This is a genomic window from Vibrio sp. 10N.286.48.B8 (genome assembly GCF_003050085.1).
GTDB classification, from domain to species: Bacteria; Pseudomonadota; Gammaproteobacteria; order Enterobacterales; family Vibrionaceae; genus Vibrio; species Vibrio crassostreae.
The window spans coordinates 115,343-230,685 of the sequence record NZ_PIGD01000004.1 but is presented as its reverse complement, the minus strand read 5'-3'; the positions used below and the strand labels follow the sequence as shown (position 1 = coordinate 230,685).

Sequence of the window (115,343 nt, the reverse complement as noted above, 5' to 3'; positions counted from 1 at the left end):
TTGACTAACGAATCGCTTAGTCGGTGTGATAACTTTGATTCTTAACCTATCACCATCAGTGTAACTAATGAGATTAGACAGGGAGCTCGGGTCATTCATATCAAGCTGTTCAATATCAACCCAAGCACCTTTGTTAATTGAATAAAAAGCTTTCATCTCCTCGCTGCCACTTTCTCCAGACATGTCCAAGCTATTCTTGATAAATAGTGTTGAACTTAGCGCCGAGTTAGAAAACAGCAGGGTTAATAATAGAAATGTAAGTTTAATTTTCTCCAGCATATACTGACCTTAATATTTAATAAGTATTTAGCTGGCAGGATGTTATGTACAAAAAAAAAGAAAAACAACACATGATAAAATAATATATTAGAATCAAGTTGGGGCGCATACTTTTTTACGGTTTATAATAATATAACTATCATACTTTAGAACTAGAAATATAACATTTAACAAGATCAGTAAGAAAAAACCAATGAAAACAAAAGTCTATAAATTAGGGGACGGTAATATTAGCCACACAATAATTTAAACTGAGTTGCGTATGGTTATTTATCAAATAATAAAATGACTAACACGGACAAGAAAACGAGAGGCTTCCTCGTCAAAGAAAGCCATACCCACTGAATCTAAACGGTAGTTTACCCAAGCTTGTCCAGTTTAAGTTCTGCCGTCACCTTAGTAAGGCGGAGAGCTATCGCAAAGCAAACTAAATAAGGGCTTACATACCAAAAGAGGCTTTCTAGTGGCTGCTTGACCTGGGCCTCTCTGGTTTTAATGTATTGGTTTTTCTGCTTCTCATACTGACTCAACATACCATCCACCCACACCGCATCGCTTTCCACCAGCGAAACGCTCGGCGCAGGAACCGTAAAATCCGATGCATTCGGTAGCAAGGTGAAATCGACATCTTTGAACGTAATTGCGGTATTCAAATACCACAAACACGCTTCATGGTGCTGAGCGTGATTATCTAAAGATGATTGACCGGTGCAGGTATCACTTCTCAGCTTATCCAAAGAAAACTGCTGAACCGACTCTAAAATCGCCACCGCTCTGGTTTGTTCTGTTTCAACCCAATCACCCGCTACTTTCGCACGAATCTCAGACACTGCACCCAGCATCCCGATACCCGCCAAGAACGGCCATAAATAATCCATAAGCTTCCACTTTCGTCGGCTCAAGTTGAACCCACACCAAATCGGAAGATGAAAAAGGAGCGTTAGCCCAAGCGATAGCAAAACGAAATTCAAGGAGCTAGAGAGCATGAGTTCGCTATCAAAGAAGTTCTTCATAATGAGAGACTTGCCTGTATAACAAAGAGAAATTTGATACTAGGTTCGATATTTGAAAGGAGTGTAAGGGGAAAGTAAAAACAGCACCAAGATTGGTATTGGCGCTGTTTATTTAAGCAACCACCGGCTTTTCCATAGGGATGCAATCGAGGCTAATACCTCTAGGCGAGTGATAAGTGGAAAGTTCATCGCCAATAAAGCCACACGAACGATAAAACGTAGCGGCATTCAGGGTCGATTCTAACTTCATTAAGGGCAAGTTGTGTTGAATCGCGAGCTCCTCTAAGAACTGCAACATCTGCTTCGCTGCACCTTTTCCTGCAAAGTCAGGGTCAACAAAAATAGCATCAACCATACCGGTTTCGATGTTGATCTTACCGCTGCCAATCACTCGACCATCAACTTCTGAAACGTGGAAGGTTTCAACTACATCACTGATGAATCCATCAGACATTCCACCCTGCGTCCATATTGACAGCTGTTCTTCTGAGTAATAAGCCGAGCACTTCTCGACAATGGCACGGCTTCGGATATCGAAAATATCCTGAGCATCAGACTCAACCGCTTTTCTAATTGTAATCATAAGCCTACCTCTGGTGACTAAAAGATACTACTTGCTAGTAAATCGAATAACTACTCGGTGACTAACGCTGGAGATTGCTTCCCCTTAGCTGACATAAGATAAAAACCAACGGCACCAGCAACTGAAATTAATATCACACTAAACCAAGTGAAAGTGTACCCATAATCATCGATAAAGTAGCCAATCACGATAAAACTAGGCATGACGAAAACCGTTCGCAAGGTAATGAGCACGCCTTGAATGCGTCCACGATGACTCGACGGGGAGTTGTTTGCTAGGTATACCCCTTCTTTTGTTAAAAGGAGGACCTCGCCTGCAGAAAGAAATAACCAAGCAAAGAAATGAACAGGAATGGTTGGATACAACATCACCAGCATGTAACCAAGCGCAAACATCAAACCAGCGTAAGCAAGGCTAACTGTCTCTAGTTTCTTTGAGGTTAACCTCATTAAAATGGGTGTGATCAGCACCACTAAAACACAAGCGTAAGTCATTAGTTGCCCAAAAATAACAGGACCTTGCTCTCCGAACACGTGGCTCAAGTACAGTGGGCTAGCCATTGTCATTTGATTCAATGAGTACCACAGTAATCCGCATAGAAAAGTGAATAGTAAAAGCCTTGGCCTTGATCGTAGAACGGACCAAACAGAGCCTGAGACCGGCTGTTCAAGCTCGCTATCGTTGTCCGATTCTAATCCAGGTTGCACTTTCACAAACGTAGCAACAATAACAACACAGCAAAGAGCAGCCAAACCGTTCCCAAAGAATATCCACTCGGTATGATTCCAAAACAGGTAACCAGCCATGATAGGACCGAGAGCTGAACCAAAATTGTACGCTAAATAACTGAGCGAAATAACTGCATCACGATTTTTAGGTGTGGAAAGATCAGCAACTAAAGCATTGCTCGCGGGCAGAGCTAAACCACCAAAGAAATAGGCCGACAACAACAGCGTAGGTACGATGACAGGATCATCAGCGAAAAAACCACAAACAATCAACAAGACTGCAGACGTAAACTCACCAAAAACCATGATTCGTTTATGTCCCAACCTATCCGATAGCCTCCCACCTAAAAAGCTCCCGAAGAGGTATCCGCCCGTTCCCGCCATTGCTAAGGTGCCAGCTACCGTTGCAGAGTATCCCAACTTGTCAGTAAAAAGTAAGACAAGGAATGGCAGAATGAAGTTACCCATCCCTAAAATCATTCTAGCCACAGCTAAATAATAAATATTGTTTGGTAAGTTCCTGTACATTGCAGTGGCAGAGAATAGCTGATTGATCATAATATCCTTAAAGTAACATCAAGTTTTTGGCAACTGTGTTTTATTCGATGGTGCTGAAATCGAGGTTTCTAGGCACGGCAACACTCACCACCTGAGTGCCTGCAATTAAGTCATGCAAACAGCGTCTGTCTTTACGTAAAGCAAACAGGTAATCAAGAGTCGATATATACTGACCAACAACAGGAATATAAACAAAGATACTCATCGGTAAGATTCGTTTGAGCACTATGTTGAATAAACCTAGTTGTTTGCCATCCATATCAACAATTGCAATTTCCATTATATTTTTGCCAATAGTCTGCCCTTTCTTATGCAGTAAATAGCCATTCAACAAAAGGAACACGAGCCAACCGTAAGCAGTGACTGCTATTAGTTCTGCTGTATCAGCTGTCCCTGTTTCAAATATTTTTTGGAAATAATCGGTATAGAGATAAATTGGCATGACAATAGCCACAGCAATTAAGACATCAATAAAAACGGCCCAAAAGCGCAGCCACCTAGACGCGAGTCTTACTTCAGATGCATTTTCAATTATTGGGTTTTCTAATGATTCGTGCTCATTTTTTTCTAAATTGTTGGCTGACACACTAACAACTTGAGTGCCTGCGATTAAGTCATGCAAGCAACGTCTGTTTTTTCGGAAAATGAAAAGAGAATCCAACATGGATATTAAATGGCCAGTGATAGGTATAATAGTAAAGGGAGTCATAGGTATCATTCGTTTACCCACTATTTTATATAACCCTATAGGTTTACCTTCCATATCGACAATCGCAATTTCCATTAGATGTTTGCCAATCGTCTGTCCCTTCTTATTCAGTAAATACCCATGTACCAATAAAAACATCAGCCCTAAATAGGCATAGACAGCAGCGACTTCTCTAAGGTCTATCACCCCTGTATCGATTGTTTTTTGAAAATAATCTGTATACATAAAGATTGGCGCAATGATGACAGCCGTAATGATACCATCAATAAAAAACGCTAAAAAACGAGGCCATCGAGATGCAGGGACAACTTCGGTTGTATTTACACCAATTTCAGAGTTGTCGCTATCTGAACTTTTCTTTGAAACAATGACAACTTGAGTGCAAGCGATTAAGTCATGTAAGCAGCGTTTGTCTTTGCGAAAAACAAACAGATAATCAAACGTTGATATAAATGGACCAATAAAAGGTATGTAAGCTACAGCCACCATAGGAATGATTCGTTTGCCCACTATGTTTAGCAAACCTATTTGTTTACCTTCCATATCGACAATCGCAATATCCATTAGATTTTTACCAATTGTCTGCCCCTTCTTATGAAGTAAGTACCCTTGGCACAAAAAGTAAACCACCCAACTATAAACAGTCAGAGCAACTTGTTCTGTTAACTCAATGGTTTCATTGGAAAGCAATTTATCGTACAAACCGCCATATAGAAAAACAGGAACAATGAAAATCGCATACACGAAAGCATCAATGATAGATGCCCATAAGCGAGACCATCGAGACGCGAGTACAATTGTAGGGGTGTTTTCTATTACTTCAGACATGTCCTTTCCTAAGGTGGTATTGATTATTGGCGTAGAGAAATCGATTTTTGATAGCGTTAGGTTGATGTACTGATAGACAAATCTTGAAATTAATTCGAAAGAAAACACTTTGCTTTCAATAGATAAGAAACGCTTTATAAAATCGAGAGAAACATAACACAGGCAAATGCCAAAACTAATGGACCATGCAATATATGTGAGCTTAGTTGCTTAAATTTCGACTATAAAACGCGATAAGGTAGGTTGAAGGAAATTTAACAAGGTAAATTTTCAGAGGTAATAATTTTTGACTTAACAGTTTGTATTAATAAGACTTTTGTTAATTGGACAATTAGAAGAGAGGGGCATTGTTGCTATTTCAGTTCCAATACATGCTCAATGAAATCCGCTTTCTTTTCACGATACTCTTCTTGCGACCAACCTTCACAAGACATTTTAAGGGCATTGTATTGCTCGACTAGGGCAGGGGCCGCACGTAGCTTGTCACGAAACGTTAGAAAGCATTCAAACTCAGAACCATTAGCGACAACTTGCAACGCCACATCGTCCCCAGATGTAGAATCCAACATACACAGTTCCGGCGTTCTTAAGGTATCGAGTTTCTCATTGAAGCCGAGTGTTGTGAGTCTCCCTATAACATCCTCAAGTTCGACAAGCTCAACACCTACGAAGATATCCAAATCGCCCTTAGACACGGCAAAAGGAATAGAAGATGCGCCTACGTGCTCAACTCTCGCGTTAGGGATTAGCTTTTTGATGTCACGTTCGTATCGGATAAACAGCTCGTTGCAAGCTGCTTGGTATTGCTCCGCGGGGTAAAATTTCATATATCCTTACTCCGAATCACAAACTATTGAAGACACCAATTGCTAACAGAAGCAACACGATGCTAGTAGCTCCGATATAAGAGATTCTTGTTCGCTCTTTTTCCGTTGGAATCAATAGGGGGAAGCGCCCTAATGTGAAGATTTTACAGACTATCCAGCCAGCTCCGTAACCAATAAATTCGATCACTAGCGACTGAAACATATATCTGAAGAATGCGCTTAACGCCCTAAAATACGCAACTATCAAGTCTTCCATTTTCTGTCCTAATCAAAGTCAATTGGGAACAGAAAATGCCATGAGTAGAGATTCATATCAAATTTCTTTACTATGCCTATAACGGTAAAATCCCCTTCAAAGCGGTTATATTGGGTGTTTTATACGATGACTTAACTAAAACATCATGACGCTAAATCTGAACCCAATAACAAATCAATCCCTGCTTCATTGATTGAGTACTGATACACGCCGTTCCCCCAACTATCATGCTCGATGGTTTTTTCAATATAACCAAGACGTTCCAATTTAATTGCAGCCAAACTGATTAAACTATCTGACTCGTGAACATCATTACAAATTTGAAAAAAATCCAAGCCATCAGGGCGAGATGTGTGTGATGAAAGAACAACCGATAAGAACTTTAGATCTACTGTAGAAATAGGATAATTTTTAGAGTTAACTTCCAACACCGTGTTAGCTTTCAAAGATTCTCTATTCAATAAACCTAACCTTTTAACTTCAGCCTTAACTAATGAGCAAGCTCTATTTGTTGCAGAAACAAGATCACCATCACTTCGATTAGCTTCATAATCTGCTGGCATTAAGCCAAGAAGATCTGTGGGTAAGTGCATTTCTTGATTTCGAGGTTTAATAAAAAATGTACGCTCTTTCCCGATAGCTCCTACAAATAACCCCATCTCAAAAAGCACATTATCTCGCACGACATGTTGCTCTCGGCTTCTTATCATAGCAATGTCATCTGGAGCAAAAATAAACAACGCGAAATCAACAGAAGATGACTTTGCAACCAAGTCATCAACACTAGTGGAAGAAAGCTTAAAAGTTCCATTTTTCCAAATAGTAACCTCAAACTCATGATCTAGATTGACATTAATAGCTTCTGCCACATCCAAACTTTCTACTGAAGACGCTATAAATATTCTTGGTTTTCTCATTGAAAACACACCTTAAAAAAGCAATTAACTGCATATAATATAGCTTGGCATATTATTACTCAAACACTGAGAACACTCTAAGTGACATATATACACATATGCCATTAACTAAATAGTATTTCTGCATTCCCTTTGTCCAAAAACAAAAAGCCCCGGTTATAGGAACCGGGGAAACAGGGTGGGATGAGTTTGGCGCGTGCCCGAAACCAAACTCTCCCCAAGCCTCACCTAAGACTCATGCTCTTAGGTAAAGGATTTAAATCATTATTGAAGCGTAGCGCCTTGCTCTACCCAAGTGCCGATCAGTGCGCGTTCTTCATCAGTCATTTGAGTCATATTGCCGAGCGGCATCACCTTGGTTGTTACCGTTTGAGCAACAATTCTTGGTACGTTAGCTTTAATCTCTTCTGGCGTATCAAACATCACACCGCCTGGCGCAGCAGCAAAAGCGGCGTGGCTTGGGGTTGATGAGTGACACACAGAACAGCGCTCTTGAATGACTTTGTTGATGGTTTCAAAGCTGACACCTGCGCTAGCAGGTTGCGTTGCATACGCTGGAGTCTCTTGAGCGTCAAGCACTGCCGAAGCCGTGCTGTTCGCAGCAAGATCTTCTGGAGTCGATTCTGTCGCGCTCACTTGCGCTTCTTGAACCACTGGCGCTTGCACAACCGGAGTCATCTGTTTTTTCGCGTAAGGTGAGGTAACAAACGCAAGCGTGATCATACCCAATGCCGCTACTGGTACTGTCCATGCAAACTTCTGGCTACCATGACGGGTGTTAAAGTAGTGACGCACCAAGATACTGAAGATCGCTAACCCAGCAAGAATCAGCCAGTTGTATTCCGAGCCATAAGTGCTTGGGAAGTGGTTACTGATCATGATGAACAGCACTGGCAGTGTCATGTAGTTGTTGTGACGAGAACGCAGTAGACCTTTCGCTGGTAATGCCGGATCCGGTTCGCGCTTCTCTTCAATCGCTTTCACCAAGTTACGCTGCGCCGGCATGATAACGCGGAATACGTTACCCACCATGATGGTACCAATGATGGCACCTACGTGGATGTAAGCACCGCGACCACTGAACACTTGGGTTAGACCATAGGTCGCAGCAACGAGCAACACAAACAGCACTACGCCAAGCAACACGGGGGTTTTACCTAATGGCGAGTCACACAGCAAGTCGTAGATAAACCAACCAGCAACGAATGAACCAATACCAATCGCGATTGCCGTTGTTGAATCAAGGCCAGAGCCCGGTGCAATCAGGTAGATTTCAGCGTTGAGGTAGTAAACCACACCCAGTAGACACACACCGGTGATCCACGTGAAGTAGGCTTCCCATTTGAACCAGTGCAGGTGCTCTGGCATTTCTGGTGGCGCAAGTTTGTACTTCTTTAGGTGATAAATACCACCGCCGTGAATCGCCCATAAGTCGCCTGAAAGGCCCGTTTTAGGGTTAACTCGGTTAAGGTTGTTCTCTAACCAAACAAAGTAAAATGATGCGCCTATCCACGCAACACCAACAATCATGTGAGCCCAGCGTATTGCTAAATTCAACCATTCTGTAATATGCGGATCCATAATAAACTCCTGTATCACAACGCTTTAGCTAAGCGTTGCTCTTCCTTGTTGTCTTCCGTTGGCATATCTTCCAAATGCAATGCCACTCGATCGTTGTCGAAATAAACTTCATCACAGTTATGTCCTTCTCCGCCTCTATCGACAATCAAGAACTGGTCTTGATCGGTGAGCGCGAGAACTGGGTGATGCCACACCCCTTTGTGATAGTTCACTCCTTGACGGCCGTTGCTCAAGAAAGCTCGGCTATTGGCTAATGTTGGATCATCGCCTTTTGGCGCAACAACAATTAAATAGGGTTGACCAAGTAATGGAATGAATGCCTGAGAGCCAAGTGGATGACGCTCTAACATTTTGATGGTCAGTGGGTAGCTCAACGGTGTGGCTTGGAAGATGCTGATGATCGCTTCTCCGTCTTGGTCTTGCACATCCGTTGTCGCTAGCTTGTGGTAGCGACGTGTTGATCCACTGTTGATCATGAAGAAATCACTATTATCGGACTCGATAACGTCGCCAAACTCTGCAAAAGCCTGCTTGGTTAACGGTTCGATGGATAAACGACGTATTCCATTACTCATACTCATTTCCTTACTTATTTCGCCTTCGTACCAAATAGACGCAAACGGCTGATACCACCATCTGGGAATATGTTTGCACGTACGTGGGTAATCGCACCAAGGTCGTTTACCTCAGAAATGAATTCGTGAATCTCGTGCGCTTGCAGCTTTTGTGCTGGCAACAGTTCACGCCAGAATAGGCTTTGTGTTTCTACTTGGTCGTCGGTACCGCCTTTCACATAAGCCGCTTGAATTGAGCAGCTGTCTGGGTAGTTACCTTTAAAGTGAGCCGTATCCACTACGATGCGTTCGATGTTACCTGGGTGGCCTAGTGCCACGATAACCCAGTCATTACCCGGCGTACGACGACGTGCTGTTTCCCAGCCATCACCCATGTTTTCACCGCGGCCTGGGCCTAAGATGTTGGCTTTGTTGCCGTAGTGCTCATCGCTACATGCCAACGCTCGGCCACCGTGTTCAACCGATGCTAGGTCGACTTGTTGCTGAGAATCAATTGCGTCCCAATCTACACTTGGTCGGCCATAAACACGTAAACGTGCGACACCACCGTCTGGATAAATGTTCAAACGTAGGTGCGTAAATACTTGGTCATTTTCGATTGCTTCAAGATGATGGTGATCACCTTGTAGTGCCATTGAAGGCAGAATTTCTTGCCACTCTGTTGAATCAGTTGGCTCACTTTGTGGTGAATAACACGCGTCAATTGATGCCGAAGGTGGGAAGTTACCTGTGAAGAATGAGGTATCAATATCAACGCCAGCAATAGTGCCAGCTAGGCCAAGGCGAACGACACAGTAGTCGTAACCTTCACCACGTTTACGTCTGCTTTCCCAACCGTCCATCCACTTGCCGTTGTCGTCGTATAAGTCGTCTTTCCACTCTGGTGCTGCATGGCTGAGTAAACGGCTTTTATCGGCGAAAAAGTCGTCGGTTGCGAAGGTAGCTTCTGCGCCGAGTTTTTCGTCTGCAAGGTTTATGTACTGTTCAAATTTATGGGTCATGTCCGTGTAATCCTATGAAATTAATCAAGTAATAATAAAATGAGAACTTAGTGGCTTATGTTTTTACAAATCAAACCTTTAGCGCACTAAGACTGGGCTGAGATAGCTGTTAACTCCGTTAACTTACATATCCCAGAGACGAAACATCGCGATCTTGTTGATCTCTTGAATCGCCGTAGCAAACTCAGTTTCACTATCATTTCCTAATCGCATCTCGAACGACTCAAGAATTTGGTAACGATTGGCTCCCTTCACCGCCATGATAAAAGGGAAATTGAAGCGACTTTTGTAGCTGTTGTTGTAAGAAGTGAATTTTTCAAATTCTTCGGCGTTGCACTGGTCGATGCCCGCCCCCGCTTGTTCTTTGGTCGACGACTCTGTGAGTTCGCCGTTTACTGCTGCTCGACCGGCTAAATCCGGGTGAGCGTTGATCAAAGCCAACTGTTTGCCTTGGTCTGCACTTAACAAGGTCGATGCCATTTTCAGGTGAAGATTCTCGATATGGTCGTCTTCAGCATTCAAACCTTGGTCATACACCACTTCTGCAACCCACGGGCTGTGCTCGTAAACATCAGCAAAGTGAGCGACAAAGGTATCGCGGTCCATGGTTGTTGGTTGGCATGATCGAAATTCAGTCACGTTAAGCCTCCTTGCTTCACTACTACTTTTGCTGTTGATGAATAGCGTTATTTGGTTGATATGGATGATGTTGGTGCCAGTGGTTGGCGATATCGATTCGACGACATAACCACACGCTGTCGTGCTGTTTTACGTAGTCTAAGAAACGTCTTAATGCAGCAATACGACCGGGGCGACCAATCAGACGACAATGCAGCCCAACCGACATCATTTTCGGTGCGGTTTCGCCTTCCGTATAAAGGGTGTCAAACGTGTCTTTTAGGTATTGGAAGAACTGTTCACCAGAGTTGAAGCCTTGCGCGGTTGAAAAACGCATGTCGTTCACATCGAGTGTGTAAGGGATCACCAGTTGTGGATGACCGGTTTCGGTATGCCAATAAGGCAGGTCATCGTCATAGGCATCCGAGTCGTAAAGAAAACCGCCCTCTTCTGCAACCAAGCGACGCGTATTTGGACCCGTTCGACCTGTGTACCAACCTTGTGGGCGTTGACCCGTCACTTGTTGGATGATCTCAATCGCTTTGGTCATGTGGTCGCGCTCTTCAGACTCATCAATGTATTGATAGTCGATCCAGCGATAACCGTGGCTACAGATTTCGTGACCCGCTTCGACCATGGCTTTGGCAACGTCTGGATGACGCTCAATCGCCATTGCGACAGCAAATACGGTCAGTGGGATTTCATATTCATCGAACAAGCGAAGAACACGCCACACACCTACACGGCTACCATATTCATAGATGGATTCCATGCTGATGTGACGTTCGCCTTTGATCGGTTGTGCTGACGGGATCTCTGAGAGAAAGGCTTCAGACTCGTCGTCTCCATGTAACAAACAACGCTCACCGCCCTCTTCATAGTTCAATACAAAAGAAACCGCGACGCGCGCATTACCTGGCCATTGAGGGTTTGGAGGGTTAGCTCCGTAACCGATCAAATTTCTTGAATAATCCTTATTCATCCAAGTACTCCTAACATAAGTGGTTGGCTTAGCCGCTCTTTAACTGAGTCAACAAATGGATTCTCGATAAACAAAGCAACCTTACCCCTGTACATTTATTGTATACAATTATTTATCTCAATGTAAAGATTTTGTTATTAAAGTTAAATTTACGCACCTCATTCATTTAAAAACAATAAGTTAACAAAACACAAGCTCACCAAAAAACGATAATCAAGATCTATGAATTCAGAAAAAACGACACAATGGTTAACATTTTCCCAACAATTAGCTTTACTAATTGTGTACAGTTCGTACATAGTTAGTGATAACAAAGTGACCAGTTGCATTCTTTGCAAGGTCGAAGCAGACAGATAAACCACGGAACAGAGGAGCGCCAAAAGCGCTATTAAAGGACTATGGGAAGATTAACAACACACGTATTAGACACGACTCACGGCTTGCCTGGCGCAGAGATCAAGGTAGAGCTTTATAAGGTAAACGAAGACTCAACAGAAAAGCTGGCGACCGTGCTCACCAACTCCGATGGCCGAACCGATGCGCCTATTCTGGCAGGGAATGATTTCCGACCGGGGAAATATCAATTGGTGTTCTACGTTGCGGATTACTACAAAAGCAAAGGTGTGGAATTAGATGGTGTGCCTTTCCTAGACGATGTGGTTATTCGTTTCGGCTTGGATGATCCCGATGCGCACTACCACGTTCCGCTTTTAGTCTCACCATACAGTTTCTCGACTTATCGGGGCAGTTAGTCCCGATGCTTAGAATCCCGATCTAGGCTCAATCACCCAATAATAAACAGATTCATGCGTGCATCTAAAAAGATGCATGCTCATTAAGCACGCTCACATAAAAATACTAACAACGTAAACAGTTAAAAAATGAGCCACACAAAGCTCATTCATAACGAGTTAGAGCTAGGAAAAACCTTAAAACTTAATATTGAAATCTCGCTGTATTCAATAAATGGATCACAACATAAAAGGACTTGCTGACATGAGTGAGAGTAAAACAGAAATACTCAACCAAGATGCGAACAACGGAATTTTAGAGAAGTTTTTTAAAATTAAGGCCCACGGAAGTAGCGTAAAAAATGAGTTAGTCGGCGGTGTCACCACCTTCGCAACCATGGCTTACATCATCTTCGTTAACCCACAAATCATGGCCGCTTCAGGCATGGATTCAGGCGCGGTATTCGTCGCAACCTGTATTGGTGCTGCGATCGGTTGTTTGTTAATGGGGTTATTTGCGAACTGGCCTGTCGGCCTTGCGCCGGGCATGGGCTTGAACGCCTTCTTCTCGTTCACGGTAGTAAGCGAAATGGGCTACAGCTGGGAAGTGGCACTGGGTGCGGTGTTTATCTCCGGTATCTTGTTTGTCGGGATGAGCTTTTACAAAGTCCGTCAATGGATAATTGAAAGTATCCCGGTGAGTCTGCGTTACTCCATGACAGCGGGTGTGGGTTTGTTCTTAGGCCTGATTGGCTTAAAAACAGCAGGCATCGTCGTCGAAAACCCAGCTACTTTGGTATCACTAGGTGACTTCACTAAACCTGAAGCTCTGCTCGCTGCTATCGCATTCTTGATTATTGCGGTTCTAAGTGAGCGTAAAGTATTTGGCGCGGTACTGATCGGTATTTTGAGTGTCACGCTTGTCGGCATGATGCTTGGCTTAGTGCATTACAACGGCTTCTTCGCAGCACCACCAAGTTTAGCGCCTACATTCCTAAAAATGGACATTATGGGTGCGCTTGATGTTTCGATGATCAGCGTTATCTTGGCTTTCCTTTTTGTAAACATGTTCGATACCGCAGGTACTTTGATGGGCGTGGCAGAGCGCGCAAACCTAACTAATCCTGAAACGGGCAAAATTGAAGGTCTTAGCAAAGCACTGAAAGCTGACAGTATCTCAAGTGTGGCAGGTGCGTGTGTGGGTTGTCCGCCAGTAACCAGTTATGTAGAGAGTGCAGCGGGCGTTGCAGCAGGCGCACGAACTGGTCTTTCAGCAATTGTGGTTGGTGTGTTGTTCTTAGCAGCGATTTTCCTATCGCCATTAGCAGGTATGATCCCCGCTTACGCAACGTCTGGTGCTCTTATTTACGTGGCATTCGTGATGATGAGCAGCATGCAGCACGTCGATTGGAAAGACTTTACCAACGGTGCTCCAGCTGCGATTACCGCACTGATGATGCCTCTGACCTTCTCTATCGCTAACGGTATCGCACTGGGTTTCATTACCTATACAGTGCTGAAACTTGCAACAGGTAAAACAAAAGACGTATCAATTTCGATGTACTTCTTAGCGGCTATCTTCATCGCCAAGCTGGTGTTCATCGGTTAACCCTATAGCTCCTGAGCAGTCATTTCTTGATTGCTCACAACGTTGCTTGGCTGGTTCGCGAGCCAAGCAACAATATGATTTTTAAGAAAGCTAATTGTATTGATGACGAGAGAGCAGAATCCCTGCTGATTCAGTGCACCTTTTTTATGACCCTACGCAGTTTGTAGAAGTCATTATTTGACCGCCAATCGCCTGTAAACGGAAACGCAGGCAGAGGAATATCAAATGAAACTTCTGTACACCCTAAATGAAAGACCGCCTCACGGCTTAACCCTTCTACTCGCATTGCAACACATGCTCGCCTCGATTGGTGGCATCGTTGCAGTCCCCCTTATTGTTGGTGCTTCAATTGGCCTGCCTAACACAGAGATCGTCTCGCTGATCAATGCGGCGCTATTGGCGTCAGGTATTGTGACTGTCGCTCAATGTCTTGGCTTTGGTCCTATTGGTATTCGACTGCCCGTTGTGATGGGTTCAAGCTTTGCCTTTTTAGGTGTCGCCATTTCAATCGGTAACGAAGGTGGTGTCGCCGCGATCATGGGCTCAGCGCTTATAGGCTCGTTCGTGGTGATTGGTGCCAGCTTCTATATGGACAAGGTTCGCAAGCTGTTCCCAACCGTGGTAAGTGGTGTGGTGGTTACCCTAATAGGATTAACCATTTTACCGGTTGCCATGAATTGGGTCGGAGACTCCCCTGCCAACACGGAACAATTCGCCACGCTACCAAAGCTGTTTCTAGCACTGATCTCTTTGGGGATTGTGGTTGGCGTATCGGTTTACTGTAAAGGCGCGGTTGCGGCCTCCGCTATCGTGATTGGCCTAGCAGGCGGTTACATTGTGGCGCTATCGCTTGGCATGGTCGACCTTGAACAAATCAGCTCTGCCGCTTGGGTCGGTGGCCCTGAACCTTTCAAGTATGGCTTTACCTTCTCTGCGAGTGCCATCATCAGCATGAGCTTGGTGTACATCGTAGTTATCGCCGAAGCAACCGGTGACTTCATGGCACTTGGCAACAACTGCCAAACCCAAGTCAGCGGTAAAGATCTAAAACGTGGATTACTAGGCGATGGCCTTGGCAGCACCTTATCTTCGATTTTAACAGCGATGCCACTAGCATCATTTAGCCAAAACGTTGGTATTGTTGGTATCACTGGTGTTGCAAGTCGCTATGTAGTAGCTGCAACAGGTGGTTTACTAATTTTAGGCGGTTTATTCCCGAAATTAGCCGCAATTGCCGTCACGATCCCTAAACCCGTATTAGGCGGCGTGGGCTTTGTGATGTTCGGAATGATTGCTTACGCGGGTATCCGCATGTTGATCAAAGCCGCAGACACCAAGCGAAATGCCTTGGTAATCTGTGTAGGGTTGGCATCTGGTTTAGCTGTAACATTCGAGCCAAGATTGTTGCAACACTTGCCGCATGATTTGGCAAACTTCCTGCACTCTGGCATTACGACTGGCACCATCATGACGGTTGTTCTTAACCTTGTATTGCCGAAGTCTTCACGTGCAGAAGAACAAGAAGCGTTAGCCGAAAGCCAAGCGCAGGTTGAGCTAGAAATGAAAGAACAAGCTGAAGAAGAACTACACTCAAACGAGCAATCAGAGATTCAACAAGCAACAACAGAACCTGACGTTCAAACGGCATCAGAAAACCCTGAGCCAAAAACTAACTAGATGATTCGCTAATTAGCGTTAAAACGATTTCCGTAGAATCACGGGCGTAACTAGAACACTAATTGTTTCATCGCCCTTGATTCGAATTTATCTTTCAACAACAAATACCAAATAAAGACCCTCTTCCCTGAAAAGGCTGAGATGGCTAAGGACTACTATGAATGGAAACCATCTGGATTAAGAATCCTCTCGCAATCTACACTGGCTCACAGGCTGATGCAGAAGGCGGTATCGTCATTAAAGGTAATACAGTCATTGAGCTGGTTGGCAAACACAAAGAGCCGACCTCCCCCATAGATTACAGCGTCGACGCCTCTCGTCATGTTGTGACTCCTGGGCTTATCAATGCGCACCACCACTTCTATCAAACCCTAACGCGTGCCTACCCCGGCGCACTGAATAAAGAGCTCTTCCATTGGCTACAAAGCCTCTACCCGGTTTGGGCCAACCTCGATTCTGAGATGATGAGCCTAGCAACCGAGCTCGCTCTGGTTGAGCTGATGATGTCGGGCTGTACCACCGCCTCTGATCACCATTACTTGCTACCTAATGGGCTTGAGCACGCTATTGATTTACAAGTTGAAGCAGCTCAGAAGCTTGGCGTAAGAGCGATATTTACGCGTGGTTCAATGAGCCTAGGGGAAGATGAAGGTGGGCTACCTCCAAGACACACCATTCAAACTGAACAAACCATCATTGATGACAGCCAACGCTTGATTCGTGATTACCACCAGCGTGATGAAGGGGCGATGATTCAAATCGCACTCGCACCTTGTTCGCCGTTCTCGGTCACTACTGACCTGATGAAAGAAACCGCCAAGATCAGTGAACGTGAGAACGTGATGATGCACACGCACCTATGCGAAACGCTCGATGAAGAAGACTTCTGTATCGAGAAGTTTGGCCTGCGCCCTGTCGATTATCTGGAAGATGTGGGCTGGCTCAACGAACGCACTTGGCTCGCTCATGGTATTCACTTCAACCCAGAAGAGATCAAACGGTTGGGCAAAGCAGGCATTGGTATCAGTCACTGCCCAACTTCTAACATGATGTTGGCTTCCGGTATTTGTAAGAACAACGACCTTGAGGCGGCTGGCGTAAAAGTTGGATTGGGGGTGGATGGCTCTGCTTCAAACGACGGCTCGAACATGATTGCCGAAGTACGCATGGCGATGTATTTACAACGCCTGCAATATGGCTCGGCAAACGTATCTCACTTCGATGCACTGCGTTGGGCAACATCAGGCTCTGCTGCTGCAATGGGCAGAACCGACATTGGTACGCTCGAAGTTGGCAAACAAGCCGACATCGCGATGTTCAAGCTTGATGACATTCGCTTCTCTGGCAGCCACGATCCACTGGCAGCACTACTACTCTGCGGCGCTCAACAAGCAGATAAAGTAATGGTTGCCGGAAAATGGCGAGTTAACGATGGTTCGGTGATCGGCGTAGACATGGAGCAGTTAATGCACCGTCACCACGCCGCTGCGATGAAACTCGGTAAACTGGCAATGAATAATAACTAACGCCAATGCTTGCCCATCATAGTGTATATATCACTATGATAGGCAAGCTTCCTTAATACTGCTAATACTAATTCACTCCTGACTATTAGATACGCCGTCCTATTGGTTGTTCTTCCCTTAAATATCCAACCAAACCTCACCCTACAATTAACATCACTAATTTAATTATTGCTAATTTAAATCTAGCTAATTTAATTAAATCTAAATATTAAACCTCTTAGTTATTTGGCACAGGTCAAATTTAAAACGCTTGTTCTATTTATATAAATATCAATTCAATCAACAGATTTAGTAATAATCACAACAATTATTATAATTACATTTTTATCATTTAACTCATTGGTGAATAGAATAAAAATCGCCGACGCCTTTCTAGATATAGCCTGAAGAAAGAATGGAAACTAATGATTTAAATATCACCAAATTCAATAGATCAACAATCAAACAATATGAATCCCAATATGTGATCTAGATAGAACTTTTCATTATAAATTTGCTATAGATTGACCAAATCTTATAAAAACAAAAAGCGCATTAATGGAGAGTGTATTTAAAACCCACAGCATAATTACAACAATAACAATATAAATAATTCAATAAACCCGCATAAATATATAGGAATACCATTTTCATGGTAGGGGATTTTATTGTCTCTAAAAAAGCTAATCACAAATCTAACAGGGATAAAACATGAAAAAAATCACACGAACGCTGGTATTATCTTCGATCTCGATTGGACTGCTTTCCTCTTTTGCTTTCACTTCTCAAGCAGCGCCAATTCAAGTTAATCAAGCGTCAGCCGAACAGAACATACCTCAGATCACCTACGATACGATCACCGGTGAAAATGGCGTTTTTATCGATCTAGAAACCGACAATTTCATCCTCAAACAGCAAGAGTGGTATCAGATTCAAGCGTATGTCGAGGGAGCACTGGCACTGCCCGTAACAGAAACCAGCATGAAATCGGCTTTTAGCATTCCTAACGACATCCCTTTTTCTAACTTCCAAGCTTTAGTTCAGCAATATTCCAATATCCATGACACCGCTTTCTACTGGAAAAAAGACCTGTACCCAAGCATCGTGGACCTCTCATTGAGCCTAGCGAACTATGTACAAATCAAAGACTACATGCTCAACCCTTTGAGCGACGCCCTTAATGAGATGTTGGCAAAGGCATTTTCACCGTTACCAGAAGATATCGAGGCTGTTGAGCGCAACCGAAAAATGGCGATTGCTTATCTGAAAAGCCTGCAAAACTTTTCATTGAGATACCAGCAAGAGGTGTCCGATGTGGGTGACAACCTGTTGGACTTTTCTGCGCAACTAGACACGCAAAAGCTACAACTTGAAGTGTTGGAAGGGACCCATAACGGGTATCTAACGGATGATGGCAGCGTACTTCAACAGCAAGTGAACGATATCAATGCCCGAATCGCACAACTCAACAAAGACTACACGCACTATGTCACGGTTGCCTCTACTGCCGTCACCTACGCGTGGTTCCCTTTAGTAGCCGTACCAATTATGGGTGTCTACGGAGATAAAGCAGAGAAAGCGCGTAAGCTTCGCAACGAACTGCAAAATGAAGTTAAAGATTTAGAAGAACAGTTGTCTTACACACAAAAGGTATATAACTCTTACCATCGCTCTTCAGAAAGCATTGACCTTATATCTCAGCAAATTGAAGACGCTATCCCACATATTAATAAGCTCAAGTTAAATTGGCAGCAAATGAACACCGACTTCACATCACTGCTTGCTGCATTGGATGAAGCTCAAAACAATGCCGATATCATGAAAGACGACGCAATGCTTGGTGCTATCGGTGCATTAGCCAATACATCGGTTGCAGAAATGAACTGGAATAACATCAGCGAGAAAGCTAAGGCATTTGCAAATAATGCTTATATTCAAGAAATGGAGTAGTCCATACCCATCGACAAATAGCTCGGCAAAGCGAAGCCTCGCTATAAGTTAAACCAGTAAGACCAATAAAAACAAACTAACAACAGAACCCCACGCCTTATGAAAAATAAGGTGTTGGTTTCTGCTACCCAAAATTTGGCTAATACTCATTTCGACAGGACATTAATATGAGAATTCTACCGATTATTATTTCTCTTTCATTATCTCCACAAGCTTTTGCTAGTGACTGGCTAGAGCTTAATAACTTGCCTAATTCCATCGAATACCCAACTTGGGTTCAGTCTGCCTATTCAGATGTCGATGTTCTCTCTCGCTCTACATCTGATCTCCACATCAACCTCAGTGACTGGGTTGCAGAGCAGAACCTTTACGTGACTAAGCCCTCCAAGATCGTCGTTTTTGCCGATACCATTGAGGTTCCAGAAAACTTCAACTTGGTGGTGAATAACCAAAACATTCTCATTTTTGCCCGTAAAATTGTCGGACAAGGCGCCCCGACTTTCGTTCTCGGGCAACAAGGCGCTGCGGCATCAGTGACTGTGATTGCAGGAGAGATCGAAACTCCAATTAATGTCCTCGCTTTCCAAAACGATGGCAGCATTACACGAGATGCCCTTTCAGCAGAAGATGGCGATGGAACCTCTGTGGCATTAGCAGGAGAACACTACCGCAGAACCACCATCGACTCGAACATTACTGGGCAAATGAAACTAGCGACCACACCTTTTACCGACATTGTTAACCGCTCTTTTGATATGGCTGCCAGCTTATTCGACACCAACCCAGAGCTTAGTCTCGAACTGATTAATTGGATCGAGCAGAGTTTGCGTCACGCAGGCTCAGTGGTGGAAGATGACCCTATCCTTTCAGACCTATACCTCCAAACCGTAGCCTTCAAACAGTTCATTAGTTTCAGCACTAAAGAGAGTAACTATGTGCCTTATCTCGACAAGGTGCTCTACCAAGGCAAATACGAAGCGTACCTGAATGCAATGATCGCGTATCAAGCGCAGTGGGATATCATTCAAGACAGAAGTACGGTGATCGAAGACAAGATTGAAGCTGCGAAGTTAGCACTCGCTAACGTTGAAGACGTTCTCAGAGCACAAGAATCGATCATCACTCAAACCCAATCCAACATCGACAAAATAGGCGACAGCCTGACCGAGATCGACAGCCAATACAAAGCTCAGGAGCTTGTGACACTGAGTGCAAGAACCACTTACTTGGTCGGCGTGGAAAACTGGAAAACTCAGCAAGAGCTCAATGCAGCCTTGGCTATCTTCAAAGCCATCGCAGAGATTGGCAGTGCCGTCAGTGGCGTATTCACAGGGAACCTATCTGGTGTGAACGACCTCACCGAACAATTAGCCAAAACCCCGGAGGCTTTAGATAAAGCGAAAAACTTAGTCACCAATATCAAATCAGTCACGGGGATCATTGATAGCGTTACTAAGACCATTTCGGGCATCGCACAGCTCACCGCCGATGTGAAATCGACCATCAAACTTCATAAAATCTCCGAAGCGATGGATGGCTTTGACTTTAATATTCCGACTTTGAATGAGAGTAATCTGGCCTGGGATCTGATGATCACCGAGATCCGCAGTAACTTAAGACTTGCTGATAGCTTGGGAATTAAAGGCGCGAGACAATACCTAGTCGAACTTGAAAAACAGGTGCTATTAGGCAAAGCAATTAACACCACTCAGCTTAACTTTGCACAAGAGCAAGCCAAACTCGTCGACCTATTATTGACCAAGAACGTCACCGCTAATCAACAGCAAAGATTGAGTGACGCCATTGAGAGTTATCAGGTAGACAGCGAAGGTTTCGACTCCATCGAGCGTGAGCTGTCGCGAGTGCTAATGCACTTCAAACGACCAATGTATGTGGCTTTATCTAACTATGTTCAGGCATACGAATACTGGGCGTTGAAACCAAGTGAGATCACACCTTCGCTGAATAAAAGTTACTTGGACTACCAGTTTGACCTCGCGTCCATAGAAAATGAGTATGTGAATGCACTCTCTTCATTCCAGCCAGCACCACAAGACTTCACTATCGACAACTACACCATCTCTAGCCCAGAGCAACTCGATAGCTTCGCAACCACTGGCGAGTTGAACTTCACAATTCCATTAGGGCAGGCACAACTATGTTCATTCGACCGAGTTAGACTCTCTACAGTACGTGTGTTCTTAGAAGGGGAAAACTTACCTTATGGCAAGCAGTTCAACCTTGGAATATCGAGTTCAGGTAACTATGCCGACCGCTATCAAGATCAGGATTACCAATTCAGTTCTAATCCGGTCGCACGGGCGTTTTACTACCGCTTAGATGATCCAACCACCAATGACGTTAGCATCATCACCGATGGCGCAGTGGCGAATAGGTTCGAGTATGCGTACTTCCAACCAACTCCATTCTCGACATGGAATGTCACCCTCAACAACTACGATGAGGCAGACCAAGCCAACAACCAATACCTAAAAGATGTCGAACAAATTAGGGTTGAGTTCTTAGGCAGTGGTATCCCGAATGGCAACAGTTGTTCTAACTGAAGTGAGAAATAACCAAGCTATCTAATAGCCATAAAAAGGCCGACATCTTGTCGGCCTTTTTGGTTTTATTCGATTAACTACTTAGCGTTTGGAGTCTAATCCATCAAGCTCTTCGACTTAATCGCTTTCTTAGAAAGTTCTTTGGCAAAGGCTTTAATATCAGCTTCAAACTCATCAACGCTTTGGCGGATTTCATCCAGTTGAACCGTCTGCATCACTCGGTTTTCCATTACGATTTGGCCGTTAACAATGGTGGTGTCGATGTTGCTTGGGTTCGCTTGATAAACCAGGGTCGCGTATGGGTCGTAACTTGGCATCATGTTCGCCGATTGTGTCTCTACAATCACGATATCCGCTTTCTTACCCGCTTCAAGAGAACCGATTTGGTCTTCCATGTGTAGGGCTTTTGCGCCACCTAATGTCGCCATCTCAATCACTTGTTCAGGAATCATGATGGTACGGTCAGAATGCTTTAAACGTTGCATGTTGGCTGCGTAGCTTAGAGTACGCATGATATCGACTTGGTTAGAGCTCATTGGGCCGTCTGTTCCCAAGCCGATTCGCATATCAGCACGGTACATATCCCACGCAGGTGCAATGCCTGTCGCCCCTTTAGCATTGGCCATTGGATTGTATGAGATACCCGCATCAGCTTGTTTCAATAGCTTTTGGTCATTCTCTGAAAGGTGGATACCGTGAGCAATCACTACGCGCTCGTCCAGTACTCCAATTTCATCCATGTATTCGACTGGCGACGTTGCCTTAGTTTCGTCTTTGATACGCTTTTCTTCATTCGGGAATTCAGCAACGTGAATCAACACAGGCACATCGTATTGAGCCGACAGTTTATTGATTTCTTGCAGTTTATCTTTGCTCACGGTGTACACCGCGTGTGGCGCATAAGCGGGTGTGATTAACTCATCGTTTTTGTACTGCTCAATAAAACCTTTAGCATACTCAATCCCGCCATAAGGTTCTTTGGCATCAACCACCGGGAACTTAATCACGGTTTCGCCCAGCACAGCACGCAAACCAACTTCTTTGGTCGCCTTGGCCATTTCGTCCATGTGGTAATACATGTCGGCATAAGTAGTTACACCGCTTTGTGCCAATTCGATAGAGCCAAGCTTAGTCGCGTTGTAAATCAGTTCACGGCTTAGCTTTTCTGCTTCTAGAGGAAAGAAGTAAGCGAACAAGCGGTTCGAAATGCCCTCTTCGCCTAAGCCACGAAACGCAATCATAGGTAAATGGTTGTGCGCGTTCACCATGCCCGGCATAACAATCCCATCTTGAGCATCAATCACCTTTTCAGCACGGTACTGAGCAATCAAATCCTCATTGCCCACCGCGATAATCTGGTCGTCTTTTACCACTACCACACCATCTTCAATCACATCCATTTCAGAGTTGATTGTTAGAACCTGTCCATTGGTTATGATCAGATCGGCGTTGTATGTTTGCGTCGCGACTGTCGAACCACAGCCTGCCAGTAGAACTGCGCTGATGGTGCATGCCAAGCTTTTAAGCGTCATTGCTAAACCTTAATGTTGTGCGTGTAATAAATATAGAAGTCTAATATTAGCTTCTAGCTTTGATAAAAATGACGGAATTGAATTTTTGCCGATACTATAACGCTAACTTTAAATAAAATGGCATACCTAATCGAGCCAAATTCAAGATAAATAAGTTATTGCACAACAGGTCACAAAAGTAGCTTTGCACATATGCTCACTCAAATGCACAAACAAAAAAGGCCTGCAATCGCAGACCCAAAAAAAACATTCAAATAACGTTAGCTTTTCACACCACAGCCTTTAATCACCAGTTGAGTAATGAACTCAGCGGCATCGGCATAGTCTTTATCATCGAGCTGCTCTTTCTGCATTACACTGCAAATCTGCCAGCCAAAGTCGGCGTAAGTTTGAGTGGCCGCCCAAATGGTAAACATCAAGTGGTGTGCGGGGACATCGTCCATTAGACCTTGCGCCGACCAAGTTGAGAACTTATCGAGGATCATCTGGGATTGTTTATACAGCTCGTCACCGATCTCTTTTGGTAACACTTTCGCGCCAGACATCACTTCATTGGCAAACACTTTAGAGGCGTGTGGATGGTCGCGAGAAATGATCAGCTTGGTTTGAATATACTGAGACAAGGCTTCAACAGGATCGCTGAGTTCTTCAATCGGACGAGACGCTTCTAGTAAGGGCTGAGTGACGGTTTCAAGCACAGCGTTGTAGAGCTTATCTTTAGAGCTGAAATAATAGAATACGTTAGGTTTGGGAATGTCGGCCGCTTTTGCGATATCGGCCATTTTTGTTGCGGCATAACCATGAGTGGCGAATTGTTCACACGCGACTTCGATGATTAAATCTTGATTCTTTTGTCTGATCCTAGACATATTGCATCCTTTACAGCTCGTTACTGAAATCATAGTAATCAACGTGCTTCATTAGTCCAGAAGATAATTACAGAACTCAAGGTCACAGCATTGATAACAATAAAATGGCCGCTCTATTTGTTAAGAAACGACCATTCCATACCGTGTTTTTGAACTGTTCAAGTTAAAGAATCAATATTGCGCGAAAGTCATTCACATTGGTCAGCGTCGGCCCCGTGGTAAGAAGCACATCGACTTGCTTGAAGAAATCGTAGCTGTTGTTGGCATCGAGGTAGTCTTGCGCTTTAAGCGACAAGCTCGAACCTTGTTGCCATGTTTGTGGGGTAATCCACGCGCCCGCATTGTCTTCCACGCCATCAATCCCGTCGGTATCAGCTGCCAATGCAAATATGTTGTCTTGGCCTTTAAGCTCATTATACAAGCTCAATAAGAACTCACAGTTACGCCCACCGCGACCATTGCCCTTAACGGTTACTGTGGTTTCGCCACCGGAAAGTATCACGCAAGGCGTCGCAAATGGGTGCTCGTGATTGGCCACTTGCTTAGCCAACGCAGCGTGAACTTTCGCAACATCTCGCGCTTCTCCCTCTATACAATCACTCAACACATAAGCAGGAATCCCCAAGCCTTCAGCTTCTGCAGCAGCGGATTCCAATGCCGACATCGGGGTCGCGATAATATGGTGCTCGGCGTTCTTCCAACAGACGTCATCTGGCTTAACGGTTTCTGACTCTGGATTATTAAGCCATTCAAATGCCGAGCATGGTGTTTCTATTTGGTAACGCTCTAAAATTGCCATCGCATCAAAACGTGTGGTGGTATCTGGTACAGTCGGACCTGATGCAATCACACTAATGTCATCACCCGGTACATCAGAAATCGCCAGTGACACAACCCTTGCAGGATACGCGGCTTTTGCTAGTCGCCCACCTTTGATTGACGATAAATGTTTACGAACACAATTCATCTCATCAATGGCGGCGCCTGATTTGAGCAGCGCCTTATTGATTTGTTGCTTCTCTGCCAAGCTGATGTCGCCACCGGGCAGACTTAACAAAGCAGAGCCGCCGCCAGACAATAGGCAAATAACCGTATCGTCAGCGCTCAAGTCACTCACCAATTGCAGCATACGTTGGCTTACTTCTAAGCCCATCGCATCCGGAACTGGGTGCGCCGCTTCAATCACCTCAATATGTTCGCAAGGGGCGGTGTGCTCATAACGAGTCACCACCAGGCCTTCAAGGTCACGCAACGCAAGGTCTTGTTGTTTCTTTGCCTGCCAAACCGCTTCAAGCTCAGCTGCCATTGATGCGACTGCTTTTCCTGCTCCTATCACCACAGTTCGCCCAGCTTGGTTAGCAGAGCGATAAAAAATGTCTTGAGGAAGAAAAGGTTCGATGTGATTTTTAGGTAGCGCCTGATTAACAGCACTTGAGAAAAGGGTTTGCAGAAACTGCTTAGCATCAATGTCCATCAGCCACTCCTTAGTTGACGGAGAAAAAAAGAACCCCGATACAAGGCTAAAGGGTGCCTGCTAAGATCAAGTTGGAAAGGAACAACTTCAACCTCTGCCTCATATCAGGAACGCGTATAAAAGGAGACGAAACTACGCGATTTATAAACAAACTGTTTGAAACTGGTGGGCTAGCTCATCAATGTGCTGTCGAGGAGTAAAGTAGATTCACTATTCGACATTACATGCGATGCCAGCCCGTATTCATCATTAAAACGAGGTTAACGAATCGAGTGGTCAGAACGCTTCTCTATTGCTTGGATAAGTGCAGAGTGGTCCCAGCCTTCACCGCCCATTTCGGCACACTCGCCAAACAACTCTTGAGCATTAGCCGTATTTGGCAGTGCAACCCCTAACTCTTGTGCGCCCGTTAGCGCAAGGTTAAGGTCTTTCTGGTGAAGTGAGATTCTAAAGCCAGGGTCGAATGTGCCTTCAACCATACGCTCGCCGTGCACTTCCAGGATCTTAGAGTTGGCAAAGCCGCCCAATAGTGCCTGACGTACACGTGCTGGATCAGCACCGGCTTTTGAGGCAAATACTAAGGCTTCGGATACCGCTTCGATATTCAGAGCAACGATGATCTGGTTGGCAACCTTACACGTTTGGCCAGCACCGTTATCACCCACCAGCGTGATGTTTTTACCCATGGTTTCAAATAGTGGACGTGCTTTATCAAAGGCGTCTTGCTCACCACCAACCATGATAGTCAGCGCTGCATTAATAGCGCCGACTTCGCCACCTGATACCGGAGCATCTAGGTATGACGCGCCACCCTCGTTGATTCGTGCGGCAATCGCTTTGGTCGCGATTGGCGAGATTGAACTCATATCGATAACCAATTTTCCAGCTGCGCCACTCGCCATTAGGCCTTGCTCGACACCGTTCTCACCAAACAGGACATCTTCCACTTGAGGCGTATTAGGCACCATTAGGATAATGACATCCGCCGCCTCTGCCGCTTCTGCTGGTGAGTGGTAGACCGTTGCGCCCGCTGCCACAAGATCGGCAGGTGCTGCATTAAAGTGATCCGACAGAATCAATTCATGACCCGCTTTTTGAAGGTTACTCGCCATAGGTTTACCCATGATGCCAGTTCCGATAAATGCAATTTTAGACATGTTGTTCTCCTTAACGTTTGAGGGTTACCAGACGCAATTAACGGTACTGGTGTAGCCAACCAAGGCCTTCTGTCGTTGTTGTTTTTGGCTTGTATTCGCAGCCAACCCAGCCTTGATAGCCAAGCTCATCAAGATAGTTGAGCACGAATGGGTAATTGATTTCTCCGGTACCCGGTTCGTGTCGGCCTGGATTATCCGCCAGTTGCACGTGTGCGATTTGGCCGATGTTTTGTTGCATGGTCGGCGTTAAATCGCCTTCCATAATTTGCATGTGATAAATATCGTATTGGATAGAAAGGTTATCGCTCCCTACCTCTTTGATAATCGCTTTGGCTTGCTCAGTCGTGTTCAAGAAGAAGCCCGGAATATCACGGGTATTGATCGCTTCTATCACTAGACTGATACCTTCTGCTGCTAGCGCGTTCGCCGCGTAATGCAGGTTAATCACAAACGCTGATTGAGCGTCTTGTTGAGTGACGCCTTGCGGAACAATCCCGGCCAAGCAATTCACTTGAGTACAACCCAGTGCTTTTGCGTAAGCGATGGCTTTAGGTACACCCGCTTGAAACTCTTCAACGCGTGCAGGGTCGACCGCGATACCACGGTCGCCAGCATCCCAATCACCCGCGGGCAGGTTAAATAGCACTTGCTCTAGGTTATTAGCGTCGAGCTTTTGTTTAATCTCATCGGCATCAAAGGCGTAAGGGAAAAGGTATTCGACACCTTGAAAGCCCGCTTCTGCGGCGGCTTCAAAGCGATCCATAAAATCGACTTCCGTGAATAACATTGACAAGTTTGCTGCAAATTTTGCCATGACTCTGTCCTTATTCTTTATCTGTAAAAATCTGGTTGTTTGTAGTAAAGCCTCGCTCTATCGGAGGCTTTCCGTAGAGCTAAGCCTCTGCTCTACGGATACACATTACTTAATGATTACTTGTACGCTAGCGCGGTTGGAGCATCGTCGCGGCTTTCGGCAAGTGGTTCAAATTCGTTGATGGCGTTGATCTCTACGCCCATCGCAATATTGGTCACTCGCTCAAGAATCAGCTCAACAACAACCGGTACCTTATGCTTGTTCATCAGCTCTTTAGCTTGCTCAAACGCAGCGGCAATTTGCTCTGGTTCACGAACTCGAATCGCCTTACAGCCTAGGCCTTCAACAACTGCAACATGATCAACACCGTAGCCTTCAAGCTCTGGCGCGTTCTGGTTATCGAACGCTAGTTGTACACAATAGTCGATATCAAATTGGCGCTGTGCTTGGCGAATCAATCCTAAGTACGAGTTGTTCACCAACACATGAATGTATGGCAAGTTGAATTGAGCACCTACCGCCAGTTCTTCGATCATAAATTGGAAATCGTAGTCACCAGAGATAGCAACGATATCGCGATCTGGATCGGCCGCTCGTACACCCAATGCGGCGGGTGTTGTCCAACCCAATGGGCCAGCCTGACCACAGTTGATCCAGTTACGCGGCTTATAAACATGCAGGAACTGAGCGGCAGCAATTTGCGACAAACCAATCGTGCTCACATAACAAGTGTCACGACCAAATGCCTTGTTCATCTCTTCATAAACACGCATCGGTTTCATTGGCGCTTCATCGAAATTGGTTTTACGCAGCATGGTCGATTTGCGTTCCTGACACTCACTTGCCCAAGCATTTCGGTTTGGCAGCTTGCCAGCGTCACGCCACTCTTGCGCCACTTCAACCATCAGCTCTAGCGCTGCTTTCGCATCAGAGACAATACCTAAATCTGGACAGAACACGCGACCGATTTGGGTCGGTTCAATATCAACGTGAACAAACTTTCGGCCTTCGGTGTAAACATCGACAGAGCCGGTATGACGGTTTGCCCATCGGTTACCGACACCAAACACAAAATCAGAGTTGAGCATGGTTTCGTTGCCGTAACGGTGAGACGTTTGTAGCCCTACCATGCCTGCCATTAATTCATGATCATCTGGGATCGAGCCCCAACCCATTAAGGTTGGAATCACTGGCACACCGGTGATCTCGGCAAACTGTTGCAACAATTCAGACGCGCCAGCATTAATCACGCCACCGCCCGATACAATCAGCGGTTTCTCCGATTGAGACATCATGGTTAATGCTTTCTCAACCTGCGCGCGGGTTGCTTGTGGCTTATAAGGTTCTAGTGGTTCATAGGTATCGATATCAAACTCAATCTCAGCCAACTGAACATCAATCGGTAGATCAATCAGGATTGGACCCGGGCGACCCGAACGCATTAAATGAAAGGCTTTTTGAAATGCGCGTGGCACTTGTGCAGGTTCCAGCACCGTGGTTGCCCACTTAGTGACTGGTTTGGCAATCGATTCGATATCGACCGCTTGAAAGTCTTCTTTATGAAGGCGAGCACGCGGAGCCTGACCAGTGATACATAGGATAGGGATCGAGTCAGCTGATGCAGAATAAAGCCCCGTGATCATGTCCGTTCCTGCCGGGCCAGAAGTACCAATACACACACCTATATTTCCTTGACTGGTACGTGTGTACCCTTCAGCCATATGGGATGCACCCTCTACGTGGCGAGCTAAGACGTGATCGATTCCTCCGAGCTTTTTCATCGCTGCATACATAGGGTTTATTGCTGCGCCGGGAACACCAAATGCGATGTCTACTCCTTCACGTTTAAGCACTTCTACCGCTGCTTCAATCGCTTTCATAATTGCCATTCGAACCTCCAGTTCAGATTGTATACAATTAAACTAACTTTTGTGTACTATGAACCATCCTCGCTATTTATCAACCCCAAAATGAAACAATTTTGTTACATTACACTGCCATTTTGAGTAAGCATCAACCCTGAAAAGCTTACAATTCATTACTTTACATAAAATATCTTTACGTAAAAATAAATTCCAAAAAGACCAAATGATAAATAAATGTTAAATACCCTTTGCTTGTTTACAATTTATGCAATATAAATACCCTTAAAAAGAGCATTTTGTATACAAAATGACATCGTATTGTTCAAAGGAGACAACAATGATGAATGACGTAAAAGAGAGAGAAGAAGTACAGTGTATGCAGGTACTCGGGAATATGGACAACCCCGAGTACAAAGAGATCTTGTCTAAAGATGCATTAAAATTCTTAGAAGCTCTCGTGAATAAGTTTGGAGATCGCCGTCATGCCCTGCTAGGTGACCGCGACGTAAAACAAGCTCAATATGACGAGGGGGAGTTACCCAATTTCAGAAAAGACACCATTTCCATTCGCCAGAATAAAGAGTGGAAAGTGGCAACGCCGCCGCCAGAGTTGCTGGATCGCCGAGTAGAGATCACCGGGCCTATCGAAAGAAAGATGGTGATCAACGCGCTAAACTCAGGCGCGAAAGTCTTCATGTGCTGCTTTGAAGATGCGTCTTCTCCTACTTGGGCCAACATGGTCGAAGGGCAAATCAACCTAAGAGATGCCAACCTTGGCACCATTAGTTATTTCGATGAGAAGAAGCAGAAGCGTTACCAATTAAACGACGATCCTGCACTGCTGATCGCACGCCCACGAGGGATCCACCTTCCTGAGCAATCCATCCAATTCAACAATCAGCCTATCGGCGGTTGCTTGATGGACTTCGCCTTGTACTTTTTCCACAACTATCAATCACGTGCACAACAAGGCTTTGGCGTTTACTACTACATTCCAAAGCTAGAAAGCATGGAAGAAGCACAATGGTGGGACGATATTTTCAGCTTCACCGAAAACTATTTCCATGTACCCAAAGGCACCATTCGCGCGACAGTATTGATCGAAACGCTACCAGCCGTATTCCAAATGGAAGAGATCTTGTACGCAATGCGTGATCACATCGTTGCGATGAACTGTGGCCGTTGGGATTACATCTTCAGCTATATCAAAACGCTGAAGAACCATAAAGACCGCATCCTGCCAGATCGTCATGGGATCGGCATGGATCAAGAATTCCTTAACGCTTACAGCCAACTGTTGGTACGCACTTGTCATGCTCGCGGCGCACTGGCGATGGGTGGTATGTCAGCCTTTATTCCAGCAAAAGATCCGCAAGAAATGGCGCGTGTGACTGCCAAGGTAATCGAAGATAAACAAAGAGAGTCTCAAAACGGCCACGATGGCACATGGGTCGCGCACCCTGCGCTGGTTGATTTGGCAATGTCGATATTCGATAAGCACCTCGATGGTAAAGTAAACCAAATGGATTTCCAAAGCCCAGAGCATGTAATCAATGCAGACTTATTGCTGAAACCTTGTGAAGGTAGCCGCGATGAAGCGGGCGTTCGTAAGAATATCCGCATCGCGCTGTATTACATCGAAGCTTGGATCCAAGGCTACGGCTGTGTACCTATCTACGGCCTTATGGAAGATGCCGCAACCGCTGAGATCTCAAGAGCCAATATCTGGCAGTGGATCCACCACGGGGTAACACTCGATGATGGCCAAACCTTTACCAAATCACTATTCCACTCTTGGCTTTACCAAGAGCTAGACACGATAAAACATGAAGTCGGAGACTCGCGTTATACAGCAGGTCGATTTGAAGAGACAGCCGATCTTTTCTATCAACTTTCTACAGCCGAAGAGTTCGCCGCCTTCCTAACTTTACCCAGCTATGGGCTATTACAAGAGTCCAGTTAGGACTCTTGTACCGAACTGAATCAGTCGATGATATCCACAACAAGAGTAATGATTGGCTGACTTAGCTTGGTACACGGCCCCTTGAAAAACTAGGAGATAACATGGGAAGTTTGACTCTACAACAAGCGTTAACCATCATTGATGGCACCTTAAAAGCAGGAAACAAGATCCACACTGAGCCTTTGACGGTCGCCGTCTTAGACAGCGGTGGCAAGCTGATTTCTTTGCAACGTCAAGACGGCTCTAGCATGATGCGACCAGACATCGCGATTGCTAAAGCGTGGGGGGCACTCGCACTGGGCTGTTCCTCTAGAAAGCTCGCCCAAGATGCTGACAACAGGCCTGCATTTATCTCCGCCGTAAACGTACTCGCACACGGAAACATGGTGCCAGTGCCAGGGGGCCTACTGATTCGAGATAAGGATAAAACGGTACTGGGCGCGATTGGGGTCAGCGGTGACATTTCAGACATCGACGAGAGCTGCGCCATTAATGGTATTGGTTGCGCAGAGCTGTTCAGTGACGAGATGCTACAAGCTTAATTCACTGTACTTGAATTTCTTAAACAGGAACAAAAAGCCGAAGCTATTAGGCTTCGGTTTTTTTATTCATACGTTGCGCCAACAACGCTAACGAACAAACGCCACTAAGCGCGCCCATTTAGCGTCTTCCTTCAATTTATTAGACAGCCAGTAATCAACACTAAACGATCCCGCGCCAAGTACCGCTAACGCTAGATACCCACCAGCAACAGAGACGTTTTTGTAGAAGTGAATCATTTGCCCCGATGAACTTGGGTCGAAGTGAAACATAACACCAGAAACCAAAGAGAAAAGCGCAATCGAGAACGCTGTAAAGCGAGTCATACACCCAGCTAGAATCGCAAGCCCACCACCGAGTTCAAGCAAGATAACCAAAGGCAACAAGTGAGCGCTGACTCCTTGAGAAGCCATGTATCCCGCCGTTCCTTCATAGCTAAATAGCTTTCCCCAACCCGCTTGAATAAACAAGTAAGCCAATAAAATACGAGCGAAAAAAGTCAGTGTGTCGTTCAATCTAGTGTTCATAGTTCTAAGCCTTGATAAGTTTCATTGCCGATAGGTTATTCGGCTTAGCATTAAGATGATAACGAGAAAAATAGAACAACTTGTTTGAAATTTTAGTAGACATACTTGCATACAAATTACTGGCTAAATCCGAAGATTCAACAACCTCAATGCTGATACCATTGGCTTAAATTCATTGAAACACTTGTCCCATTTTTATTGATTTTATGAAGACTTTGAAGAAAACACTGCCGCTCGATACTTTACAAATATTGGATGTTCTACAACGTGAAGGGACTTACTCGTCAGCCTCTGCGCACCTCAATCGATCCGTATCTGCATTAAGCTATCAGATTCAAAAGTTGGAAGACGAACTCGGTATCTTGATCTTAGATCGATCAGGGCACAGAGCCGTGTTTACTCAAGTCGGTAAAATGTTGGTGGAAAATGGTCGACAATTGCTAACGGGATCAGATGAACTCATAACCCAAATACAACGTTTCTCAAGTGGTTGGGAAAGCGAACTGTTTGTTTCTTATGACGGTATTATCGGGCAAGACATTGCGTTATCACTAATCGCTGATATGGCAACGGAGTGCAGCACGCAACTGTATGTCCAAGAGGATATTTTGTCAGGAGGCTGGGAGGCGTTAACCACAGGAAAAGCAGATATTCTTATCTCATCGATGCCCAATATCGAGCTACCGAATACCGTGAACAGTAAAACCATCGGCAGGGTAGAAATGATCTGGGTGGCCGCAAAAAATGCACCCATTTTAGACGAGAAAAATCCACTAAGTGAATCAACACGACGTGAACACACAATCATCGCAGTTGCAGATACCGCTAAGTCAGCGCCTAAAATCACCAAGAATATCTTGCTGAATCAAAAAACCAGTACGGTCAGTTCAATGAGTAGTAAGTTGACGGCAATTCAACGTAATCTTGGTATTGGCACTCTACCCAAGCAATTAATAACATCCGAGTTAGAAGACGGAAGTTTAGTGGAAATTGGCCACGCAAGAACCGTTGATATCGTGCTCGCGTGGCAAATAGGCAATATGGGGAATGCAAAAACACTCGCTTTGAAAAAGTTAGAAAAGTGCTGGAGAGCATCAGCTCAAATTCACTAGGCCTATCCCCTATCCGGGCACTCTAGATATCTATTTATCTCTTCCAATGAATCGGCTTTGTTGAATACTCTCACCGTCGGGATTCGTTACTTTAAACTGGTAAACTCTCGGGATATTACCTTTGTAGAAAAATGCTCGTCCATTCTCAGTTGTTTCTTGTACTTGTTGGCCTCGAATGTTGGTGGTCACTTGAGCATTAGCAAGGCGTTTACCATCTTGGTAAGCCGTCACCACCACTCCATTATGTTGCTCGAAAATCGACATTTTCAACTCGGCATGAGATGCAAATGAGGCTGCGAACAGTGCTGTGCTAAGGGCAAATTTAAATTTCATTTCAGTAATCTCTGTATTGTGGGAATATGAGAAATATACGGATGGGGACTCTCTATTGATAACGGGAAGTCTTAAATAGGATGTCCTAAATTATTGAATTACATCGATGGAACTTGTTCTATTTTCTGGTTCAGTGTCGCCCCAAATTAACCGACACAAAATTACAGACACAAAAAAACCGAAGCCCATCACTTCGGTTTCAAATCAAATTAAGCTCGTTCAGTTCACTGAGTTCAGCAAGCCGATTACTCGTAAGCACTCAACCATGTTTTTAGCAGCTGGTTAGTATTCTTCTTCTGGCTAGCAGACAATGATTTAACCAATTTTTTTTGCATTTCGACATGTTCAGTCATCATTTCATCGATCAGAACTAGGCCATCTTTGGTCAGTTTCACACTCACGCTTCGTCTGTCTTCCTTACTGTGCTCTCGACTTATTAACCCTTTGGCTTCCAGTTTATCAAGACGATTGGTCATCGCGCCTGACGTTAGCATCATTGAGCCAATCAGCTCTGAAGGCGTCAGTCGATATGGCTTTCCAGAGCGTCGTAAGGTCGCCAATACATCAAACTCGCCCAACTTCATGTCGTACTTTTTATGCAGGTCGGCAACTTGCGTTTCCATATACTTGGCAATACGCATAATTCGGCCCATCATTGCCATAGGCTCAGTTTCTAATTCGGGCTTTTCCTTTGCCCATTGCTCTACAACGCGGTCGATAGCATCCATTTGCAATCTAGCTCCGTTATTAGTCTGATTACTTTAAACTAGTTTAACATAAAGATACTTTACAACCACTAGTTCTCAGTATACAGTTCACACAATAGTTATCTTAACGTAAAGATATTTTAGATGAACATATTATTAGCAATGATTCCCGCATTCTTCTGGGGAACAACTTATGCAGTGACGCAATTTACGCTACAGGAGTGGCCACCACTATTACTAGGTGCTTTGCGTGCATTACCTGCTGGTTTGTTATTGCTAGCGGTAAAACCGACACTGCCGAGAAAAGGCGAGTGGCAAATCATTTTCACTCTAGGCCTGATCAACATCGCGACCTTCTTTGGTTTGATCTTCGTGATGGCACTAACCCTGCCTTCAGCGATTTCAGGCGTGGGGATGATCTCTGTACCTGTGTTCGCAATGATCTTCCATTGGGTAGTGAAGAAACAGCGCCCGCATTTGATTCAAGCCTTGTCAGGTATTGGCTTGATCACCTTAGCTTGGATTCTATTCAACCCAAGTCAAATCGCATTGAACCCTATCGGTTTAGGCGCCATGTTTGCCGCTATCATGTGTATCGTTATCGGCAGCAGCATTACCAAGTCACTGGGTAATCGCATGCACTGGTGGAAAGTACTCACATGGCAGCTCATTCTGGGCGGTACGATTTTGTCTGTCGCGTCTGGCGTTCATGCCTTCATCGACCCACAGCCTTATGTTAACGCTGTCACTCATTTCGATACTCGTAATGCGATGGGCCTATTGTGGGTGATTGGGCTAAACACGGCACTTGGTTACGGCATGTATGTGTGGTTGCTGCAACGTATGTCTGTAGTTGATTTCACCTTCGGTGGCATCGCTAACCCAGTAGCAGGTATCGTTACAGGTATGGTGTTGATGGGTGAATCATTCACTGCAGTCCAATACTCACTAATGACAGGCATGATCGTAATGTCGCTGCTACCGCAACTTATTCTTGCAGTCAGACAATCCAAGCAAGTTAAGCCTGTTACTCAATAGTAATCGCATACAGAAAATACCTATTCCAGAGCCCAACAAACCCGCCGAGTGCGGGTTTTGTTTTATTAGCATCACATCCATATAAGTTTTCTATTTGTTCTCAATCTGTTACCAACTTATGATTAAAGAACTCATAATCATTCGGTGCTCCTTATGGCAAAAGATCTATTCTCGAACTTAGATTTAAATTTACTTCGCACTTTTATCATTCTTCATCAAGAAAGGAATATGCGTAAAGCCTCCGAGCGCCTATTCGTATCTCAGCCTGCGATAAGTAAAGCTCTACAACGATTGCGCGATCATTTCGACGATGAACTATTTGTCAAAACGCATCACGGCTTACGTGCAACTGAACACGCAAATATGTTGGCTGAGAGTATTTCACCTATCTTGGATGACCTATCCTCGGCACTCAATAATAGTAATGAGTTCGATCCTAGTGAACTACGCGGTCCATTGAAATTAGCTTTGTCTCCATTTCTTTTAAGTTCACTATCTAGCAAGTTGTTCAATGCAATTCGTTCTCAAGCTCCACACGTTCAAGTTCAGCTATTAAATTGGTCTAAAACAACGATGTCAGACATCATCAATGATGAAGTTCTGATTGGCTTCAATTATGAAATTAACCACGCCCCAAAAGAACTATTACAACAGCCGATCGCACAAGACAGCTTTAAGGGCTATCTAAGAGAAGGGCATCCTTACCAGAAAGATTTCATTGAAATCAAAGATGGTGTGAAGTTTGAACTGGCGACGATCATTGCTATAGACTGGAATTCTCATCAAACAATTGCTGAAAAAATTCTAAAAATCAAAGGGCTTGACGCCAGAATAGGCTTTCGCTCCGAGCTTCCATCAGCAGTTATCGACGTAGTGCAAAACTCCGATATGATGTTTCCTGCCTCGAAGTTTTTAGGAATAGAGAAGAAAACCTCTTTACGAGCTATCGATATCTTGTTTGATAACAAAGATATTAACCCTGTCGTTTGTGCTTATTTTCATCACAAGAATCGAAACAGCCCAACAACTCTATGGCTTAAAAAGATACTTGATAACCTTATCAATAATAACCAGTAGTTATCAGCGTCTTTACTTTCCTTTATTAATAACTAAACGTTAATGCCTCTATTCCTTTAAGGGATTAGAGGCTTTTTTGTTCAATCCATATACTTCTCTCATCGGCTAGGAACGCCACATAACACTGCAAGAAGCAACTTAAGTTCCTAAACAATTATTTGAGAGTAAACCATGAAACTAAAATTACTGAGCACTGCTATTGCGGCGACATTCCTTGCTGGCTGTTCTTCTTCTGGTTCAAGTGATAACGGCGGCGGTATTGATCCACAAGACGGTATTGCTGACGTTACATACTTCCAAGGCGAAAACCTACAAGCAGCAATCATTAGTGGTGATGAAGGTAATTACCAAGCTAATTTATTGCAAGGAAGCAATGGTAATACGGTCATGCGCTTAAATGGTACAACCTATGTAACCAATGGTGATGAAGTAAAAAATGCTCAAGGTGAAACCATTGGCCATATACAAAAAGAAGGTTCAGAGCTTATCTTTCATGGCAACAATGGTGGAGAAGCAGTACTTAAAGTTGAAAATGGCCGTTTAATTATTTCTGAAACGATAAAACCAGCCCCACAACTACCACCTAAAGATGATGATTCATGGGATGGAGATCATGGCTGGGATGTCACGAAACCTGCTCCAGAATTACCACCTAAATGGGATGGCGATGAAGGACACACAAACCCATTTATACCAGTGACAATTAATGGTGTTGATTATGTTATTGATACAACAACTAACTTAGTCACAATTGATGGTGTTGTTGTTGGTGGAGCTGAATATGATGGAAAAGGTCGAATCGTATTTACTGATTTCTCTACTGGCGAAACTATGCAAATTGGAAAAGACAGCAACGGTAATATTACCATCATCAGAGGTGATGTAGATAATGGATGGGGTTGGGTAAACCCAGATAACGACTTACCTGAATTTGATGGCGGTTGGGATAATCCAAATAAACCTTACACTGTCGAGTTTAGTAAAGAACACCAACAAGCTTACGTGTACAACGAAGAGGGTAAAACGGTATTAATTATTGAGCCAGGTGATACTCATGGATCGTTTGAAGTTCGACTAGGTGCCATGAACTCTGACGACGTTTATGTTATTTATCAAGACAATCGTGGGGAATGGGTAATTGATTGGGAAAAATCAAGCATTGATGGTGAATGGGGAGTATCTCCTGATTCTGAAAAACAACTACCACCAAGCTTAAATGACCAACTGATTACTAGCATTGAATCTGGACAAAATACTGACGGCTCAACATGGATTAGTATTAATGACAAAGCGGTAAGTATTATTATTAATGACGGGAAAATTGTTGATGTAAATATCTCTGATAAAGCAAAGAAAGTAATTGCTGAACGTATTGAGCTTCGCTCAGATTTAAATGCAGAGCAAATTCGTCAAAAGGCACAATCTCTATCTCAAGAACAACGTCAGCAAATTAAGCAAGCTGTAAAAGACCGTGTTAGTCGCAGCTAATCAAAGACAATAAATATAAAAGCAAAGGAGCCGCTTATTAGCGGCTCCTTTTTATTTGAGAGTTGGGAACACGATGAAACGACTATTAATCACTTTATTGATACCCCTTGCCGTATGTGCAAACGACCATCAATTACAAACATTAAATTATCATGAGCCAAGCTTGAGCTTTCAAACAGCTAAAGCTGGAGACAACTGGATAGGTACTGTATCTGGAGTTATTCAAGCAACTGAAGAGATCAACATCAGTGCAGAAATTGACTCGGAAGGTTACCTAGAAATAGGAACTGGTTACGGCTTGATGCTGGGTAACTTTTACACTGAAGCTTTCGTGAGTTATGGCCGAGCAGACCTTATCGATATCTACGATATCGGCTTATTTGGTGGCACCGCCATCACGAACAATATTATGGTGTTTGCGAACACATCGCATGAATGGCGCGATGTTTCTTTATCCCTCATAGATATGACAGATAGAGAATGGAAAAACACTATCGGGACAAGTTACTCTCCCACGGAGTTTATGAACTTTTCCTATTCATTCAGCCATGATCGCCAATTAACGGGTTCAAAAGGTTATTACAACAGCCAAGACATCACTTTTACCCTGAAACCCAAATGGGTGGAGCCTTATGTGAAATATACATTCGGTCAAAAGCGCGTTAGTCCAGGAGATGTATTTCGTTCAGATGGCAGCGTCGAACTAGGCTTCAACCTTCGTTTTTAGTTTACCGTTTCGTGTGGTAGCTCTCACCCCTTTATAGTCTGATTCAGTAAAGGGGCTTTTTTATAACGAATACACTTCTTAAGATCCCTAAGTAAACCCACTAAGAACCTACATTTAAAGAATTTGCTCATCTATCGTACTTTCGTGCTCTTTTTTGAGCCTGAAGCGTATCAGATATTTTTTTTCGACTAGCATAAAGTAAGCACATCGAAACGAAACTGAAAGGTGACATCATGATTACGTCGAAGCTGAAAGCAATTGTATTAGCGAGCAGTATTTTTATCTCACACCAAGTACTGGCGACTGAAAGCTACAATACCGATATTCCGTCAAGCATCATGACGCCAGATACAGTACAAACCAGTATCGGCGAGTTGAATTTTAAAGATGGTGCGCCAACGGCTGAAACCGCGCAAAAGCTTTATGACAACCTAGACACGCTTCGCTCAACAGAAGTGTTCCTCAATGCAATTCCAATGGCTTCGATTGAAGCACTGCGTGTTGGTCATACTGAGATAGGCTCAACATCATCAAACCAAGTGGTGGTGTTCGATAATCTGATGGATTCAAATCCGTTATTTTTAACAGGTAACACCGACACCGTTTATGCTTCGGTTTTCCTAGACCTTGAAAAAGACGGTCCAACTGTCATTGAAGTCCCTGAGGGCATGGGACCGACAACGGTGAACGATGCGTTCTTCCGTTTTGTCACTGACTTGGGCATCGTAGGTCCGGATAAAGGCAAAGGCGGTAAGTACTTGATTCTACCTCCGGGTTACGAAGGCGAAGTGCCTGAAGGCTACTTTGTTTCGCAATCCACCAGCTACACCAACTGGTTTATTGCGCGCGGATTCCTGAAAGATGGGAAGACTGACGCTGCTGTAAAAGCTTACAAAGAGAAGCTGAAGATTTACCCATTGGCGAAGAAAGATGATCAACCAAAAATGGAGTTCATCTCTGGTAGCGGCAAGTCATTCAATACCATTCATGCGAACGATGAGCACTTCTACACCGAGATTAAAACGGTGCTAGATAAAGAGCCGATTTCATTCATCGACCCAGAACTTCGTGGTTTAATGTCGAGCATTGGTATTCAGAAGAACAAACCTTTTGCACCCGATGAGCGTATGCAAAAACTGATGAAGGATGGCGTCGCGATTGGTAATGCAACAGCTAGATCACTGTACTTCCAACCAAGAGACAAGAAAGCTTACATCTATGAAGATCGCCTATGGAAAACGGCGTTTATCGGCAAAGATTACCAATGGTTAGTCGACCAAGGTGAAGGCGGGCGCAACCTAGATGCTCGTTCTTACTTCTTCTACATCGCGACAGTGAATACACCAGCGATGGCCCTGAAGCTTATCGAAAAGGGCTCTCAATACGCATTGATTGACCAAGCAAAAAGCGGTGAATACTTTGATGGTGGTAAGCAGTATAAATTGAATATTCCAGCGAATGTGCCTGCTAAGAACTTCTGGTCGATTGTGGCTTACGACACGCAAACGCGCTCAGAACTGCAAACCAGTCAACCGCTGCCAAGTAAGAATAATCAGCGTGATGATTTCATTGAAAACAAAGATGGTTCGGTTGATTTGTACTTTGGCCCTACCGCTCCAAAAGGCAAAGAAGCGAACTGGATTGAGACGGTACCAGGTAAAGGTTGGTTCACGATACTAAGACTCTACGGCCCTCAAGAAGCTTGGTATGACCAAACATGGAAGCCAAGCGACATTGAAGAAGTTAAGTTGTAACACGAACCAGACTTAACTAAACAAGCTGTAGATACTAAAAAACGCGCCTTCATCGGCGCGTTTTTTTGTTGTTGTCATCATCTATATGATCAATAGCTTTCTAAGCTCTCACTTAAGATCTGCTCAATCCGTTTGACTATCGGGTGCTGATAACAAGCTCGGTGATACTGAATACCAACATCAAAAGTCACCGCTTCACCGTTGAATAAAACAGGACGTTTACTGAGCCCACTAGGGATAGAAGCCAAATCCATATCAAAGCCAACGTACACATACTGGCTTACTTGAACACATTGCAACGCAGAGGATACCGATGCAACGGTCAGCTTTTGTTGCAATACCAAGCCTGTGCGTTTTTTTAGGCGTTCGTAATAGGAGTTCGCATCCAATGACCCCATCGAAACGCGCACCGTATCAAAGCTTTCTAACTGGTTGAGGTCGATGGCTTCATTTTTGGCTAAAGGGTGAGTATCCGCCACATAAGCAAACAGCTCCAACGACCCTACTTTACGCTCCACAATTCGGTCGTTGAGCTCATTAGGGTAGCCCGACACACCAATCGCTAAGGTCCCTGCTTTAGGGAATTCAACGCCATCCAAAGACCAGTCCATCATCGAGATCTTGGGTTTAGCCTCCTCATTAGTAAGTCCCTGCAACAAAGGGACCGTAAACAGTGTGCTCAGCGGATTGGCGGCGTGAAAAACATATTCGATGTTCGAATCGTTACCAATAAACGACTGCGATATTTGCTGCGCTTGCTCTAGCTTTTCTAAAGGTTCTTTCACCACCAGTATTAGTTGAGTGGTGAACAAGGTCGGCGCATAAACACCTTTGGTTGCAATGAATAACTCATTAGCAAACAAATCTCGACAATCCGAAAGGTGGCGATTAAACGTGGCGCGGCTTATATCCAGAATATGGCATACCTTCGCCTGAGATTGTTGCTCATAAAGCAGGTCCAAAAATCGATACAGATTTAAGTCGATTGTGTTTTTCAAATGCCCTACCTCATTTCCATGCTATGTCGGCCTTTGTTCAGTATGAACGTGAACCAAATAAATTTTAAACACTTAATGCGATAACTTTGCTGCTGATAACGGTTTACCCAGAATGAGGCGTTAAGGAATCTTGCGAACCTTGGTCATCATCAACCCAAGGGCAGCCAACACTTGAGCCACGAAACAGCTGACAAAGAGTACTGGCAAACCAAACATTGTCACCAAGTATCCAGAAGCAGCCAGACCAAATGGCATCAAGAGTTTAAACAAAGACCCTGTAATTCCAGCAACACGACCAAGGTGCTTTTCCTCGAATGCTTCTTGACGATAGCTCCAAATACAAATGCTGCTGTAGACGCCAATCGCACTCACCCATAAGAACGACATCATCAATACGCCTTTTTCAATAACAACCATGTGCGCTGAAGTCATACCTTGCAATAAATAGCTTCGACTCAGCAATGCAGGGAACAAGAATCCAAACGCCTCTAAAACAATAGACAAAATAAGCAGCACACCAAACCCGATGCGCTTTCTAACCTTATCAGCGGTAAAAGAACCTAATAAACCACCGACGCCGGACGCCGCGATCAAGTAACCCACCTCGATATGACTAAGCGCTAATTCAGCTTTGGCAAAATAGATGGCTTGAATCCAGAAAATTGCACCCGTGGTATTGATCACCATCACGACCAAGGTGATGTGCCACATGTTTTTGTTCGCATATAAGATCGACCAACCCTCTTTAAGCGCGCTCAGCACCGACTGTTGAACCACGGGGGCTGATGGCTTGAATTCCAGTTTATTGAGCTGCCAAAATGCTAGCACATACATCCCCGCAATAAGCAAAAACACGTTATGTAACGCAGACAATAAAAGCAGCCCCCCAGACAAAACCGGGCCAACAGTTTCTAACAAACTGTACAAAGAACTCATTCTCGCGGTGGCGATATTTTGCATGTGCTGAGGTAAAACATTTTTCATCATCCCAATACGCGCATTGTGGTAACCATAGTTAAACGCCATCATCAGGAATGCGCACGGAAACAGTGCGTACAAAGGGTTCGGCAACCATCTCACTGCAATATAAGAGACGACCAATACTGCTGCTTGCCCGATCAACATGCATTGTGACCACTGCTTTTTATTAAACCTGTCAACCCAAACACCGATGAACAGAGCTAATAGTAGGTTGGGTAAAAACTCGACGGCTCTCATCCAACCCATCATCTCTGAAGACTCTGTCAACTCGTAAACCAACAAGGGCAGAGCAAGGTCATAAATCTTGGTACCAAAGGCAACAAAGAACGCTGTTGAGAACAAAACAATAAAGCTTGAGCTTTTCCAAATAGAGGGGGATACCTCTGCACCTTTTATACTTTCCATTTCTCATTCCTTTTAAAAACAATCGAATAACTCTATTATCGAGATTAAAAGATGAAGAAAAATAGAAAGTTCAAACAAGGATTTCACCTTTATGCATTACTGGAAGGCTCTAGCATTTTTACGTTCTCGGGTACTCGTTAACCAACCGACTTCACTCTCTTTAACTGAAATAACGAATGCGCTAGGTTGTACCAAACGTAACGCTCAATTGGTGATCAAAAAGCTAGTCAACGAAGGTTGGGTTGACTGGAAGTCGGGAGTTGGCAGAGGCAACCTACCCACACTCACGCTATTAAAAAGCTTGGACAGTGAGCTTGAGGTACGAATAGATGAATTGCTCTCTGAGAATAAAGTTGACCAAGCATTGGATCTGGTTGATGAATCACAACGGGATCAGTTTCTACTGGGTTATATCAGCCGCTATCAAAGCTTGCCTACTGAACTAGATATTCTGCAAATCCCTTTTTATCGAGGGACACACAGTCTGGACCCGATTGAAGTCACACGACGCACTGAAGCTCACATCACTAGCTACCTTTTTAGTAACTTACTACGTTTCAACAAGTCAACTCACTCGTTTGATGGTGATCTTGCCATTGATTGGTATCAAACAGAGCACCGTTGGCACTTCACGTTACGCAAAGGCTTAGTCTTTCATGACGGTTCACCGATTCTAGCGCAAGACGTCAAAGCACACTTTCAACGTCTGATAGGCAGCAGTCACCACAATAGTCAGCAATTTAAATGCATCTCCGCTATTACTGTTATCGATCCGCTCCACCTCTGTTTCGATATCAATGCCAACACAGGCTACCTTCCATCACTGCTATCGTGCTCCGCCGCAGGTGTTGCCAAAAAAGTAGGAGATAAAATCATTGGTAGCGGCAGCTTTAAATTAGTGGAACAGTCCGAATGGCTAACCATACTCGAGGTTTTCAGCTCCTACCATGGGCACCGACCTTGGGTAGACGGTATAGAAATTTGGAATGTTGGTGATAAAGCCAAAGACTATGAAATGCACTGCGATATTGTTCACTCACACCCACATTACCAACACTCATCCATCTCAAACGAGCTTGCCGAGATAGAACAGTGGGAAAAGGGGTGCGAGTACGCTTTAATAAACCCACATCGACACACTTGGCTATCAAACCCACAACACCTTAAATCACTGAGTGAATTACTACGTTTGCTAGGGATCGCGAAAGACATACCTCTGGACACTGTCGGCTACGCCGAGGGGATGCTATCGACGTCAAATCAATCAACACAGCCAAAGATAGAAACGGCAAATAACCAAAGCCCATTACAAATGGCTCGACAATTCGCTGACCAGCATAGCAAGCCTAAACAACCGTTAAAGATCCTAACCTATCAGCTTTTTGACCACATAAAAATGGCTCGCCACTATTGTGATCGGTTAAATGAACTTGGTTTTATCTGCGAATATCAAGTGCTCGAGTTCCCTGAATTTTGTCAGCCAGATAACCTAAAAGATGCAGACATATTAATTAGCGGCGAAGTGTTTTCAGATAACCTCGATAGCAGTTGGATGGGGTGGCTACAAAGTTCTATCGCATTAGAAGTGTGCCTCACTGATGAGCAAAAACAGTGGCGAGATGAAAACCTTGAACGGCTTTGGAAAATCACCGATTACCAGCAACGACAACCTGCCTTCCTACACATAGAAGCGCAATTGATCACATTCGGAATCTATCGACCAATTTTCCACGTTAAACAGCAGCTCAATTATGCCAAAACCGTGAACCCAGTGGAGCAGTTGGCGAACGGTTGGATTGATTTTAACCAAATCACTATGCGCCGCTAAATTGGTTAATTCTCAACCAAAACTAAACCTCACAAAGAATAATGACTTTATAAAAATATCAATTGGTGAAAATATTTGCTTCTCAATAGTTATATTAGAGATTTAATTTCTACATTTCATTTCAATTAGAGACAAAAAGACAAATTTTTTCTCCGACTACCTCCTTATACTGTGCCACGTCATTAAGGCGCTACAAGCCTATGATTTAAAATAATTATTAATGAGTAGTCACCATGAATTCGAAGTCGCTAACTATCTTGCTTTTTGTCTCTGTTTGCTTAATTTGGGGAACCACTTGGTTCGCTATGGAAGTAGCATTGCATTCTATCCCACCTATTTTTGCTACTGCGTTGCGCTTTTTACTTGCAGCCCCTCTGCTTGCGGTATTGGCGAAAGTCTTCAACCAACCACTGCTGTTCCCTAAAGGTAAGCGCCAATGGCTGCTTATTGTTGCGCTGATGTATTTCGCGATTCCGTTTACGTTGATGATCTATGGCGAGCAATACATCTCTTCAGGTTTAGCGTCGATCATCTTCGCCAACATGCCTGTCGCTGTGATGCTGATGTCTGGCTTATTCTTAGGTCTACGACTGGCGAAGCACCAGATATTCGGTTTGATTACTGCTGTTGTGAGCCTATGTTTGATCCTTGGTAACGAAATGCAGATGGGCGGTGATGACTACTTTATCGGTACAGTTTGTCTGGGGCTCGCGGTTGCGATTCACGCGGTAATGTACGTATTGGTTCAAAAACACTGTAAAGGTATCGAGGTGCTGACTTACAACGCTGTACCAAGTTTTATTGCTGCGATTTTCTTGTTTGCTGTATCGGCAGTCGGTGAGAACGTGAATGTAGAATCTTTCACTTGGGATTCTATCTCAGCGGTCGTGTACCTAGGTTTTGTAGCGAGTGTCGGTGGCATTGTGGCTTACTTCAAACTAGGTCAGGTGTCGACGCCGTTCCAAGCATCCATTTGTTTCCTTATCTTCCCAGTGGTTGCACTGTTGATCTCTTGCTACATCAATGGTGAGGTGCTATCGGAACAGTCTCTGCTTATGATGATCCCTCTACTTTGTGGCATCCTGCTAACTAAAGCACCAAAGAGCATCTTCAAGCTACGTTCAACGCTTAAAACGGCAAGCAGTAACTAAGCAGCTAAATACTAAGATAAACCGCATTCAAACTACCCCAGAAGCTCACCATATGCTCCTGGGGTTTTGTTTAGTCCCAACACGCCTTCACAATTTACTGCCCCTTTACAGCCAACCCCTTCTCATATTGAACCGCTTACCAAGCGAATGACTTAAACATCGCAATCAACTACATTAGACTCAGCCATTATTGCCAGCTCTGGTTAATACCCTTAGTTATCTCTCCACAAAGGAATGTCATGAGTAATCCCATCAAACACATGCGTCTTGTCAAAGGTCAACTTTGTAGGGTTGAGGAACTGACGAATAACGATGATGCGTTCTTAGAACCGCACAGACATGAATACTGGGAGTTAGTATGGTGCGTGGATAATCATGGCAGTCAGAGCATTGATTTCGTTGACTACGACAATAAGATCGGCCGTATTTTCACCATTGCACCGGGCCAAGTACACCGCTCGGAGCTAGTCGGAGAAAGTGCTCGTTTACTGGTATTTACTCCTGGCTTTGTTAAAACCAATCACCGCAACACTCAGCTGGTCGATACTGTTTTTGCCATGCACCAAAGCCGCCCTCCCTATTTGGATTGCAGTGAAGAAGGCAACCGCTACTTGTTGCCTATTTTCGACATGCTGAAAGAAGAGTGCGCACGAGAAGAGAGTGACTGGGACCTAGTAGAATCACTCATGAATAGCTTTTTGCGCTACATCCTGCGCTTTGCTAGCCAATCCTCATTGAAAGGTGAAGTACGCGATAGCCGAGTGAACAAGGTGGTTGATTTGATTGAACAGCACTACATCACCCATAAACATTGTGATTTTTATGCGCAAGCGCTGTCGATAACCAACAAACGTATTAACGAAATTGTCAAAGCTGATAAAGGTAAAACCGTCACTCAATTGATCCACGACCGAATCATTTTAGAAGCGAATCGAGAACTGCTCTTCTCAACCAAGACCATCAAGACCATCGCTTTTGAACTAGGCTTCGAAGATCCGGCCTATTTCAGCCGTTTTTATCGCGGACAGATGAAAGAGTCACCGGCACAGTTTCGAAGCCGATGTGCAGATAGTGCAATATAATACGCAGATAATCCCTTTTTTAGCCTCCATTAAGTTCCGATAATGCTCCCTCTTTATTTCATCCATTTTGGTACATCCAAATTGTTGGGAGCTTATTCGAATGGCCATCAACCTAAAAACCGATCCAATATCTAAGTCTTTTTATCAATACCTATGGCCAGCGCTAACCGGCATGGTGATCAAATCTCTTTTCATAATGGGAGACGCTTGGTTCGTTGGGCATGGTGTCGGTCCTGATGGCTTGGGCGCTATCGCTCTCACCATCCCTGCTTTCTCAATATTCACTGCAATTGCCATGATGGTTGGTATTGGTGGTGCGGCGCTGATGTCTATTGAAGTGGGCAAAGGCAACGTAACCTCTGGGCAAACTCTGTTTAATCAATCGATGTTGATCACCGCTCTATTTAGCACGGTGACCGTCAGCATTGCCTTGTATTGGCTCGATGAGATTATTGCGCTGATGGGGGCTTCTGGATACATGGCTGAGCTGACTCACGACTACCTATCGGTAATGCTGCAGTTCTTCGTGCTCTACTCGTTAGCTTGGGTTATGTCATGCTTTGTGCGTAACGATACCAACCCAAAACTGGCGACTTACGCCATGTCGATTGGTGCTGTGGTCAACCTCGTATTGGATTACTTCTTTGTCCTAAAATGGGGCTGGGGCATGAAAGGGGCCGCCTACGGCACAGCCATCGCACAGGGTGTCATCGCGTGTATTTTATTGAGTCACTTTGTACGCAAACAAGGCACCTTAACGCTGAGTTTAAAAGGTATTGGTTTTAATAAACTACCAAGCATCCTGAAGATTGGCACTCCAACTTTCTTCATTGAAGTCACAGCCGCTATGACGATCTTGCTCTTCAACTATGTACTGTTGGATCAGTTTGGTGAGAACCACATAATCGCTTATGGTTTAACAGCCAACATCGGGGTCTTTGCTCTATTTGTGATGGTCGGTATTGCTCAAGCTTGTCAGCCTATCATTAGCTTCAATCATGGTGCTAACCAGCCAAATCGCATCGAAGAAATCTTCCGCTTAGGATTAAAAAGTGCAGTCGGCAGTGGCCTAGTATTTATGGGGATTGTGTATCTGTTCGCACCTCAAATCGCAGCGCTTTATCTGGGAGCTTCAAGTGATTTGATTGGGCTATCCGTGACCGCACTCACTTTCTTTTTCTTTGGTGTGCCGCTAATGGGAATCAACTTAGTGATTGCCAACCTGTTTCAAGCGACTGCCAAACCAAAACAGGCAACACTAATATCTCTTGCTCGCGGTTTTGTGTTCGTGGCTTTGGGTATCATCATTCTGCCAAAGCTGTTCCCAGAACAAGGGATTTGGGCAAGTATTCTATTCGCGGAAACTCTAACGGCAATCGTCAGCTTTAGCATGTTACGCAGTTATAAGAAGCGCTTTGCTGACTCTTTAGAGCAACAAATCGTTTAGACGAGCGAACAGCAGAAACTAAAAAAGCTCCAATATCACTATTGGAGCTTTTTGTTTATCTCATTAGATCGAAATGAACATTATCGCCAGCTAAACATCCGGACTTCGTTACCTTCTTCAGGCTTCTTAGGAATGTTTAAAGACAGCGCCAAAGAAACCACAGCCATTGCTGCACCAATGTAAAAAACTGTCGCAGGGGAAGACAACCAAATCACACCAAACACGACTGGAATAACAACCGCTGCGATATGGTTGATGGTGAAAGAGACACCCGCGGTTGAAGCCATGTCAGCAGGGTCTGCAATTTTCTGGAAGTAGGTTTTGATCGCCAATGCCAACGCAAAGAACAGATGATCGACAACATACAGCGCGGCTGCCCACTCCGCCGTTTGTACTAAAGCATACCCAACGAACACACCAATCAAACCGACATACTCGAAGATCAGCGCCTTCCGCTCACCCACTACACCAATAAACTTACCAATGCGTTTGGCGAACAAAAAGTTAAACAAGTAGTTAATTAAAAACAGTAGCGTGATGTCTGCAGCCGAGTAACCGAACTTCTCTACCATCAAGAAGCCTGCGAACACCGTGAAGATTTGTCTTCTTGCTCCGCTCATGAACGTCAGTGCGTAGTAAAGCCAGTAGCGCTTTCTTAGCACCAACTTCTTATTTTGCTGGGTCTTCGTTTGAAATTCAGGGAAGCCAAAAGTCATCACCAGTACCAGAACAAAACCTAGGCCGCCAGTAATGCCATATACCCAAACGAAATCGAGCTTTAACTGCTCCAACATCACCCAGATAGAGCCGTAAGTAAGCAGAGATGCTAACGCACCAACCGAGATCATTTTACCTAGCATCTCTGGCGCTTCTTCTTTACTCAGCCATTGTAGGGATAAAGATTGCTTGAGGGTTTCAAAATAATGAAAGCCCGTCGACATCAAAATGGTGGTAAACAAAAGGCCAGTAAGTGAAGGGAATAAGCCAGTAATCGCCGTCCCGATAGTGAGCATAGCCAGCGATACCAACATGAAGCGCTGCTCGCGGATGAAAGCCAGCACAAACACCACAGTAAAAGCTAAAAAGCCCGGAATTTCACGAACACTTTGTAGTAAGCCGATATCGGCACCGTCAAAGTTCGCTTTCTCTATCACGAAGTTGTTCAACAGAGCCATCCAGCTCGAAAACGAGATAGGTACAACAATCGAAATCAATAATAAAAAGTTTTGCGGCGTTTTCCAGCTCGCCTTCGATGCACTCATAGCAGCCAAATCCTAAATAGTAATCCAGTATCATACTCCGGTTTTATGCCGAGCAACAAATCATTAACACTTCTGAAGAGGTTAAAAGGACATGACTTTCATCGTTTGCATAGGGGAGCGTGAAAACAGCAATCGACACCTTGAAATGATGAAACATTATGTTACATTTACATCCTACTTGATCACAACCAAGTGACGGGAATGACAACCCTGCGTAACACTCCTCTCTACTACGCGCATCCCAATATCAAAATTTCATTCTAAGCCTACCTGCACTTGCAGCGTCTGCGCTTCTGACTTTTATAATAATAACTCATTGGATTAACTATGTTTCCCATCTCTCATGAGGGGAAGTGGTTTCGATTTTTAATGGTATTCATATTCCTTGGTGCTGCCATGGAGACGGATATCTATCTACCCACATTTCCCGATATATTGAAGGACTTCAACACTGACGCGGTTATGGTGCAGCGCATTCTGAGCTATAACTTTATCGGCATCTGTATTGGTTCCTTACTCTATGGACCACTGTCGGATCATTTTGGTCGCCGAAAGATACTAATGTTTGGTTTTAGTGTCTTCCTTGCTGCAAGTATCGGCTGCATTTTTGCTTCAAGTATCGAGCAATTATTAGCGTTTCGACTGCTCCAAGGCTTCGGTAGTTCAGCGTGCGTAATCGTTGGTACCGCAATGATCTTTGATCTGTTCGATGAAGAACCCGCCGCCAAACTGATTGCCGACCTCAACACTTTAGTGGTCAGCTTGATGGCTTTTGCACCTCTTATTGGTGGCTGGATAAGCCTCCATATGGGGTATAAAGCAAACTTTGTCTTTATCGCCATTTTAGTACTGCTGTCTGCGACCAAATGCTTCTTCTTCTTACCTGAATCTTTGAGTAGAGATAAACGGAAGAAGGTCGCGCCAAAGCGAATAGCAAGCGACTACAAAACCGTATTGTCTTCGTCTGCCTTTTGGTACAACACGCTAGTGACGAGCTTAATTCTTGCCGCCTATATGATTTACGTTTCCAACATGTCGTTATTGTATATAGAGCAATTAGACGTCAGCCCCGATCGCTTCCCGTTTTTCCAAATGGCAACACTGGGCACATTCGTCTTGGTGAGTTTGAACAACGCACGCTTAATCGACAGGTTTGGCATTGATAAATTAAAAAGTACTGGGCTTGGCTTAATATTTACCACCACGCTCATCTTTTTCTTATTGCCGTCTGAACAACTTAACTCACCATTCATCCTAACAGGGACGATGTGCTTATTTTCAATAGGTGCAGGGTTATCGATTGGATTGTTCTTTGCTAAATCGATGCAAGTTTTTCCAGATCTAACAGGAATCGCAGCATCACTGGTGACGGCTATTCGCCTATTTATCGTTTCTGCAGCGATTGATTTAGGCAGTAATGCGTACGAAGGGACATCGGAGTCAGTCATACATGTGATGACCGCCGTCGTTATCTTTTTAGCGGCTATCTCCTCGCTCAATTACTGGCGTCAAAGCCGATTGAAACAGGCTGAGAATATGTAGCAAGTACCTGAGTAAAGAAGGGAGTTAGCCTCCCTTCTTTATTGATTGAATGCCTTTAAAGGGCTTTATAAAAGGTTAACCACTCACCTCGTTCTAAGCCGCTAACGTTCACTCCTGTGATGCCACTCGAGGTTGTTGCGTTAGAAGGAGAGAATGAAAGGTTAACATTTTTGAATTTATCAGAAATGCTACTTTCCGTTCCTGTTTGAGAAAGAATGTAGCCCAAGTTAGTAGAGTTCCAGCTTGAGTTTCCACTGTCTTCCCATTTTTTAAGGAGTTCTTTTGTTACCAGTTGGCTGCCAACTTTAAGAGCCGGACCACTAATATTTCGGAATTGATAGTAATCCACCCCTGAAGAAGTCAGCGCAATCACTTTTTCAGCCAATACATACAAAGAGTTGATTGCCGAACTGCTCAACACCTCTTTCACTATCAAGGTTCTATTCGTGTTATCAACGATATAGAGAATGTTCGCTGTAGCAACCGCACTTATTTTGCCATCCTTCGATGTTGCTATCTTACTGATGGTGGAATCGACATCCAACTCCCCGAGTACCGTTTGCTGAATCGAGTTTGAAACCCATTCAAGCTTGTTACTGTCTAGCCCCAACAAAATTTGCTGGTTCGCTACAATATTGGCTGTTTTCAGGTTCAACTTATCAATAGTCATCTTGGTGGATAAGTTAGTTGTGTTAATAACCTCAGCCGCTAAATTGGCGCTCGAAAAATAATTCTTATAAACAATCAAAGCTTCACTTTGGTCGTAAGATGGCATGATCTGAGGCGAAGAGGACTTGAGTGCGTGGCGCCAATTATTCATCGCTAACTTGTCAGCACTTAGTAATCTAACCTCTTGCTGCGAGTAAATCGAACTACCAGTATTTTTAACTGCCAATAACGAGCCGCTTTGCAGCAGTGGAATCACTTTTGTAAAGTTATCGTTGATACATGATTGACTAGAATCAGGAGTTTCAGCAGGTTTAGGTTTCGGCGTAGGAATTGGCGGCAGCGTTCCTCCGCTTCGGCTACTGTAGCTATCAATCTTAAACGCCTTTGCACCACTATTATTATTGGTACTCGTCAGACTCGATAAGAAGATGCCGTTGGCACCTTTACTATTACAAATATCACTCTCCGTCGGTGAGGCGTAAGACGTAGGCTTATAAACTTTATAGGCTTGGCTACCATTCAATGTAGGTACTAACTGAATGATTTCATTAGACTCTACCGGTATCTCTACACCACCAGTTCCGCCTCCATGGTGGTCATCATCGTCGTCATCGTCATCGTCATCGTCATCGTCATCGTCATCATGATCGTCGTCATGAGAACGAATACTAATCAAGCCAGAATTAGCTTGGGACGCCAAACCATTATCAAGAGTCACTGGCTTATTACGTGAAGAGCTATCGATTTGCATCACGACATCATTCGCCGTTAGAAACACTACCTGACTGCTCGCTGGATTCAGAGCGATAGATTTGGCACCAGACAATTCTGGCACCGATTGAGAACCGCGAACAACCAGAGCATCCTCTATTTGCAAGTGCCTCGAAGCAGTCCCCGCGACATCGACGCCTGAAAGGTCCAACGTTTTATGCTCGATCATGAGGTCGAGAGCATGGGCAATATTTGTGTATGCAGCTTGCTTTCCGTCAGTTTGTGCCTTTTTCAGCGATTTTAGCAACACATTAGACTTATCTTTAGGTCCATATGTTGTGTCTAGTGAGGCAAAATTCACACCGACATGATCACCTAATTTACTTTGAAGCGATGCTTTAGCCTGTTCTATATCGTTGCTAATCGTTGGATTAAACATCATCTCGCTATGAATCAAAGTAGTGAAAGGCGTCACCAGCTCCATACCAGGAGAAGCGGTTAAAATTGCACCATCATATTGCCTCTGTTGTGCATACCCGGAAACGTCTGTAATGAGTTTTTCTTGCTCACTGCATACACCATTCAGATCTGCATCAGCACATACTAATGAACTTTGAAAAGCATGGCCTGAAGTGGTCGCTCCAACTGGATTCTCTCCATCAGAACTCCCCCCACACCCTGCGACCATTAGGGCACTAGATATAGCTAGTGACAATTTGCATACTAAAAATTTATTGCGCATTTTTTCGACCGATTCACCTAGTTTATTGTTGTATGAGTAGTATTTTATTTTGCTATTAAATCACTTAACCAAATAAAAGATCAAATGATATTGATAACTACTATCATTTAAATTAATATTCTTATCCTTTCTAGCGGGTAATTTATAAATCTTTGGAGTTCAAGTGGTAAGGAATCCATACAAATTGGCGGGTGTTTCACTCGTTTCTACAATGCTTGTTGCTTGTGGTGGTGCAGACTCAGATCCCAAGCTTAGCCAGTCACAAACTCAGCCAAAATCCTCGAATATTTCAGGTATAGCGTTAGATGGTTATTTGCACAAAGCCAAGGTCTGTTTAGACAAAAATGGCAATGCGATGTGTGATTCTGCCGATGGAGACATTGCGACAACGGACGCCAAAGGACAATTCCAACTTGATGTCGACGATGATGTGGCTCAATACAAAGTGTTGGTTGAAGCCGTAGCAGGCATAACCGTAGATATGGATACCCCCAACCAAGCAATTGAGTCTGGGTTTACCTTAGAAGTACCAAGTAACAACTCGGACGTCGTAAGCCCAGTTACCTCACTGATTGCCAGTGTGTCAAAGTCCAGCGGTATCAGTTTCGATGATGCAACTGAGCTTGTTGCTAACGACCTAGGGATCGACAAAAGCCTAGCATTGGGTGATTACTCTGCTTCAAATTCGGTAAAAGGCCGTGAAGTGCACATGTTTGCGCGCGGTGTGACTCGCGTACTGCAAGAAGCCCAAAAAGCTTCAGTAGACGCAGGTGTCGACCAAGTTAACGCCCGTAAAGGTGCAATATACAAGCTCGCTGATCTTGATTTGGTCGAGTTCAAAGCCAAAACGGATCGACTTTCACACGGTGCGTCTGGGACAGACAGTGCTCTGCAGCAACTCGGCAAGGAGTACCGAGAGCAGCTCAAAGTCTCGCAAGAAGATATCGACGGTAGTGAAATCGTGGTTAAACCACCAGCGCCAAAACACGGTAAAGTCAATGATGCATCAGATACTTTCAACTGGCAGTTTGTGCGTGGATTCAACCAAAACACAGATTACGAATATTCCTTAGATTCCGGTAGCACCTGGTCGACTGTCATTCGCAAACCGATTGTGGTTGGAAAACAGGCATTCGATAAAGGCTCTATTCAGGTTCGAGTCGCAGCCTCTAGTGCACGGAATACTCCAGCAGGTAAACCGCTTCTTTCAAGCAAAGCATTTACGCTAACGACAGTTCCGGCAGCACCCGCTTGGGTCACAGTGGACAACGCGAGCAATGAATTTGATTGGGCGCTGGTCGATTCTTTTAATGAATTATCTCTCTACGAGTACTCTCTAGATAACGGTGCTAACTGGGTAAAAGCTACTGAAAAACCTCAACGCATTCAAGACTTAGACATTCCAGTTGGACATCTAAAAGTACGTGTCGCGAAGGATGACTCCCTAGGTCACCCGACCGGCTTAAGTGCTATGTCAGACAAACCAATGACAGTAACCCCAGCGCAACCAGTAAAACCTGCGCTGGACTTTGCAAACGACAGCACCAATCAGATCAACTGGCTTTGGGTCTCTGGATATGATGCGCCATCTTTCTACGAGATTAATCTAGGTAACGGTTGGAATACTGTCACTGAACTTCCATATGTGGTTGGCAACGTTTCACTTGCCGCTAACAGCATCTCTATCCGTGTAAAATCAAATTTGAAAGATGCTCGCCCTGCAGGCAATTCACTAGTGATTGGTACGGCTTTCACTCGCTCAGAAAACCAGCCTGTTGCGCCAACCCTGCCGATTATTGATGATGCTGAAAACACGTTTGCGTGGACAGAAGTTACAAAGTTTGCAGGCAATGACTTCTACGAATACTCACTAGACAGAGGTCTTACATTTAGCCCGGTAACTAGCAACCCACAAGCAGTCCCAGATGAGACGTTTGCTAAGGGGCAAGTCTGTGTGAGAGTGAAAGCAGGAACAGATCCTCAACATGATCCTGGTGAAACGCTGTGCTCAGATAAGCCATATTCGGTAACACCTGACAAGCCATCGGCACCAACATCTCCAATCACTCACGATGGGTTAGACACATTTGATTGGACATTCGTAACAGGCTTCTCAGAAGCTGCGAATTACGAGATCAATGTACTCAACACTGGTTGGGCAACAGTTACTCAGAAACCTTATCAGTTAAGCGATCAAGCTTACGCTATTAACTCAATTCAAGTGCGAGTCAAACGAGATCCAATTACCGGTCGTCCTAGTGGATCAGAGCTGACAAATGATGCTGCGTTTACCGTTCGTCCATCAGCACCCAATGCTCCAACGGGCCTAGTGGTTAACGATACGGACAACACGCTAGATTGGACATACTTTGGCGAATTCACACAACCAGAGCATTTCGAAGTCACGCTCGACTCAGGTTCTACTTGGACTAAAGTCACCGCAAAACCGGTTGTGATCGGTAATATCGACAAGAATATCGGTGAGGTTCAAATACGCGTCGCTCAAAACCCGACGAATGGCATGCCTCATGGCGTAGCAGCATTACCCACACAAGCCTTCACCAAAGTGTTTGAGATTCCAGCACCAACCTCGCCTGAGATTACCAACACTTTCACTGGCTCAAACCCAATCAAGACCAATGGTTTTGAGTGGGACTACTTAACGGCCAACGTTGATGGTCAATCTGTTCGCTTTGATGAAGCCGAATACTATGAGTTCACCAACGACAAAGGCTTGACTTGGCACCCTGCTGTTTCAAACCCGCATTTCATTGGTCCTGAAGCATATGACAAGGCTAGTGTTGGCATCCGACTAAAAGCACATGCGAAAGAAGGTGTAGCAAATTCAACCAGCGACACGCTTTGGGCAACAGCAGCAAGCAGCCGCTTTGTCGGCCTAAAATTCGTACCAATGAAAACTCGTTCTCAAGCTGCTGACTTTGGTTATGGTGGCTCATGGAATACGTACTCGCTCAATTGTATTGCTGAATACGATGATAAAGGGCAAGGGGAACCGACGTTTTGGGCGGAACGATTCTCTGCAGACATCAATACTGTATTCGATAAAGTCGCACAACTGGATGATTGTGGTATTGCGGGTTGGACACTTCCAGACACCAGTGAAGTAATCACGTTGTCGCAGAGAGATCCTGCAACACTGCCATCAAATCTAAGAAGTGGTTACTTGGTATCGAATCAGTCAGTGAATGTATTAGCGGATAAAAATGGCGTCGCTGTCACTATCAGCAAAGGCCAAGAATCTGTTGAGCAATATTATTCAAAATACGCATACGCTAAATGGCAATTGCCATCAGGTACAGAGTTACTCACTGGTGTAGATAGCGCGACGACTGAAATAACCGCCTTTCTGAGTACACAAGATACGAAAATTAACGCTACGGAGCTTTATCTAGAAACCTGGTTAACCGCCAACCAATCTAAGAGCAAAGGTTATGCTGCATTAGAAACGGAAGCTCAAGCTAAAATAGTAGAACTGCAGGCTTTAACCCAACCATGGTCAGATGATCTTAAGAATACGAAGCTAAAGCTGAAAGCTCTTGAATTTCAGGCCTCTGTTGCTCAAAGCCGAACTGATGCTGAGAGCCTTGAATTCATTAACAAAGTCAAAGCGTATAAGGAACAAGTCGCTAAATTAGAGCAAAACACCGTTGCACTGAGCGCATTAGTCTCTGGTTCTGAATTTGCTCAAAAATTGACGTTCATGCAGCAAAAATCCGTAAGTCTATCCAGCTCAACCAACGCACTAAGCTCTGCGTCACTGGCTAAGGATATTCACCAGGCAAGTTTAGACCTGTACAAGGCTATCTCAGATCTAAAGTATCAATATGGCATGGTTAATTCGTTCGCAAGTGAGCTGAATACATCAACACAATCGCTGGGCTCGGAGTTTGCCACCCTAACTACATTGTTCCAGAAGTTTATCAGTGAGATGAATACGACGGCCAAAATCCACAACTTAGTACAATCAAAAGTGCTAGCAAAAGATGGACTGAAACTGGCAAAAGACAATGGCTTTAGCGTTTCTCAAGCAGACGCAATGGTAAGCAGCCGCTTCGCTAAATTGGACGAGTTAGGCAACTACCTACCAAAAAGCACCACCTACCAACAAGGCTGGCGTTGTGTTGAAGACACTAACATCACAGGCAAACGCCGAGTTTGGACACTGCTCAAAGACGGTCGACCAAATGGTGCTGACGATCTTGCTTATGACGCTTCGGCATCTGGTGTAGCGAGTGTATTAGGCAGTAACGGCCTGCTGGAAAGCACTAATAATGCGAACTTATGTGGCTTCAATGATTGGCAAGTACCAGCGCTGTCTCAGCTACTTTCACTACAAACTAAAGCAATCTCTAGCTCAAACTCGACCATAACAATCGATACCGATGCATTCCCTCATCACCGAGGGCTGGATCCTGAGTATGACAAATCTAGCTATTACGGTGGCGTGATTTTTTACTACTGGTCGAATCAAGCAAAGGACACCAAACAATACATCACAAACTACAGCTCTGAACGCAGCTACCAAGATGTCCGTCGTTCGGAAGTCGGTGGTACTGAAGATGCCGTCATCTTAGGGCGTCTGGTTAGAGAGAAGGTAAACACATACCAGTACCTAGATATGCAAGGGAACGTCGTTGTCGATCGCCAAAATGCAATTTGCGCGCAAGACGCTGACAGTAAGCGCGTTTGGCAACTGTTTACCAACGGAGACAGCAGTCGTTTCAAGAAGTACGTAGAGGTAACACCTTTAATTTCAACACGAAATACACAAAAGGTGTGTGGTAAAGCAAACTGGCGCTACCCATCAAAAGCAGAACTGTACGGGCTGCTACCTATCAATTCCGATGTCTTTAAATTTAATAACGTGACGAGTGGTGGCTACTCGAACCGTGGTTCTTATATCACCAGTGATGCCGCTCCTTATGGTCGTGTCGTCGGGTTGAATATGACAACCATGGATGAAAGAGACGTGGGTACTGAAAGTTACGACGGCCGCTACCTATACCGACTCGTTGCCAAATAGGCACTCCAAATCTCTTATTAATTACTACAACAGCCTCTGCTGAGGCTGTTTTCATCTAGGAAACAAGAAATGTTGAACAAGAAAAAGCAACGCGGTGCAGCCGCAATCGAATACGCCATTCTCGCAGCAGCAATGGCAGTCGTACTACTCAATTTTGTTGGCGGTGAGAACGGTGAGCTAACAAAAGCAATCAGTGACGCCTACGGTACTGTAGTCCACAAACTAAAAGACGCACAACAAGCCTCAGAGTAAGCCCGTTTATTGCAAATTAAAGGAATAGTTATGACTGCCAAGCGACTCATGTTGCTGTCGTTATTTTGCTCGGTGCTCGGAATATCCGTTTTACTGTTGAGCCAAACCAATAGCGAGTCTGCGACCACCTCTTCTAAACAAGCCGTTAAGCAAACGGTCAAAGTGCTGGTTCCAACTCGCACGATAGAAATAGGTCAAGCCTATACACCAAACTCGTTCCGATGGAAAGAAGTTCCACAGCAAGAGTTGGAGAACTACATCGACCATGTGACACCGGAAGATATTTCTGCTGATCACTCTATGTCGGGGCTTGCACGTACCAAGCTCGTCAAAGACTCGATATTGTCGAAAGCGGATATTACCGAGCCAGAAGGCGGCTACTCGCTTTCATTAAAGCTACAACCAGGTTATCGCGCTATCTCAGTGCCTGTTGATCAGGTGACATCAAATTCGGGCTTTATTGAGCCGGGCGACCGCGTAGATATTCTCCTGCTCGGTTCACAAGATGGTGAGCTGCTTCGTTATGGCAATTCATCGCAGGGTTTGTATGTCACAACGATTGCTCATGATGTGAGAGTCTTGGCATTTAATGACAAACAAACGGCTGAGTCTTATCAAAAGGCCCGCGAATCTAATCATTATGAAAACGGTATCCCTGACGACAGCAGTGTCTCTTTAGAGGTAACCCCCGAGCAAGCAAACCAAGTTGTTTTGGCTAAACAATTAGGCAAGTTAACGCTCGTCTTACGCGGGCAAAACGAAGACCCAAATCAAACTCAGAATGCCAATTCAGCGACGCTGAAAGCCATCTCGCCAGACACTACTCAGGTATTGCCTGACGTCGGTTTGGTGGAGTTTAGAGCCGACAACAAAACGATCAACAATAAAACCGGAGCTGATAACAATGGCTAGTACCTGTCGTTGGTGGGGGATTCTCCTACTATCAAGCCTGTGCCTCTCTTTTGCATCAACAGCATCTGCACTTGATGTGACAATCAATGAGGCAAAAATGATTCGCTTACCAGAAAAAGCGAAGTCAATTTTCATATCTAGCACCCATATTGCTGATTACCAAACCTTAACCAACACCAAGGTGATGGTATTTGGTAAGCGAGCTGGCAGTGCCACTATCACCGTTTTGAACGAGCAAGAACGCGTCATCTATACCAATAAGATTCGCGTGACTCACAACAGTCGCGAATTCAATGAATTGGTCAAAAACAAGTTCCCAGAAGCGTCCGTAAACGCGGAATCTCTGGGTGGAAAGTTATGGCTAAAAGGGCAAGTGCCTTCACCTATGATGGCGCATAATATCGTGTCCTTAGCGAAAGGCTACCTGTCTCCTATTATTGACCAAACCCAGCAACAAGAAAGCTCAAACACTCAAAACAATGCAGGTACTAGCAATACGACGACTAAAGATCAGCCAATGCAATCCAATGAAGATGAGCTGATTAATCAATTGGTTGTCACTATGCCAAACCAGGTCAACATTCGAGTGAAAATCGCTGAAGTCTCGAGAAATGTTTCTAACAAATTGGGGATCAAGTGGGGCTCTATCGCAGGTGGTGTTGGACAGTTTTCATTCTCTAAACTGCCGAATGTCAGCAGCTGGGGTAAACCAAGCATTACCGCACTGATTGATGCATTAGCGACAAATGGCATGATGTCTGTACTGGCTGAGCCTAACTTGACGGCGATGTCCGGCGAAGACGCTGAGTTTCTGGTGGGTGGTCAAGTCCCATTACCATTGATTACGGCTGATACCACTCAAATCGAGTACAAAGACTTCGGGGTAAAACTGAACTTTACACCAACGGTGCTCAGCCAAAATCGTATCAGTTTAAAGGTGAACCCAGAGGTCAGTAACGTCTCCATCGAAAACCAACAAGTGGTAAACGGGACTAACTTCCCCTCTTTTACTACCCGTAGTGCCGCTACCACCATCGAATTAGCCAGTGGACAGAGCTTTGCCTTGGGCGGCTTATTGAAGTCAGAAGACATTGAACAACTGCAAAAAGTGCCGCTTATCGGTGAAGTACCTGTACTAGGAAGCCTGTTCCGTTCAACTGAATTCACTCGCCGAGAAACAGAGTTGATCATCATTGTCACGGCTTACCTAGTACAGCCAACTCGTTCAGATTCGATGCAGCTACCAACCGACGGTCTCATTCCACTAAGCGATGTAGAACGTCTTCTGGCATGGCCAAGAATTCAACGAAAAAGAACACACGACCAAGACACATACACCGACAACCACAAGCCTCGCTTGCTGGGTGACAACGGGTTCTATTACTGAGGACATCATGAATAAATTATCCTTATTGCTCCCTGCCCTATTTGTGTTTGCGGGATGCGCACCTACGCCAACCACTCAGCAACCATCAGTCGATGTGATTTCTGTGACTAACAAGTTCTCTCTGACACTTGCAGGAAAAACGCTGTCGGCTCAGGAAAAAGCGGATATTTCTGACTTTATCTCTCGTCGAGGCAGCGCGAGTAGCTTGATGGTCAAAATCGAAAAAACGACTCAGAAAGGTGAACGTCAACTAGAGAAAGTAAGGCTTCATCTTATCGAATCAGGCCTCTATCCATCACAAATTTGGGTATCAGACGAATCAACAGAAGGTAAAGGCGACATCACTATTTTAGTCGAGTCTTACCGAGCTAAAGTCACAGCCTGTGACGCGGGTAAAACGCCAAGAACCACGCTCAACGCATACCGCACTCAGCGCAATTTTGGGTGTGCAAATGCCAACGCGCTTGCACAAATGGTAGCCAACCCTAAAGACCTGATCGTCGGTCAGCCGATTAATGGTGCTCAAGGGCAGAAAGCTGTCTCTAGTATCGATAACTACTTTGCTCCACCAGCCCAAAACCAACAGACAAATAATGGTTCTTCGACGACCACGCAAGGAGGTGCGCTATGAATCAAGTACACCAGTTAACGGTACTGATCGCAGCGTCTGAGCAACTCGATACCCTAGCGCTTACGCACACACTGAATGACTTTGGTATCCACAACATCACAGTCTCTTCAAATCAAGAAGACGACGTAGTGCGACACGTGCTGAAGCATGGTATTAAGACAGTATTTCTCGATGTGTTGAATTGTGAGCTGGCTGAGTCGAAACAAGCAGTACAGCGCTTAATTAAGCGTACAGGTTGTCAAGTTATCGCTATTGGCCACTCAGATGAAATTTTCATCTACCGTGGCATGCTGGCATCAGGCGCGAGTGATTACCTAGTGCCTCCTGTGACTCCACAAGATCTGGAACACGTTTCTTTCGCGGCTTTACAAAACAACAGCGAAAAACGAAATGAAAAAGTCATCTCGGTTGTCAGTGCGAAAGGCGGTTCAGGCAGCAGTACCATTACTGCAACTCTTGCTCAACAACTAGCAGAGCTCGATAAGAAAGTGGCTTGTCTAGACCTAGACTTTTCAATGGGCGATTTGGATCTGCTACTCAATGTTGAAGGGAACTCAGCATTGATCGAGCTTTTACAATACCCAGAGAGACTAGACCCGTTAGTATTCGAACGTAGTGGGATCAGCGTATCTGTAAAGCACACTCTCTTTACTGGCTATCTACCTTTAGATGCCACACCATTCTGGCCACAAAAGAGTGCATTGGACCAATTTACTAAGTTTTGCCTACAAAACTCAGACTACCTATTAGTGGATATCCCAACTTACTCTTTGCGTGATCAAGTTGGCTTTGACGCACTGAAAAGTGCCGATATCCGAGTGATTGTCGTTGAGCCTACACTCGGCTCTATCCGCAATGCCGGCCAGATCATCAAACGACTTCAGAATCAAACCAACTCCCAAACGCTTGTTGTGCTCAATCACACCAAGTCTGATTCAGGCTCAATGATTTCAGTTAACGATGTGAAAAAGTCGTTAGGTGTACCGGTAGACGTTCTCATTCCATTCTCCCCGAACCACTTTTTAAGCAAGTCATCACTTGGTCAACCTGCCCACAAAGGCAACAGAAAAGTGAAAGTGGCGTTCAACGCTTTAGTTGAATTAATCACAGGTGAATCGCAGCAAAGCAGCCGCCGTTTTTGGAAGCGAGGTGCATAATGTTTGGTCAAAAAGCAAACACGGTTGATCCTATTGAAGTCAGCCAAGCTCGATTACGTGAAACGTTAACATCCGCTCCCTCGCTACGTGATCATTATCATGTGATTCATGAAGAGATCATCAAGGCAATCGATCCATCGGCTGTTGTGAGTTTAAGTGCGTCCGATCTTGAAGCTAGAATTTCAGAGATGGTATCGGAAATTGTAATCTCTAAACAGTTACCACTCGGTCATCAGGATGTGACTCATTCTGTAGAGCAGCTCCTACATGAATTTTTAGGTTTGGGGCCACTCCAACCTCTTATTGAAGACCAAACAGTCACTGACATCATGGTCAATGGTTACCGTGAAATTTATGTCGAGCGTTCAGGAAAACTGCAAAAAACCACGGTCCAATTTCGTAATGAAGAGCAGCTTCTCAACTTAGCGCGACGTATCGTGAGCAAAGTAGGTCGACGAATCGATGAATCGAATCCATTAGTTGATGCAAGGCTAGACGACGGCAGCCGTGTCAATGTCATGATCCCACCGCTCGCACTTGATGGAACCTACATCTCTATCCGTAAGTTCAATGAAAAGAAGCTGACACTGAGCCAATTGGCACAGTTTGGTGCGATGTCGAATTCGATGATTAAGCTTATTGATATTATCGTTCGCTCTCGTCTCAACGTTCTTGTTGCGGGTGGTACCGGTGCAGGTAAAACCACCCTGCTTAATGCGATGTCTTTCAGCATCTCACCTCAAGAGCGCATCATCACCATTGAAGACACAGCAGAACTGCGCCTGCAACAACCCCATGTGGTACGTGCAGAAACTCGCCCAGCCAATGCAGAAGGTTTAACGCCGATTACTCAAAGAGAGTTAGTGAGAAATTCGCTACGTATGCGACCAGATCGCATCATTTTAGGCGAAGTTCGTGGCGATGAAGCCTTTGAAATGATGCAAGCGATGAACACAGGCCACGATGGTTCGCTGTGTACACTTCACGCCAACTCTGCAACGGACGCACTGGTGCGAATGGAGAACATGCTAATGATGAGCCAGGCGACACTGCCTCTATTTTCACTGCGTCGCCAAATCGCAAACACCATTGATGTGGTTATCCAAGTAGAACGAATGCGCGATGGTAAGCGACGCATTGTTTCAATAACCGAAGTGCAAGGGTTAGAGGGCGAGCAATACGTCACTCAGGAACTGTTCGCCTTTAAAACGTTATCGGAAGACCAGCAAGGCAACCTAATTGGTGAATATAAGAGTGCCAAGTGCGTACCAAGCTTCAACGAAAAAGCGAAATATCACCAGTTAGACGCTCAACTAAGGGTGGCAATGGAGCTTGAAGCCGGATGATTTTTGTTCTTACTATTTCTGCGCTGCTGGCTACGGTTTGGCTAATAAAGCTCAACTCAAAACAAGCCATTGTTAATAAGCGACTGTCCTTGGTATCTGGTTCATACAAAGCAAGCCCTGCAGACGTTTCTATCAAAAAGTCGAGCCACCAGCGCACCAACAAACTGCATGCGTTTTTCCTGCGAATAAATGCTTTGCTACCTGCTTGGGATAAGTATTTTATCGCCTCAATGGTTGTTGGTTTGCCAGTTGCTGGTTACCTGTTAGTGCCAGAGCTTCCAGTACACCTTCGATTACTTGCAGCGGTTGGGCTGTGGCTCATATGTACCTGCGCCATTGTGTTTTATCGCAGAAAGAGACAAGTAGAAGAGTTTGAAAAAGACATCATCAACGTCCTTGGATTAATTTCTAGAGCGGTATCAGCAGGGTTATCCATCCCACAAGCGATTGATCAAGTGGCACAAACGCAACCTGGTTTGCTAGGACGAGAGTTCTCTTACCTTCGCGATAATCTCGCGCTTGGCCTTAGTCTTCGTCAGAGTCTCGATGATACGTGCATTCGTCTTCCTTACAGCAGCTTTCGTTATTTCTCTGTTGCACTGATCCTTAACCAGTCGAATGGTGGTCAACTGCGCGACATTCTTCATAGCTTAAGCCGAACCATGCATGACAACCGAGCGATGAGAAAGAAGGTGAAGAGCCTAACCTCAGAGCCTCGCATCACAGCGTTATTTCTCTCTGTCTTACCCATTGGGTTGCTAGGTGGCATCTATTTAATTGAGCCCTACATGATTAAGCAGCTGTTTAACACTGAACTAGGTCAACGAGTGCTGACCTATGCATTGATTAGCATCAGCATCGGCACCTTAATTTTGAATGCTCTGACTCGTAATAAGAGGTTCTCATCATGATGTATTTTGCCATGCTGCTGTTGGGATTAGCTGTTCTTCTCACGCTGATCGCACATCTATCTTCGTTCAAACGAGACGTTGTGGCTGAGCGACTGAATCGCGTATCAAGCTATTCCTCAAAGTACAAAAACACGTCGAGTAAGTGGCACTTCCAAGGTGAGAAGTCTCGACGTCAAAAGCTCGTTCTGATTGGCTGGCTGAACCCTAATGCAGAGATCTACTTTTTAGGACTTAGGTTGCTCACCATGGCCGCAGGTACTGTTACTTGGTATGCCACTCGCATCCAAGTGCTAACGATGAATTCGGCGGCAGAGTGTATCGCTATCGGCATCGTGGTCGGCATCCTATTCGATCGTATTCTTGAATGGCGTGTGAACCAAGTTCGAATGCAGATCAGCCGAGTAATACCCGATGCCGTCGACCTAATGGTGGTGTGTGTTGCATCTGGCTTAACACTCGAAGCGGTATTTCGCTGTGTCGGTGAAGAGATGCGTTCTATCTCTCCAGCATTGTCACGCGAATGGCTACTCACAGCAACTGAGATATCGGTTCTTGATTCACCACAAACGGCACTCAACAACTTAGACAAACGCGTACAACTGTCTGACATCAACAACGTTGTCACTACCATGAACCAAGCGCTGCAATACGGTACGCCTATCGCTGACGCCCTCAAACTGATCGCTTCGGATAGCCGTCAATACCACTTCTTAGAACTGGAAGAATGGGTGGGGAAAATACCAGCCAAAATGTCATTCCCTTTGGTGGTTTTCATCATGCTACCTGTGGTGGGCATCATCGTTGTGCCAATCATGTTGTCTCTTACACAAACTCTGGGGGGCTTATGAGAACCATCCCGTTATTCTTTTTGTCGCTGATATTGTTCGGCTGTCAATCCACTAACCACGTTGAAAAAGATACCGCCGAAAACATGAAAGTGGCAGAAGTTGCGTTAATGAACGGTAAGCCAGAGAGCGCCATGGATCTCTACCGAAAAATGTTGGTATCGAAACCCAATGACCCGCAGTTACTGCTGTTGATGGGCTCTGCAGCCAATCAAGCCAGTCGTTATGACGAAGCACTGCATTACTTAAAGCGTGGTATCGAGCTTAATCAATCCAGTGCGATTTACCGTGAGCTAGGTCGTTCATGGTTAGCTTTAGGAGAGCTTGAACAAGCGACTTCAGCTCTTGAAGAGTCTGTTCAACTGGAGGCGTCCGATGACGTTGCTCAAAATAGCTTAGGAGTCAGTTACTCGCTCAATAAACAGTATTCCAAGGCAAGAGAGTGTTACTCAAATGCCCTTAGCTTAATGCCTTCAAGCAACGAATACCGAAACAACCTCGCTATGGCTTGGATACTCGATGGTAAACCAGATCAAGGGATTCGTATTCTGCACCCGATCTTTGTCAGAGGTGAAGCTAGCGTAAAACTCCAGCTTAACCTTGCGTTGGCTTACGCGCTTTCTGGCGACAGCGAGTCTGCAAAAGCGATCGCTCGTGAACACTTATCGCAACCGGAATACGCTAACAATAGCTTGTATTATCAAGCCCTAGCCGCTCACGCTGATCGAGGAGAACAATAATGCTCTCTCGTCAGAAAGGTGCGAATAGCGTTGAGTTTCTAATGATCACCCTACCGTTTCTATTGCTGATAATAGGGGTCTTTGAGATCTGCCGCCTGCTGCTAGTCAGCATCATCTTCGATGTCGCCGTTCATGCAGGAGCTCGAGAAGTCAAAATTCGACCAGTTGGTCCCATAGCAAACCAAGTTTTCATCGACACTATCGACAAGTTCCCACTGCTCGATCGCAGCAAGATCAAGTTGTCTCAACCTTTATACGTTGAAAACCTACCGGACTTAGTTAACAGGAAAGCGGCACCGATAAGCAAAGCAGTATTGGGGGAGTACACGGTGTCCTACGCATTCTCATTCGCTCTGCTGCCGAGCCTTTCGACCCAGTTTTTAGAACGTAGCGGGAAAATGACAACCTTGGAAAAAAAGGTATTGGTGAGCTATGACGGTTAATAAAACACACCCGAGAAAACAAGCGGGATCAGCTGCTGTTGAGTTTCCATTTGTCGTACTCGCGATGATGATCATTCTGTGGGGGTTCGTTGCTATCTACCGCTTATTCAGTATGCAGACTCAGTTAGACAATGTTACCTACAACCTAGTGAATGCGATTTCTTCAACTCAACTCAAACCTGAGCAAGGTAAGAATGGTTTACCCGAGACTCTTAAAGGTCCATTACTCGTGCTCGCTGAACGTTATCTGCCGAGTAGCATTGCTCGTGGCGATATTGGGCTTTTACTTGAAAGTCGTGTCTTTGATACTGCCGCTTCGACGTGGGAATACGAATATCTGTATGCGGGAAGCAACTGCCAAAGTGATCCACCTATTGAGGACCTTACGGACATGCTTGTTGTAGGCAACGGTGATCCTGCATTGAATGGAAAACCATCAACTTTGATTCAGCTGACCTTATGCGTAAAGACACCATTTGACTACGAACGGCTCGATCTTCCAAAAAGCCTAAAGAGCTCATCTGTAGTGATAGGTAAGCACTATGGTTAAGTCAATGTTTAGCAGCCTAGCCCGTCAGCAAAAAGGTTCGATCACCCTTTCTTTCTTGGCACTGCTGCTCCCTGCACTATTTATCGCCGTCGGCACTTTGATGATATCGGCGCAAGTGATGGTTTCTAATCGAGCCGCGCAAGCCGCTGATTCTGCCGCACTGGCTTGTGCTTTTGCTGATGAGGCGACTCCGAGAATGATGCGAGTATACCAAGATTACTATCACCCAACACTGAAAGGTGTGAGTGGATTAACGCCAGAAAACCAAGGCTGCCGAATTAGCCTAGGTTACTCCGTTACACCGCTACTACCGCATTTCAGCTATGAACGCTACGACCAAAATGTGACTGCAACAGGTGGTGGCTTTAAGGGGGGGGTTGAAAGCAAACACTCTGCGATTCCAACAGAGTTGGTATTGGTACTCGACGTATCTGGCTCCATGGGCTCAAACATGTCATCACTAAAATCTATTTTGTCCAACGCATTGAATACGATTCAATCTCAGAGCAATAACGCTAACGATTTAGATTCAGTAAGTATCTCGATCGTTCCTTTTGACTCTGGGGTGGCAACACATCGCCCGCCCTGGTTATCCAAAGAAGCAGCCGGAATCTACTGTATCGATGGACTTAGCTATCGTAATGGCGATTTCTCTGCGGCGCTGACCGTAGATAACCTCGCGACGCTGCATTCAGAGCGACCTGTGAAGTTTACGCCGCCAAGTAAGTGGTTAAGCGACTGCAATCAAGACTCACCAATGTTGCCATTGACCAACGTATTTTCCAGAGTCCAAAACTCGATAAACAGCCTAACTGCAAACGGTGGTACTCGCTCTTATCAAGGTTTGGTATGGGGAGTGAGACAGCTTATCCCAAGTTGGCAACAAGCATGGGGAATAAACGTAAGCACTGTACCCGAAACTAGAAGAAAACTGGTGTTATTCACCGATGGCGCTGACGAAGGAGACGCGTTCAATCAATTGGTGAACGCTGGTTTTTGCACTACGGCTATCAAGCAATACGGCATTGAAATGAATTTCATCGGCTATGGCGTCAGCCCATCTCGAATTACTCAATTCGAGAACTGTGCAGGAAATCCTTTACGCGTATTCAGTGCCACCAATACGACACAACTTAACGAGTACTTCTCCGACATTTTGGCGGTTGAATACTCGGCAAGCATCCGACTCACTCGCTAATTCAAACAAAGCGCTTGATTCAAAAGCATCGAATTTAAAACAGATAAATTAAAAACAATATGGAGAAACACATGTTTACACGAGCCCTAGCGTTATTGGCGCTGTGCCTTTCTTTACCTGCATTGGCTTATCAAGAAGGCGATTCTTTATCGCAAGACGTTATCAAGAAACTGCAACTCAACAACGAGGAGCTCACCATTGTCGACTTCTTTGCTGAATGGTGCGTTTCTTGCCGAGAAGAGCTTCCAGAAGTAAACCAACTCTACAAAGAACTTAAAGGCACTGGCGTGACGTTCAAAGGCGTTGATGTCGATGAAGATGTTGAAGTTGGCCTTGAGTTTCAAAAGCGGCTCGGATTGGAATTCCCAGTAGTGAACGATCCAGAGCAAGCATTGATCGCTGAGTTTAAACCTATCGGTATGCCTGCACTTTATTACATCTACCAAGGCAAGGTTATCAAGATTCGCTTTGGTGCCATTAACCACATTGGCGACGTCATTACTGACGACCTCACCAAGATGGGAGTGCAACTGTAATGCTAATCAAAGCCTCCCTTATTGGGCTACTTGCTATTCCAATGACCGCTAACGCAGCTCTCGAACTCGACCTTAGTGGTTTGGGAAAAAAGCCCGTTGAGCAGCAAGCCAGTAATAACAGCACTAACAGCGATGGTCCCATCGTAGAAGAAGAGATCATCTCCAGCACGGTTTACTCCAGTAGCGGCACGCACTCAAACCAAACCACCAAGAGCGCAACAAGACGCAACATCGACATGGTCACACCAAAGGCAAAGCAGCTGGTTATCAAAGAGAAAGCGCCAGAAGAGACTAACAAGCCTTCAGCGTTAGCGTTTGTCGATGAATTTCTTGGCATTGAGCCGGTAAAGCCTTGGGAGAAAGGAACGCTAGCTCAAAAAGAGATGAAACCGGGCGGTCCAGTACCGGAATTCGATGTGTTCTCCGAAAAAGTCTTCGCCTACAAACAAGGCTCTGTGGGTGGCAGCGGTGTTGGCGGTGGCGGATGTGGCTGTAACTAACCATTAAATCGACAAAAAACACTCAATCAATAAAAAATATTCAGTACTTCAAAAACAAAATAAGAACAAAATGAAAAAACTACCAATTACGCTGCTCAGTGCAGCGGCAGTGGCTAATGTGGCATTAGCTGAAGATCATGTCTCTGTTCATTACCTTAGCTATGAGGAATACGATGACAGAGTATCAGCCAATGACACCATGGTTTCGATTGAAAAAAGTATCGGCTTAGATTGGACCCTAAACGCAGAAATAAGCTACGACAGTGTTTCAGGTGCTTCTCCAGCTTGGGGCCCTACGACACCTCCAGGTTCGGATGCCGACAAGATAAATCGCGCCGTGAAAACTCAGCAAGCCCAGAATAAAACTAATGAGGTCATCCGTGCGGGTTACGATCCTCACCGTGACAGTTATGAGGTCCAGAAGGTCGGCCTAGAAGACACAAGAAAAGCACTCAGCTTGAGTGCCACCTACCGTGACAGGCTGCGTAATGAATGGACCTTTGGCGGTAACGTATCTCAAGAAGAAGACTACGAAAGCATTGGTATCAATGGTAAAGGCTTGATTTATGCTGATAGCGCTAAAAACCGTTCGTACAGCTTAGGGGGCTCTGCTCTTTTCGACCAAACTCAGGCATTTGGCAAATACGTTTTAGGCTCTTCTAACAGCCAGAGCTGGGAAGACATTTTCACAGGCAGCTTAGAAGCGGGGTTATCTCAAACCTTTACACCAAATCTGTACAGCATTTTTACCGCTTATGCAGGCTACCGTAGCGGTTACTTGAGCAACCACTATTTAACGGTTCTTCGCGAAGTCGATATTAACGACGATGGCAAAATCGATGATGACGAAGTGTTCTTGGGGCAAGACTCTAGACCCGATACCCGAGTCTCTGGCGGTATTAATCTTCAGGCCTTTTACTCTTTGTCAGACAGTATAAAAATCCGACCTCGATACAAATGGTTCATAGATGACTGGGGCGTGATGTCTCATCAGTTGGGCGGAAAATTATCTTGGCGTGTCAGTGAGTGGCTAACCCTTGCACCCGGTTATTTCTGGTATACGCAAGATGCGGCAGATTTCTATCGCGATCCTAGTAGCGCAGATCCTTCTTTTGCTTCGACAGGTTACGCGACTTCTGACCTTCGCCTAGGTAACTTCACTGCGAATGCTTATGAGCTTGGCGCGAGCGTTAAGGTCCATAAAACCGTGCGTTTAAATGCGCTTGCGGCTTACTACGAACAGAGCAACGGGTTTGAAGCACAGTGGTGGGCGATTGGAGCAACTTATGAATTCTAAGCAGCCCTTTGTCCATCGCTTTCATGCCATGACAGTACCTTGCGAAGTACAGATCTTATCGCTTGATTTGACTCACTTTCCAAAGGCGTGCGCAAAAGACATCGCTGATGAGATAGAGCAGAACACACATCGATTAGAGGGCAAATATAACTTCTACAGCGATGATTCATGGCTAACGCGACATATTAATCAGCGCACAACCAGTGAAGTCGAACTCGATTCGGAGTCTGCGGAAGTTTTTGAGCATCTCGATCGATTAAGCCAACTGACATTTGACACATTTGATACCACCGTTGGCAGCATCAAGCATCTTTTAAAACAGAAGCCGAAGATGTCACACAGCCATGCGTTTCAAGCTCTCTCTTCCGCACTGGGCAAGCAGGCTTGGGAGCTAAAAGAGACAATGTTTCTAGAAGGGACAATCGTTCGACAAAGAAAAGTCGATCAACAAAAGACAAGGCTGCACGTTCCAGATTCACGCACCCGCTTCGATTTTGGCGGCGTCATCAAAGAGTACTCGGTCGATCAAGCAGTAAAGATAGGTAAGCGACTTGGTGCAACTTCAATGTTGGTGAATTTTGGCGGCGATATCTATGCATTGGGTACAAAGCCAGATGGTTCGCCATTTAACATTGCGGTTCTGGATCCAAGAGACAACAAGACACCTTTTTTTGCCGTTCCGATTACGGACGCGGCGCTGACTACATCAGCCCACAGTGAACGTCAGATGCAGTTCGGCGATAAAACCACATCTCATATTTTTTCGAAACAAGACGTAGAAAAGAAGATTTTGTCGGTTACTGCAATAGCTTCCTCCACTTTGGAAGCAGGTGTACTTAGCACTTCCTTGACGCTCAACCCAAACATTTCAGTGCCGGAAGAGAGCGCCGTTATTTACATCGACGATCAATTACACATTCACCAAAACACGGAGTTTTTGCATTCATGAAAAGCTATCTACTCACGTTAATTCTATTGTTTAGCGGCTTTTTGCATGCTCAAGACAGCGAGTTTCTTCCGGTTGAAGAAGCCTTCCCCGTTACATGGGAAGCCACGGACCAAGGTGCGGTTATCCGCTTTGATACACACCCGGGGTACTATCTTTACCAATCTCGCTTCTCGTTTAAAGAAGAGTCCTCATTATCGACACTAGCTCCTCAATACTCTCTGCCAGGTGAAGAAAAACAAGACCCTAACTTCGGTAATGTAGTGGTATTTCACGAACCGCTTACCGTTACCGTGCCTTACACAGGAAGTGGCAAGCTCACTGTCCGCTATCAGGGCTGTGCAGACAAAGGGCTTTGCTATCTACCACAAAAACTAGTGCTGGATTTACCTACGCTCAAGGCGTTGACAGAAATCACTAGTGAGAAGCCATCAAGCTCTCTGGTTCAAACACTAGGTGAGATCAGTGATGATACCAATGGCTTGTCGTCGTTCCTCTCTCAAGCAGGTAAGTTACAGGCTCTGCTTGTGTTCTTCTTGCTCGGTTTGGGCTTGTCCCTCACGCCATGTGTACTGCCGATGATTCCAATTTTAGCCAGTATCATCGGTGGCGAAAAAGCAATGACAGGTAAGAAAGGTGCGGCACTTTCTAGCTCTTATGTTCTGGGTATGGCAACCAGTTACGCGATGACTGGAATCCTAGTCACCACATTGGCAAAAGGGGTCAACCTGCAAGCCGCGATGCAACAACCTTGGTTGTTAAGTAGCTTTGCAGCGATTTTTGTTCTGCTTGCATTGGCAATGTTCGGCTTCTATGAACTTCAATTACCAGCCGCACTGCAGCAAAAACTCAACAACGGTTCAGACAAGTTGGGCGGTGGCAAGATCGCCAGCGTGTTCGCAATGGGCGCAATATCTGCCTTGGTTGTGTCACCTTGCGTCAGTGCCCCATTAGCAGGGGCACTGCTGTACGTTTCAACGACTCAAGATTGGATGTTTGGCGGAGCGACTTTGTTCGTTATGGCACTAGGTATGGGCGTTCCACTTATAGCGATTGGAGCGAGTGGTGGACGTCTGTTGCTAAGAAGTGGCGCGTGGATGGTATCCGTAAAACAAGTGTTTGGCGTGCTGCTATTGGCGGTCGCTATCGTGTTGTTAAGCCGCTTTATTGATCCTTCGATCATCATGATCTTATGGGCACTACTTACTATTGGAACAGGTGTCCATTTCGGCGCTTTAGAAGCGGCACAACCGGGCTGGGCGCGCACTCGCAAATTCTCCGCTCTGCTGCCACTGAGCTATGGCTTGATTCTGTTTGTGGGTTATTTCCTAGGAAATTCCGATCCTCTCAACCCGCTTGCAAACCGAGAATCAGCCCAACCTATTGCGGCTACTCCCTTTGAGAAAACAGACTCGATTGATCAGCTAAAGAAACAGATACAAACCGCTGCCAACGCTAAACAGAAAGTACTGGTCGACCTTTATGCGGATTGGTGTGTCTCTTGCAAAGTGATTGAAACAAATGTGTTCAATGACCAACAAGTGAGCCAAAAACTGAAAGAGTGGCAGACCATAAAGCTTGATGTGACTGAAAGCTCACCAGAACAAATGGCATGGCTTAACGACAAAAATGTGTTCGGCCCACCCGCTATTTTCTTTTACTCCCCCGATAGTGGTGAAATAGAGCCTGCGCGTGTGATGGGAGATATTGATAAAGAAGGTTTCAATAACAAGCTCAAACTTGCTAATCAGCTTGTAGCAGCCCGCACAGCAGAGCCAGACAACCTGACAAACTAGACAATCACTCAATGACCTAAACGCCCAATCAATGATTGGGCGTTTTTATTTGGTTTACTTATTGCACCCCAGTTACTTGGCTTTTTCTAACGGTTGGATGACCATTTGAGTCAGCTGTTCAGTGTAAGAATTGATCTTCCAATGCTCAGGGCTCCAACCTTTCACGAAACGTTGGAAATCAGCCCATGCCACGTAAAACATTGGTCGCCATGCGGCTTCAACATCATCGAAAGAAAGGTGTGGCTGATAGTGCGCGAGTGCATCTTTCAAGTGTTGGAAGTAAATATCTAATACCTTTTGCTCGTACTCTTGGCAATCTTGCGGCCTAATTGCGCTGCTCATAAATAGAGCCACATCTTTCATCGCACAGCCGTGACCCACATATTGGAAATCGACGGCAGCGGCGTTTTCGCTCTCTAGATCAAAACAGAAGTTGGCTAGCTTAGCGTCACCATGGACCAAGGTTTGATATGGACACTCTTTTAATAAACGGTCGATGTACTTAGCTTGCTTCTTCAGTGGGACATCAGCCAAAGCATTCAGCTCATCGGGGCGAGTGTCTAGGTGCCAATATGTACCGACTTGCCACAATGACGACGACTGTTGTTGATTGATATTGATGTGTTTTGCGTGAAAATTAGCGAGCCATTTAAGGCAAGCATCGCGTTGTTTTTGCTCTTCTCGTGTGTAACTAGATGCCTGATAGTCAGAAACAGCAGGCACATCAAACTGAGAGGTTAACGGAAAACCTATATCTGCTAGGTCTTGCATCACGATAAGCCACTCATCCTCTTGTAGCTCACAATGCAGCCCAACTGGAACAGGACAACGCTCGTCCCATTGTTGAGTGAAGGACTGATACCATGCAGTTTCCACTTTGTAAGAGTGAACTTTGCGTTGATGAGAGAGTTTAGTATTCCAGCCTTTAGGGTGTTCCGCTTTATCTGGCAGCGCGACATGTTTAACGATAACGCTGTTCATCGAAGCGCTATTATCTTTAGCAAAGACCAAGCGAACTAACTCGCCATACCCGCCCCACAGGCGTTGAATCACTTGGACATCAAATCCTTGGTTACAACCCAACGAGATCGCTATTTTTTGATAAAGCTCATTTTGATAAAACTCTTGTTGATAAAGCTCTGGCTGATTTTGACTTGAACTCGCTTCAGGTTGAGCTCGATTATTTGACGATATTGATTGAGACATATTACTCGTTGTTATGCTTTTTCGGATAGAAGATGTGACCACTGTGGCTGCCTATTCATGTAGTGAACCACATAGCTACAAACCGGCACAATTTTGAAGCCAGCTTGTTCAATTTCAGGCAATACCGACTCCATCATCACCTTACCAAAGCCCTTGCCTTGCAGTTCATCAGGAATGCGTGTCGACGTGATATGTAGTACATCTCCGTCCTTTTGATACTTAACGACCGCGAACTGGTTGGGTTCTAACTCTACCGTGATCTGGTTCACTTCTTGATCCCATTTTACTGCCTGCATTCTCAACTCCTGCAAATAATTGATACGACAAACAATAAAAGTTTGAAGTATGAGTTCCTTGTAATAGACTAACGCAAGTGCATATAAATAAAACTAAGTACTTACAAACACAGCAAATAATTCAGTGCAATCGGCTTAATATAAAATCAGCAATGATAAAAGGCACTCTATAAATCTATGTGAGTACGTCCACTAAATCTAGCACGTAATAACCCCTTGTTAGCAAGTTACCAATATAACTAACAGACGCATGTTGGCGCATGGAGAACATATAATGAACGCACCCCTGAAGAAGCCTTTGGAGCATAATCAGGCACTTCAAGACCCTCGTAATCGCACCGTTTCCACCATCAATAGCACTGATGCGCTGGCCATGATTGAGCACGGCAGTGAGCTGACATTAAATGTCTCGACTCCCGTTGGCACGAAGTTTCTCGCCACCACCAAGTTTATCGGTACGCACAGTGATAACTGTATTGTGGTTGAGGTTCCCGAGGTATCCAATGAAGATCTGAACTTTTTCTTTCAAGAAGGCTTTTGGATGACCGCTCGTGCGTATTCTCTGCGAGGTGAAGGGGCGCTTATCCACTTTAGAAGCCAAATTCACCATAGGATTGGCGAACCCTTTCCGATTTTAGTGCTCTCTACACCAAGTACCATGCAAGTGACTCAACTGCGTAAAGAGACCCGATATGAAGTGAATCTAGCTTCAAGAATCATCTTCAACGACCAACGAGCAAACTGTGAGATAAGAGACTTATCGAAAAGTGGTTGTCGTTTTGTGACCTCACCGACTTCTCGCGCGATTCAGATTGCCGATCGAGTGTCGATTGAGATTACGCCTGAAAACTACAATGGCCCGCTGATTCCGCCATTGAGGGGCATCATTTGTAATCTGCAAAAATCGACGCACTACGCTCGATACGGTGTCGAATTTGATGATATTGGCCGAGCCAACGCTAAGCACTTGTTGGCAAAATTAAAGTTCGATGGCACCAAGCTCTGCTTACGAAACGGTTAACGCCTTTTAAGACGCGACTTTCTCCGAATACCGTAAGCTGACCAAAAACAAATGGCTCCTAGCGAGCCAAACCTCAACCAATAAAAAAGCCATCGACTCTAAACGATGGCTTTTGCGTTTTGGCTGCTATTTATTTGTTTAGCTATTAAACTTTGTATTTAGCTATTTACGCAGTGCGTTCAGTTTCGCTTGAGCGATACCAAAAATAGTATCAATTGGGTAGCTACCCTCATCACTTGCCTCACCTGCGGCTTTGCCTGTGAACAGCTCAATCGCTTCTGTTACATGGTCAATCGCCCAGATATTAAACTCGCCCTTTTCAACCGCTTTTACGATGTCGCTACGCAGCATCAGGTTGTGAACATTTGAACGCGGGATGATCACTCCTTGTTCGTTTGAACGCCCTTTGATTTCACACACATCAAAGAAACCTTCAATTTTCTCGTTTACACCACCTATGGGTTGAGACTCACCAAACTGGTTCATCGAACCCGTAATCGCAATATCTTGACGGTTTGGTTGCTTAGAAAATGCAGATACCACCGCACAGAACTCGGCCATACTCGCACTGTCACCATCGACGCCACCATACGACTGCTCGAAGGTAATGTTAGTAGTGAGTGGTACTTTGGCCGTTTTACCAAACACAGAAGAAAGGTAAGCCGACAAGATCATCACACCCTTCGAGTGAATACTGCCACCTAGGTCTACGTTTCTTTCAATATCAATCACTTCACCATCACCGTAAGCGGTGGTTGCCGTGATTCGGTTCGGCGCACCAAACATATGATCCGTCGTGCTAAGTACAGAAAGCGCATTCACTTGCCCAACCGCCTGACCATCGACATGAATCAGCGTTGTGCCATTAGTAAAGGTTTCCATCACACTGTCTTGCAGTCGTCCAACACGCATCTGTTGGTTAGATAACGCTTGGTCGACGTGCGTTGCACGAATCAGATTCGATTTTGAGCCTCTCGCAACGTAGTTTGACTCACGAAGCAGATTGGCAATGTGTGCCGAGTGCAGAGACAATTTACCTTGGTCACCCGCCTGACGAGAACTGTGCTCAATGATGCGAGCAATCGCTTTGCGGTCACAATGCAACATGTTGTTGTCATGTACGATGCTCGAAATAAAGCGCGCGTAATGCATTTCAGAATCGGGAGTGCGCTTCATCTCATCTTCAAAATCGGCTGTCACACGGAACAGTTCACCAAACTCCGCATCGTAATGTTGCAGCAGTTGGTAAGTTCGGTAATCACCAAACAGAATGATCTTAACGTCCAATGGAATCGGTTCAGGATCAAGCGATACCGCCCCCGTTAAGGTCACCTCTTTTTCTAATGAAGTGAAACTCAATTGACGTGAACGCAGCGCTCGCTTCAAGCCTTCCCAAACGTACGGCTGCTCAAGCACCTTGACCGCATCCATCAACAATACGCCGCCGTTTGCTCTGTGCAAGCTACCTGCGCGAATCAAGGAGAAATCGGTAAATACGGTACCTTTAAAAGTCGCTGTTTCCACATGGCCAAACAGAGAGTGGTAATTTGGGTTTTCCTCTACCACGATCGGCATCGCCTCCTCCTTCTGGCTAACAATCACATTAACCTTGTAGCGACGCGGCATTTTCTTATCCAAAGAAGCAGTCGCCACTTCGGCTTGCTCGGTGCTCTCTTCTAAGAAGATGTCAGCGTTATCGACAATGTCTTTACGCAGTGCCGTTAGGTACTTCTTGATCTCTGGATATTGACTGTAATCCTGCTTTAACTGCTTGATAAAGTGAGTAATCACATCTCGCGCCGTATCATCATTTAGCTTTTGAATTTTCTCTGTGTACGTCTCTTCAAGTTCCGTCAATTCACGAGAAATGGTTCGCAGCCCGACTTCCAATCCATCAATGGTTTTATCAAATTGATCTTGTTCTTCCGGCGAAAGCAGATCAAAGCTCTCTTCGGTATGAAGATCATCACCATTCATTGCCACAAATTGGTAATCACCCTGAGTGGTGATCGTCAGGTTAATGCCCTTGTCTTTGGCTTCTTGGCTAATGCTTTCTAACGCGGCTTGTTGCTTAGCTGCTAATTGGTTTTTAAGCCTGTCAGCGCGGCTAAAGTACATCTCGTTATCAAACGCTAGAGGCATACCTTTCAGCAATTTACGCATTAGCTTTTCAATATCTTGCTTTAAGCTGCTGCCAACGCCACGAGGCAATTTCAGTACCTTAGGTGTACGAATATCTTCAAAGTTCGCGATATAACACCAATCAAAAAGCTCCTGAACCTCTTGAGGGTGTCGGTTTAGATAGCGCAAGATCATGGTGCGTTTACCCAGACCATTTCGCCCTATCGCATAAATGTTGTAACCCTTTTCCTTGATTGACATCGCGAACTCAACGGCCTTTTGAGCACGTTCTTGCCCGACGATCTCGTCAATTGGAGCCAGTTCTTTGGTCGACTTACATGGTAACTTCTCGAGTTCTGCTACCTGATACAGCTGTTCTGTATTGAGTCTTTGCATCGCCATCGCCGCCTCCTTAGTCCTTCATTACTTAGGTGTAGATAAAATCAGTGTAGATGTAATTTCCTACAAATTTAGTGACTTACGCTACACAGCTGTTCAACTGAACAAATAACACACAATTTAAGCCATTTTTAGGAATAGCCCGTCATTTAATTCATCAAATTAACATGTGAATGATTTTAATTTGCAATTGATAATAAATATCATTAACATTTTCAGATATTATGAATTGAGGATGTGGATATGGAAATTGAACGATGCTGGATGCACTACCTAAAAGCTGAACAGTTAATGGAACAAGGTCACTGGCCTGAAGCACAGCGCCTGTATGGTGATGTTCTAACATCACTTCCTCATCACATACAAGATGCAGCATACCAAAGCGATATCAAGCCTTGCCAATTTGCCTGCCTGCTTGCCGGGTTGAGAGATGCGAGTGTTGCTCAATCTGAGATTCTCAACCGTTTAGGGCAGCACCAACAAGCCTTCGACACCTTGAATCAATCTTATGCACTGATGCAATTTATCTCGCTTGAAAGCACTGATCTGATTCAACGTACCTATGGGCTATTGGAAAAGCAGAGTGAAGACCTGCTCAATCATTTAATTGCTTTTTGCAGTGCACAGCGCAGTTCACATTGGATGCTCGAACTAGAACAAATTCAACGAGCTCATCACCATTTTGGGCAACTAAAAACAACGTCAGAAGTTCAATCTTCACCTAATGTCTTAAATTGATAAGGATATATCATGTCGGACCGGGCCATACTTAAAGTCAATAACCTCTCCGTTAGCTTCACAACCAACGATGGAATCGTTGACGCGGTAAAAAAGGTTAACTTTACCCTTAACTCAAGCGAAACCTTAGCCATTGTTGGTGAATCAGGTTCAGGTAAATCCGTCTCTTCCAACGCGCTGATGCGTTTACTTCCTGATAACGCGATTATTGATCAACAGTCAGACATCGAGTTTGAAGGTCAATCGATTCTTGGCAAGACTGAGCGAGAAATGCAGTCGATTCGTGGCGATAGAATCGGCATGATTTTTCAGGAGCCAATGACATCTTTGAATCCATACCTGCGTGTCGGCACTCAAGTGGCAGAAGCCATTATGTGTCACCGTAAGGTATCGAAATCAAAAGCAAAACAGCGCGTATTAGAGCTCTTCAATCTGGTGCATTTACCAATGCCAGAGCAGGCTTACACCAAGTACCCGCATGAATTTTCGGGTGGTCAGTTACAGCGCATCATGATCGCAATGGCACTGATCAATGAACCGGATATTCTGATTGCCGATGAACCCACCACCGCATTGGATGTGACCGTTCAAGCGGAAGTACTTTCTCTTATCAAAGAGATTCAAAGCAAGATGGGCATGGCGATTTTATTTATCACCCATGACCTTGGCGTAGTAAAACACTTTGCAGACCGTGTTCTGGTGATGTGTAAAGGTGAACTGGTTGAAGAAGGGGTGACTCAAGCCTTATTCGAAAACCCAAGACACGACTACACACGCATGCTGATTAACTCGATTCCGAAAGGCGCTAAGGTTCCTGTTGAGGCATCAGCCCCAGAGCTATTGTGTGCGGACGACATCCGAGTTCAATTCTTGGTTAAATCACATTTTATCAAGAGCAAAAATCAGTACTTCGAAGCCGTAAAAGGCATTTCGCTAAACCTTAAACAGGGCGAAACCTTGGGTATTGTTGGTGAATCCGGCTCAGGAAAATCAACACTGGGACGAGCGTTAATCGGCTTGCTGCCAAGTACCGGACGTATTGTTTATAAAGGCCAAGATGTCAGTTTATTAACCGACAAAGAACGCCATAAGCTTAAGAAAGATGTTCAGATGGTGTTCCAAGACCCTTATGGTTCTTTATCACCACGTATGACGGTTGGGGAAATCATCACCGAAGGCTTAACGGTACATCAACCTCATTTGTCAAAACAAGAACGTTTAGAAAGAGCGCGCAAAGCACTGATTGAGGTTCGCTTGGAGCCAAACTCAATTAACCGCTACCCGCACGAATTCTCAGGTGGACAAAGACAACGTATCGCGATTGCTCGCGCGTTGATTCTTGAACCTTCTTTCATTTTGCTGGATGAACCAACTTCGGCACTCGATCGCTCAGTACAACTGACCGTGATCGATCTACTGAAAGACATTCAAGCTAAGCACAATATCGGCTTCCTATTCATCAGCCACGATCTCTCGGTAGTGAAAGCTCTGTCGGATCGCGTGCTGGTGATGCAGAAGGGCGAAGTGATGGAAGAAGGGTCTGCAGAAGAGATTTTCAATGCGCCGAAAAACGACTACACCAAGAAACTGATCGCAGCGTCATTCGACTTAGAAAATAAATCGAAAAAAAATGCCGCGTAAAGGGAACTAATCAAGATTAACAGCGTCTTATATGTACATTCTGAATAATCTCCTAATGGATTGAAATCTAGAATGGATATAGCAAAACTGGTTTGGCCGCCAAAAGAAAAATGTCGCATGGATGCGGCATTTTTCGTTTCTGAAAGGAAATAATTTATCTTTAAATCTCACTCCCTACGATTCAATCACTTCACAATTAACGATACAAAGACTTGGTTGACTCTCTGACGATTAAGTCAATCGGTGGCAGTCGAGCTTCATGTCGCTCGCCAGATAACAAGTTCAAAATCGACTGAGCACACACCTCTCCAATCTCTTCAATCGGCTGTCTCAGCGTCGTCAGGGCTGGCGTGAAATACTTAGACGTCGGCAAGTCATCAAATCCAATCACCGACACGTCTTCTGGAACTTTATAACCGTGATCGTGTAGCGCCTTAATCGCCCCGTAAGCGGTTTGGTCATTGGCTGCGAACAGAGCCGAAAAATGAACCTTTGACTCTATTAATTCAACGGTTTTCTCATAACCAGATTCACTACTGAAGTCACCCTGTTTGACGAGTTTTGGCATCACTTTTATACCCGCCTCTTGCAGCGCTTTCTTGTAGCCTTCAAAGCGGTTCCCCGCATCAGGTTGACTTGAAAGCCCTTTAATATGAGCGATATTCACATGCCCTTGTTGCAGTAAGTGCAGGGTCGCCATGTAGCCGCCCAGCACATTATCAATGTTGAGCGTGCGGATGTTGTCATCAATAATGTCGTACCCCACCGCCACGACCGGGATGTCTTGTGCATATTTGGCGATATCTTCTTTACTCACGCTTCCGGTCACAATGATCATGCCATCAACATTACTTTTCGCCAGATACTCCAGTGCATGTAATTCCAGTTTTTTCTGCCAATGTCCTGTCGCAATCACCAAAGAGTAACCTTGAGCAATCAAAGTTTTCTCCATGTCGTTGAGAATACGACTGGTGTAAGGGCTGTCAGGGTGTTGCACCAATACACCGATTGTCAATGAACGGCGATTGATGTTCTCTTGCATTTGAAAATTGGGTTTGTAGCCCGTGTCTTTGATTGCTTGCTCGATGTTCTGGCTTTTATCATCCGACACATAAGTGGTTCGATTAAGAAAACGAGAAACCGTGCTTGGGGAAACACCAGCGAGTCTCGCTACATCGTATACGGTTGTTTTTTTAGTTTTAGTGCGCATCTCGATACCCTAATCCAGTGACATTTGGGGAGCCCGAAAGCTCCCCACCTATTTCAACCTGCATACCACAGCTTTCGTTGAAACTCGTATCATTAAGTTAATACATGTAGGCGAAGATCATCCCCGGTCTGAAATAACGACCTGCGGTGTATTTCAACCCGGTGCTCAGTAGCCATTTGTGAAGAATCATGGCTTGTTCCGCTGAAATTTCGCCTTGCAACATACTAACAAATTTATCACTGTCTTTAGTCAGGTCAGGACTAACTCGACCGTCAGACAGCACACACTTTTGCAATTTAAGTGCAGTAAGCCACTTTTTCGCATCATTTTGTGACAATTTAAAAGACTCTGAAAGATCTTTCTCATCAAATGAGACTGAGCAATTGAACCCTTCTGGCGCGGCAAATGGAATTTTTGAATAGTCATACAGCGCGGTATACACGGTGTCCATCAATGTTTCTGCTTGCTGCGATTTGCCCGCTAAACTCAACGCTGTTGCGACACTAAATTGCACACCAATCCACACATCTTGTGCCTGAAAAGCCTCATGTGGTGAACCATCTGCCAATGTCATATTCGCCACACCCAGCTTAGGGCTGTTCATCTCAAAGTTATGTTTATAAACATAGTCCAATGCGCGTTGAATACGCTCTTGCGGGAAAATGCCCTCCAAACCAATCAGCTTGAGATAGCTGTCTGCAAGCAGTGCATCACCAAAGCTGTTGTCTGAATCTGGTACTAGTTCTAGATATTCTTGAGTAAAGGCTTGAGGCGCGGTCTCACTCAGTAAGCGTTTCTTAGAGACTCTTTGAGATACCTTATTGATGTTAATGGAGGTATCGGTCTCATTGAGATAGGCATTGAGCGTATTCTTGTCAGCAATCGTATCACCCGTCAAAGTCAGGCCTAAGGTTTCCAGGCTTTGGTAGCCTTCGCCCGTTAGATGCTTGGCTTGAACTGGCGTCACGAAGAAATGGTAGTAGCCTTCTTTCTCATCCCACAAGCTTTGCTCAACTGTTGCTAATGCCTTTTTCGAACGTGTTAGGTAATCCGAACCCAGATCGTTTTCGCCCATCAATTGTGCAAGTTCACTCGCGGCTTGAAGGCCAGCAACCCAAAGGCTCGCGCAGTAAATTGAAATACCATGAGAAGCCAGGTTATCAAAGGTATCGTCTGTGCCTCGGGTTAGCGGTAAATCATCGCCCTCAGCGACCAAGTTCGATAAGAAATCGATGCTCTCAGTCACAGCCTGCCAGCACTCTTTAACTACAGAAATATCTTGCGTGTTTTGATAGTGACGGTACACCATCAGAATGTATTTCGGTGCTAAGTCCTTCCACTCTTTCACGTTGTGCCAGCTGTACGCGTCAGGCTGGATGTCGAACGGGCTACCCAAGTCATGAATAACCGCACCTCGAATAGCACGCACGCCTTGGTACTTCTCATCGATCAATTCAGCATTCGGTGTTGCTTCATATTCCCAGTATCGGCGCTGAGTAAAGTCTTCGGCCAAAATGGCTTTCGAAAACTCTTTCATCACGCAGCCATCAAGCTCCGGCAATAAATAAAGAAGCGAAAATGAGCCGTAGAAATACACATCCAGAGAGTTAAAGAACGGATAATCAACACACTCCTTCACCAGGAATTTGTCTTCTTTATCCCATACCGTTGATTCTGCCAAGAACGACAATGAGTTCATCGCCATCGTCGCATAACGCAGTGCAGAATCATGCTGCGAAATCTTGCTTTGAGCTTGATCTAGGAAAGCCGTTTGTTGTTCGACAATTCGTTGCTCAATCGCTTCTAGCTCTGGCAATACCTCTTCTAACATCGGCAGAGCAGGTTTCGCTTGCGGGTAGAATTGTGTGTAGGCCTTCTCTGAATGCCAACCATTTAGCATGACTTTGCTGTGTGCCATCACCTGTGTAAAACGCAGATCAACAGACTCCCCCGGCTCCAACTCAACCTGAACCACAACCAATGCACTCAGAGCTTCACGCCCAGTGTAGATACCTGTTTGGAATTCAGCGTTTGTGCGGCCTGTTCTCAGTGCGAACTCTGTCTGCTCCGCTGCCTTAGAGGTATAAAGTGTTGGCTTCACTGACACCGATATCTTGCCAGATTCGGTCAGGTGGTTATTCGCTTGAACACCAAACACCACTTCACCTTCAATATCACTTTGATAAGGGGACTGACTAGTGAGCTGGACACCCGTAAAACCGTGGCTTTCGCCGTTTACGCTAACCGCTTGATGCTGCTGGGCGATTGGATTTTGAGACAAGGTACACGCCGAATCTTGAATGCCATCGCGACCTTTGCGATAAGTTGAGCCAATCAAGTTTTGTAGCGGCTGAGCAAGCGTAACCACGCGTGTTTGCGCCGAATGATTGGTTAATTCGAAGTGATTCCAGTGCATCGGTAAAGAGCACAGGCGTTTGTCGTTTTTAACGATTGGAGAAACCACTTTACGTTTTATTTTAATGTCATCAAAACTGTTATATTTATATTCAGCTAATGGATACAAAGCTTGATATTCGATATCCTTACCGTTGACACTATCTATATCACTGCCATTGAGACTATCCATATCATTATTATCACCAGCAGTAAGTGATAATAACTTAACTGTATCATTTATTAATAAACCATTAAAGAAATCTAAGGCTACATATAATTGACAAATAATTGAAGATGAATCTGAGTCAATCAATAATAGAGTCTTATTTGAAAACTCAATGTTCCATTTTGTAAAGTTAGCTTTATTCTCTTGGTAGAAGCCACCATTTTTTAATGCCGAACGAATGTGGTTAATCGCATTCGACATGTCTGTATTATCAATCTTCTTACCATCGAACAAAGCAGGGTAAAAGTTCAGGTGAACGCCCAGATCTTGCTCATCAATGACTTGCAGCGTGTCGATGGTTGGCACATCCATCACTGAAGCATAAAAATCATTAAAATTAACAACTTGCTCTGAACAATCAACAAATATACCAGGGATAAAGCTAAAGTTTGGCGTGTTGCCATTTGGCGTCAGTGTAAATGTATTACCAATACCACCCACTGCCATGCCGGTATTTTCTGGTGTGGTAGAAATTGGCGTGTACCAAGGTTGAATAAATTCAACTGCATCACCTTTTTTGCAAAGGTGTTTTGAATTTCCTGAATAGCTTGTATATGGAATTTTATTATTCATTTTAAAACCGCCATTGAATATTTTTTTCTTCTTGTTAATATCTTTCAAAAATGGAGACATCAACATGTTTAAAATTATAAATGAAAAATTTGGAAGTATTGACTCTGTCACATTAATAAACCACCAACATGGTATAGAACTTCAAATAATCAATGAATTTGGTGCTATTATTAATAAATATATCGTAAATAACAGTCCGTTCTCTTTTATTTGTGGTTATCAGAATTATGATGAACTGATCAACCAACATCCGTTCTTTTCCCGCAGTGCTAAATTATTCCCTTTTCCAAACCGTTTAAACTTAGGTCGTTACAGTTTCGATAACCAAAACCATCAACTCCCGGCCAACTTTCCTTGGTCTGATCACGCCGTACATGGCCTGCTCTATAACCAACCTTTTTCAATCACAAACAGCGTAGCCAACGAAGAGTTAGCCAGTGTGACAATGCAGTATCAAACGTCTTCTTTGCACCCTGCTTTCCCATTTGCTTTTAACCTTGAAGTCACCTTCACTATCGACATAACAGGCAAGCTCTCTTGCTCAACAACCGCTTCTAATCTTGGTGATTCTGCCTTCCCATTCGGTGATGCTTGGCACCCTTACTTTTCACTGGGTACGGATCTGACACAATGTGCGCTGTCCATGTCGCAGTGCTCCGAAGTCATACACGTGAACGACCTACCTAATGGTGAAAAACAGGTTTTTGACCGTTTGTCTTTAGGTGACTCCCTGACGAATCAAAGCCTAAATCACTGCTTTGAATTTGATTCGAAGACAACCAACCAACTGACTTTGACGCGCTCAGATTCATCAGCTGCGATTCACTATCAACAAGATGCAAGCTACCCATTCGTTCAGCTGTACACGCCGGCTAGCGAGCAAAGCATTGCAATAGAGCCAATGACTTGCCCTGCAGATGCATTCAATAACCAAATTGGCTTACTGACGCTTAGCCCGAACCAGTCTCAAACCTTCAATTGGCAATGCCAGGCCAGCTATCAACCAAAATAAAACAACACTAAAGAGAAACCAAAAAGCAATAAAGGGCGCATAAAGCGCCCTTCTCTTTGTTAGCCTAATACCACTTCTACCATGTGCTCACCCGATGTAAATACCGGTGCTTTGTTGCCTGAAATCAGGTCACCATTGACCTTCATTTCAACCACACCTTTACACACATTGTTCGGGTTCGAGACATGGATGATATATGTTGCGCCACGGAACTGACGACGGACTTTGAATTCAGGCCACTCAGCCGGAATACAAGGGTCCACCAGCAAACCATCCACTTCAGGACGAACACCCAGAATCCACTGCGTACCTGCAACGTATGTCCAAGATGAAGTACCAGACAGCCATGCATTACGACCTAAGCCGAACTGTTTATGTTCGTCACCCAAGATGTTTTGTGGGTAGCAGTATGGCTCTGACTCGAAGGTATCAATATCGTCGTTCTTCGAAGCCGGATTAATTTGACGGTAGTACTCATAAGCACGCTCGCCGTTGCCCATTTTCGCTTCTGCGATCATCACCCATGGGTTTGAATGCAGGAAGATACCGCCGTTCTCTTTCGCACCCGGTGGGTATGTTGATACGCCACCTAGCTGTGGATTAAAGCCGTTGTAACCCGGTGTTGAAAGTTTGATGCCATTGGTGGTGTTCAGTTTGTTGTAAACCGAATCTAGCGCTTGCGTTGCACGTTCTTGAGTCGCGAAACCAGAAATTACAGGCCAGCTTTGACCGTTAGTGTAGATCTGCCCTTGCTCATTTTTATGAGAACCGATTGGCAAACCTTGCTCATCAAAGTAACGCACAAACCACTCGCCATCCCAACCGCACTCATTCACCGTACTCTGCATCTGTTGGTACTGATCTTTAAACTTAGCCGTCAGTTGCGCTTCGCCACGCAGCTCACAAAGGTCCAGCATATCGAGCAGGGCTTTGCCGTACATGTTGGCGACCATCATCGACTCAGCACCGGTTGGCAGGTTCACCGTGTCGTTCCAGTCAGCAAAACCTAGCAGCGGTAGACCGTGCTCACCAGTATTGGTGTAGGTAAATTCAATCGCGCGGCACAGGTGGTTCCAAACTGTTCCCGTTTCGATTGGGTTGCCCGCTTTGTCTTTTTGATAGAACGGGATCTCTTTATTCAAGAAGTCTGCATTGCCCGTTTCTTTCACATATTGCGTCACCGCGTAGATGATCCACAGGTGATCATCACCGTAGTAATCCGGGCGATCTTCTTCTTCACGCGAGTCACCCGCGTTCGCTTCCATCGTTGATGGGAAGAACTGATGCATCGCAGAACCGTTGGTGTTCTGAACAGACAACAGACGCTCGATAAACTCGCGCGCCTCTTCTGGCATATGAGTAATCACACCCAATGTGTCTTGCGAAGAGTCACGGAAACCAATACCACGAGCGCCATAGCCAAGCTGATACAGAGACAGGTAACGAGACCAGTTTTTGGTTGTGTGGCATTGACGTGGGTTGTGTACGTTAAGCATCGAGTTCATTGCCGGGTCTGGCGTTTCAACCTGAACCGCTTGTAGGTAACTATCCCAGTGTTCAACCAGTTCAGCGAACGCCGAATCGACCACTTGATGGTCACGGTATTTGGCCAATAGAGGCAATGCAGATTCTAGGCCCTCTTCTTGTGCAATTTGTACAACCGTACGCTCTGTCTGCTCTGGAGATAACCAACCCAGACGCAGATTTAGTGCACCAATGTTATCGCCACGCAGACATTCAGTGTTGCCAAGCTCGTCGTTTTCTAACGCTTGCGGCGCCGCCCATGTACCGTAGCCAAACTGACCTAGGAATGATTGGCGGTCACCATCAAATGATGTCGCAGGACGATCAGCAGTCATCAAGTTCACCGCGTAGTCGCGCTTCATGAAGGCATACTGCTCAAGCACGGTATGACCCGATTCTTGCTGGTGTGCTTTCAGTGTCATGGTTTGTGGAACCCAATCCGCATTCAATAGCTGCTTAAGCGCATCGAAGTGCGTGAATTCATACACCGGTACCACATCAACGTGCAGCGCTTTGTCTGAAATGTTGGTGACTTTGATGTCTTGCAGCAATACTTGGTCTGCTTTTGGTACGAAGAAGGTCGCTTCACAACGCACACCAAACGCTTCTGCAATGATGGTGGTGTAAGACAGGCCTGTATGGTTTTCAAACTTATCTAGCGGCTTCAGAGTCGGAGTGTAGAAGGGTGAGAACACCTCTACATTACCCGCTTCGTCACGCACCTTGAGGTACATGGTCGAACCTTTGAAATCTGAGTTTGGCAGTTGTGCAATGTACTTGGTGATACGGTTCAGTGCCGGGTCGCCCTTACACAACAACACACCGCCATTGCTATCGACAATGCCACCAAAATCTAATGTGCCAACATAGTTACACCATTTAATCGGTGTACATGGCGTGGTTGCTACGTATTCTTTGTTTTTATCGTCAAAATATCCGAATTTCATCATCACTATCCCTAGCCCCTCCCAAATCAGGAGAAGCCAAAACAATTTGTCGTAAGTAGGTTGGTATCAGCTCGTTAGCTGACTTAAATTGACTGGCTAGCTCGTAATTGACTAGCTCGCTAGCGAATTCTCACTCAGTGCATCGAATAGGTGGAAAGCATCCAGATCCAAGTAAAGCGTCAGCTCTTTCACATCCACTTCAGCAGCTTGGGTCTCAACCATCAGCGGTTGACCGCCGATTTCTGTTTTCAGAAGAATGCTCGCGCCTAGCAGTTCCTTGTCTTTGATTTTCACAGGGAATGGCAGCACACGGTCGTGGTCAACTTGCTCAGCACGTAGATGGATGTCTGTTGGACGAACACCAAAATGAAGCGCTAGGTTTTTAGATGCTAGAGACTTAAAGCGCTCTGGCAGTGGGATATGAACATCGCCAAGTTCAACGAAGTACTCGCCTTCTTTTTCAATCAGCTTTGCTTCCAACATGTTCATTGACGGGTTACCAATGAATTGTGCGACAAACTTGTTAGCTGGGCGCTGGAACACCTCGGTTGGCGTACCTACTTGAGCAACATAACCGTCTTTCAGGATCACGATGCGATCCGCCAATGTCATCGCTTCGATTTGATCGTGAGTTACGTAGATCGTGGTAGTTTTAAGCTCGCGGTGTAGGTGTTTAATCTCTTCACGCATCACGCCACGAAGTTTTGCATCTAGGTTAGATAGCGGCTCATCAAACAAGAACACTTTCGGCGTACGAACCATCGCACGGCCCATTGCCACACGCTGACGTTGACCACCAGAAAGCTCTTTTGGTTTACGATTCAGTAGTGGGTCAAGCTCTAGCATTTTCGCGGCTTTTAGTACCTCTACGTCGATTTCCGCTTTCGGCATGCCTTTCAGTTTTAGTGCGAAGGCGATGTTCTCGTAAACCGTCATATGTGGGTACAGCGCGTAGCTTTGGAATACCATCGCTAAGTCACGGTCTTTAGCATCGACTTTGTTCATCACTTTGCCACCAACCACGATGTCACCAGAGCTGATGCTTTCAAGTCCGGCAAGCATACGTAACGTGGTCGATTTACCACAGCCAGATGGGCCAAGGAAAACCACGAACTCGCCGTCTTCAACCGTAAAATCAAACTCTTTGACGACTTCAACATCACCGAATGATTTTTTGATGTTCTTAAATTCTACTTTAGCCATTATCTGTTCTCCTCAGCGCGCTCTAGAAGCATATTTCGATACGCAATTGCGCTCTGTTTCAGTGTTCTTTCTTGGGTGGTGTAATCAACATGGACAATGCCAAAACGCTGGCAGTAACCGAATGCCCACTCAAAGTTATCCATCAGACTCCAAGCGAAGTAACCATCCACTTTCACACCGGCTTCAACTGCGTTGTGAACCGCTTCGATATGACCTTGGAAGTAGCGAACACGTTGCTCATCCATCACTTGTCCATTAACGCGCTCGTCGTTACCTGCAGCACCGTTCTCCGTAATGTAGATAGGCGGCATATTTTCGTAGCGAGCATCCAGTCTTACCAATAAATCAGTTAGGCCTTGTGGGTTGATCTCCCAACCGATGTAAGTGTGTTCAGCATCGGTTTGCTTGACTGATTCAATGTCACCATTCTCGTTAAAGCGAGCGACATTGCGTGTGTAGTAGTTGATACCAATGTAGTCGACTGGTGCGCTGATGATGTCTAAATCACCTTCAAGGATCATTGGCATGTTCATCGCTTGACGCTCAACCACTAACTGCGGATATTCACCCTTCAATACTGGGTCGATAAACCAGTGGTAGTTCTCCGCTTCGCAGTAATCTGCTGCGCCTTGATCTTGTGGTGTTAATGGGTAAGCCGGAGTCGCGTTAAATACCACGCCATGCTTAGCATGAGGCGCATTCTTACGAAGAATCGGCATCGCCAAACCGTGTGCCAACATTAGGTGGTGAGATGCTAAGTAGCCCTCTTTCTCACCCTTGATGCCTGGCGCGTGTTCGCCCCAACGGTAACCAAGGAATGCAGACACAAACGGTTCGTTCAATGTTGTGTAAACATCAATCTTGTCGCCAAAGTAGTTACTCACGACTTCTGCGTATTCCGCAAATTTGTAAGACGTTTCACGGTTTAGCCAACCGCCTTTGTCTTCAAGGTATTGTGGCAGATCCCAGTGATACAAAGTCACATACACCTTCATGCCACGAGCATGACACTCATCGATGATCTGCTCATAAAACTCTAGGCCTTGCTGATTCACCTCACCGTCTTGCGGCAGAATACGTGGCCATGCAATTGATAGGCGGTAAGCATCAACGCCTAAGCCTTGAATCATCTCGATGTCTTGCTTCCATAGGTGGTAGTGATCACATGCCACATCACCATTGTCGCCGTTATCTACCTTACCTGGCGTCTTACAAAACGTGTCCCAGATAGACGGTGTACGACCGCCCTCTTCAACGCCGCCTTCAATTTGGTATGAAGATGTCGCGACACCGAATACAAATTCCTTACTGCGTAACTTTGAATCACTTGGAAGTTGAAATTTATTCATTGTTATAACCCTTAAACCTAACCTTTAACTGCGCCGGACGTTAAACCACTGATCATCTGTTTCGATGCGAACAGGTATGTAATTACGAGTGGTAAAATTGAAATTGTGGTGCCTAGCATTACCGCACCCCATGGCGTATTCGGAATACCTTGAACGCTTCGTAGCGCCTGTGTAATCACATAATTGTCTGGGTTATTTAGCACCACAAGAGGTTGCATAAACATGTTCCAGAAGAAGACGAACTGCACGATAGCCAATGTTGCAAGTGCTGGCTTCATTAGTGGCAGTACCACGCTCCAGTACGTTCTGAACTCGCCTGCGCCATCTAGTTTCGCCGCTTCTAATAGCTCTTTAGGAATCGATGCAATCACGTGCTGACGCATCAAGAAGATACCAAATGGCGTGGTTGTGAACGGTAGCCATACAGCCATGTGGTTATCTAGCAAGCCTAAGAATTTCACGATCATGAAGTAAGGGATCAAGCTAAGCACAGGCGGAATCGCCATTGAGCCAACCAGCATACCGAACAACACGTTCTTACCGCGGAACTTAAACACAGCAAACGCGTAGCCACCCATGCTACAGAACAGCAGTGAGATGGTGGTGCCTAAGAAAGCCACGTAAATCGAGTTAAACATCGCTTTCCAAAACGGCATGATTTCCAGCAGTTTTGCGTAGTTCACCATTAGGCTATCGCCAATCGCAAAGCTGATGCCTGAACCGAAGATCTCCGAACGGTCACGTGTTGAAAGCAGTGCTGACCACACAAACGGGAACACCGTAATGATTGCGGAAACAATCAGTAATATGCCGAGCATAACCATCAAGATCTTAGTCATGATGTACATGGTGCGTTCACTTGGCATTAGGCCACTTAGTGGTGAGGTATTTGTCTTAATTGATGTCGACATCTTAATGTTCCCCTAAGCCTTTCTTACCGAAGAATAAAAATTGAACCAAGGTACACGTTGCGATGAGTGCAAACAGGAGCCATGAAATCGCTGACGCTGTGCCCATTTCTAACCATTCCCAACCCACTTTGTAGAGGTACATAGAGATAGTTAGACCTGATTGACCCGTACCACCTGTACCACGCGTTAGAACGAACGGTTCTTCAAACATTTGCAGGTTACCGATGATGGTCATCGTGATAGCAAAGAAGATAAATGGACGAATCATTGGTAGTGAAATATTCCAGAAGCGGCGAAAGGCGTTGGCACCATCCATACGAGCAGCTTCTAAAATATCTTTAGGAATCGTCATTAAACCTGTGGTGTAAAGGACGATGTTAAAACCGGTGTATTTCCAGAAAACCATGATCGCGATAGACGGCTTCACCATAGTGGCATCGTCTAACCAGCGGATTGGTTGGAAATCGTTAACCCAAGCAAATGCCCAACCAAACAGCGTGCTATCGGCCAGTGCCATTAGCGTTTGGTTAATGATTCCTGAGTTAGGAGAATACATGTTGAAGAAAATCAGTGACGCTGCGACCGTTGATGTGATGAACGGTAGAAAATACGCCGATGTTAACCAGTGACGCATACGGTCACCCATTGAAACCAACATGTAAGCCACTGGAATTGCGACTAAGTGCTGAGCCACACCCGATGTGATTGCTAGCCACAATGTGTTCTTTAATGAACGCCATAACCACGGGTCAGTCAATGCAATGTGATAGTTCTCAAAACCAACGAACTGCATTGCGTCCATGCCCTGTACTGGGTTCCATTCGTGGAACGACAGGTAAACAGAGAACAACAGCGGGAAGATCCCAAATACAGAAAAAATGATCAGAAACGGCAGAAGGAATCCATACGGTGTAAGCGCTTTCAAATTCAGACGAGAAAAAAGGCTTTTGTCCGCAGGTTCTATCGTTGTGCTCGCTGTATGATTCATAGTAACGACCTCTTAAAAAAGGAAGCGCGTTATCCACGCTTCCTCACTTACTCAAAATAAAAACAAATTAAAGATTACGCGTACGACGCTTGATTAGGCGCTCTGCCTCTTTCAATGCAGTCTCGATGTCCTTACCTTCATCAAGCACTTCCATCAATGCGTTCTCTAAAATTATAGAACGTGCTACGTGGTCGCCTTGAGCTGGAGATACTGGTTTGATGTTTTGTGCCACTTCAGCAAATAGAAGGCGCGCTTTCTGCCCACCTAGGAACTCCATCTCTTCTTGGAACAACTCATCGTCATACGTCGTTACGTTCGCAGGGAAAGCCGCAATCGTTTCGAAGTGCTTAAGTTGAACTTCACGGTCAGTCGTCATGTATTCAATAAGTGCCCAAGCTTCATCTGGGTTGTCTGACTGAGTTGGGATAGATAGGAATGAACCACCCCAGCTGCCGTAGATGCCATCAGGAAGGTTCTCTACTGCCCACTTACCTTTGGTTTCAGGTGCAATCCAGTTGTTTAGGTGACCAAGTAGCCAAGCGCCAGAAAGTTGAGTTGCAAATGTGCCGTTGCGGAAGCCTTCGTACCATTCGTTAGACCAAGCCAGAATGCGGCCATCTAAGCCTTTGTCGCGAATCTCTTTTGCCACTTCAAAAGCGTGAACAAAACGCTCAGATGTCACCACTGGGTTGCCATCTTTATCGAAGTAAAGACCTTCACCTTCAGGAACTGTTGTGAAGATGATCGCTTGTGCCACGTCGGCTGCTGAAGCGATAAGTTGTACGTTTTGCTCTTTCAGTTTTTCACCCGCAGCGATGTATGAATCCCAATCTTTGATTGCGTCTTCTACATTGATGCCTGCTTTTTCAAACACGTCGGTGCGGTAGTACATAACACCTGGACCAAGATCGACAGGGATGCCGTACATGTCGCCGTCAGCGCCTTTGCCTTGCGCCCATGCGTATGGAGCGAATCGTTCTTCGTATTTATCTGCACCATAGTTTTCAGACAGGTTAACTAGGCCGCCAGAACCAACGAATGGGCCGATTTTCTCTACGTCCACAACAATCACGTCACCCGCACCTGAGCCAGTTGCTAGGTTAGTGGTTAGTTTTGTGTGGTGGTCACCGTGGTTGTTCATAAGGTAATCAACTTTAATCCCTGTTTTCTTTTCGAAATCAGGCAGTAATACCTTCAGGCTGCTATCGAAATCAGGGAAGCCATCGAAACGAATCTCTTTGTCAGCCGCATTAACAGCCGTTGTACCTAATCCTAAAGCAACCGCGCATGAGAGCGCTAAGGTCTTAAATTTCATGTTCTATCCTTAATGTTTTTATAGGGTAACGAGTAAATCCGATACCGAGTTTCTAGTGACCAACGTCGGCAGCAATTTAAAGTTCACGTCATGTTTGATTTTTTTTAGCTTTTGCAGAGTGAGCTGCACTGCTTCAATGCTCATCTCTTCAATAGGGAAATTAATGGTGGTCAAACTAGGGGTCAGATAGCGCGCGAAGATAGTGTTATCGAAGCCAACAAGAGAAACATCTTTCGGAACAGACAATCCCTCTTGATGCAGAACTTCGAAGGCGCCAAATGCCATGTGATCATTAGAAGCAAACACCGCCGTAAACTTACACTTACGGTTGATTAGCTTCTTCATAGCACTGATGCCAGTCTCTTCAGTAAAGCCCGCTTCCGAGACTAAAGCTTCATCGTAAGGCACACCCGCTTCTTCCAAGGCCTTTCGATACCCCTGTAAACGCCCCCTAGCGTCTGCTTTATCTAAAGGCCCGGTAATACACGCGATATCTGTATGTCCCTTTTGCAAAAGGTATTGAGTAGCGAGTAGCCCCCCGACTTCGTTATCAATATCAATGCAACTCATCGCCATTTCTGGGATGAAGCGGTTAATTAAAACCACAGGAGTCCCCTGTTCTTCCAATTCAATTAAATAGTCATCACTGAGCAGTTGAGTATGAAGAATCAAAGCATCAACACGACGCCCCAACAGAAACTCCACCGACTCGCGCTGCCCTTGTTCGGTGTTCGAGCCCGCCGCAACAACAGCGTGGTAACCAAAGCGGCGTAGGTTTTCTTCTATGCTATGCAAGATGCCTGAATAGAAAGAGCCACCAAGTTCTGGAACAACAACGCCAACACTACCGGTACGACTTGAAGCTAAGGCTTGAGCGATAGAATTCGGGCGATAACCCAACTCCTTGATCGCTTTTTCAACCTTTAATTTCTTGTCATGACTCACTCTACTGGTGCCGTTGATCACTCTAGACACTGTCGCTTGAGACACACCTGCATGTTCTGATACGTGTTTAATTGTCGCCACTCGAACCTCGATACTTCATTAGCTTGTAACCGCTTACAAAACGATTATTAAGGAATTAAGTCTCAGTAGGCGTGAGTAACATCACACTAAACTTGGAGGTAAAAAGGTCAGTTCTGGAAATCATGAAAGCGCTTACAGATTACCTTTACGCCATGAAACTGTTTCATGGGATTATTGTTAATACTACCAGGACGCCTATCGGTTACTTGTTCTTCAGATCAAACAAGCACGTCTAAACTCAGTTTTTCTATCAGCGCGATTGGGTGATGTTTTCGATTCGAGTCGTTATGTCTTTATTGCTACTGATGCTTAACCATGCATAATCACGATCAGTACAGAGAAACCTAAATAAACTCGAGACACGATGGAAGAAAGTCTCATGGTGAATCCTTGATTTAGTGGCGAAAAAAAGGGCACAAAGAATGTGCCCAAGAATGGAGTTATATAACATGCCCTAATCAATCTGCCTTTAGGGCTAAAATGGACAGTATTACTTGCTCGTTAAAAGCATAGGTATTTCAACGTATGCCCTTAACAAGCTTGGATATTCGAAAGTATCGCTCCTTGAAAATATGCCGAATTCAAAGAGCTGCGCTTTCTATATCGGTGATTACCACCAGGCTTCAAACATTGCGCCGAACGACAATGTATCAACATTCGTTGTCTTCACTGTGTTACCTTTCGTTTCTACATCACCCACCGTTGTGTAGAAGCGAAGCATTGGACGGCTCCAAGGTAAACCACCTAGAGAAACGTTTTGAGACAGCGTTACTTTCCACGCGTTCTCTTCACCATCGTCATCGTAATCAACCATGCCGTAGCCAGCTTCTAACCATGTAGAGTGAACATCATCCCATTGGTACTGTGGACGAACGATACCCGCGTATTCTGTGTTCTCACGGTCTAGATCTGAGCCAGAATTGTCTTTGTACGACACTAAGTAATCAATGATGAAGTTGTCTGTCGCTGCGTAGCTACCTTCAACACTTGCGTACAAAGTTTGGTAATCACCTTTCAGTTCAAATACAGATGAGTCTGCACCGTCACCGTACTTAACAACCAATTTGTTAGACTCACCCAAGCCCAATGTTGCACCTACTAAGTATGCCGTTTCATCACTGACTTTTTGACCTGCAGTCACGACAGGCTGCATTGAATCTGTTACTGGATCGTATACATACTCAGTCGTCGTAGACGTATCCGCTTCGCTCGATGCAAAACCGTAGTTCGCGTAAAAATCCAGATTACCTATGCCAGCATCAATACTGTGTAGCTTCGCGGTCACTGCGTATCGACCATTGTCATTTACTAGGCCACCTTTCACTTGACCAACAAAGCCCATGTCTAGCTTGGCGCCACCGAAGTCTAAGTTGTTAAAACCAGCACCTTGACCATCATGTGTCATCCAGAAGTAATCGTTCAAACCTTGTTGCGGACGTTGATGGAAGTCGCGACCAGCCCACATGTAAAGTTCTGGCTGGCTTTCAAAGACGTTGGTTACACCAGCGTACATTTTTTTCATGCTTAGACCGCCGTCTTCAGCCCACGCGTCTGCTTCCCAGTGGTCAGCCATGAATACGACGTCCCAGATAGCGCCATTGTCAGCTTGGAAAAGTTTAGCTAACTGAACTTCACCACCATTGGCTTCATTACCTAAACGACCAACTGAGCGACCTGTTGTACCGATGTCTACATAACGCTCATCACCGCTTTTATAGTGAGCGCCGTAACGAGCATAACCAGAGAAGACGATACCGTCTGGTACATTCGTGTCTGAAGTTAGAACCGCTTGTTGTTGGTCATCAGTGTACTTGATATCTCCAACCTGAGACTCCAACTCTTGGATTCGTTGTTCCAAAGCAGCAAGATCCGTCTCTGCAGCGAAAGAAGAGAGTGAAGCAAGCGAAGCCGCCACTGCGACTGTTATTGGCAAAAGCTTAAATTTTTGCATTGTAATTCCCTATTATTTTTTTGAGTTTTCATCGAACAGGGAAATATTAAGCAATGAAAGCGTTGAAAAGTTAGTCGCTGTTCACACTGATAAATCAGCTTAAAACCCATGAAACTTTTAGAAAGTTCACAGCCAAAAGTATTAATTAAATATCAGTGAGTTAGATTGAATAATGCGTAAAACAGCAGCTTGAAATCGCTTTCATTTCATCAATAATGGCGGGGTCTATCACGGAAAACAGAGTGTAAAAGTGAGGGAAACATGATGCAGTTTTGATTGGTTTTCATATATATGAAAAACCTCAAAATCTAAGGCAGATTTTGAGGTTTTTTGGTCTTAGTCAAATACCCAGTTATCTAAAATCAAGTATTCGCTAAAGTGAATCTAGGGACTCTATTCCCATATTGAATAGAGTAAATGCATAGATATTAGCAGTGAGATCGACAGCTTTACTCTGCGGCATCCCCCGCAGTTATCATGATCCTTCTTTTATATGCTGTAACGCTATGACTCGACTCATCAAAACATGGCGAAAACTCATAACATTAAAAATAATGTGAAATCGTCAGGTAACGCGCTCTGATGTGTTCGATCAGTAGCTTAATTTTGTTTGGTGGCTGGCGAGTAAAAGGGTACACCGCATAAATGCCCAACTTTTTCCCGACCAAATCAGGGAAAATATCCACCAGCTGACCGTTGCGAATATCGTGATAAACCAGACAGCGCGGCACGTAAGCAACGCCATGTCCACCCAGCGCCGCTTTTCTTAATGCCGTCGCGTTGTCAGTCGAGAAAGAGCCTGAGACACGCACAATGTATTTATCGTTGTCGGTACAGCCATCTTTACTGTGCAGAAACTGCCACTCGCTAGCGCCTGTTGTTTGATAGGCGTATTGCAAGCAATTGTGCTGCACCAAGTCTTTAGGCAGCATTGGCTTGCCGTTTTTAGCAATATAAGATGGCGATGCACACACCACCCATTGTGAATCCAATATATGACGAGCAATTAGGCTGGAATCTTCCAGGTATCCAGTTCTAATCACCAAGTCGAGACCATCCTCTACCAAGTCGACAAAGCGATTGTTCAGAGACATATCGACCGTTAAACCTGGGTGCATATTACAAAACTCGGCAACAGCGTCTGCGAGTATCAAATCTCCGGAGATAGTAGGCACTGACATTTTGATATGACCACTGACATTTTCACCAAAGCCTGAAACTGCGTCCATAGCCTCTTGCGCCGCCTGCTTCACATTTTTGGCGCTATGTAACATTGCCTTACCTGCCTCGGTCAGGGTCAATTTACGCGTAGTTCGATATAATAATTGCACGCCAATTTCTTCCTCTAGGCGTGCAATTCTCTTACTAACTACCGAATTTGTAAGGTTATTTTGTTCTGCCACCTTACTAAAACTACCCAGTTCAACTACCTGTGAAAACAGGATCAAATCGTCTGCTCGCATTTGATTATGCCAATTTTGGAATTAATTATTTTCATTATTTCCCTATATCAATAAAAAATAAAGGGGTAAATTCACGCCAAATTAACAAAACAATTACAAAAACAGTCATTCCAATTACAAGAGTCGCCCAAACAAGGTTCCCGTTTAGAGGCCAAAGCGATTCAAATGACGACAAACCATAACGTGATCTTTACTTCAAACATGAACGTTTGAAAACAGTACGAGGAAGTACCCATGAGTGAAACTCTACTAGCTTTATTGGCCTTTTCGCCAATAGTTGTTGCAGCGATTCTATTGGTTGGCCTGAACTGGCCAGCGAAAAAAGCGATGCCAGTGGCATTTGCACTAACCGTTGCTATTGCCCTATTTGCTTGGGATATGTCTAGCACTCGCGTGTTGGCTTCTGTATTCCAAGGTTTCGGCATAACCGTGTCGGTTCTCTGGATTGTGTTCGGCGCTATCTTCTTATTAAACACTTTGAAACACACCGGAGCTATCACCACTATCCGCAACGGCTTCACGGACATATCCGCTGACCGTCGCGTTCAGGCAATCATCATTGCTTGGTGTTTTGGTTCATTCATTGAGGGCGCATCTGGCTTCGGCACACCTGCAGCTATTGCCGCACCGCTACTGGTTGCTATCGGCTTCCCTGCGCTTGCTGCGGTATTGATGGGCATGATGATCCAATCTACGCCAGTATCATTCGGCGCGGTTGGCACTCCAATTATCGTAGGTGTGAACAAAGGCTTGGATACACACAACATCGGTGAAAGCTTGATTGCTCACGGCTCTACTTGGGATGCTTACCTACAACAAATCACGTCAAGTGTCGCGCTGATTCACGCTTCTGTCGGTGTAATGATGCCTGTGCTGATGGCAATGATGCTGACTCGTTTCTTCGGTAAGAACAAAAGCTGGACTGAAGGTTTAGATATCCTACCGTTCGCACTGTTCGCAGGTGCGGCTTTCACTATTCCTTACGCACTAACGGGTGTCTTCCTAGGTGCTGAATTCCCATCACTGATTGGTGGTCTAGTTGGCTTAGCGATTGTGGTTACTGCGGCAAAACGTGGCTTCCTAGTTCCTAAATCAAAATGGGATTTTGAAAGCGAAGACAAGTGGCCAGCAGAATGGCTAGGTTCGCTGAAAATCGACCTTGACGACAACAACCACAATCATAAGAAGATGAGCATGGCGATGGCATGGGCACCTTACGTGCTGCTAGCTGTAACTCTGGTTGCTAGCCGTGTGAGTCCTGAGTTCAAAGGCCTACTCAAGAGCGTTAGCCTTTCATTCAGCAACATCCTTGGTGAGACAGGCGTCAGCACAGCGATTCAACCTCTGTACCTACCGGGCGGCATCTTAGTCTTCGTCGCGCTGGTTGCGGTTCTGATGCAATCTCGCAGCGCAGCTCCACTGGCTAAAGCCTTTGGTGAGTCGAGCAAGACACTGATTGGTGCAGGCTTTGTGTTGGTGTTCACCATCCCAATGGTACGTATCTTCATTAACTCTGGTGTAAACGGTGCAGATTTGGCAAGTATGCCAGTAACGACGGCAAACTTTGCAGCAGACCTCGTTGGCGGCGCATTCCCAGCATTGAGTGCCACGGTGGGTGCGCTAGGTGCCTTCATTGCAGGTTCGAACACGGTTTCAAACATGATGTTCAGCCAGTTCCAATTCGAAGTAGCGCAAACTCTGACTATCTCTAGTGCGGTGGTTGTTGCTCTTCAAGCCGTTGGTGCAGCAGCAGGTAACATGATTGCGATTCACAACGTGGTAGCCGCTTCAGCAACCGTGGGCTTACTAGGACGCGAAGGCGCAACCCTACGTAAGACAATCATCCCAACGTTCTACTACTTGGTGATGACAGGAATCATCGGCCTAGTGGTTATCTACGGCTTCAAAATGACAGACGCACTTATGTAAACCATAAGTCGTTACAAAAGCACTTGGCGTTAATACTCAATTCCCCGACTGCAACACCGTCTAATAAGACAGTTGATGAGTTTCGGAATGGATACTAAAACACATCAACACCCTCGGGTATTAACGCCATTTTATTGCTTATCTGTTTCACTGTTTCACTGTTTAAGAAACAACCAACGCTTACTTTTTCAAGAATTAAAGCAGCCCAAGCCAAGCTCTCATAGAAGGGCAACATCCCAAGAATTTAGGACTGAAATTATGATCATATCCGCATCGACTGATTACCGCGCCGCAGCAAAAGCGAAATTACCACCGTTTCTTTTCCACTACATTGACGGCGGTTCTTACGGTGAACATACCCTACGCCGCAACACAGCCGATCTTGCAGAGATCGCGCTCAAGCAGCGTGTCCTCAATGACATGTCAGATCTGAATTTGGAAACTGAGCTGTTTGGCGAAAAACTAGCGATGCCGATTGCCTTAGCACCCGTTGGTCTAACAGGCATGTACGCACGACGTGGCGAAGTACAAGCTGCTAAAGCCGCAGACAATAAAGGCATCCCTTTTACCATGTCGACCGTATCGGTATGCCCGATTGAAGAAGTCGCACCTAAAATTGAACGCCCAATGTGGTTCCAACTTTACGTGCTAAAAGATCGCGGCTTCATGAAGAACGTTCTTGAACGTGCAAAAGCAGCGGGCGTGACCACCTTAGTCTTCACGGTTGATATGCCGGTACCCGGCGCGCGCTACCGTGACATGCATTCCGGAATGAGTGGTCCAAACGCCGCTGTTCGTCGTGTATTCCAATCTATGCGTCATCCTAGTTGGGCGGTGGATGTTGGTTTGCTGGGTAAACCACACGACTTAGGAAACATCTCAACTTATCGTGGTTCTCCTACCAAACTGGAAGACTACATCGGTTGGTTAGGTGATAACTTCGACCCATCAATTTCTTGGAAAGACCTAGAGTGGATCCGTGATTTCTGGGACGGCCCGATGGTCATCAAAGGCATTCTTGATGAAGAAGATGCGAAAGACGCCGTGAGATTTGGCGCAGACGGCATTGTGGTTTCAAACCACGGCGGCCGCCAGCTTGATGGTGTGTTATCAAGTGCTAAAGCACTACCCGCAATTGCAGACGCAGTAAAAGGCGACACTAAGATTCTGGTCGACTCTGGCATTCGTACTGGCTTGGATGTGGTTCGAATGATGGCACTGGGCGCAGATTGCACTTTGCTTGGCCGTTCTTTCGTTTACGCATTAGCTGCACAAGGACAAGCAGGTGTTGAAAACCTACTCGACCTGTACGACAAAGAGATGCGTGTTGCGATGACATTAACAGGCGCAAAGACAATCAAAGACTTAACTCGTGAATCTTTGGTGGGGCTAGATTAAGCCTCAACGATTTAGGTTCGAATTCGGACTCATGCTTTGGTCTACTTAGACTGAAGTTCAATCGGTGTCACAGCAATTCCACTGCCGTTGTGACACCGTTTAAGCACTGGAAAATAATATAAAAACAAATCAGTGCCAAATAAGAAGCACAAGGAAGCAAAGATGGAGACAAACACATCCCATGAGCGAGTAATTGACGTTAAAGCTTATCAGCAGCTTGAGGCGATACTGGCTCAAAAAATAGAAACGGAACGCATTGTCACGCAAGAGGCAAAGCGATTGGCTTACGGCACCGATGCGAGTTTTTATCGCTTGGTGCCGAAAATGGTTCTAAGGCTCAAGAACTTAGACGAAGTGATATTCACCATTCAAAGCTGTCGCGAACTCGGTATTCATTTTACCTTTCGCGCCGCAGGCACTAGCCTTTCAGGACAAGCGGTTTCAGACTCGGTACTCATCACACTGACCGACGACTGGCGTGGCCATGAAATTGTCGACAACGGCAATCAGATCATCCTTCAACCGGGTGTGATTGGTGCTGATGCCAACAAATACCTTGCCCCTTTCCAACGTAAAATCGGCCCAGATCCAGCCTCTATCAATACTTGTAAAATCGGTGGTATTGCAGCGAATAACGCCAGTGGCATGTGCTGTGGTACTGCGCAAAACTCTTATCGCACCGTTGAGAGCATGAAAGTCGTACTGAGTGATGGCACCCTGCTTGATACTGCTGATAACGCCAGTGTTGAGGCGTTCAAGCAATCACACAAAGCGCTGTTTGAAGGCATTGTCGAATTACATCAACAGACAGCGTCAAACCAAGAACTGGCCGACAGAATCCGCCACAAGTACCGCCTAAAAAACACCACCGGCTACGCGCTCAATGCTTTGGTCGATTACCACGACCCAATTGAGATCATCAAACACCTGATGATTGGCTCAGAAGGCACGCTCGGCTTCATCGCTGAGATTACCTACAACACGGTGATCGAACATCCGAACAAAGCTTCGGCGCTGCTAGTGTTTGCCGATATCGAGCAAGCAAGTAAAGCCGTGACGACACTATCCAAAACACCAGTTGCTGCGGTGGAATTGATGGATGGCAGAGCACTGTGTTCAGTCGCGGATAAACCGGGTATGCCTGCGTTTATGCCGAGCTTAGATTTAGAAGCAGCGGCGATTTTAGTTGAGTCACACGCCAGCTCCCAGCAGGACTTAGATTTACAATGTAAATCAATTTTGGATGCGTTATCGGAATATACGATTGTTGAATCAGTGCCTTTCACTTCCGATCCAAAGACAGTCGCGACTCTGTGGGGCATTCGCAAAGGTATGTTCCCAGCGGTTGGCGCAGTGCGTGAAGTCGGTACGACCGTTATCATTGAAGACGTGGCTTTCCCTGTCGAAAACCTTGCTAATGGTATTCGAGAGCTGCAAGAGCTGTTCGACAAATACGATTACAGCGAAGCGATTATTTTCGGCCATGCCCTCGAAGGTAACCTGCACTTTGTGTTTACTCAAGGTTTTGACAGCCAAACAGAAATCGATCGCTACGGCGGTTTCATGGACGATGTTGCCGAACTAGTTGCGGTGAAATACCAAGGTTCTCTGAAAGCAGAGCATGGTACTGGTCGTAACATGGCGCCTTATGTGGAGTTGGAATGGGGCAAAGATGGCTACGCCTTGATGCAACAGATCAAAGCGCTGTTTGATCCAGAAAGGTTGCTCAACCCCGGCGTTATTATTAACGACAATCCAAGTTCACACATCACGAATTTGAAGCCAATGCCTGCTGCCGACGACCTTGTCGACCGCTGTATTGAGTGTGGCTTCTGTGAGCCTGTTTGTCCGTCTCGTACCTTAACCCTATCGCCACGCCAACGCATTGTTCTGTACCGCGAGTTACAACGTCGTCGTGCTGCAGGTGAAGAAATAGAAGCAAGCGAACTAGAGAAAACCTTCGAATACCAAGGCATTGATACCTGCGCGGCGACAGGCCTGTGTGCTGAGCGTTGCCCAGTCGGAATCAACACCGGTGATTTGATTAAGAAGCTTCGTATTGCCAAGTACGAGAAATTTACGCCAATCGCTAAGTGGACAGCGGATCATTTCTCGACCACCACTAAACTAACTAAGGCTGGCCTCAAAACCAACCAAGTGGCGAGTAAAGTATTAGGCGCAAATACCGTCGGCAAGCTAACCAACGGCCTGCGCTCAATGACTAAAGGCGCGACACCTGTTTGGATGCCGGAGATGCCGCAATCCAATAGCCACTCGCTAGTCTCATCACCAGTGACGGAAGAAAACTCAAGCAACCATAAGAAGGTGGTTTACCTGCCTTCGTGTGCGAGTCGCACCATGGGACAACAGAGTGATGCGGGCGACCAACGTCCCCTAACTGAAGTGACCATGTCTTTGCTTAACAAAGCCGGATTTGAGGTTATTCTTCCGAAGAAGCTAGACGACCAATGTTGTGGTATGCCTTACGACAGCAAAGGGATGACCGATTTAGCCCAATCTAAAGCGCAACAACTCGAAGAAGTGTTATGGCAAGCTAGTCGTCAGGGTGAATACCCAGTCTTAATGGATACCAGCCCATGTGCTAAACGTAGTATTGAACAGTTCACCAAACCGTTAGAGGTATTAGAGCCGACAGGGTTTGTGAACCAATACTTGCTTGAGCACCTGACACTTGAGCCACTGCAAGAAACCGTGATGCTGCATGTGACGTGTAGTTCTCGTCGAATGGGCTTAGAAGGCGCGATGTTGAGCCTTGCTAAAGCCTGTACCGAAGAGGTCATCGTTCCTGAGCATATTCAATGTTGTGGTTGGGCGGGTGATAAAGGTTTTACCACTCCAGAGCTGAATGAAGCGGCGGTACACCCACTCAAAGAACAAGTGCCGAGCAACTGTACTCGTGGATTCAGCAACAGCCGAACCTGTGAGATCGGTTTGTCACATCACAGTGGCATTCCGTATCAGTCAATCTTGTACTTGGTGGACGAAGTGGCGCAATAATTATGTTCAAAATGCAATAACACCAAAGAGGCTAGCCTAGCATAGCCTCTTTTTAACTTTTATCTCCAACCGAAATATTTAGTTTTTCATACTTAGTTTATCAATTGGCTTAAATCCCTTGTTACCACACCAATTATCTAACGGTTCACCAGGAAAAATGTTAGCTGTTTGCTTGTTTGAAGCCATCATAAACATGGACATAGAAAGAAAATGATCAAACTTTTTATCACCTACAACTTTTCTTTGTACTAGATACCAATCCCCCCCGCTCATTTGAAGTGCGAAATCCTCTCCACAATAATATATTTGAGTTATTGTTTGGTTAGCACCGGTAGCAAAAGCTCCAGTTGGGTTGATCGTTATTAATATTAAAAGTAAATATTTTTTCAACTTAAAATCCTATAAATCATTTTAATTGTCCTCTTAGGTATTGTTTCATAGATATACTAATTCTCAGGATCCCACTGATTTACAAGACACACTCCATCTCCATTTTCGCGACCTGATATATATACCGTTCCAGACTTTTTCCCTGCAATCCAACCAGCCAGAACTACAGAAGTTAAAGCTGTATACTCTTGCTTGATTAGCATCCATCCATATGGGCTTCCATTACACTTGGTTGGTAGTCCTGTATCTAACATAATCATTATACCCGCGGTTGTTGCAGTAAGATTTGAAATACTTCCACTCTGATAATTTTCAGCCGCATTCACACTCAATGACATAATGAAAAAAAATAATATCATTGTGATTTTCACCACTTTCCTCCCCCTAAATTCACATTTGTTTTCACAAACCATAACATATTTAATCTCTTCCTAATCACCGACGATTATAAATCGTTTATATTGTGCAAAAGAAACCTGTCCACCCAACATTTATATGACCTCGATTTCAATAAAGGTGTTCTAAAAAATATAGGAAGATAAATATCACCAATTATTAAAATTCAATAACCAATTAGATTAAATAGTCGCTGGGCGATACATTTCACATTGAATTATTAATATGTTAAAAAATAAAAATCTAATTACTGGGATGTACTACTATATAATTAAATTTAGGAAATACCCCCATACAATTACCATCAAGATTAAATGTAACTTTTTTCTGTGCAACCGAAGCTGCCATCAATAGGCTTAAGGTTTCTTTACCATTAACGTCATTTGACTTCCAGCGTATCGACGTCGATGAACATTCATTGCTTCCAACTACCTTATCAACCGAAACATAGCATGTGTTGTCGTGTAAATGACAACCTACTGCATGAATTGTTCTTGGTCCAGTAGTAGCCGCCTGAGAAAATGAACTTAGTGACAAAAGAAACAATATAGCTTTTTTTTTCATTTTTATTTTAAAACCCACAATTATAATTAGTACGGATAGCAAAGAAAGCCAAACTTCTGTATCGCTACCATTGATTAAAATTCAAACCAAACAACAGTATTACCTCCTATCGACAAGAAGGGTATAAAAATCATTGTAAATGACTACATCGTATAGAATGGTAGTTCCAATAATAAAACGTTCATTAGAACCTACTTTGAACAGTCGAATACAGATTTATAATATTGTTTCATTTGTCTGACACAACATAGGAAATCTTACATGTAGGCTCATCAGAAACACGAATCCAGATTGGGTGTTCTATAGTGTGAGCACTCAAAATTAGACTATAGATTGAGTTGTAGTTTCTACTATTCGAATCAAGTTTCAAATAGTTATATTTTCCAGAATCACAATTCAATTTATTTTCTTCTCCAGATGTACCGACAGAAATGCCAGAATCAGTAACAACCAAGCGGGTTACTTTTACATTAGTACAATGAACGCCGTTGCAATCAGAAAAACCATACGGTGAGAAAAAGAACACTAAAAAAAACAATACTACTTTCAATATAAAGCCTCCCTCTTAAGAGCGTGGAATAAAGTCTAATCTTGTTATTTTAGTTTTAGTGTTTCCCCAAACGTTATAACAGCCATTCACCCACCCACTGACTTTTGCTCCAGAGTGCATTGAGGCTAACAAACCTGAATACATCTCTTTGAAGAAAATATTTTCTTTAGGTAACACATAAGTAGATTTAGAGTCACAGTTTTCGCTATGAGTTGTTTCCCCTGAAAAATAGACAAAGATATTCCCGGAATCATGAGCTATGATTTTTGTAATATTTTTGGTTCCAAAATTTGAATTTGCACTAGCTGACAAAGATATCAGACAAATAAAAAATAAAACGATAGACCTACTCACAGATCACCTCTTAATTAGCGACCGAGCTGAAAAATCACTATGAAAATTCTCCACACCAGTCAACAAAAATGACAATAAAGTCAATTAAAAATTCACCTAACGTTAAATCGCTTCTAAAAGATTAGAACCATACGTGCCAATTTAGGTGGCGCAATACTACTTTTTAACCGTAATTTTGTAAACTTTTTTCTTTTTGATGACATTCTATAAAATTTAACTGACATTTACCATTGCATCATGTAGCATACCGCCCGTTTTTTTATGGTAATCATGAAGCAACAATAACAAGTTCTTAAGAATTCTCTTTATCCATTCTGGAGCCCAGAAAATAATATTATTAAAGGAAAGGAAATGAAAAAAACAATGATTTCAGCTGGGTTGGCATTAATAACGTCAATGGCGGCACACTCCGCGACTACTTGGAAGAGCTCCCCTTGGGTTCATATTAAACACCTCTATCCTCACGACAGCGGTTTAATTGTGATAATTGACTATAAAGATGAAAATGTTTCTAGCTGCGACAACGGATCTCGATTTGGCATTTTAATTACTGACAAAAACTACAATGTCAAAGCAAGTGCTCTGATGGCTGCCTTTTCATCACAAAAAAAAGTGTTAATACGTTATGACCCACAACAAACTAAACAATGTGAAGCCAATATCAATCGATTTTTAGTTAGGCATTAAGTAGGCCAACACTGTGCGTAATAAAAGTTACGCCATTTTAGTCTACCTAGTTTTAGGCTCCTCCAGTCTAATAATTTCAACTTTAATCAGCTATTTCGAATAGTCATAAAGGAAATAATACTCTCGTATTAATTAATATCTCCTATGAGAATAATAAAAATAATTATATGTTTACTCCTTGCAGTAACATCATATGCTCGTTCAGCCACGCTTGATGTCTATCTAAAAGATGTAAGCAAAGACAATTATCAGTTCTATGCCAAGGTTATAGAATCGACCGATCGCCCCTTTGTTATGATTCATGGCGAAGTGGCAGTCCCTGTCCCAATTGGGCCTGGGTCTTCAGTACAATCCCGTACTCGATACTTGCGAGTATGGAAAGAAAATAAACATTGGAAAAGTGAACTCTTTACCAATAAAAATAAGACACGTTACAGTGATTTCGTGAAATGGAGTCGCAGTAATAAGCTTCCTAGTAACAGTTATAGTTACGATAAAACTGCCCAGTCAATATCTTTAGCGATGGGGGCTTATAAATTTAATATAAATAACTATAAAACCTCACCTAGGGTTTCTCAGTCTTATCGTGCCGTCACAACTGGTCTTATTAGAGGGTACTTCTCTTATCCATACTCATCATTTTCCCAATCTGACCAGGCGATTAATCTAGAGTCATATGTTACCGACCAAGGTCAAGCTGGTTTGTCTCTATCAGTACCATATGAGAATAAATCGGCACGTCTTTCTTTTGTCAAAACACCCATCAGATCGAGGGAATTAAAGCTTTAGAAGCTAGCGCTTCCGTCTCGGTGACCAAAAAAGGCAGCTTAACGCAAGTGGACGTTGATCACAGCGATAGACTTGTTTCTTATTTCTTTAATACTCAGACTTGGATTGATCATAATTCTGGGGTCAAAAACCCTAATGGTTCTGGCTGGAAAAAAGCACCGTACCAAGCAGAATACTTATCAGCGATTGGTCAGTGTGAACGCCGAAAAGACGAGTTGGAGCCAACGTGCGCCCCTATTATCACGCTTGATTATGGGCGTGATGCTAACCTAGACGCCTTCCCGTATTTGAGTGGCTGGAGAGACAGTACACAAACCGTCAAACATCATTATAAGAAAATGGGAGGAGTACTCGCGATTATCAACAGTGATAACTTGCCACGCAATAACACTCAATCCCAAAAATCAAATTACACCTACTCATTAAATAGCAAGGGACAACCAACTTCTGTTCGAGAAGAAAGTACTTTTGATCCATTAGCTCGTGTCCGCACAGTAACCAGTTATCTTACTCACGGTGCATACGCAGGCTTGGCTAATAACATTACCCGTTTTGGTATGTTAGATAACGTCGAGTATCGTCTCTCCAACACAGCCACAGAATGGCATTTAACCTCCTCAGGCCATGCTCAAAAATCAAGAGTTGTTGAATCCGTTTACGCTGAAGATGGCTCTCTCAGTCAAGAGGTAACAACAGAAAACGACTATGACGACAAAGATCGTTTAGAAAAGCGTTTAACGGTAACAAATAACGGCGAAGGCCAACAAATAGAAGAGGAAGTTCAATACCAGTATGCGAATGACTACCTAGTAGGGAAAATTGAAAAACGATCTATTGTTAGCCCAGCCTACGAAAATGGCGTCAGTGATCTACTGGTCAAAGAGTTCGAATATGAGTATGACAATGACAAGCTCATTGAGCAGCTGACACGTCAGGGGCGCTACGAAACACGGGATCACGTAATACAAGATAGCCAAGACCGAGTTATCTCGAGACGCCGAACGGTTAACGGAAAGCGTGTACTCGATGAAAAAATTGTTTATCAAGGCGACGATGTAATTCAGCGCTGTGAAAACAACCATTGTATTGATTACCAGTACCAAACAACAAGCGAGGGGCGTCTAGAAAAATCACTCATTAATGGCATCATTTACGATGAAACCCAATATGATGATCAACATCGTATTACGAGTAAAACCGTACGAGGTATTACCAAAAAATCCCAGTATTACCCAATTAATGAAGTACCAGCGCGACTTCAGGAATGGGTAGGCGTTTGTCCTACTGATACCACGTTTGTCACCTATTACTCATTGCCGGAATCAGTGACTTGTACCACCACTCGTGGTGAATTCAATGTTAGAAAAGGGTTGAATGATCGATTCATTATCACAGGTGAAACTAGAGATAATGACAACGCGAACCTAATCACTCTTCCTCATTTTGAAGGTGAAACCGCTGTCATACACACTGTTACTGGGGATCTTGATAGACAAAATATCGAGCACGAGGTTAATGGGCAGCTCAAAAAGCGTTCAGACATTTCAAAGAATCTGACCGAAACTTATGATCAATGGGGCAATGCAGTACGTCGCTACTACGACATCACAGGCCTTTTATACCGAGTAGAGGACCACTTAGGCAACGAAGTCACCTTCACTTATAACACCGATGGTAAAATAACGTCGTCTGAACTGAACGGAAACTCAGCCACCAGAATCATACACAAGTATGACGAACGTGGTCTTAGAACCGATACTATCGATCCAACGCGTGGACATTGGCAGTACCATTACAACGTCAACAAGCAATTGGAATGGCAGCAAGACGCCAATGGGGATCGTTCTGTGTTCAGTTACGATCAATTGAATCGTATCACTCGATTGAACACCGCCAATTCAACCATCTGTTATCAATATCCAACAGAACTACCATTAGCTGAACCAAGCCAAGTCATTCAAGTGGCGGGCAACCAAGATGAATGTGTCGGCCACCCTGTTCAATACCGAGAAGACAACACCTATCAATGGCCTAACGGTTGGCTGAAACAGCGTGATATAACACTAGAGGATGGGAAAACACAAAGCACTTACTACGATTACGATCTTAATGGTCAGGTCATCAAAGAGTCCACATCATCTCGATTGGGTAACAGTTTTGCTATCGAAACCGCCTTTAAGAATGGCGCGGCGTATAAATGGAGTAACGCTGAAACAGGCCGAGTATACAAAGAGATCTTGTCAGAAGATGCACAACAAAGACCGACTCACGTAAGATTTGGTAACGGCATAGAGGAGTTTTACCAATATGACCGTATATCAGGCCAAGTCACGCAGCAATCTGCGGCACGAAATGGTTTATTGGTTTATCAATTCGATTATCAATATGATCTCGACGATAGGTTGACTCGCAGGCTCCGTCATTTTTACTATAAAAATCGCAGCGAGACTTCATTTGAGGATGAATATGGGTATGACGATAATGGACGTTTAGCTTCACATGAAATAAAGCAATTTTGTATCAATGGCGTATGCCAAAATATTGATGCAGGTAACTATATTTCAGCTGTCGCAGAGTACGAATACGACCAATATGGCAACATTACTTACAAAAAGGGGGTTGGCCAATATTACTACGAATCAGACGATCCGTTCAAGTTAACGCGCCTTGAAGAAGAAAACGGTGAAAATCGCGATTTTAGTTATGACTTAAACGGTAACTTACTATCCGATGGTGTCCGAGAGTTCGAATATCAAAGCAACCGCTTGGTGCATGTAGCTCGCTATGATTCGCAAGACAACAACATTGTCGAACGTGATGAAACGCGCTTTACTTATGGCCCCGATGGGCAACAAATAGTCCGCACAGACAAGCGCTTTGACATTGCAACATTGGAGTGGGCGACAACAAAAACGCTATCAACGGGGGCGTACAGTTATACCCAAAAAGATGGGGAATCTAGCGCACAAGAAAGTTTTGGTGGCAATGGTTTTTCGGTAAGTTGCAACGAGTCACTGTGCGGCACGGCCTACTCTCATACTGATCGCTTAGGCCAACGAATTATGGTCACAGGTTCTGAAGGTGATATCACCTCTCAAACCTTTACAGACCCGTTTGGTGCCACGCACAACATATTATTACCTGAAATGGATGACGCTTTTGCCGTGTCAACTGCCTACAGTTCAATGTTCGGACATGTGGGCGTGGCAGGCTTTGACCTTATCCATATGAAAGGAAGAGTCTATGACCCATACCTTGCTAGGTTCATTCAAGCCGACCCATTTGTAAAAGGGCAAGAGTTTGTTCCTAATTACAACCGCTACAGTTTTAAGCAAAATGACCCGCTGAATATCTTAGACCCTAGTGGTTATTGGAGCCTAAAAAAGAAGTGGAAAAAAATTAGAAATAAAGTCAAAAAAGTCGTCAAACGAGCGGAAAGCAAAATAAGGAATGAAGCAAAGCGCGTAGAGAGTAAAGTTCGAAATGAAGCCAAACGTGCCGAAAGCCGAATTAGAAAAGAAGCGAAAAGAGTAGAAAGCCAAATACGAAATGAAGCCAAACGAGCGGAAAGCAACGTTCGTAATGAAGTAAAGCGCGTTGAAAGTCGAGTCCGGAACGAAGCAAAACGGATAGAAAGTCAAATACGTCACGAAAGTAAACGTTTTGAAAGACGAATACGCCATGAAGTAGGGCGCTGGGAATCAGATGTTCGTCATGGTGTCAAAATCGTTGGCATGATGATCAAAGAGAACCCTGAAATGGTGCTGGCCATGCTAGCGGCAGCCTGGGTTGTTGGGCCAGCGGCACTCGCTTATTTCAATGGGTTAATTGGAGAAGGAATTCTCGCAGCGATGGCCGCAGGGGCAACTACTGGTGGAGCTACTCACCTCATAGCCAACAAAGGAAGCCTAAAAGGTATCGAAAAGTCGATATTAATGGGGGCTGTGGGTGGCGGTATTGCTTACGGTAGCGCCCATATCATAATGGAAAGTCAAGTTATGGTTGACTTACTGGGTAACGACACTCTGCTGCAAAGTGTCGCTAACATTGGGTTAAAAAGTGCTGCGTATGCGGGTGCCGATAACCTGATTTACGGCCGAGACTTTTCTGATGCTTTATTAGCCAACATATTAACCACCGCTGCTAATAGCCAAATTGGTCAGCACATGTCGGATTTCAGCACCACCCTTCAGAGCTTTGTTGCGGCTGTAGCAGGTGGTATTATTACCACTGAAATCTATGGTGGTGATTTTGCAACAAATGCGGCTTCAGGGTTTATACGTTCATATATTGACTACACCAGTAACGAGTTAGGCGGTAACCTATTCGACGGTGATATTGTCGAAGCATTAGAGCTTACCATGGACTTCATTCCGGTTGTCAGTAACCTTAAAGCGGTTATCGAAATCTCTACAGGGAAAACAATATTTGGCGAACACGACATACCACCGGAGATATTAGGGCTAACTGCGGCGGCGATTTTCCTTGGACCAACAGCGAAAGTAGCAATTCGTGGCGCTCAATTTGCTAAGGTTACTTTAAAGCATAGTGACGACGCGTTAGACCTGCTGACATCCAGCTCGAGCGTGTCCGGTGTTGTAAAAGGTACAGGAACAGTTTGGGATTCAGTAAAAGCCACACAAAGCGCAATAAAAGGAACATCGATCCCTAAATCATTTGAGCTTGCTGTTGATGGTGATAAATTTTGGGTGCATCCAAATGCAACTAAGCATATGGCTGAATACCTTACAAGAAATGGAATGTCACATGGTACCGCGACGAGTAGCCAAGCCATGTTGAAGAGTTTCCACTCAGCTGTCACTCAAGCTGTATTAAAAGGATATAAAAGTGACGAGTTGATTCAGGTTGGTCGTTGGGAGATTAGTTTTGGTAGTGGAAAGACGGGGGATGCGCTGCCAGTAATTAAGCATGCGCTATATAAATGATGTTAAAAATCAAAGAAGAAATAGAGTGTTTAGCGACGTCAGTGGACTTTGACGAATATGTTCCAATAACAGTAGAATTTGAAAGTAATTCATTATTACCACCTATCTATTGGCGAGTTGGAGATGGAAAATTGTCTTTAATGGAGATAGGACTTACAAATCATTCAGGTGCAATTCACAGTGTTACACTTGTAAACATAAAAGCTGACAGTGTCAGAAGGCTTAGTGAAGAATATAAAATCTGTGTTTCAGAAAAAGAAGGGGCACCTACCTTTGACTTATCAGCATGGCAAAGTAGCAAGCCAGCTAATGGCTTTGCTAATAACTTTCTAGACGACTTTCACATAGATCTTGAACTTACAATTGGCAAGAATTTCATAACAATTTCAATTGCTGATGATATGTTACCCACTCGATGCATTAAGAATAACAATGTTATTTTTGGCATTAATGAAGATGGAGCTCTCACTAGCATCGACATTGTTAATATTCATCCAAAAGACATAAAAATCCTAAGTTCTACTGTTTAGTAGTAAACTTCTACATAAGTAACACCAGTCAATTGATTTGACTGGTATTACTTTAGTGAAAAACGGATGAAATCAATAAATTTTAAGACGTTGATTTTCATGAAGAAAAATGGGTAGTCATTCTTACTATTAATGATTCCATTCTTTGCAAATGCCAAATATATCGTAAACTTTTCTGGTGAAATAACGTCAGCTCCGACCTATCCAGGAAGCACGACCATTTTGATTCGAATTAAAGAAATGCCTAACACACATCCGACATGTTCTTCGAATGACTGATGGCTATTGACTCATCAATATCATCTGAATCTCGTCAACTTGTAATGTCTCGTTTACTTTTGGCTTATCCATAACGAAAAAGGTTGCCTGAACGGCAACCTTCTGTGGCTCTAGTTAAAGCTCCCTCATGATGATTTGACAATATATGTCGTTTTCTGGGCAAAGGTTCAAAGAATTGTTCATTTCGTTGTTGAGTTCTTGAGCGTGACTGGTAGAAGC

Annotated in this window: 91 protein-coding genes (1 of these 91 cut by a window edge); 48 read left to right on the top strand and 43 right to left on the bottom strand. The window is 44.7% G+C overall.

Annotated elements, in window-relative coordinates; translation table 11 throughout:
- The 13 genes from CWO08_RS07335 to puuE all read right to left on the bottom strand — a co-directional run.
- On the bottom strand, positions 1 to 279 hold the 5' end (the start) of the coding sequence (locus tag CWO08_RS07335; RefSeq protein WP_107898645.1) for a hypothetical protein. Its footprint begins 474 nt before the window's first position; 279 of the gene's 753 nt are visible here — the first part of the coding sequence; it begins with the start codon at positions 277 to 279; its stop codon lies off the left edge, out of view.
- Positions 280 to 638: 359 nt separating this feature from the next.
- The gene (locus tag CWO08_RS07330; RefSeq protein WP_107898644.1) at positions 639 to 1,157 is read right to left on the bottom strand and encodes a hypothetical protein; all 519 of its coding nucleotides are present in this window, start codon (positions 1,155 to 1,157) and stop codon (positions 639 to 641) included.
- Positions 1,158 to 1,404: 247 nt separating this feature from the next.
- Positions 1,405 to 1,875, bottom strand: a complete 471-nt coding sequence (locus tag CWO08_RS07325; RefSeq protein WP_019821249.1) for a GNAT family N-acetyltransferase — start codon at positions 1,873 to 1,875, stop codon at positions 1,405 to 1,407.
- A gap of 50 nt (positions 1,876 to 1,925) precedes the next feature.
- On the bottom strand, positions 1,926 to 3,161 hold the full coding sequence (locus tag CWO08_RS07320; protein WP_108020168.1) for an MFS transporter: 1,236 nt from the start codon (positions 3,159 to 3,161) through the stop codon (positions 1,926 to 1,928).
- A gap of 40 nt (positions 3,162 to 3,201) precedes the next feature.
- Positions 3,202 to 4,698 (bottom strand): RDD family protein, encoded by a 1,497-nt coding sequence (locus CWO08_RS07315; RefSeq protein ID WP_108020167.1) that lies wholly within the window; start codon positions 4,696 to 4,698, stop codon positions 3,202 to 3,204.
- Positions 4,699 to 5,051: 353 nt separating this feature from the next.
- Positions 5,052 to 5,525: a GrpB family protein gene (locus tag CWO08_RS07310; RefSeq protein ID WP_102479035.1), complete on the bottom strand. Its 474-nt coding sequence runs from the start codon at positions 5,523 to 5,525 to the stop codon at positions 5,052 to 5,054.
- A gap of 16 nt (positions 5,526 to 5,541) precedes the next feature.
- Positions 5,542 to 5,781, bottom strand: a complete 240-nt coding sequence (locus CWO08_RS07305) for a hypothetical protein (protein ID WP_102479034.1) — start codon at positions 5,779 to 5,781, stop codon at positions 5,542 to 5,544.
- 143 nt (positions 5,782 to 5,924) lie between these two features.
- Positions 5,925 to 6,698: a TIR domain-containing protein gene (locus CWO08_RS07300; protein WP_017061600.1), complete on the bottom strand. Its 774-nt coding sequence runs from the start codon at positions 6,696 to 6,698 to the stop codon at positions 5,925 to 5,927.
- A gap of 264 nt (positions 6,699 to 6,962) precedes the next feature.
- A complete protein-coding gene (locus CWO08_RS07295; protein ID WP_102479033.1) occupies positions 6,963 to 8,279 on the bottom strand; it encodes a urate hydroxylase PuuD in 1,317 nt (438 codons plus the stop codon).
- A 14-nt stretch (positions 8,280 to 8,293) separates the two neighbouring features.
- A complete protein-coding gene (locus CWO08_RS07290; protein ID WP_108020166.1) occupies positions 8,294 to 8,854 on the bottom strand; it encodes an ureidoglycolate lyase in 561 nt (186 codons plus the stop codon).
- 14 nt (positions 8,855 to 8,868) lie between these two features.
- A complete protein-coding gene (gene alc / locus CWO08_RS07285) occupies positions 8,869 to 9,855 on the bottom strand; it encodes an allantoicase (protein WP_108020165.1) in 987 nt (328 codons plus the stop codon).
- A gap of 123 nt (positions 9,856 to 9,978) precedes the next feature.
- On the bottom strand, positions 9,979 to 10,494 hold the full coding sequence (uraD, locus tag CWO08_RS07280) for a 2-oxo-4-hydroxy-4-carboxy-5-ureidoimidazoline decarboxylase (RefSeq protein WP_017067791.1): 516 nt from the start codon (positions 10,492 to 10,494) through the stop codon (positions 9,979 to 9,981).
- A 22-nt stretch (positions 10,495 to 10,516) separates the two neighbouring features.
- Complete coding sequence (puuE, locus tag CWO08_RS07275) at positions 10,517 to 11,455, bottom strand: allantoinase PuuE (RefSeq protein ID WP_107898636.1); 939 nt, start codon at positions 11,453 to 11,455, stop codon at positions 10,517 to 10,519.
- A gap of 398 nt (positions 11,456 to 11,853) precedes the next feature.
- Between puuE and uraH the strand changes: the two genes are divergently transcribed.
- The 6 genes from uraH to CWO08_RS07245 all read left to right on the top strand — a co-directional run bounded on the left by uraH (position 11,854) and on the right by CWO08_RS07245 (position 21,491).
- Positions 11,854 to 12,207, top strand: a complete 354-nt coding sequence (gene uraH, locus CWO08_RS07270; RefSeq protein ID WP_061033007.1) for a hydroxyisourate hydrolase — start codon at positions 11,854 to 11,856, stop codon at positions 12,205 to 12,207.
- A 244-nt stretch (positions 12,208 to 12,451) separates the two neighbouring features.
- Positions 12,452 to 13,795 carry an NCS2 family permease gene (locus tag CWO08_RS07265; RefSeq protein ID WP_048611821.1) on the top strand — a complete coding sequence of 448 codons (1,344 nt, stop codon included), beginning with the start codon at positions 12,452 to 12,454 and terminating at the stop codon, positions 13,793 to 13,795.
- Between the two features lie 225 nt (positions 13,796 to 14,020).
- Positions 14,021 to 15,472 (top strand): nucleobase:cation symporter-2 family protein, encoded by a 1,452-nt coding sequence (locus CWO08_RS07260; RefSeq protein WP_108020164.1) that lies wholly within the window; start codon positions 14,021 to 14,023, stop codon positions 15,470 to 15,472.
- A 161-nt stretch (positions 15,473 to 15,633) separates the two neighbouring features.
- The gene (locus CWO08_RS07255; RefSeq protein ID WP_108020163.1) at positions 15,634 to 16,998 is read left to right on the top strand and encodes an 8-oxoguanine deaminase; all 1,365 of its coding nucleotides are present in this window, start codon (positions 15,634 to 15,636) and stop codon (positions 16,996 to 16,998) included.
- Positions 16,999 to 17,688: 690 nt separating this feature from the next.
- Entirely contained in the window at positions 17,689 to 18,927 is a 1,239-nt protein-coding gene (locus CWO08_RS07250) for an alpha-xenorhabdolysin family binary toxin subunit A (protein WP_008220977.1), read from the top strand.
- A gap of 167 nt (positions 18,928 to 19,094) precedes the next feature.
- Positions 19,095 to 21,491, top strand: a complete 2,397-nt coding sequence (locus CWO08_RS07245; protein ID WP_102479121.1) for a hypothetical protein — start codon at positions 19,095 to 19,097, stop codon at positions 21,489 to 21,491.
- Between the two features lie 95 nt (positions 21,492 to 21,586).
- Here CWO08_RS07245 and CWO08_RS07240 read toward each other — a convergent pair whose 3' ends face one another.
- From CWO08_RS07240 to gcl, 6 genes are all read right to left on the bottom strand, one after another.
- Positions 21,587 to 23,023, bottom strand: coding sequence for an amidohydrolase (locus tag CWO08_RS07240; protein WP_102530224.1), 1,437 nt, complete (start codon positions 23,021 to 23,023; stop codon positions 21,587 to 21,589).
- A 260-nt stretch (positions 23,024 to 23,283) separates the two neighbouring features.
- Entirely contained in the window at positions 23,284 to 23,892 is a 609-nt protein-coding gene (locus tag CWO08_RS07235; RefSeq protein ID WP_046223041.1) for a TetR/AcrR family transcriptional regulator, read from the bottom strand.
- Positions 23,893 to 24,055: 163 nt separating this feature from the next.
- Complete coding sequence (locus CWO08_RS07230) at positions 24,056 to 25,366, bottom strand: glycerate kinase (RefSeq protein ID WP_102479119.1); 1,311 nt, start codon at positions 25,364 to 25,366, stop codon at positions 24,056 to 24,058.
- A gap of 260 nt (positions 25,367 to 25,626) precedes the next feature.
- Complete coding sequence (locus tag CWO08_RS07225) at positions 25,627 to 26,523, bottom strand: 2-hydroxy-3-oxopropionate reductase (RefSeq protein ID WP_057622798.1); 897 nt, start codon at positions 26,521 to 26,523, stop codon at positions 25,627 to 25,629.
- Between the two features lie 37 nt (positions 26,524 to 26,560).
- Positions 26,561 to 27,337: a hydroxypyruvate isomerase gene (gene hyi / locus CWO08_RS07220; protein ID WP_102398175.1), complete on the bottom strand. Its 777-nt coding sequence runs from the start codon at positions 27,335 to 27,337 to the stop codon at positions 26,561 to 26,563.
- A gap of 116 nt (positions 27,338 to 27,453) precedes the next feature.
- Complete coding sequence (gcl, locus tag CWO08_RS07215) at positions 27,454 to 29,226, bottom strand: glyoxylate carboligase (RefSeq protein WP_108020162.1); 1,773 nt, start codon at positions 29,224 to 29,226, stop codon at positions 27,454 to 27,456.
- 313 nt (positions 29,227 to 29,539) lie between these two features.
- On the opposite strand from gcl, the gene aceB reads away from it, so the two are divergent.
- Positions 29,540 to 31,165: a malate synthase A gene (aceB, locus tag CWO08_RS07210; protein ID WP_108020161.1), complete on the top strand. Its 1,626-nt coding sequence runs from the start codon at positions 29,540 to 29,542 to the stop codon at positions 31,163 to 31,165.
- A gap of 101 nt (positions 31,166 to 31,266) precedes the next feature.
- Entirely contained in the window at positions 31,267 to 31,707 is a 441-nt protein-coding gene (locus CWO08_RS07205) for a heme-binding protein (protein ID WP_008220964.1), read from the top strand.
- Positions 31,708 to 31,794: 87 nt separating this feature from the next.
- On the opposite strand, the gene CWO08_RS07200 is transcribed toward CWO08_RS07205, so the two are convergent.
- Positions 31,795 to 32,232, bottom strand: coding sequence for a DoxX family protein (locus tag CWO08_RS07200; RefSeq protein ID WP_102433251.1), 438 nt, complete (start codon positions 32,230 to 32,232; stop codon positions 31,795 to 31,797).
- 206 nt (positions 32,233 to 32,438) lie between these two features.
- Here CWO08_RS07200 and CWO08_RS07195 point away from each other — a divergent pair, with 206 nt between their 5' ends.
- Positions 32,439 to 33,344: a LysR family transcriptional regulator gene (locus tag CWO08_RS07195; protein ID WP_102433252.1), complete on the top strand. Its 906-nt coding sequence runs from the start codon at positions 32,439 to 32,441 to the stop codon at positions 33,342 to 33,344.
- Positions 33,345 to 33,374: 30 nt separating this feature from the next.
- Here the strand turns inward: CWO08_RS07195 and CWO08_RS07190 are convergent, their stop codons facing one another.
- Positions 33,375 to 33,677, bottom strand: a complete 303-nt coding sequence (locus CWO08_RS07190; protein WP_102433253.1) for a hypothetical protein — start codon at positions 33,675 to 33,677, stop codon at positions 33,375 to 33,377.
- Positions 33,678 to 33,922: 245 nt separating this feature from the next.
- Entirely contained in the window at positions 33,923 to 34,405 is a 483-nt protein-coding gene (locus CWO08_RS07185; protein ID WP_004737459.1) for a MarR family winged helix-turn-helix transcriptional regulator, read from the bottom strand.
- A 123-nt stretch (positions 34,406 to 34,528) separates the two neighbouring features.
- Here CWO08_RS07185 and CWO08_RS07180 point away from each other — a divergent pair, with 123 nt between their 5' ends.
- The 5 genes from CWO08_RS07180 to CWO08_RS07160 all read left to right on the top strand — a co-directional run bounded on the left by CWO08_RS07180 (position 34,529) and on the right by CWO08_RS07160 (position 40,468).
- On the top strand, positions 34,529 to 35,422 hold the full coding sequence (locus CWO08_RS07180; protein WP_102479872.1) for a DMT family transporter: 894 nt from the start codon (positions 34,529 to 34,531) through the stop codon (positions 35,420 to 35,422).
- Positions 35,423 to 35,575: 153 nt separating this feature from the next.
- Complete coding sequence (locus tag CWO08_RS07175; protein ID WP_102433255.1) at positions 35,576 to 36,499, top strand: LysR family transcriptional regulator; 924 nt, start codon at positions 35,576 to 35,578, stop codon at positions 36,497 to 36,499.
- Positions 36,500 to 36,670: 171 nt separating this feature from the next.
- Entirely contained in the window at positions 36,671 to 37,987 is a 1,317-nt protein-coding gene (locus CWO08_RS07170) for a hypothetical protein (RefSeq protein WP_102479874.1), read from the top strand.
- A gap of 73 nt (positions 37,988 to 38,060) precedes the next feature.
- A complete protein-coding gene (locus CWO08_RS07165) occupies positions 38,061 to 38,714 on the top strand; it encodes a hypothetical protein (protein WP_102479894.1) in 654 nt (217 codons plus the stop codon).
- 233 nt (positions 38,715 to 38,947) lie between these two features.
- Positions 38,948 to 40,468, top strand: coding sequence for a DUF1254 domain-containing protein (locus CWO08_RS07160; protein WP_102479896.1), 1,521 nt, complete (start codon positions 38,948 to 38,950; stop codon positions 40,466 to 40,468).
- An 89-nt stretch (positions 40,469 to 40,557) separates the two neighbouring features.
- On the opposite strand, the gene CWO08_RS07155 is transcribed toward CWO08_RS07160, so the two are convergent.
- On the bottom strand, positions 40,558 to 41,466 hold the full coding sequence (locus CWO08_RS07155; protein ID WP_102433259.1) for a LysR family transcriptional regulator: 909 nt from the start codon (positions 41,464 to 41,466) through the stop codon (positions 40,558 to 40,560).
- A gap of 120 nt (positions 41,467 to 41,586) precedes the next feature.
- Complete coding sequence (locus tag CWO08_RS07150; RefSeq protein ID WP_102480079.1) at positions 41,587 to 42,852, bottom strand: MFS transporter; 1,266 nt, start codon at positions 42,850 to 42,852, stop codon at positions 41,587 to 41,589.
- A gap of 91 nt (positions 42,853 to 42,943) precedes the next feature.
- Here CWO08_RS07150 and CWO08_RS07145 point away from each other — a divergent pair, with 91 nt between their 5' ends.
- The 4 genes from CWO08_RS07145 to CWO08_RS07130 all read left to right on the top strand — a co-directional run bounded on the left by CWO08_RS07145 (position 42,944) and on the right by CWO08_RS07130 (position 48,360).
- Positions 42,944 to 44,680: an SgrR family transcriptional regulator gene (locus CWO08_RS07145; RefSeq protein WP_102480055.1), complete on the top strand. Its 1,737-nt coding sequence runs from the start codon at positions 42,944 to 42,946 to the stop codon at positions 44,678 to 44,680.
- 233 nt (positions 44,681 to 44,913) lie between these two features.
- On the top strand, positions 44,914 to 45,831 hold the full coding sequence (locus CWO08_RS07140) for a DMT family transporter (protein WP_102433260.1): 918 nt from the start codon (positions 44,914 to 44,916) through the stop codon (positions 45,829 to 45,831).
- Between the two features lie 239 nt (positions 45,832 to 46,070).
- Entirely contained in the window at positions 46,071 to 46,913 is an 843-nt protein-coding gene (locus CWO08_RS07135; RefSeq protein WP_102478722.1) for a helix-turn-helix domain-containing protein, read from the top strand.
- Positions 46,914 to 47,013: 100 nt separating this feature from the next.
- Positions 47,014 to 48,360, top strand: a complete 1,347-nt coding sequence (locus CWO08_RS07130; protein ID WP_102478721.1) for an MATE family efflux transporter — start codon at positions 47,014 to 47,016, stop codon at positions 48,358 to 48,360.
- Positions 48,361 to 48,440: 80 nt separating this feature from the next.
- On the opposite strand, the gene CWO08_RS07125 is transcribed toward CWO08_RS07130, so the two are convergent.
- A complete protein-coding gene (locus tag CWO08_RS07125; protein ID WP_108020160.1) occupies positions 48,441 to 49,622 on the bottom strand; it encodes an MFS transporter in 1,182 nt (393 codons plus the stop codon).
- Between the two features lie 327 nt (positions 49,623 to 49,949).
- On the opposite strand from CWO08_RS07125, the gene CWO08_RS07120 reads away from it, so the two are divergent.
- A complete protein-coding gene (locus CWO08_RS07120) occupies positions 49,950 to 51,164 on the top strand; it encodes a multidrug effflux MFS transporter (protein WP_081090342.1) in 1,215 nt (404 codons plus the stop codon).
- A 55-nt stretch (positions 51,165 to 51,219) separates the two neighbouring features.
- Here CWO08_RS07120 and CWO08_RS07115 read toward each other — a convergent pair whose 3' ends face one another.
- Entirely contained in the window at positions 51,220 to 53,232 is a 2,013-nt protein-coding gene (locus tag CWO08_RS07115) for a hypothetical protein (RefSeq protein WP_108020159.1), read from the bottom strand.
- A 265-nt stretch (positions 53,233 to 53,497) separates the two neighbouring features.
- Here CWO08_RS07115 and CWO08_RS07110 point away from each other — a divergent pair, with 265 nt between their 5' ends.
- The 18 genes from CWO08_RS07110 to dsbD all read left to right on the top strand — a co-directional run bounded on the left by CWO08_RS07110 (position 53,498) and on the right by dsbD (position 73,777).
- Positions 53,498 to 58,330, top strand: coding sequence for a DUF1566 domain-containing protein (locus CWO08_RS07110; protein ID WP_108020190.1), 4,833 nt, complete (start codon positions 53,498 to 53,500; stop codon positions 58,328 to 58,330).
- Positions 58,331 to 58,399: 69 nt separating this feature from the next.
- Positions 58,400 to 58,582, top strand: coding sequence for a Flp family type IVb pilin (locus CWO08_RS07105; RefSeq protein ID WP_102433266.1), 183 nt, complete (start codon positions 58,400 to 58,402; stop codon positions 58,580 to 58,582).
- A 30-nt stretch (positions 58,583 to 58,612) separates the two neighbouring features.
- Positions 58,613 to 59,494 (top strand): Flp pilus assembly protein CpaB, encoded by an 882-nt coding sequence (gene cpaB, locus CWO08_RS07100; protein WP_102433267.1) that lies wholly within the window; start codon positions 58,613 to 58,615, stop codon positions 59,492 to 59,494.
- Positions 59,487 to 60,881 carry a type II and III secretion system protein family protein gene (locus tag CWO08_RS07095; RefSeq protein WP_102478718.1) on the top strand — a complete coding sequence of 465 codons (1,395 nt, stop codon included), beginning with the start codon at positions 59,487 to 59,489 and terminating at the stop codon, positions 60,879 to 60,881. Before cpaB ends, CWO08_RS07095 begins: the two co-directional genes overlap by 8 nt.
- 7 nt (positions 60,882 to 60,888) lie before the next feature.
- Positions 60,889 to 61,512 (top strand): CpaD family pilus assembly lipoprotein, encoded by a 624-nt coding sequence (locus CWO08_RS07090; RefSeq protein WP_102433269.1) that lies wholly within the window; start codon positions 60,889 to 60,891, stop codon positions 61,510 to 61,512.
- Positions 61,509 to 62,669, top strand: a complete 1,161-nt coding sequence (locus CWO08_RS07085; protein ID WP_102433270.1) for a P-loop NTPase — start codon at positions 61,509 to 61,511, stop codon at positions 62,667 to 62,669. The genes CWO08_RS07090 and CWO08_RS07085 overlap by 4 nt, the downstream gene beginning before the upstream one ends.
- Positions 62,669 to 64,015, top strand: coding sequence for a CpaF family protein (locus tag CWO08_RS07080; protein WP_102433271.1), 1,347 nt, complete (start codon positions 62,669 to 62,671; stop codon positions 64,013 to 64,015). Before CWO08_RS07085 ends, CWO08_RS07080 begins: the two co-directional genes overlap by 1 nt.
- Positions 64,012 to 64,926, top strand: coding sequence for a type II secretion system F family protein (locus CWO08_RS07075; RefSeq protein ID WP_102433272.1), 915 nt, complete (start codon positions 64,012 to 64,014; stop codon positions 64,924 to 64,926). The genes CWO08_RS07080 and CWO08_RS07075 overlap by 4 nt, the downstream gene beginning before the upstream one ends.
- A complete protein-coding gene (locus CWO08_RS07070; RefSeq protein ID WP_102433273.1) occupies positions 64,923 to 65,774 on the top strand; it encodes a type II secretion system F family protein in 852 nt (283 codons plus the stop codon). The genes CWO08_RS07075 and CWO08_RS07070 overlap by 4 nt, the downstream gene beginning before the upstream one ends.
- Positions 65,771 to 66,511 carry a lipopolysaccharide assembly protein LapB gene (locus CWO08_RS07065; RefSeq protein ID WP_102433274.1) on the top strand — a complete coding sequence of 247 codons (741 nt, stop codon included), beginning with the start codon at positions 65,771 to 65,773 and terminating at the stop codon, positions 66,509 to 66,511. Before CWO08_RS07070 ends, CWO08_RS07065 begins: the two co-directional genes overlap by 4 nt.
- Entirely contained in the window at positions 66,511 to 66,954 is a 444-nt protein-coding gene (locus tag CWO08_RS07060; protein ID WP_102433275.1) for a TadE/TadG family type IV pilus assembly protein, read from the top strand. Before CWO08_RS07065 ends, CWO08_RS07060 begins: the two co-directional genes overlap by 1 nt.
- Positions 66,944 to 67,504 (top strand): tight adherence pilus pseudopilin TadF, encoded by a 561-nt coding sequence (tadF, locus tag CWO08_RS07055; protein WP_102433276.1) that lies wholly within the window; start codon positions 66,944 to 66,946, stop codon positions 67,502 to 67,504. The genes CWO08_RS07060 and tadF overlap by 11 nt, the downstream gene beginning before the upstream one ends.
- Entirely contained in the window at positions 67,497 to 68,702 is a 1,206-nt protein-coding gene (locus tag CWO08_RS07050; RefSeq protein WP_102478717.1) for a hypothetical protein, read from the top strand. The genes tadF and CWO08_RS07050 overlap by 8 nt, the downstream gene beginning before the upstream one ends.
- Positions 68,703 to 68,773: 71 nt before the next feature.
- Complete coding sequence (locus CWO08_RS07045) at positions 68,774 to 69,238, top strand: TlpA disulfide reductase family protein (protein ID WP_102433278.1); 465 nt, start codon at positions 68,774 to 68,776, stop codon at positions 69,236 to 69,238.
- Complete coding sequence (locus tag CWO08_RS07040; RefSeq protein WP_102433279.1) at positions 69,238 to 69,738, top strand: DUF4266 domain-containing protein; 501 nt, start codon at positions 69,238 to 69,240, stop codon at positions 69,736 to 69,738. The genes CWO08_RS07045 and CWO08_RS07040 overlap by 1 nt, the downstream gene beginning before the upstream one ends.
- Before the next feature lie 70 nt (positions 69,739 to 69,808).
- On the top strand, positions 69,809 to 71,035 hold the full coding sequence (locus CWO08_RS07035) for a DUF3570 domain-containing protein (protein WP_102530222.1): 1,227 nt from the start codon (positions 69,809 to 69,811) through the stop codon (positions 71,033 to 71,035).
- Complete coding sequence (locus CWO08_RS07030; RefSeq protein ID WP_102530221.1) at positions 71,025 to 71,984, top strand: FAD:protein FMN transferase; 960 nt, start codon at positions 71,025 to 71,027, stop codon at positions 71,982 to 71,984. The genes CWO08_RS07035 and CWO08_RS07030 overlap by 11 nt, the downstream gene beginning before the upstream one ends.
- Entirely contained in the window at positions 71,981 to 73,777 is a 1,797-nt protein-coding gene (dsbD, locus tag CWO08_RS07025; protein ID WP_102478270.1) for a protein-disulfide reductase DsbD, read from the top strand. The genes CWO08_RS07030 and dsbD overlap by 4 nt, the downstream gene beginning before the upstream one ends.
- A gap of 72 nt (positions 73,778 to 73,849) precedes the next feature.
- On the opposite strand, the gene CWO08_RS07020 is transcribed toward dsbD, so the two are convergent.
- Together CWO08_RS07020 and CWO08_RS07015 are read right to left on the bottom strand one after the other, a co-directional pair.
- Positions 73,850 to 74,983, bottom strand: a complete 1,134-nt coding sequence (locus CWO08_RS07020) for a phosphotransferase (protein ID WP_108020158.1) — start codon at positions 74,981 to 74,983, stop codon at positions 73,850 to 73,852.
- Between the two features lie 11 nt (positions 74,984 to 74,994).
- Complete coding sequence (locus tag CWO08_RS07015) at positions 74,995 to 75,279, bottom strand: GNAT family N-acetyltransferase (RefSeq protein ID WP_102397885.1); 285 nt, start codon at positions 75,277 to 75,279, stop codon at positions 74,995 to 74,997.
- 274 nt (positions 75,280 to 75,553) lie between these two features.
- On the opposite strand from CWO08_RS07015, the gene CWO08_RS07010 reads away from it, so the two are divergent.
- Positions 75,554 to 76,300 (top strand): flagellar brake protein, encoded by a 747-nt coding sequence (locus CWO08_RS07010; protein ID WP_048663874.1) that lies wholly within the window; start codon positions 75,554 to 75,556, stop codon positions 76,298 to 76,300.
- A gap of 162 nt (positions 76,301 to 76,462) precedes the next feature.
- Here the strand turns inward: CWO08_RS07010 and CWO08_RS07005 are convergent, their stop codons facing one another.
- Positions 76,463 to 78,823, bottom strand: coding sequence for a Lon protease family protein (locus tag CWO08_RS07005; RefSeq protein WP_102433284.1), 2,361 nt, complete (start codon positions 78,821 to 78,823; stop codon positions 76,463 to 76,465).
- A gap of 240 nt (positions 78,824 to 79,063) precedes the next feature.
- On the opposite strand from CWO08_RS07005, the gene CWO08_RS07000 reads away from it, so the two are divergent.
- Together CWO08_RS07000 and CWO08_RS06995 are read left to right on the top strand one after the other, a co-directional pair.
- On the top strand, positions 79,064 to 79,558 hold the full coding sequence (locus CWO08_RS07000) for a hypothetical protein (protein ID WP_048663875.1): 495 nt from the start codon (positions 79,064 to 79,066) through the stop codon (positions 79,556 to 79,558).
- Between the two features lie 12 nt (positions 79,559 to 79,570).
- On the top strand, positions 79,571 to 81,199 hold the full coding sequence (locus CWO08_RS06995; RefSeq protein ID WP_102478268.1) for an ABC transporter ATP-binding protein: 1,629 nt from the start codon (positions 79,571 to 79,573) through the stop codon (positions 81,197 to 81,199).
- Between the two features lie 196 nt (positions 81,200 to 81,395).
- Here CWO08_RS06995 and CWO08_RS06990 read toward each other — a convergent pair whose 3' ends face one another.
- The gene (locus tag CWO08_RS06990) at positions 81,396 to 82,409 is read right to left on the bottom strand and encodes a LacI family DNA-binding transcriptional regulator (protein ID WP_048660661.1); all 1,014 of its coding nucleotides are present in this window, start codon (positions 82,407 to 82,409) and stop codon (positions 81,396 to 81,398) included.
- Between the two features lie 97 nt (positions 82,410 to 82,506).
- Positions 82,507 to 85,605: a GH116 family glycosyl hydrolase gene (locus CWO08_RS06985; protein WP_108020157.1), complete on the bottom strand. Its 3,099-nt coding sequence runs from the start codon at positions 85,603 to 85,605 to the stop codon at positions 82,507 to 82,509.
- Between the two features lie 64 nt (positions 85,606 to 85,669).
- Between CWO08_RS06985 and CWO08_RS06980 the strand changes: the two genes are divergently transcribed.
- Complete coding sequence (locus tag CWO08_RS06980; RefSeq protein ID WP_102530220.1) at positions 85,670 to 86,617, top strand: aldose 1-epimerase; 948 nt, start codon at positions 85,670 to 85,672, stop codon at positions 86,615 to 86,617.
- A gap of 59 nt (positions 86,618 to 86,676) precedes the next feature.
- On the opposite strand, the gene CWO08_RS06975 is transcribed toward CWO08_RS06980, so the two are convergent.
- The 9 genes from CWO08_RS06975 to CWO08_RS06930 all read right to left on the bottom strand — a co-directional run bounded on the left by CWO08_RS06975 (position 86,677) and on the right by CWO08_RS06930 (position 99,294).
- The gene (locus CWO08_RS06975; protein ID WP_108020156.1) at positions 86,677 to 89,091 is read right to left on the bottom strand and encodes a GH36-type glycosyl hydrolase domain-containing protein; all 2,415 of its coding nucleotides are present in this window, start codon (positions 89,089 to 89,091) and stop codon (positions 86,677 to 86,679) included.
- 108 nt (positions 89,092 to 89,199) lie between these two features.
- Entirely contained in the window at positions 89,200 to 90,291 is a 1,092-nt protein-coding gene (locus tag CWO08_RS06970) for an ABC transporter ATP-binding protein (RefSeq protein WP_008216689.1), read from the bottom strand.
- Positions 90,291 to 91,640 carry a GH1 family beta-glucosidase gene (locus CWO08_RS06965; protein WP_108020155.1) on the bottom strand — a complete coding sequence of 450 codons (1,350 nt, stop codon included), beginning with the start codon at positions 91,638 to 91,640 and terminating at the stop codon, positions 90,291 to 90,293. The genes CWO08_RS06970 and CWO08_RS06965 overlap by 1 nt, the downstream gene beginning before the upstream one ends.
- 17 nt (positions 91,641 to 91,657) lie before the next feature.
- Positions 91,658 to 92,506 carry a carbohydrate ABC transporter permease gene (locus tag CWO08_RS06960; protein ID WP_017061568.1) on the bottom strand — a complete coding sequence of 283 codons (849 nt, stop codon included), beginning with the start codon at positions 92,504 to 92,506 and terminating at the stop codon, positions 91,658 to 91,660.
- A 46-nt stretch (positions 92,507 to 92,552) separates the two neighbouring features.
- On the bottom strand, positions 92,553 to 93,539 hold the full coding sequence (locus CWO08_RS06955) for a carbohydrate ABC transporter permease (RefSeq protein ID WP_017068577.1): 987 nt from the start codon (positions 93,537 to 93,539) through the stop codon (positions 92,553 to 92,555).
- A 67-nt stretch (positions 93,540 to 93,606) separates the two neighbouring features.
- Positions 93,607 to 94,854 (bottom strand): ABC transporter substrate-binding protein, encoded by a 1,248-nt coding sequence (locus tag CWO08_RS06950; protein WP_102432085.1) that lies wholly within the window; start codon positions 94,852 to 94,854, stop codon positions 93,607 to 93,609.
- Positions 94,855 to 94,872: 18 nt separating this feature from the next.
- On the bottom strand, positions 94,873 to 95,880 hold the full coding sequence (locus CWO08_RS06945) for a LacI family DNA-binding transcriptional regulator (protein WP_048660655.1): 1,008 nt from the start codon (positions 95,878 to 95,880) through the stop codon (positions 94,873 to 94,875).
- 610 nt (positions 95,881 to 96,490) lie between these two features.
- Entirely contained in the window at positions 96,491 to 97,831 is a 1,341-nt protein-coding gene (locus CWO08_RS06940) for a carbohydrate porin (protein ID WP_102478990.1), read from the bottom strand.
- Between the two features lie 545 nt (positions 97,832 to 98,376).
- Complete coding sequence (locus CWO08_RS06930) at positions 98,377 to 99,294, bottom strand: LysR family transcriptional regulator (RefSeq protein ID WP_055319193.1); 918 nt, start codon at positions 99,292 to 99,294, stop codon at positions 98,377 to 98,379.
- Positions 99,295 to 99,528: 234 nt separating this feature from the next.
- Here CWO08_RS06930 and CWO08_RS06925 point away from each other — a divergent pair, with 234 nt between their 5' ends.
- The 3 genes from CWO08_RS06925 (at position 99,529) to CWO08_RS06915 (ending at position 105,639) form a co-directional block, all read left to right on the top strand.
- Entirely contained in the window at positions 99,529 to 101,223 is a 1,695-nt protein-coding gene (locus CWO08_RS06925) for an L-lactate permease (RefSeq protein ID WP_102478989.1), read from the top strand.
- 258 nt (positions 101,224 to 101,481) lie between these two features.
- Positions 101,482 to 102,621 carry an FMN-dependent L-lactate dehydrogenase LldD gene (gene lldD / locus CWO08_RS06920; protein ID WP_102478988.1) on the top strand — a complete coding sequence of 380 codons (1,140 nt, stop codon included), beginning with the start codon at positions 101,482 to 101,484 and terminating at the stop codon, positions 102,619 to 102,621.
- A gap of 162 nt (positions 102,622 to 102,783) precedes the next feature.
- The gene (locus CWO08_RS06915) at positions 102,784 to 105,639 is read left to right on the top strand and encodes an FAD-binding and (Fe-S)-binding domain-containing protein (RefSeq protein ID WP_108020154.1); all 2,856 of its coding nucleotides are present in this window, start codon (positions 102,784 to 102,786) and stop codon (positions 105,637 to 105,639) included.
- A 78-nt stretch (positions 105,640 to 105,717) separates the two neighbouring features.
- On the opposite strand, the gene CWO08_RS06910 is transcribed toward CWO08_RS06915, so the two are convergent.
- From CWO08_RS06910 to CWO08_RS23845, 3 genes are all read right to left on the bottom strand, one after another.
- Positions 105,718 to 106,029 (bottom strand): hypothetical protein, encoded by a 312-nt coding sequence (locus tag CWO08_RS06910; protein WP_102478986.1) that lies wholly within the window; start codon positions 106,027 to 106,029, stop codon positions 105,718 to 105,720.
- Between the two features lie 56 nt (positions 106,030 to 106,085).
- Positions 106,086 to 106,400: a hypothetical protein gene (locus CWO08_RS06905; protein ID WP_240698052.1), complete on the bottom strand. Its 315-nt coding sequence runs from the start codon at positions 106,398 to 106,400 to the stop codon at positions 106,086 to 106,088.
- Positions 106,401 to 107,554: 1,154 nt separating this feature from the next.
- Positions 107,555 to 107,893, bottom strand: coding sequence for a hypothetical protein (locus CWO08_RS23845; protein ID WP_133146193.1), 339 nt, complete (start codon positions 107,891 to 107,893; stop codon positions 107,555 to 107,557).
- 351 nt (positions 107,894 to 108,244) lie between these two features.
- Here CWO08_RS23845 and CWO08_RS06900 point away from each other — a divergent pair, with 351 nt between their 5' ends.
- The 4 genes from CWO08_RS06900 to CWO08_RS06885 all read left to right on the top strand — a co-directional run bounded on the left by CWO08_RS06900 (position 108,245) and on the right by CWO08_RS06885 (position 114,845).
- Positions 108,245 to 108,580 (top strand): hypothetical protein, encoded by a 336-nt coding sequence (locus tag CWO08_RS06900; protein WP_102480546.1) that lies wholly within the window; start codon positions 108,245 to 108,247, stop codon positions 108,578 to 108,580.
- 144 nt (positions 108,581 to 108,724) lie between these two features.
- Positions 108,725 to 109,369: a hypothetical protein gene (locus CWO08_RS06895; RefSeq protein WP_108020153.1), complete on the top strand. Its 645-nt coding sequence runs from the start codon at positions 108,725 to 108,727 to the stop codon at positions 109,367 to 109,369.
- Between the two features lie 47 nt (positions 109,370 to 109,416).
- Positions 109,417 to 114,315 (top strand): RHS repeat-associated core domain-containing protein, encoded by a 4,899-nt coding sequence (locus CWO08_RS06890; RefSeq protein WP_146161753.1) that lies wholly within the window; start codon positions 109,417 to 109,419, stop codon positions 114,313 to 114,315.
- Complete coding sequence (locus CWO08_RS06885) at positions 114,312 to 114,845, top strand: hypothetical protein (RefSeq protein WP_108020151.1); 534 nt, start codon at positions 114,312 to 114,314, stop codon at positions 114,843 to 114,845. Before CWO08_RS06890 ends, CWO08_RS06885 begins: the two co-directional genes overlap by 4 nt.
- Positions 114,846 to 115,343: the final 498 nt, after the last annotated feature.

Bases quoted from the DNA above. Each gene is read 5' to 3' on its own strand.
- CWO08_RS07330 (WP_107898644.1), bottom strand. From the start codon at position 1,157: ATGGATTATTTATGGCCGTTCTTGGCGGGTATCGGGATGCTGGGTGCA.
- CWO08_RS07325 (WP_019821249.1), bottom strand. From the start codon at position 1,875: ATGATTACAATTAGAAAAGCGGTTGAGTCTGATGCTCAGGATATTTTC.
- CWO08_RS07320 (WP_108020168.1), bottom strand. From the start codon at position 3,161: ATGATCAATCAGCTATTCTCTGCCACTGCAATGTACAGGAACTTACCA.
- CWO08_RS07315 (WP_108020167.1), bottom strand. From the start codon at position 4,698: ATGTCTGAAGTAATAGAAAACACCCCTACAATTGTACTCGCGTCTCGA.
- CWO08_RS07310 (WP_102479035.1), bottom strand. From the start codon at position 5,525: ATGAAATTTTACCCCGCGGAGCAATACCAAGCAGCTTGCAACGAGCTG.
- CWO08_RS07305 (WP_102479034.1), bottom strand. From the start codon at position 5,781: ATGGAAGACTTGATAGTTGCGTATTTTAGGGCGTTAAGCGCATTCTTC.
- CWO08_RS07300 (WP_017061600.1), bottom strand. From the start codon at position 6,698: ATGAGAAAACCAAGAATATTTATAGCGTCTTCAGTAGAAAGTTTGGAT.
- CWO08_RS07295 (WP_102479033.1), bottom strand. From the start codon at position 8,279: ATGGATCCGCATATTACAGAATGGTTGAATTTAGCAATACGCTGGGCT.
- CWO08_RS07290 (WP_108020166.1), bottom strand. From the start codon at position 8,854: ATGAGTAATGGAATACGTCGTTTATCCATCGAACCGTTAACCAAGCAG.
- alc (WP_108020165.1), bottom strand. From the start codon at position 9,855: ATGACCCATAAATTTGAACAGTACATAAACCTTGCAGACGAAAAACTC.
- puuE (WP_107898636.1), bottom strand. From the start codon at position 11,455: ATGAATAAGGATTATTCAAGAAATTTGATCGGTTACGGAGCTAACCCT.
- uraH (WP_061033007.1), top strand. From the start codon at position 11,854: ATGGGAAGATTAACAACACACGTATTAGACACGACTCACGGCTTGCCT.
- CWO08_RS07265 (WP_048611821.1), top strand. From the start codon at position 12,452: ATGAGTGAGAGTAAAACAGAAATACTCAACCAAGATGCGAACAACGGA.
- CWO08_RS07260 (WP_108020164.1), top strand. From the start codon at position 14,021: ATGAAACTTCTGTACACCCTAAATGAAAGACCGCCTCACGGCTTAACC.
- CWO08_RS07255 (WP_108020163.1), top strand. From the start codon at position 15,634: ATGGAAACCATCTGGATTAAGAATCCTCTCGCAATCTACACTGGCTCA.
- CWO08_RS07250 (WP_008220977.1), top strand. From the start codon at position 17,689: ATGAAAAAAATCACACGAACGCTGGTATTATCTTCGATCTCGATTGGA.
- CWO08_RS07245 (WP_102479121.1), top strand. From the start codon at position 19,095: ATGAGAATTCTACCGATTATTATTTCTCTTTCATTATCTCCACAAGCT.
- CWO08_RS07240 (WP_102530224.1), bottom strand. From the start codon at position 23,023: ATGACGCTTAAAAGCTTGGCATGCACCATCAGCGCAGTTCTACTGGCA.
- CWO08_RS07235 (WP_046223041.1), bottom strand. From the start codon at position 23,892: ATGTCTAGGATCAGACAAAAGAATCAAGATTTAATCATCGAAGTCGCG.
- CWO08_RS07230 (WP_102479119.1), bottom strand. From the start codon at position 25,366: ATGGACATTGATGCTAAGCAGTTTCTGCAAACCCTTTTCTCAAGTGCT.
- CWO08_RS07225 (WP_057622798.1), bottom strand. From the start codon at position 26,523: ATGTCTAAAATTGCATTTATCGGAACTGGCATCATGGGTAAACCTATG.
- hyi (WP_102398175.1), bottom strand. From the start codon at position 27,337: ATGGCAAAATTTGCAGCAAACTTGTCAATGTTATTCACGGAAGTCGAT.
- gcl (WP_108020162.1), bottom strand. From the start codon at position 29,226: ATGGCAATTATGAAAGCGATTGAAGCAGCGGTAGAAGTGCTTAAACGT.
- aceB (WP_108020161.1), top strand. From the start codon at position 29,540: ATGATGAATGACGTAAAAGAGAGAGAAGAAGTACAGTGTATGCAGGTA.
- CWO08_RS07205 (WP_008220964.1), top strand. From the start codon at position 31,267: ATGGGAAGTTTGACTCTACAACAAGCGTTAACCATCATTGATGGCACC.
- CWO08_RS07200 (WP_102433251.1), bottom strand. From the start codon at position 32,232: ATGAACACTAGATTGAACGACACACTGACTTTTTTCGCTCGTATTTTA.
- CWO08_RS07195 (WP_102433252.1), top strand. From the start codon at position 32,439: ATGAAGACTTTGAAGAAAACACTGCCGCTCGATACTTTACAAATATTG.
- CWO08_RS07190 (WP_102433253.1), bottom strand. From the start codon at position 33,677: ATGAAATTTAAATTTGCCCTTAGCACAGCACTGTTCGCAGCCTCATTT.
- CWO08_RS07185 (WP_004737459.1), bottom strand. From the start codon at position 34,405: ATGGATGCTATCGACCGCGTTGTAGAGCAATGGGCAAAGGAAAAGCCC.
- CWO08_RS07180 (WP_102479872.1), top strand. From the start codon at position 34,529: ATGAACATATTATTAGCAATGATTCCCGCATTCTTCTGGGGAACAACT.
- CWO08_RS07175 (WP_102433255.1), top strand. From the start codon at position 35,576: ATGGCAAAAGATCTATTCTCGAACTTAGATTTAAATTTACTTCGCACT.
- CWO08_RS07170 (WP_102479874.1), top strand. From the start codon at position 36,671: ATGAAACTAAAATTACTGAGCACTGCTATTGCGGCGACATTCCTTGCT.
- CWO08_RS07165 (WP_102479894.1), top strand. From the start codon at position 38,061: ATGAAACGACTATTAATCACTTTATTGATACCCCTTGCCGTATGTGCA.
- CWO08_RS07160 (WP_102479896.1), top strand. From the start codon at position 38,948: ATGATTACGTCGAAGCTGAAAGCAATTGTATTAGCGAGCAGTATTTTT.
- CWO08_RS07150 (WP_102480079.1), bottom strand. From the start codon at position 42,852: ATGGAAAGTATAAAAGGTGCAGAGGTATCCCCCTCTATTTGGAAAAGC.
- CWO08_RS07145 (WP_102480055.1), top strand. From the start codon at position 42,944: ATGCATTACTGGAAGGCTCTAGCATTTTTACGTTCTCGGGTACTCGTT.
- CWO08_RS07140 (WP_102433260.1), top strand. From the start codon at position 44,914: ATGAATTCGAAGTCGCTAACTATCTTGCTTTTTGTCTCTGTTTGCTTA.
- CWO08_RS07135 (WP_102478722.1), top strand. From the start codon at position 46,071: ATGAGTAATCCCATCAAACACATGCGTCTTGTCAAAGGTCAACTTTGT.
- CWO08_RS07130 (WP_102478721.1), top strand. From the start codon at position 47,014: ATGGCCATCAACCTAAAAACCGATCCAATATCTAAGTCTTTTTATCAA.
- CWO08_RS07125 (WP_108020160.1), bottom strand. From the start codon at position 49,622: ATGAGTGCATCGAAGGCGAGCTGGAAAACGCCGCAAAACTTTTTATTA.
- CWO08_RS07120 (WP_081090342.1), top strand. From the start codon at position 49,950: ATGTTTCCCATCTCTCATGAGGGGAAGTGGTTTCGATTTTTAATGGTA.
- CWO08_RS07115 (WP_108020159.1), bottom strand. From the start codon at position 53,232: ATGGTCGCAGGGTGTGGGGGGAGTTCTGATGGAGAGAATCCAGTTGGA.
- CWO08_RS07110 (WP_108020190.1), top strand. From the start codon at position 53,498: ATGCTTGTTGCTTGTGGTGGTGCAGACTCAGATCCCAAGCTTAGCCAG.
- CWO08_RS07105 (WP_102433266.1), top strand. From the start codon at position 58,400: ATGTTGAACAAGAAAAAGCAACGCGGTGCAGCCGCAATCGAATACGCC.
- cpaB (WP_102433267.1), top strand. From the start codon at position 58,613: ATGACTGCCAAGCGACTCATGTTGCTGTCGTTATTTTGCTCGGTGCTC.
- CWO08_RS07095 (WP_102478718.1), top strand. From the start codon at position 59,487: ATGGCTAGTACCTGTCGTTGGTGGGGGATTCTCCTACTATCAAGCCTG.
- CWO08_RS07090 (WP_102433269.1), top strand. From the start codon at position 60,889: ATGAATAAATTATCCTTATTGCTCCCTGCCCTATTTGTGTTTGCGGGA.
- CWO08_RS07085 (WP_102433270.1), top strand. From the start codon at position 61,509: ATGAATCAAGTACACCAGTTAACGGTACTGATCGCAGCGTCTGAGCAA.
- CWO08_RS07080 (WP_102433271.1), top strand. From the start codon at position 62,669: ATGTTTGGTCAAAAAGCAAACACGGTTGATCCTATTGAAGTCAGCCAA.
- CWO08_RS07075 (WP_102433272.1), top strand. From the start codon at position 64,012: ATGATTTTTGTTCTTACTATTTCTGCGCTGCTGGCTACGGTTTGGCTA.
- CWO08_RS07070 (WP_102433273.1), top strand. From the start codon at position 64,923: ATGATGTATTTTGCCATGCTGCTGTTGGGATTAGCTGTTCTTCTCACG.
- CWO08_RS07065 (WP_102433274.1), top strand. From the start codon at position 65,771: ATGAGAACCATCCCGTTATTCTTTTTGTCGCTGATATTGTTCGGCTGT.
- CWO08_RS07060 (WP_102433275.1), top strand. From the start codon at position 66,511: ATGCTCTCTCGTCAGAAAGGTGCGAATAGCGTTGAGTTTCTAATGATC.
- tadF (WP_102433276.1), top strand. From the start codon at position 66,944: ATGACGGTTAATAAAACACACCCGAGAAAACAAGCGGGATCAGCTGCT.
- CWO08_RS07050 (WP_102478717.1), top strand. From the start codon at position 67,497: ATGGTTAAGTCAATGTTTAGCAGCCTAGCCCGTCAGCAAAAAGGTTCG.
- CWO08_RS07045 (WP_102433278.1), top strand. From the start codon at position 68,774: ATGTTTACACGAGCCCTAGCGTTATTGGCGCTGTGCCTTTCTTTACCT.
- CWO08_RS07040 (WP_102433279.1), top strand. From the start codon at position 69,238: ATGCTAATCAAAGCCTCCCTTATTGGGCTACTTGCTATTCCAATGACC.
- CWO08_RS07035 (WP_102530222.1), top strand. From the start codon at position 69,809: ATGAAAAAACTACCAATTACGCTGCTCAGTGCAGCGGCAGTGGCTAAT.
- CWO08_RS07030 (WP_102530221.1), top strand. From the start codon at position 71,025: ATGAATTCTAAGCAGCCCTTTGTCCATCGCTTTCATGCCATGACAGTA.
- dsbD (WP_102478270.1), top strand. From the start codon at position 71,981: ATGAAAAGCTATCTACTCACGTTAATTCTATTGTTTAGCGGCTTTTTG.
- CWO08_RS07020 (WP_108020158.1), bottom strand. From the start codon at position 74,983: ATGTCTCAATCAATATCGTCAAATAATCGAGCTCAACCTGAAGCGAGT.
- CWO08_RS07015 (WP_102397885.1), bottom strand. From the start codon at position 75,279: ATGCAGGCAGTAAAATGGGATCAAGAAGTGAACCAGATCACGGTAGAG.
- CWO08_RS07010 (WP_048663874.1), top strand. From the start codon at position 75,554: ATGAACGCACCCCTGAAGAAGCCTTTGGAGCATAATCAGGCACTTCAA.
- CWO08_RS07005 (WP_102433284.1), bottom strand. From the start codon at position 78,823: ATGGCGATGCAAAGACTCAATACAGAACAGCTGTATCAGGTAGCAGAA.
- CWO08_RS07000 (WP_048663875.1), top strand. From the start codon at position 79,064: ATGGAAATTGAACGATGCTGGATGCACTACCTAAAAGCTGAACAGTTA.
- CWO08_RS06995 (WP_102478268.1), top strand. From the start codon at position 79,571: ATGTCGGACCGGGCCATACTTAAAGTCAATAACCTCTCCGTTAGCTTC.
- CWO08_RS06990 (WP_048660661.1), bottom strand. From the start codon at position 82,409: ATGCGCACTAAAACTAAAAAAACAACCGTATACGATGTAGCGAGACTC.
- CWO08_RS06985 (WP_108020157.1), bottom strand. From the start codon at position 85,605: ATGAATAATAAAATTCCATATACAAGCTATTCAGGAAATTCAAAACAC.
- CWO08_RS06980 (WP_102530220.1), top strand. From the start codon at position 85,670: ATGTTTAAAATTATAAATGAAAAATTTGGAAGTATTGACTCTGTCACA.
- CWO08_RS06975 (WP_108020156.1), bottom strand. From the start codon at position 89,091: ATGATGAAATTCGGATATTTTGACGATAAAAACAAAGAATACGTAGCA.
- CWO08_RS06970 (WP_008216689.1), bottom strand. From the start codon at position 90,291: ATGGCTAAAGTAGAATTTAAGAACATCAAAAAATCATTCGGTGATGTT.
- CWO08_RS06965 (WP_108020155.1), bottom strand. From the start codon at position 91,640: ATGAATAAATTTCAACTTCCAAGTGATTCAAAGTTACGCAGTAAGGAA.
- CWO08_RS06960 (WP_017061568.1), bottom strand. From the start codon at position 92,506: ATGCCAAGTGAACGCACCATGTACATCATGACTAAGATCTTGATGGTT.
- CWO08_RS06955 (WP_017068577.1), bottom strand. From the start codon at position 93,539: ATGAATCATACAGCGAGCACAACGATAGAACCTGCGGACAAAAGCCTT.
- CWO08_RS06950 (WP_102432085.1), bottom strand. From the start codon at position 94,854: ATGAAATTTAAGACCTTAGCGCTCTCATGCGCGGTTGCTTTAGGATTA.
- CWO08_RS06940 (WP_102478990.1), bottom strand. From the start codon at position 97,831: ATGCAAAAATTTAAGCTTTTGCCAATAACAGTCGCAGTGGCGGCTTCG.
- CWO08_RS06930 (WP_055319193.1), bottom strand. From the start codon at position 99,294: ATGCGAGCAGACGATTTGATCCTGTTTTCACAGGTAGTTGAACTGGGT.
- CWO08_RS06925 (WP_102478989.1), top strand. From the start codon at position 99,529: ATGAGTGAAACTCTACTAGCTTTATTGGCCTTTTCGCCAATAGTTGTT.
- lldD (WP_102478988.1), top strand. From the start codon at position 101,482: ATGATCATATCCGCATCGACTGATTACCGCGCCGCAGCAAAAGCGAAA.
- CWO08_RS06915 (WP_108020154.1), top strand. From the start codon at position 102,784: ATGGAGACAAACACATCCCATGAGCGAGTAATTGACGTTAAAGCTTAT.
- CWO08_RS06900 (WP_102480546.1), top strand. From the start codon at position 108,245: ATGAAAAAAACAATGATTTCAGCTGGGTTGGCATTAATAACGTCAATG.
- CWO08_RS06895 (WP_108020153.1), top strand. From the start codon at position 108,725: ATGAGAATAATAAAAATAATTATATGTTTACTCCTTGCAGTAACATCA.
- CWO08_RS06885 (WP_108020151.1), top strand. From the start codon at position 114,312: ATGATGTTAAAAATCAAAGAAGAAATAGAGTGTTTAGCGACGTCAGTG.